This is a genomic window from Pseudomonas sp. SbOxS1 (genome assembly GCF_013416725.1).
Taxonomy (GTDB): domain Bacteria; phylum Pseudomonadota; class Gammaproteobacteria; order Pseudomonadales; family Pseudomonadaceae; genus Aquipseudomonas.
This window is the reverse complement of record NZ_JAAVXC010000007.1, coordinates 169,187-284,529: the sequence shown is the minus strand read 5'-3', so window position 1 is coordinate 284,529 and position 115,343 is coordinate 169,187. Positions and strand designations below refer to the sequence as shown.

Here is a 115,343-nt window from a genome sequence, read left to right as displayed (position 1 = left end):
CCCGTGCAGTTGAGCAGCGGCGGCGATCAGGTTCATCAAGGGACAGCCATCGATACGCCGGCACCGATTGAGTTGATCAGCAACGGCAAACTCGACCTGCAAGCGGCCACCGATACCGAACAGACTCGCGGGCTCAACCTGGGTGGCGGCCTGAATCTGGGCGGCAGCAAAACCAGCAGCGAGATGACTGACGAGAACAAGGGCCTGTTCAACGCCAACCTGAACGCCGGCCGGGTCAATGAAACCAGCCGTTCCCTGTCGGGCGGGCAGATAACCAGTCAGGAAAGGATCACCCTGGCGGGCGAGTCGATACATCTGCAAGGCACTCAACCCAGCGCACCGGACGTACGTTTTGTTGCCGGGGAGGGCGGGCTTAATCTTGAATCGGCTCAGTCGAGCAAAACCCGCGACAACTGGAATGTCGGACTCAAGGGCGGTGGCAACCTTGGTGGCACTACGCCGACGGCCGCGGATCCAGCGGGGGTAGCGTCCATCGACTACGGCTTCAATGGCCAGGCCAAGATGGGGATCGATAACCTGCGCAGCACCACTGCGCAGAACAGCCTGACCAAGGCCGACCGCGTGGAGCTCGAAAGCGCCGGTGATATGCAACTGGCGGGTGCGCGGATCGATGCCGGTGCGGTCAGTGGCAAGGTCGGCGGTGACCTGACGGTGCAAAGCCGGCAGGACCAGCTCAACCACAAGCGTTTCAACGTCGACCTCGGCCTGACTGGCAACAAGCCCGCGCCGGCAGAACCCGACAGCGTCGCGACAAACGCGGTCCCCAAGGCCTTCGATTACAAGCCGACTTTCAAGTTTGATGGCGAGTATGCGTACAAGGTCAGCGTGAGCCAGGCCACCGGCATCAACGGCACCCAGGGCGTAAACCTCGCCGTGGGCGGCGCGACACAACTGACGGGGACCCGCATCGCCTCGCCAGAGGGGCGCGTTGACCTGGGCGACTCCAAAGTTGGCACTACGAGCCTGAGCAACCTTGATCACCGGATCAAGGCCGGTTTGGAACTGCCACAAAAACCGGCACTCGAGGGCGTGAAACTCGAGGTATCCACCAGCGATCTGCAAACGCTTAACTTCGGCCCGGTCAGTGTGGGCAGCCGATTCGATACCGATTCGCTGCAGGCAGGTATTGACGAGGGCAAACTCTAACCCAACCAGCAGGCTCCCACGGTTTTGGCGAGACATACGCCCACGTACCCCTGTAGGAGCCGGCTTGCTGGCGATGGCGGCGTAACATTCGCCATCGCCAGTAAGCTTATTTGCAGGCATTTACCGCAACGTCGACGGGTGCACGCAGTCGCGGGTGTCCATGATGACTTGCGGTGGCCTGGCACCGCGGGACGGCGTCAGGACTTGCAGGAGCAGCAGGATGACCGTCAGCGGTTTCACAGGCCGATCATGTCGCGGTGGACTTCCAGCGAGTTGCGCTCGACCCAGTTGTGTTTCAGCAGGCCATCGGGGCGCACTTCCCAGACTGCGGTGCCGAGCATTTCGAAAGGCGTGCGGCAGGCGCGTCCGCCGACGAATCCGTTGTTCTTGCCGGACAGTTTCCAGCGCGAAGCCACGCGGGTGCCTTCGGCGTTCTGAAAGGTTTCGATGGCGCCGAACTGGAAGTCTTCGATCTTCGCCAGGAACGCAGCGATCCATTCGATGAACTGCTCGCGACCAGTGATATCGACCCCGCCGGAAGTGATGACAAAGTCTTCGGCGACGAACCTGGCCGCTGCTTGCGGGTTTCGTGCCTGCCAGACTTCGCGCCAGAAGTTTTCGACGATTTCTACGGCTTGGTTAGCGGACATGTTGTGTTCCTCTCGAATGGGATGTGGCTATGGAGCAATATTCGAGTTTTGCCATCTAGAACTCCAACGCATAATATTTATCGCATTCAGTTGAAAGGCGAATACATCATGCAGTCCGGCGACCTTGATATTGATTTGCTTCGGGCGTTTATCGCGGTGGCGGAGACCGGCAGCTTCACGGCCGCAGCCGAGGTGGTGGCACGTTCTCAATCGGCGGTGAGCCAGAAGATCCTGCGTTTGGAAGAGATCCTGGGCATGCGGGTTTTCGAGCGCACCAGCCGCTCTTTGGCGCTGACGGCCGAGGGCGAACGGCTGTTGGTCGGGGCGCGCAAAATGCTGTTGCACTTCGATGCGTTCATGCGCGACATCAAGGCGCCGGTGACGCTCAATACCCTGCGCCTGGGCATTTCCGAAAACCTGGTGCCCACGCAACTGCCCAGACTGTTGTCGCGTTTCAGGAAGCTGTATCCCGACCTGGAACTGGAGTTGACCACCGGGCTGAGCCACGACCTGCTGGCCGAGCATGAAGCCGGGCTTCTGGATGTGGTGATTGCCAAGCGCAAGATGGGCGCGGCCCAACGCGGGCGTGTTATCTGGCGTGAACCCTTGATGTGGATGGCAGCCAGCGACTACGAGATGGAAGCGTTGCGACCGGTACGCCTGGTGATGATGCGACCACCGTGCGGCTACCGCGCGATCATGATCGAGGCGCTGGGCTCGGTGCAAAGGGAATGGTCGTCGGCGTGTCTGGCCAGCAACCTTGGTGGTGTGCAGGCGGCGGTTTCTGCCGGGCTCGGAATTACTGCCCTGGGAACCTCGTTCCTGCAGGAGGGGATGCGCATTCTTGAACCGTCGGAAAAGCTGCCGACGTTGCCGTCCACGGAAGTCGCGGTGATTGGCGATGAGCCTCGCACCCAACATCTGGTGCAACCTCTGGTCGCGTTGCTGACCGAGGGGCTGATGTCGGGCGCGGGTCTTACTTGAAAAGGCTCTTACCTGTAGGAGCTGCCGCAGGCTGCGATCTTTTGATCTTGTTTTTCAGAATCGAAAGATCGCAGCCTCGTTTCACTCGACAGCTCCTGCACCGCTCCTAGGGATCAAGTACGCTCGAAAATCGCCGCAATCCCTTGGCCGCCACCGATGCACATGGTCACCAGTGCGTAACGGCCATTGACGCGGTGCAGTTCGTGGATGGCCTTGGTGGCGATGATGGCGCCGGTCGCGCCCACCGGGTGACCCAGGGCGATGCCCGAGCCGTTCGGGTTGACCTTGGCCGGATCCAGATCCAGTTCCTGGCTGACTGCGCAGGCTTGTGCGGCGAAAGCGATGTTGGCTTCGATCACATCCATGTCGGCGACGGTCAGGCCGGCGCGCTTGAGGGCCAGGCGGGTGGCCGGGATCGGGCCCAGGCCCATCAGTTCCGGTTCGAGGCCGGCGTGGGCGTAGCTGACCAGACGGGCGAGTGGGCGCAGGTTGTTGACCTGTACCGCGGCACCGGTTGCCATGACCAGTGCGGCAGCACCGTCGTTGAGGCCCGAGGCGTTGCCGGCGGTGACCGAGCCGTCCTTCTTGAACGCCGGCTTCATCGCAGCCAACTGTTCCAGGGAGGTGGCGCGTGGATGCTCGTCGACGCTAAACAGCTTGGTGCCCTTGCGATCCTGGATTTCCACGGTCGCGATCTGGTCATTGAAGTAGCCATTGGCAATCGCATGGGCTGCGCGCTTCTGGTCTTCCAGGGCCAGGGCATCCTGCATTTCACGGGTGATGCCGTTGCGCGCGGCGACGTTTTCCGCGGTGATGCCCATGTGGATGTTCTGGAACGGGTCATGCAGGATGCCGAGCATGTAGTCGACGGCCTGGACATTGCCCATGCGCGCGCCCCAACGGGCGGATGGCAGCAGGTACGGGCCGCGGCTCATGGATTCGGCACCGGCGCCGATGGCGATGTCGGCATCGCCCAGCATCAGCGTCTGCGCTGCGCTGATGATCGCTTGCAGGCCCGAACCGCACAGGCGGTTGACGTTGTAGGCCGGGGTTTCCTTCGGGATGCCGGCGTTCATCGCGGCAACCCGGGAGATGTAGGCGTCGCGGGTTTCGGTCGGGATCACGTGGCCCATCACCAGGTGACCGACCTGCGCCGGCTCTACACCGGCACGTTGCAGGGCGGCTTTCACGGCGGTGGTCGCAAGCTCCGACGGTGGCACATCCTTGAGTGAACCACCGAAGGTGCCAATGGCGGTACGGGCGGCGCTGACGACGTAGATTTCCGGGGTGTTCATGGTTGTGTTCCTTTCGCTGGATTCTTATCTGTACTGCGATTGAGCAGGGCGTTCAAGGCCGTTTTCGCCTCGACGGTGTTGAGGCGCTGGATGAACAGCAGGTTTTCTTCGCGCAGGGTGGCTTGCAGTTCGGCCATGCCGGCCTGCGTCATCAGTTGCCGGGATTGGCGCAGGGCCTGCTGGGGCATCGCCAGGAAGCGTTGGGCAATCCTGTTGGCCGCGGCCAGGCACTGTTCGCCGTCATCGAAGGCTTCGTTGGCCAGGCCCCAGGCCACCGCTTCGCTGCCATCGAGGCTGTCGCCCAACAGCAGCAGGCGCGCCGCGCGGGCCTGGCCGAGCCGGCGAGGCAACAGCAGACTGGCGCCGAACTCGGGGCACAGGCCCAGGTTGACGAACGGCGTACGCAGCTTGGCGTTTCGGGTCACCAGCACCTGGTCGCAATGCAGCAGCAGGGTGGTACCGATGCCGATGGCGGCCCCGCACACCGCCGCGATCAACGGCTTTTGCAGGTGGGTCACGGCGCGCATCAGGCGGAATGCCGGGCTGTCCAGGTGCGTCGGCGGCTCTTGCAGGAAGTCCACCAGGTCGTTGCCGCTGGTAAAACAGTTCGGGCCACCGGTGACGATGACCACCCGGATTTCGTCGTTCTCGTCGGCCGCAAACAGCAGGTCGGCCAAGCGCGTGTACATGCCGTTGGTCAGCGCGTTGAGCTTGTCGGGGCGATCGATGGTCAGTGTCAGCACGCCATCGCGCAGTTCTTGTTTGATCAGGTCGGTCATGGATGGCTCTGGCAGAGTCGGTTCAATGGACACTTTAAGCGTCAGGCAATCCCCGCAGCTATGACAAAACGGGTCAACCGACCTGATGCTTTTTGCCATATCGCGCCGTCAAAACGACCCACACACCCATTCGGGGTATGGTGCGGTCCGGCGAATCCACCAATAGTAGGGTCATCCGCTCATCCAGAGCCGAACTCGCTTGATAAGGTGCATTTGCTATGGGCAAGACACTGCTTAAGGTGATTTCCAGTCTGTTTGTTGTACCGCTGACCCTGAGTGCCCACGCCGGTGAGGTGAACGACAGCAATACGTTGCGGCTGTACAACTGGGCGGACTACATCGGTGAGAAAACCCTGGCCGATTTCGAAAAGGCCACCGGGATCAAGGTGATCTACGACACCTTCGACGCCTATGAAACGGTGCAGGCCAAATTGCTCACCGGCCACTCCGGTTACGACCTGATCGTGCTGAATGCCTCCCTCGCACCGCCGCTGATCCAGGCCAAGGTGTTCCAGCCTCTGGACAGGAAATTGCTGCCGGGCTGGAGCAACCTGGACCCGAAAGTCTTGCACGACCTGCAAGGCTTCGACCCGGGCCCGACCTACTCGGCGCCTTATACCTGGGGCAGCAACGGCATCACTTACAACGTCGATAAGATCAAGGAGCGCATGCCGGATGCGCCGATCGGCTCGCTGGCGATGATTTTCGATCCGAAGATCGTCTCGCGCTTCGCCGACTGTGGCGTGACCTTGGTCGATGCACCTACCGAAGTGATTCCCCTGGCGCTCAAGTACCTGGGCCGCGATCCGCGTAGCGCCAAGCCGGAGGACTTGAAGGCGGCGCAGGAACTGTTGCTGTCGGTGCGCCCGTACATCCGCAAATTCGACTCGGTCAATTACCTGACCAGCCTGCCCAACGGCGATGTGTGCATGGCCATGACCTGGTCCGGCGATTACGCGACGGCCATGGCCCGCGCCGAAGAAGCCAAGTTGAACATCAACCTGTCCTATTTCATTCCCAAGGAAGGTTCGCTGATCTGGTTCGACAACATGTACATCCCGGCCGACGCGCCCCATGTCGCCAACGCGCACAAATTCCTTGAATACCTGATGCAGCCGCAGGTGATGGCGGACGTCACCGATTACATCCATTACGCCAACAGCAACGCGGCGGCCACGCCGTTGTTGAATGCCGATGTGCGCAACAACCCGGCGATCTACCCCGATGACGCCACCCGCGAGCGCCTGTTCCCGCAGAAGACCCAGGACGCCAAGGACATGCGCGCCATGACCCGGGTCTGGAGCACGGTGAAAAGCGGCATCTGATTCGTTCGATCGTTAGTCAATCCGGTTAGAGGTTTATTTATGGCGACGCCAACACGCACCGTTTTTTCCCCAGCGGACGAGTCCCGGCTGGTCAAGGCCGACAAGGCCCACCATATGCACGGCTATCACGTGTTCGACGAGCACGCCGAACAAGGTTCCCTGAACATCGTCGCAGGCGACGGCGCCTACATCTACGACACCCAGGGCAACCGCTTTCTCGATGCCGTGGGCGGCATGTGGTGCACCAATATCGGCTTGGGTCGTGAGGAAATGGCCCAGGCCATCGCCGATCAGGTACGGCAACTGGCCTATTCCAATCCGTTTTCCGACATGTCCAACAACGTGGCCATCGAGCTATGCGAAAAGCTCGCCAGCCTCGCGCCCGGCGACCTCGATCATGTGTTCCTCACCACCGGCGGCTCAACGGCCGTGGACACCGCGTACCGCCTGATCCAGTACTACCAGAACTGCCGCGGCCTGCCTGAAAAGAAGCACGTCATCGCCCGTTTCAACGCGTACCACGGCTCCACCACCCTGACCATGTCGATCGGCAACAAGGCCGCCGACCGGGTGCCGGAGTTCGATTACGCCAACCCGCTGATTCACCACGTGTCCAACCCCAACCCCTACCGCGCGCCGGAGGGCATGGACGAGGCGCAGTTCCTCGAATTCCTGGTCAAGGAGTTCGAAGACAAGATCCTGTCGATCGGCGCGGACAAGGTCGCCGGGTTCTTCGCCGAACCGGTGATGGGCTCGGGCGGGGTGATCATTCCGCCCAAGGGCTACCTCAAGCGCATGTGGGAAGTCTGCCAGCGCTACGACATCCTGTTCGTCGCCGACGAGGTGGTCACTTCGTTCGGTCGCCTGGGCAAGTTCTTTGCCTCAAAGGATGTGTTCGACGTACAGCCCGACATCATCACCACCGCCAAGGGCCTGACCTCGGCGTACCTGCCGCTGGGCGCGTGCATCTTTTCCGACCGCATCTGGAAGGTCATCGCCGAGCCGGGCCAGGGCCGTTGCTTCACCCACGGTTTTACCTACAGCGGCCATCCGGTGTGCTGCACGGCGGCGCTGAAGAACATCGAAATCATCGAACGGGAAAACCTGCTGGCCCACGTCGACGATGTTGGCGGCTACCTGGAACAGCGACTGGCCACGTTGTGCGATCTGCCTTTGGTGGGTGATGTGCGTTGCCTGAAATTGATGGCCTGCGTGGAGTTCGTCGCGGACAAACGCACCAAGGCGTTGTTCGCCGATGAGATCAACATCGGTGAGAAGATCCACGTGCGCGCACAGGCCAGGGGCTTGCTGGTGCGGCCGATCATGCATCTGAACGTGATGTCGCCGCCGCTGATCCTCACTTATGCCCAGGTCGATGAAATCGTCGAGATCCTGCGCGACTGTATCCTCGAAGTGGCCGCCGAGCTTGAGGCGAGCGGACAGTACGCCGGCCAATGATTTCGTCAGTCGGGTTGTTACCAAGGGCGTGTGCAGCCGCTAGACTGCGGGGCATGAGCAAACCAGACGACGATACGCTGATCGCGATGCCCTTCGGGGCATTGCACAAATGGCATGGGGGAATGCGTGAGGCATTCGCCCATATCGATGAGCCCGACGCCCTGCAATACCTGGCGTCGGCGTTGGCGCAGCTGGTGTCCATCGAATCCATGATGATCAGCCTGGAGCGCAAGGACCGCGCGCCGCAGTTGCTGTATCAGCGCGGGATTGCCCAGGAGTATCAGGTCTCGATACTCGAACGCTATTTTGCCGGGGGCTACTTGCTCGACCCGTTCTGCCTGGCGGTGGAGCAGGGGTTGGCGCAAGGCTTTTATCACCTGGAAGAAATCGCGCCGGACAACTTCTTCGACAGTGACTATTACAAGGCTTATTACCTCAATGCGGGCTGCTCGGAAGACAGCTACTACATCGTCGATACCGGCAATGACACCAAGATCTCGGTGAGCCTCTATCAAGGTTTTGGCGGTGCATGCCTGCGGGCCGACCAACTGAACCTGCTGCGCGCCGTTGAACCGCTGGTGCGCGAGTTCATCAACGAATTCAGCAAGCGTGGCCTGCTGCGCAGTAGCGAGATCCAGGGCAATAACGATCAAGGCCTGCGCGATGATCTCAAGCATCGGGTGCAATCGGCGTTCGAGCAGTTTGGGTGCAACGTACTGACCGAACGCGAGCGCGAAGTGGCGCACATGGTGTTGCGAGGGCACTCGGTGAAATCCACAGCCAGCCAGATGAACATCTCACCGGAAACCGTGCGCATGCACCGCAAGAATCTGTATTTGAAGCTGGAGGTGGGGTCGCAATCGGAGTTGTTTGCGCTGTTTATCGAGTGGTTACGCGGGCATTGATTGCCTGACACAACCGATAAACTGTAGGAGCGAGCCTGCTCGCGATGGCGGTAGTAAGGTCAATATTTTCATTGAATGTTATGGCCTCATCGCGAGCAGGCTCGCTCCCACAGGGGTGCGGCGGTTGAACTCAACAACTGTGAACACTCAAAAAACTGTAGGAGCAAAGCTTGCTCGCGATAGCAGAGTGTCAGGCGACGATGATGTCGACTGGTTCTCCGTTATCGCGAGCAAGCTTTGCTCCTACAGGTGGTTTTTGGTTGACCACAAGATCTGTGGTCAACCAGGAGGCTTGATCAATCTTCGCGTTTGACCACCAGGGTCAAAATGTCATAGCTGGCCACCAGCTCACCGAGCTGGTTGGTGACTTCCACATCCCACGCCACCACCCCTTGCGGGATGCCTTGCGGGCTCTTCTTGCCCTGGTCGATCTTGCGTTTGCAGGTCAGGCGGGCCTGGATGGTGTCGCCGATGCCCACCGGATTGATGAAGCGTAGGGTGTCGAGGCCGTAGTTGGCCAGGACCGGGCCGACGCCTGGGGATACGAACAGGCCGGCGGCGGCCGACAGCACGAAGTAGCCGTGGGCGATGCGCTTGCCGAATTGCGATTCCTTGGCCGCGATGTCGTCGAAGTGCATGTAGAAGTGGTCGCCCGACAGGCAGCCGAAGTTCACCAGGTCGGCTTCGGTGACGGTGCGGCGGTGAGTCAGCAGCGACTCGCCGATCTGCAGGTCCTGGAAGTAGCGACGGAACGGGTGCACTTCGGTTTCGATGACCTTGGCGCCGCGTACGTATTCGCCGGTAACTGCCGCGAGCATGGTTGGCGAACCTTGTACCGCGGCGCGTTGCAGGTAGTGTTTCACCGCACGCAGGCCGCCGAGCTCTTCACCGCCGCCGGCACGACCCGGGCCGCCGTGCTTGAGTTGTGGCAATGGCGAGCCGTGACCGGTGGATTCACCGGCGCAGTTGCGGTCCAGCACCAGCAGGCGGCCGTGCAGTGCAGCGGCCACCGGTACGGCTTTGGCCGCGATTTGTGGGTCCTTCGTCACCAGGCTGGCCACCAGGCTGCCCTTGCCGCGAGCGGCCAGTGCCAGTGCTTCGTCCAGATCGTCATACGCCATCAAGGTGCTGACCGGACCAAACGCTTCGATGTCGTGGGCGCCGCCTTCGGCGTGCGGGTCGCGGGCCTGCAACAGGGTCGGGGCGAAGAACGCGCCCTTGTCGACATTTTCGCCGCGCGGTTCGAAACCGTCGCGGGCGCCGAACAGCAGGTCGCTGCTCTGCAACAGCATTTCCAGGCGCTCGGCCACGTCTTTCTGTTGATCGTGGGACGCCAGCGCACCCATGCGCACGCCTTCCACCGACGGGTCGCCGACCACCACTTTGGCCAGGCGATCACGCAGGCGAGTAGCGACTGCATCGATGTGCTTGGCCGGGACGATGGCGCGGCGGATGGCGGTGCATTTCTGCCCGGCCTTGGTGGTCATTTCCCGGGCGACTTCCTTGATGAACAGCTCGAACTCTTCGTCGTCCGGGGTGACGTCCGGGGCGAGGATCGCGCAGTTCAGCGAATCGGCTTCGGCGGTGAACGGCACCGAGTTGCGGATCAGGTTCGGGTTGACCCGCAGCTTGGCGGCGGTGTCGGCGGAACCGGTAAAGGTCACCACGTCCTGGCCTTGCAGGCGGTCGAGCAGGTCACCGGTGCCACCGATGATCAGCTGCAGGCTGCCCGCTGGCAACAGGCCGGATTCGTCCATCAGGCGTACCACGGCTTCGGTCAGGTAGCTGGTGGCGCTGGCTGGCTTGACGATGCACGGCATGCCGGCGAGGAAGCTCGGCGCGAATTTTTCCAGCATGCCCCAGATCGGGAAGTTGAAGGCGTTGATGTGGACCGCCACGCCACCGCGCGGCACCAGGATGTGGGTGCCGGCGAAGGTGCCCATCTTGCTCAGTTGCAGCGCCGGGCCTTCGTGGACCACGTTGCCCGACGGCAACTCGCGGGCACCGAGGCTGGCGTAGGTGAACAGCGTGCTGTTGCCGCCTTCGATGTCGATCCAGCTGTCGGCACGGGTCGCGCCGCTGTGGTGGGAAATCGCGTAGAGCTGTTCCTTGCGCTCGGCCAGGTACAGGGCCAGGGCCTTCAGGCGCTGGGCACGTTGCTGGAAGTCCAGCGCCATCAGGCCGCTGACGCCTTGGCGGCGACCGTGTTCGATGGCTTCGGCGAAGTCCGGGCGCTCTTCGTGGGTGCGGAAGATTTCACGGCCGTCGATGGCGCTGCGCAGGGTTTGCGCGCCTTGTTGGCCGATCCAGCGGCCGGCGATGAAACTCTGCAGGGTAGGGGCGTGGGACATTGCAAATGCTCCGGGTTTGGTCATCAAGTTAAGAATCAGTGCTGGCTGGCGCCAGAAGCGCCAATGCCGGTCATGGAACGAATGAACTGCGCCAGGTAACGGCCGCGCTCAAGGGCGGCACGTGGCGAACGGTCGGTGACGGAAAACAGCCAGGCGCTGAAAAAGGCCAGGCTCATGGAGAACAGCGCCGGGTTGGAATACGGGAACAACGCCTTGTCGTGATGCAGCACGTTGACCCACACCGCCGGGCTCAGCACCAGCAGGACGATGGCCGACACCAGCCCCATCAGGCTGCCGATGACCGCGCCACGGGTGGTCAGGCCTTTCCAGTACATCGAAAGGAACAGCACCGGGAAATTCACCGACGCGGCGATGGCCAGTACCAGGCCGGACAGGAAGGCAATGTTCTGCGATTCGAACAACAGGCCAAGGATGATCGCCAGCACACCGATGCACAGGGTGGCGATTCGCGAAACGCGCATTTCCTGCTGTTCGCTGGCCTGGCCCTTGCGCATCACGCAGGCATAGAGGTCGTGGGACACCGCCGAGGCGCCGGACAGTGCCAGCCCGGCCACCACCGCGAGAATGGTGGCGAAGGCCACCGCCGAAATGAAACCGAGGAACAGGTTGCCGCCGACAGCCTGGGCCAAATGCACGGCAACCATGTTGCCGCCGCCGATGATCGCGCCGGCGGCATCGCGATACGCCGGATCGGTGCCGACCATGACGATCGCGCCGAAGCCAACGATGATCAGCAGCAGGTAGAAGTAGCCGATGAAACCGGTGGCGTAGAACACGCTTTTACGCGCTTCCTTGGCGTCGCTGACGGTGAAGAAACGCATCAGGATGTGCGGCAGGCCAGCGGTGCCGAAGATCATGCCCAGCCCCAGGGAAATCGCATCGATCGGGTTGGACAGCAAGGCGCCGGGCGCCATGATCGCGCTGCCCTTGGCGTGCACGGCGGTGGCGCCAGCGAACATCGCTTCGGTGCTGAAACCGAAATGCTTGAGCACCATGAACGCCATGAAGCTGGTGCCGAACAGCAGCATCACTGCCTTGATGATCTGTACCCAGGTGGTGGCGAGCATGCCGCCGAAGGTGACGTAGAACACCATCAGCACGCCGACCAGCATCACTGCGTACAGGTAGTCGATGCCGAACAGCAATTCGATCAGCTTGCCGGCGCCGACCATCTGCGCCACCAGGTACATCAGGGCCACGGTCAGGGTGCCGAAGGCCGAGGTCAGGCGCACGGGTGTCTGTTCCAGGCGATAGGAGACCACGTCGGCGAAGGTGTATTTACCGAGGTTGCGCAGGCGTTCGGCGATCAGGAACAGGATGATCGGCCAGCCAGCCAGCACGCCCAAGGCGTAGAGCAAGCCGTCGTAGCCGTTGAGGAACATCATCGCGGAAATGCCGAGGAAGGACGCTGCCGAGATCATGTCGCCGGCAATCGCCAGGCCGTTCTGGAAACCGGTCATGCCGCCGCCGGCGGTGTAGAAGTCACTGGCCGAGCGGGTGCGCAAGGCGGCCCAGCGTGTCACGCCAAGGGTGAACAGCACGAACAGCATGAACATGCCGATGGCGTTCCAGTTCAGTGGACGGGATGCACCGTCTGCAGCCACGGCCATGTCCGTCACCACTGCCAGCGGCAGCAGGAACAACGCGAGAAGGCGGCTCATCGGACGCACTCCTGCTTGAGTTTTTCGTTCAGCGGGTCGATCACGTTGTTGGCGCGATAGACATAGAAACCGGTCAAGGCAAAGGCCAGCACCACGATCACCACACCCACCAGCATGCCCACGGTGGTCACGCCACCGCTCAGGGACTGGCCAAGGGTGGAGGGGGAGAACGCCACCAACAGGACAAAGCCGAAATAGATCACCAGCATGATCAGCGACAGCGACCAGTACAGCGCCTGCTTGCGGCGTACCAGCTGGATGAAGTCGGGGTGCTGGTGGATGAGTTCTATGTCTTTGGGTGTCATGGAGCGCTCTCCTTTTTGTTTTTGTTGTTGTGTGAAGCAGGTTTGGAAGTGCTGCCTAGACCCTGTAGGAGCGAGGCTTGCCCGCGAAGACTGTGTATCTGGCGACATCAATGTTGGATCTGATGGCCTCTTCGCGGGCAAGCCTCGCTCCTACAGGGATTGCGGTGTTTCAGAGCTGATCGAAATCCAGCACCACCTTGTCGGTGATCGGGAAGGCCTGGCACGACAGCACATAGCCGGCGGCCACTTCGTAGTCTTCCAGGGCGTGGTTGCTGTCCATTTCCACTTCGCCTTCGATGACCTTGCATTTGCACGTCGAGCACACGCCGGCCTTGCACGAGTACGGCAGTTCGGCGCCCTGGGCGTTGCCTGCATCGAGGATGCTCTGGCTGTTGCGCGGCAGGTCGAAGGCCAGGGCGCGGCCATCGCTGATCACGGTGATCTGGCTGACCGCCGCATCGACCTGGCGGGCGGCTTCGCGGGCTTCGCGTTTCTGCTGGCTGCCGGCGGCGGCGAACAGTTCGAAATGAATGCGTGCAGGATCCATGTCCCTGGCCTTGAGGCTGTCGCGCACGGTCTCGGTCATTTCCTGTGGGCCGCAGATGAAGGCGGCGTCGAGGGTCTTGACGTCGAGCCAGCGGCTGAACAGCTGCTCGCATTTCTCGGCGTTGATCCGGCCGTTGTACAAGTCCACATCCTGCTGCTCGCGGCTGAACACGAAGATCAGGTTCAGGCGTTGCAGGTACCGGTTCTTCAGGTCTTCCAGCTGTTCGCGGAACAGGGCGCCGGAGCTGGAGCGGTTGCCGTACAGCAGGGTGACGCGGCTGTGGGGCTCGGTTTCCAGAGTGGTCTTGATGATCGACAGGATCGGCGTGATGCCACTGCCGGCCGCGACTGCCAGGTAGTTGCCGTGGCGAGCAGGGTCGAGTTCCACGCTGAAATGCCCGGCGGGCGGCATCACTTCCAGGCTGTGCCCGGCCTTCAACTGCTCGTTGGCAAACGCGGAAAAGCGTCCGCCGGCCACGCGCTTGATCGCCACGCGCAGTTCACCGTCGTTGACCCCGGTGCAGATCGAGTAGGAACGGCGCACTTCTTCGCCGTCCAGCTGGGTGCGCATCACCAGGTGCTGGCCCTGGGTGTAATGAAAGCTGTCTTGCAGGTGCTGCGGAATCTCGAAGGCGATGGACACCGCGTCACGGGTTTCGGTGCGCACATCCTTGATGGTCAGGCTGTGAAATTTGCTCATTGTTGTTCTCCAGCTGGACGGTCGATGCCGCTCAGATGCACTTGAAATAGTCGAACGGTTCCCGGCAATCGACGCAGCGATACAGCGCCTTGCACGCGGTGGAGCCAAACTCGCTGAGCACCTCGGTGTGGACGCTGCCGCATTGCGGGCAGGAGATCACCGGGCTCTCACCGAGCAGGCTGCGTTTGCTGGTGCTGCCCTCGGGTGGCGCAATACCGTAGGCGCGCAGGCGCTCGCGGCCGCTGTCGCTGATCCAGTCGGTGGTCCAGGCCGGGGTCAACCGGCGCTCCAGGTTTGGTGCCTGGAAACCGGCCTGCTCCAGCGCCTCCCGGATATCGCCCTCGATCACTTCGGTGGCGGGGCAGCCGGAGTAGGTCGGGGTGACCACCACGTGCAAGTGCCCGGCCTGCCAATCGAGATCGCGGACAATCCCCAGGTCAACGACGCTGACCACCGGCACTTCCGGGTCCATGACTTGCGACAGGATCGCCCAGGCGGCGGTTAAGTCGCTCGGTTGTACCGGCCGGGCGCCCTGGTCGCTGGCGATCAGCTCACCAGGTTGCATCGGGGTACGCTCGTGGCAGGAACTGCATTTCGGCCAGCAGAATCCCTAAGTGCTCGGTGTGCAGGCCTTTGCGTGCGTTCAGGTAGAAATAGCTTGGCGCGGCCGGCACGGGCAGGGTGGCGCTGGCGAAGATCTGGTTGACCTTGGCTTGCCATTGCGCCGCCACGCTGGCGATGTCCGGGGTGATGCCGGCTTCGCACAGACGCTGCTCGCTGTCATCGGCGGCGATCAGTTCCACGGTGAAACGCCAGACTTCCGGGATGGCCGCGAGCATGCGCTTGTGGCTTTCTTCGGTGCCGTCGCCCAGGCGCTCGACCCATTCGCCGGAGCGGCGCAGGTGATAGGTGACTTCCTTCACCGCTTTGGCGGCGATCCCGGCGATGCGTTCGTCGCTGGACTGGCTCAGGCCCTGGAGGACTGGCAGGTGCCAGGCGTCATACAGGAACTGCTTGAGGATGGTCACCGCGTAGTCGCCGTTGGGTTGTTCCACCAGCAGCAGGTTGCGGTAGGCGCGTTCGTCGCGGCGGAACGCCAGGTCGTCGGCGTCGCGGCCGTCGTCCAGCAGCTCGGCGGCGTAATCCAGCCAGTTGCGCGCCTGGCCCACCAGGTCGAGGCCGACGTTCATCAGCGCCAGCTCTTCTTCCAGTGCCGGGGCCTTGCCGCACCACTGGCACAGGCGCTGGCCCTGGATCAGGGCGCTGTCGCCCAGGCGCAGCAGGTATTCGATCAGATCGGTCTTGTTATTCATGGTCGACCTCACATGTGCCCGACTTCGGCCGGCAGCTCGTAGAAGCTGGCATGGCGGTAGACCTTGTCGTCCGACGGGTCGAACAGCGGGTCTTTTTCATCCGGCGACGAAGCGGTGATCAGCGCCGAAGGCACCACCCACAGGCTCACGCCTTCGCTGCGACGGGTGTAAAGCTCGCGCGCGTTCTCGATGGCCATGGTGGTGTCGGCGGCATGCACGCTGCCGACGTGTTTGTGGTTGAGGCCGTGCTTGCTGCGCACGAAGACTTCGAAGAGGGTCCACTCGGACATGACATTCACTCCACATCGGTTGCTTTGTAGGAGCTGGCTTGCCAGCGAAGACGGCAGTGAAATCGCCGCTACTCTCGAGGCCGCCTTCGCTGGCAAGCCAGCTCCTACACGGTTTGTTGGCCGAATCAGGCGGCGTTCTTGTTTTGTTTTTTGCGGGCGTGGGCGACGGCGGCTTCACGAACCCAGGCACCGTCTTCAATCGCCTTGCGGCGGGTGGCGACGCGTTCCTGGTTGCACGGGCCGTTGCCCTTGAGCACTTCGTAGAATTCGTCCCACTGGATCTGGCCGAAGTCGTAGTGGCCGGTCTCGGCGTTCCACTTCAGGTCCGGATCGGGGCAGGTGCAGCCCAGCAGTTCCAGCTGCGGGATGGTCTGGTCGATGAAGCGCTGGCGCAGTTCGTCGTTGCTCTGGCGCTTGATCTTCCAGGCCATGGACTGCGCGCTGTTCGGCGAATGTTCATCGCTCGGGCCGAACATCATCAGCGACGGCCACCACAGGCGGTTGATCGCGTCCTGGACCATGTCTTTTTGCGCCTGGGTACCGTGACGCATCATGGTCAGGAGAATTTCGTAGCCCTGGCGCTGGTGGAAGCTCTCTTCCTTGCAGATACGGATCATCGCCCGCGAGTACGGACCGTAGGAGGTGCGCTGAAGCACTACCTGGTTGACGATCGCCGCGCCATCCACCAGCCAGCCCACCGCGCCCATGTCGGCCCAGTTCAGCGTCGGGTAGTTGAAGATGCTCGAATACTTGGCTTTACCGCTGTGCAACTTGTCGATTTCTGTATCGCGATCGGCGCCCAGGGTCTCCATGGCGCTGTACAGGTACAGGCCGTGACCGGCTTCGTCCTGGATCTTGGCCATCAATTGCAGTTTGCGTTTGAGGCTTGGCGCACGGGTGACCCAGTTGCCTTCCGGGAGCATGCCGACGATTTCCGAGTGGGCGTGCTGGGAAATCTGCCGGATCAGGGTTTGCCGGTAGGCATCGGGCATCCAGTTCTTGGCTTCGATCTTGATTTCTGAATCGATTTTTTCCTGGAAGGCGCGCTCCTCATCGGACATCTCCGAGAGGTCTTTGATGCGCTTTACGCCTGTTTCTACGAGCTGTGCGTACATGGGGGTCTCCCGCCGTGAATCTGTTCGAGGGCATGGAGAACTTTATAAGCGATACAGAAATTAATATCAAACAGAAAATGACGTGTCGTATTTGTTTTTGTATCGCTTTGGGATGAGCGGTCCTTCCTGACACACCGTTCCCCCTCCTGTAGGAGCTGGCTTGCCAGCGAAAGCGGTGGATCAGCAGGCGAATTTATCGAATGGACGAATGTCTTCGCTGGCAAGCCAGCTCCTACAGGGGGCGGTTGCTGTTGACCTGAAAAAGCCCAAAAAAAAGCCCCGCATCAGCGGGGCTCAAAGGGGTGCAGCAGTCATGCTTTAGGGCGTTTATCCACGACGTGGCAGGCTTTGCCCTCGGAACGCTTGATCGAATGGAAAGGCTGCAGGACGATTCGCGAGCTGATCCCGATATACGTCTTGATGTGCTTGCTCAGTTCGCCACACACAGCCTTCTGCTGTTCGTCGCTCAGGTGCTGGTGCTCGGCCTTGAGTTCCACATGCACATCAACGCTGTCCAGGTTGCCATTGCGATACAGATGGATCTCGTAGCACTCGGAAAGCTGTTTGATTTTCAGTACTTGCTCCTCGATCTGCGTCGGGAACACGTTCACCCCGCGGATGATCAGCATGTCATCGCTGCGCCCGGTGATCTTGTCGATACGCCGCATCGGCCGTGCGGTACCCGGCAGCAGGCGCGTCAGGTCGCGGGTGCGGTAGCGGATCATCGGCAGGGCTTCTTTGCTCAGGGAGGTGAACACCAGTTCGCCCATCTGGCCGTCCGGCAGCACTTCTCCGGTGACCGGGTCGATGATTTCCGGGTAGAAGTGGTCTTCCCAGATGGTCGGGCCGTCCTTGGTCTCGGCGCATTCCATGGCGACACCCGGGCCCATGATTTCCGAGAGGCCGTAGATGTCCAGGGCGGTGATGCCCATGCGCGCTTCGATGGCGCTGCGCAGCTCGGCGGTCCACGGCTCGGCGCCGAAGATGCCCAGGCGCAGGGCCAGTTTGTGCGGGTCGATGCCCTGGCGCTCGATCTCGTCGGCGATGTTGAGCATGTAGGACGGCGTGACCATGATGATGTCCGGCTGGAAATCCTTGATCAGCTGCACTTGTTTTTCGGTCTGGCCGCCGGACATCGGGATTACCGTGCAACCCAGGCGTTCGGCACCGTAGTGCGCGCCGAGGCCGCCGGTGAACAGGCCGTAGCCATAGGAAATGTGCACCTTGTCGCCACGTCGGCCACCCGCCGCGCGGATCGAGCGCGCAACCACGTTGGCCCAGGTGTCGATGTCGTTCTGGGTGTAGCCGACGACGGTCGGTTTGCCGGTGGTGCCGCTGGACGCGTGCAGGCGCACCACGTCGTGCATCGGCACGGCAAACATGCCGTAGGGGTAGTTGTCGCGCAGGTCGGACTTGGTGGTGAAGGGGAACTTCGCCAGGTCGTCGAGGGACTTGATGTCGTCGGGGTGCACGCCCAGTGCATCGAAACGCTGACGGTACAGCGGCACATTCTTGTAGGCGTGGTTCAGGCTCCAGCGCAGGCGCTCCAGCTGATGCTGGCGCAGCTCGTCGATGCTGGCGGTTTCCAGCGGGTCCAGCACGGGATCCAGCACGGCTTGGGCAATTGGCATGTTCATGTGTTCACTCGAATTGTTTTTGTGTTCCGGCCCCTGCATGCAGGGGCTTTGAGTGCATGCCCCAAGGATACCTCTCGGCTCCCCGGGAATCGCGATTCTTTAGTGGGATAGACGCTCGATGATCAGCGCGATCCCTTGGCCGACACCGATGCACATGGTGCACAGGGCATAGCGGCCATTGCGTTCCTCAAGTTCGTGCAGGGCGGTGGTGACCAGGCGAGCGCCGCTCATGCCCAGCGGATGGCCCAGGGCGATGGCGCCCCCGTTGGGGTTGACCCGTGGGTCGGTGTCGCTCAAGCCCAGTTCGCGCAGTACCGCCAGGCCCTGCGCGGCAAAGGCTTCGTTGAGCTCGATCACGTCCATGTCCGCCAGGCTCAGGTTTGCAACCTCCAGCACCTTGCGGGTGGCCGGCACCGGGCCGATGCCCATGATGCGCGGCTCGACGCCAGCGGTCGCCATCGCCACCACCCGACCGCGGGCGGTCAGGCCGTGGCGTTTGGCGGCTTCGGGGCTTGCCAGCAGCAGCGCGCAGGCACCGTCGTTGACGCCCGAGGCGTTGCCGGCGGTGATGCTGCCGCCTTCACGGAACGGCGTGCCCAGTTTGGCCAACTGCTCAAGGGTGGTGTCGCCGCGTGGGTGCTCGTCGTGCTCGACCACTTTGGCCGGGCCTTTGCGCTGGGGAATTTCCACCGCGACGATTTCTTTCGCCAGGCGTCCGTTGGCCTGGGCAGCGGCAGCGCGTTGCTGGCTGCGCAGGGCGAACGCGTCCTGGTCGGCGCGGGAGATGTTGAACTGTTCGGCGACGTTCTCTGCTGTTTCCGGCATGGAGTCGATGCCGTAGGCCTTTTTCATAAGCGGATTGACGAAGCGCCAGCCGATGGTGGTGTCGAAAATCTCGGCGGCACGGGAAAACGCCTGTTCGGCCTTGCCCATCACCAGGGGGGCGCGGGACATGGATTCCACGCCACCGACCAGCATCAGCCCGGTTTCGCCACTGCGAATCGCCCGCGCCGCAGTGCCGACCGCGTCCAGCCCGGAGCCGCACAGGCGATTGAGGGTGGTGCCGGGCACGCTGGCCGGCAACCCGGCCAGCAGCGCCGACATGCGCGCGACGTTGCGGTTGTCTTCGCCGGCCTGGTTGGCGCAGCCGTAGATCACGTCGTCAACGGTGTTCCAGTCGACTTGCGGGTGGCGGCGCAGCAGTTCGCGCAGCGGCACCGCGCCGAGGTCGTCGGCGCGCACGCTGCTCAGCACTCCGGCATAACGGCCGATCGGGGTGCGTACGGCGTCGATGATCAGGGCGTCATTCATTTGGGGTCTCCTGTGCCAGCACCGAGCCGCGCACTTTGTAGGACTTGCCGTGGAACAGGGCGATCAACTGGCCCTGCTGGTTTTCAATGCGTACGTCGTAGTTGCCGGTGCGGCCGGAGCGGCTTTGCTCGATGCAATCGGCATTCAACGTGTCGCCCAGGCGCGCCGGAGCGATGTAGTCGATGCTGCAGCCGATGGCCACGGTGGCTTCGTTGTAGCTGTTGCAGGCAAAGGCGAACGCCGAATCGGCGAGGGCGAACAGGTAGCCGCCGTGACAGGTGCCGTGGCCTTGGACCATGTCCGCGCGCACGGTCATGCCCACGCGAGCGGAGCCTGGGCCGGCGGACAGCAGGCGCATGCCCATGGCCTGGCTGGCGTTGTCGCGCTGGAACAAGGCTTGCGCGCAGTCGCTGGCCAGGGTCATCGCTTCATGGTTAGTCATGGAAGTTTCTCCCTTCGGCCACGCGACGGCGCAGCAGCAGCGATGGCCGGTAGCGTTCTTCGCCGTACGCGGCTTGCAGGTTGTCCAGTGTGCTGAGGATGTGCGGCAGACCCACGGCATCGGCCCAGGCCAGCGGACCTTGGGGATAATTGACCCCGGCGCGCATCGCCAGGTCGATGTCAGTAGCCGAGGCCACGCCTTGCAGCAGGGCGTCGGCGGCCTCGTTGGCGAGCATTGCCACGGTGCGCAGGACGGCGAGGGCCGGGCTGTCGCTGAGCAGGCTGACCTTGAGCCCGGCCCGTTGCAGCAGGGCGACGCCTTGTTCCAGTGCCTGCGGATCAATGCCTGCCGCGTAGCTGATCGCGATGCGCTGGGCCTTGGCGTAATCGTGGGCCAGATCCAGCAGAATCAGGTTACTTAGCCCGTCTTCCTGGGCGCGCTGACAGGCCATACGCCCGTCACTCAGGGCCAGCACTGCATCACCGACCCGCAGCAAGCCGCGGCCATCGCGTTGCAGGACTTCGACGCCTTGTTCGCGCAGGCGCCCAAGCAGACCTTGGGCGATCCCCAGGTCACCTTCGGCAACGCAAACATCGACGGTCGCCGCACTGCTGATTTCAGCCGCTGGCGGACGTTCGGCGCCTTGGGCGTAGCTATAGAAACCCTGTCCGCTCTTGCGCCCCAGTCGTCCACCGTCTACCAGTTCTTTCTGGATCAACGATGGCTGAAAGCGCGTGTCCTGGTAATAGGCGTCAAACACCGAACACGTCACGGCATAGTTGACGTCATGGCCGATCAGGTCGGTCAGCTCGAACGCACCCATGGCAAAACCACCGGCCTCGCGCATCAGCGCATCCAGGGTCGGGCAATCGGCGGCGCCTTCCTGCAACAGGCGCAGGCTTTCGGCGTAGTACGGTCGGGCCACGCGGTTGACGATGAAGCCCGGCGTGGAGCGGGTGTGTACCGGTTTCTTGCCCCAGGCCCTGGCGGTGTCGTACAGGCACTCGGCCAAAGCCGGATCGCTGGCCAGGCCCGAGACGATTTCCACCAGCGCCATGACCGGCGCCGGGTTGAAGAAATGCAGGCCAAGCAGGCGTTGCGGGTGCTGCAGCTGCGCAGCAATGCTGGTGATCGACAGCGACGAAGTGTTGCTCGCCAGGATGCACTGCGCGCTGCAGATGCCTTCCAGCTGGCGGAACAACGCGCGCTTGACCTCAAGGTTCTCGACGATGGCTTCGATGATCAGGTCGCAATCGGCCAGGGCTTCAATGGCTTCCACGGCCTGCAAACGGGCGATGGTTGCGCTGCGCGAATCGGCGGACAGCTTGCCGTTCTCGACCCGTTTGCCCAGTTGCCGGTCGATGCCTTCGATGGCCTGGGCGGCAGCGCCGGGGCGATTGTCCAGCAGTAGCACCGGATGCCCGGCCTGAGCCGCGACCTGGGCAATGCCGGCGCCCATGGCGCCGGCGCCGATCACGGCGATGCGTGCAGAAGTGTTCAATGCGCTCATGACTCAGCGTCCCTTGAAGCTTGGGGTGCGTTTTTCCATGAAGGCGCCGACGCCTTCGCGGTAATCCTCGCTACGCCCGGCCAGGCGTTGCAGGTCCCGCTCCAGTTCCAGCTGTTCATCAAAGCTGTTGCTCATGCTGGCGTTGAGGCTGCGTTTGATCAGCGCCAGGCCGTAGGTCGGCTGGGTGGCCAGGTGTTGTGCCAGCTTCAGCGCTTCATCGCGCAGTTCGGCGTCTTCCACGCAGCGGTAAATCAAGCCCCATTGCTCGGCCTGTTCGGCGCTCAGGCGATTGCCGAGCAGGGCCAGTGCCTTGGCGCGGGCCATGCCGACCAGGCGCGGCAGGGTCCAGGTGCCGCCGGAGTCAGGGATCAGGCCGATCTTGCAGAAAGCCTGAATGAAGCTGGCCGAACGCGCCGCCAGTACCAGGTCGCAGGCCAGCGGAATGTTCGCGCCGGCACCGGCGGCCACGCCGTTGACCGCGCAAATCACCGGCATCGGCAGGTCGCGCAGTTGGCGGATCAGCGGGTTGTAGAACTTCTCGATGGACTCGCCCAGATCCGGCACGGCACTGCCCGGCGCGACATTGCGGTCGCTCAGATCCTGGCCGGCGCAGAAGCCACGGCCTTCACCGGTCAGCAGCAGTACGCGCACGTCGGGGTTCTGCCGCACCTGTTTCAGCGCTTCCTTCACTTCGCCATGCATCTGGGTGTTGAAACTGTTGAGCTGGTCCGGGCGATTGAGGCTGAGCAGGGCGACGCCGGCCTCGATGGAAAACAGGATGTGTTCGAAGTTCATGGTCTTGGCGCTCTCTTGGAATTCGTTAGGCGGGTTACTGGCCGGTGAAAGTCGGCGTGCGTTTTTCCTGGAAGGCGGCAATGCCTTCATCGCGGTCGCGGGTGCCGGCCAGCACGGTGAAGGCGTGGCGCTCGAAGCGCAGGCCGCTGGCCAGGTCGGTGTCCATGGCCTTGAGCAGCGCTTCCTTGGCCAGGCGTACTGCCAGCGGTGCCTTGGTGGCGATCTGGCGGGCGACCTGCAGGGCGCGGTCGACGGTGAATTCAGGCTGGGTGACTTCGCTGACCAGACCGGCGCGCTGGGCCTGGCGGGCGTCGATCGGCTCGCCGGTCAGGACCATTTGCATGGCCATGGATTTGCCGACGGCGCGCAGCAGGCGTTGGGTGCCACCGGCGCCGGGCATGATCCCGAGGTTGATTTCCGGCTGTCCGAAACGCGCGTCTTCACCGGCAATGATGATGTCGGCGTGCATCGCCAGTTCGCAGCCACCGCCCAGGGCGAAGCCGTTGACGGCGGCGATCAGCGGTTTGTTGAAGCGGGTGATGGCCTGCCATGAGGCCTGGCGTGGGTCGTCGAGGATGCCGACCAGGTCGCGCTCGGCCATTTCCTTGATGTCGGCACCGGCCGCGAAGGCCTTGCGGCTGCCGGTGATGACCACGGCGCGGGTCGCGGGGTCGGCTTGGGCGACGCTCAGTTCCTCGGCCAGTTCACCCAGCAATTGGGTGTTCAGGGCGTTCAGCGCTTGTGGGCGCTGCAGGGTAATCAGACGAACGCCAGGCTCGATGAATTCGACGTCAAGGGTTTGAGGCATGGCGGATGCCCTCACGGTTAACGCTCGGCGGTGATGCCGGCTTGTTATTGGATCGGCAGCAGGGGCCGGTTTTGCCGGAGTATACCTACAATGTGATACGCAAAATCAACATCAAAGTTAATTTAATGTGTCCTATTGGTGGTCGTTCTACTTGTTTTTCGTAATGTGCAATCGCTGATGATTGCGGGTTAGAGCCCGGTTTTATTGGGTTACATGGCTGTCTGTACGACAAAAAGCAGGTCGTCGGAAAAGCCCTTTTCAAGCGATACGGTTTTTTGTCTTTGTGAATGTAAAAGCGATGTGATACAAAATAAGTCAATATTTGCATCGCTTTCGAAGGAAGCTGCCATGACCTGCTACAGCCTTGATGGCCTGACCCCGGTGGTTGACCCGAGCGCCTACGTGCATCCGTCCGCCGTGTTGATCGGTGACGTGATCATCGGCCCCCACTGCTATGTAGGGCCGCTGGCCAGCCTGCGCGGTGATTTCGGGCGGATCGTGCTGGAGGAGGGCGCCAACATTCAGGACACCTGCGTGATGCACGGCTTCCCCGACAGCGACACGGTGGTCGAACGCAACGGCCATATCGGCCACGGCGCCGTGCTGCACGGGTGCCGGATCGGCGCCGACGCACTGGTGGGGATGAATGCGGTGGTGATGGATAACGCGCACATCGGCCCGCGGTCTTTTGTGTCGGCGGCAGCGTTCGTCAAGGCCGGGTTCGAATGCCCGGAGCAGTCGCTGGTGATGGGCGCGCCGGCCAGTGTCAAACGCATGCTCAGCGATCAGGAAGTGGCGTGGAAGCAGGCGGGCACTCGTGAGTATCAAGAGCTGGCCAAGCGATGCCTCACGCAGATGCAGGTTTGCGAGCCGTTGGCAGAGCCGGAGCCGGATCGCCTGCGTATCAGTGACAGCGGTCATCGCCCCAAAGGTAATAGCGCCTTGTAGGAGCCAGGCTTGCCGGCGAACAAGACGACGCGGTGTTCCAGATACAACGCGTCATCGTTCTTCGCCGGCAAGCCTGGCTCCTACGAGGGATTGGGATTAACCCCATTGCTTTCGGTATATTCCTTTTCTTTTTTTAGCCCGGTACGCCCATGTCGTCCCTGACACCCTTGAACCATCTGATTACACGCTTTCAAGAGCAGACGCCGATCCGCGCCAGTTCCTTGATCATCACCCTCTACGGTGATGCCATCGAACCCCATGGCGGGACTGTCTGGCTGGGCAGCCTGATCCAGTTGCTCGAACCGATCGGCATCAACGAGCGGTTGATCCGCACCTCGATTTTCCGCCTGACCAAGGAAGGCTGGCTGACTGCCGAGAAGGTCGGTCGTCGCAGCTACTACAGCCTGACCGGCACCGGTCGCCGGCGTTTCGACAAGGCGTTCAAGCGGGTGTACAGCACCAGCATGCCGGCCTGGGATGGTTCCTGGTGCCTGGTGATGCTCTCGCAACTGACCCAGGACAAGCGCAAACAAGTGCGCGAAGAGCTTGAATGGCAAGGTTTTGGTGCGATTTCGCCAGTGGTACTGGCCTGTCCGCGCAGCGACCGCACGGATGTCAACGCGACGCTGCTCGACCTCGGTGCCCAGGAAGAAACCATCGTCTTCGAAACCACCGCCCAAGATGTACTGGCCTCCAAGGCCCTGCGCCTGCAGGTGCGCGAGAGCTGGAACATCGAGGAGCTGGCGACCCACTACAGCGAGTTCATCCAACTGTTCCGCCCACTCTGGCAAGCGCTTCGCGAGCAGGAAAACCTGCAGCCGGCCGACTGCTTCCTGGCGCGGATCCTGCTTATTCACGAATACCGCAAATTGCTGCTGCGCGACCCGCAACTGCCGGACGAGTTGTTGCCCGGCGACTGGGAAGGGCGAGCCGCCCGACAGTTGTGCCGCAACATTTACCGTTTGATCTACGCCAAGGCCGAGGAATGGCTGAACAGTGCACTGGAAACCGCCGACGGACCGTTGCCGGATGTGGGCGAGAGTTTTTATCGACGCTTTGGCGGGTTGAAATAACCCGTCGACGGTAGGGAGAGTCGCTGTTCAGGAGAACCTGTTGATTGACGTAGACAATAAAAATAAGCCTGCGTGAGGCCTGACATGATTTCTACAACCGCACAGCGCCAGGATGGGTTCGATCAGTGGATCCACCAGATCAACCAGATCTGTGGCGCCTTCAACGCCCAACCCCTGGGCACCGACTTTGCCGGGCAGATTCGCGAATACCGCAGCGATGCCCTCAAACTCAGTTTCGTCGATGCCTGTCAGGCGCGGCTGTATCGCACGCCGCAGGAAGTCGCGGCGGGCGAGGGCGGCAAGTATTTTGCCGTGTTCCAGCTCGATGGCACCGCGGGCATGGCCCAGGGCGACGACAGGGTCCTGTTGTCCGCCGGGGACATCACCTTGATCGATGCTGCGCGGCCCAGCGACTTCACCTACAGTGAAAACTCCCGACAATTGTCGCTGATCCTGCCGTATCAACTGGTCGAGCAGACCCTGCGCTTCAACCAGGTCAAGTGCGGCCACCGGATTGCCGCGACATCGCCCATCGCCATGCTCTCGCACCGCTTGATCCTCGATGCTACGCGCCAGCAGAACCTCAGCCTTCAGGAAAGCGAAGCGACCCTGGAGGCGATTGTCAGCCTGCTGCGCCCGGCCATCAGCCAGGGCGACGATTGCACGGATCTGCACGAGCGCACCTTCCGCAAGACCCTGAGCGTGATCGACCAGCACATCCGCAGCGAAGAGCTGTGCCCGGAATGGCTGGCGCGGGAAGTCGGCATGTCGACCCGTGGCCTGTACCGGATGTTCGCCAAGAAAGGCCTGGTGGTGGCGCGCTACATCAAGAACCGCCGGCTGGACCTGTGCGCCGAATCCCTGCGCCAATCGGGCAAGGAACAGAAGTTGTCGGTGCTGGGGTATTCGTGGGGTTTTTCCGATTCGAGCTACTTTTCCACGGCGTTCAAATCGCGCTTCGGCATTGCGCCGGGGGAATATCGCAAGCGGCATGCCTGATCGTCTGCATGAACACCGCTTAATCCTGTAGGAGCCCGGCTTGCCGGCGAAGGCGTCCGTCTGTACGCCTTCGCCGGCAAGCCGGGCTCCTACAGTTTTGCGTTCCAACTCATTACTTCGGTGAGTTGAGGTTCAACGTCGGCGTTTCATCGAAGAAGTTCCACGGCTTCAACAGCACATGTACCCACTCGGTCGGCATGATCGGCCATTCTTCGGCCCGGGCGATGTGGGTGGTGCCGGTGGTTAGCCAGACCACGTCGTCGGTGTTCTCGATGGAATGGTTGTCCTGGGTGAATTGTCCCAGCCCCGAGTCTTTGTCCGAGCGGTTCGGGTACTTGCCTTCCGGGTACTTCTCTTCCGGGTTGTACTGCGTCACCCACAGCTGTTTGTCCATGAAGCTCAGGCGGTGGTACAGCCATTCGTCCGTGCCGAAGTTGGCGCCCTTGGCCACCGGGTGCGTGCCACCGGCATAGGGAATCAACTGGTAGGACACCGGGTTGCCGACCTTGTTTTCCTTGCTGGGGTTGCTCAGCAGGCGCACGGTCGCCGGGTCGAACTTCTGCGCGGCCTGTTGTTCGGTGCTGACCACGCGGGTTTCGGTCTGCATGGTGCTGGTGCGCGGCCCGCCACGGTCGTTGGGCAGCACCACCGGGTTCACTTCCACCAGCGAGTTGCTTTCGCCGTCCACGTCCATGTCCAGGCGGAAGTTATAGATGTGCTGGTGCGTGGTGCCGACGATGTTGTGGTCGAGCAGGGTGCCGTAGCGCGTGTCTTCCTTGGCGGTTTCTTCGTGCATGGTTTTCGATTTCACGCCCTTGACCGCTTCGATGCCGGTGGCGCCGGCGTCGATGCCGATGGTGCCGTTCTGCTGGAAGACCCAGTCGAAGATGTAGTCGTAGTTGCCGACGGTACTGATCCAGCGCACCACCAGTTCACGCCGCTCGGTGCTGAGGTTGGGCTGGCCCATTTCCTGGTGTTTGTATTCCGGGCCGGCATAGCGCTCGAACACCGCCATGGCGCGCGGAATCGAGGTCGGTGCGCCGGTGTAGTCGGCGATGGTGGCGTCCAGCAGCACGGCGTTTTCCGGGGCGTCTTTGCCACGGGCGATCGGTGAGGTCAGGGTACCCATGCCGTAGTCGCCGGAATCCAGGTAGGCCTTGAAGTACCAGCCCACATCCGGGTCGCCGTAAGGCACGATCATCCCGCCCAGGGAGCCTTCGTACATGATCTTGCGCTTTTTGCCCTTGTCGTCGTAGGTGACGGTGGACAGGATCGGGCCGACCCGCGAATCGAGGCGAACGTGGAAGTCCCAGTTCTGCCAGTGAATGCTGTTGCCGGTAATGGTGTAGTTCTTGCCTTCGGGCTCGATGATTTCCAGCGGCTTGACCGCCACGCCCTTGCGCCCGCGGCCGTCGTAGGGCGTCGGCTTCATCGGTACCGGAACAAGCGCTTCGTCTTCGATCTTGATAAGTTTTTTCTGCTCCAGATCGACAATCGCCACCAGGCCCTCGATCGGGTGCGCCCAATAGTTGCCGTCATCGACATTCAGGTAGCTGACGATCTTCAGCAGGCGCTTGTCCTGGGCCAGGCCGTCCTTGCCGTCGAAGTAACCGACGGTCAGCGGCGTGGCGACGACCTTCTTCACATCGTTGATACCGCGCTTGGCCAAGGCCTGGGCGTATTCGGGGCTGGTCTCGACGGCGGTTTGCACCGTGGCGAAATCATCCAGCAGCACCATGCCGTGGGCGCCTTCGATCGGCTTCCAGGATTGCAGCGCCTTGCTATCGAGATCCACCAGCGCTTCGATCACATGCTTGCCGTCCAGCACCACGATATTGGCCTGGCGCGGCTGGGTCACATTTTGCCCGGTGTAGACGAAGTTCCACACCTGATCCTTCGGTGGTTCCTTGACCGATACTTCGGTGAAGCGGAAATCGGGCTTGTAGTGCTCGGATTTCTTGATGATGTCCACTGCGGCGGTGATTTCGTCCGCTGTCAGGGGGTTGAGCGGGTTAGGGCGGGTCTCGACGACGAAGGTGGTGTCCAGGCCGGACTGGAAGACCTGGTTGATGAAGTCCTTGGACATGAACGCCGTCTTGCCCTTGAACACCACCGGTACCGTCAGCTCCATGCGCTTGCCGTTGAGCATGGCCACTTTGCTGTCCGGCTTGACCTTGAGATAGACCCCGTCCTTGGCAATGGTGAACAGGTTCGAGTAGTCGTCCCATTTGACGCTGGCACCAAACTCCTCGAGGCCCGCTTGCAAAGGCACCATTTCGGCATGGCCGCCGTGGGCCTGGGCATTGCCCATGCACAACGGCAGGCCAAGGGCGCTCAGGGAGATGGCCAGGGCGAGCCGGGCAAACGGTGATCTTTTGGGCGATGCTTTGGCGCTGGACATGTGTGCATTCCTGGGGAAAAGCCGGTGACTGGCATGCTTGCACTTTGCTACAGCCAGTCGACGCCTGCATTTGGATTCCTGCCAGATTGCTTTGACTGCCTGCCTGAATCACTTTTCCCCAATGGATCCGGACTGTAGGAGCCAGGCTTGCCGGCGAAGAACGATTACACGGTTTGACAGATATACCGCGGTGCCTGGTTCGCGGGCAAGCCTCGCTCCTACTGGCGCATCGCCACATACGACTTGCGCAGGTCGCTGGCCCAGCCGTCCAGCACGCCCTTGACGTTTGCCGTGGTGATCACCTCTTTGTCGTTTTCCAGCGGGACTCCCGTGCCCTTGCGCACTACTTTGGCGACCAGGGTCCTGGTCCCGCCATCGACAAAGGCCACTTCGGTGGCAATTTCACTGTCCTGGTCACGGATCCCGGTGGCGGTGCTGACGCCTGCCGCAACCAGGGTGATCGGCAGCCATTCGTAAAAGCGCAGGCCCTGGGTGCTGGCCGTCACTCGGGTGATTGCCGGCCGCACGATCAGGGTTTTGGGGCCCGGGGTGGTGACCACGGTCAAGACCTTGCCCAGCTCGTGCTTGAGCGCCGCATCGTAGTACCAGGTTGTATCGTCAAGCGTGGTCTGTGGCAGGCGCTTGCTGGGGGCGGGCTGCGGGTAGTACCGGCTCGGTTCGATATAGACCTGCGTGTAACGGTTGAGCTCAAGGGTCGGGTTCACCCAGCTCAGTACCGGCTCTCCTGAGGGTGACTGGTGCTCCGTCAAGGCGCTGTAGTCTTTCAGAAAGCCTGAATAGGTGTCCGATGATGCGACTTTTTTGTTGCTGCACGCCGAGAGGACGAGGGTTGCAACGGCCAATAGCGGTAGCGAGTAGCGCTTTCTCATCAAGGTGTTCCTGGTTGGAGGGTGGAGCCTGGAAGGTCTTCCGAGCATTCGATCCGCAGATCGCCATGGGCCATGATCCACTGGGTGAACTCGGCGATCGGCACGCGGTGGATGTATTCCACCCAGGTGCCGGTGGTCGGGCTGTATTGCTCGAAATAACGGCGCAGCACGACATGGGTCCGATCGTCGGTCAGTCCCAGGCACGATTGCTGGAATAAAATCGGCTCATCCTGCGCTGGCGCACTGGTGCGCTGGTTGAGGATCACCGAATGAGTGCTATCGGTTGTCTCGGTCGCGTAGGCGATGTTCGAACCCTGCATGGAAGACCTCATGAATTGGAATTCGCGCAGGGTGCCGCAGGTCGGTTGCGACCGTATGTCCGATTGATGTCAGGCGGGCAGGAATGTTGCTGGATTGAAATATATGACCCTGGCGCCGGAATGGTTTTAGATACGCTCTTTTTTTGGCCGTGGATCCCCTTAACGTGAGCAGACTGCTGATCGTCGACGACGATGTGGAAATCCTGTCCCTGCTGAAGCAGTTCTTTGTTCAGCATGCCTACGAGGTGGACCTGGCCACCCATGGTGAGGCCATGTGGGCGATGATCGAAAAAAACCGCCCGGACATCATCATCCTTGACCTGATGCTGCCCGGCGAAGGTGGCCTGAGCCTCTGCCAGAAACTGCGGGCGCAGACGGATATCGCGATCGTCATGTTGACCGCGATGGGTGAGCTGAGCGACCGCATTGTCGGCCTGGAACTGGGCGCCGACGATTACCTGACAAAGCCTTTCGACCCTCGGGAGCTGCTCGCCAGGCTGCGTGCCGTGCAGCGTCGCGCCGGCGAGAAAAGCCCGGGGCACGAGCCCACACGTCCGGTCATCAGCTTCGCCGATTGGCACCTGGACATCACCTGTCGCGAATTGCGTTCGCCCGAGGGTGTGATGATTCCGTTGTCCGCCGGCGAGTTCGATTTGCTGCGGGTGTTTCTCGAGCATCCACAGCGCATTCTCACCCGCGAACAGCTGATCGACCTGGCGCGTGGCCAGGGCCACGATGCCTATGATCGCAGCATCGATGTGCAGGTCAGTCGACTGCGACGCAAGATCGAGCCGGACAGCAAGCGCCCGGATCTGATTCGCACCGTGCGAAACGGCGGGTACATGTTCTGCGCCAAGGTGACCCGTTCGTGATCCGTCGCATGGTCGCTCGAATAGTCCCGCGCGATACCCTCAGGTCCCGGATTGCGCTGACCATCGTCGCGGCGATGCTCGCTTCGCTGATCCTCAATGGATTGTTCGTGCAGCTTGCTGGCACCTGGGGCCGTCCGCCCATTGAGCGCACCGGCCTGCTGGAGCAAATTGCTGCGAATGTGCGGGTGATCGAGGCGGCGCCTGTGCCGATGCGCCCGTCATTGGCCGCCGCCGCGAGCCATCCGATGCTCGAGGTGGTCTGGCACGGCCAGCGGTCCGACTTCCATTTGCCTGCGGGCGGTACGCAGGTGGGACCCGAACATTCGCCGCTGCACCGATTGCTGGGTGATGCTGCGCGCCACATTCAAGTCTTCAACCCCAGCGACTGGCCGGTTGAAAGCCCCTGGGCGCACTACGTGGCACTCGTTGAATTACGCGATGGCAGCTGGCTGTCGTTCACGCCCCCGGAACGCAGCTGGGGGCTCGATTCAAGCGTGCGGATCGCGATCATCATCGCCCTGGGGCTGGTGGCCACCCTGCTGGTCGCCTGGATTGCCACACGGCAACTGGCCAGCCCGCTGCAACGTTTTGCCAGCGCTGCACGGCGCTTTGGTGATGACTTGCGCGCGCCGCCGATCAAGATCGAAGGCCCCGATGAGATACGCCAGGCGATCATCGCCTTCAACACCATGCAGGCCCAGATCCGGCACTTTCTCAGTGAGCGCACACAGATGCTCGCGGCCATCTCCCACGACTTGCGCGCCCCCCTGACGCGGATGCGTCTGCGCAGCGAATTCATGGAAGACCTGGAGCAGCAGCGCAAAATGGTGCGCGACATCGAAGAAATGCAGACGATGATCAACGCGGCGCTGGGGTTTTTCCGTGATGAAAGCCACGGGGAGCACGCCACGGCATTCGACCTTTCGGAATTGCTGCAAACGATCGTCGACGATTTTCGCGACCAGGACATCGATGTCCACTTCACAGGTCCCGCCCACCTGGTGTACGACGGCCGCCCGCTCGGGATCAAGCGCGTGGTCGTCAACCTGCTGGAAAACGCCGTGAAGTATGGCCGCAAGCCAGGCATCGAGCTGAAGGGGGACGGGCAAAGGGTCTGTATCGAAGTCAGTGACGAGGGCCCCGGCATCCCCGAGTCCGCCCTCGAACAGGTGTTCGATCCTTTCTACCGCCTGGAGACCTCACGCAACCGTGACACCGGTGGGGTGGGGCTGGGACTGTCCGCCGCGCGGGCGATCGTTCGCGAACAGGGCGGCGAACTGACCCTGCGCAATCGCGGCGGCGCAGGGCTGGTGGCGCGTGTTGAACTGCCCGGTACTCGCGGCGCCAAAGGCTAACGAGCGTTAGCCTTTGGCTGTGGGCTTTCAAAAAACATGATTCTTCATGATCTTTATAATCAATAAGTTGTGCATCTTTTTTGACATGGCTGCTTCATGGGTTTTTCAGATTTATTGATAAAAGCCTTTGAAACTTTCGTAATAAATGAACCAGCTTCGGCTGGTTTTTTTATCAAGGGTCATCTGGCCTCGACCACTTTGCATCCGTACAGCGTTTCTCGGGTATTGCGCAGGGCCTTAACGCGCAGCGGCGTCGCGGGGGAGCGCCACAGTGGTCATTCGTTACGCCATGGTTTCGCGACTTGGGCGAAATGGCTACGTTAGTGACGATTTCGTACTGGTTTACGGAGTATGAATTACAGCTGTAGCCCTGCCTTTAGGGCGGCAGGAATTCGGACAGACTGGCGTTCGAGAATGCTGAATTCTTGAACGTGACAAGCCTTTTTCGGTGCCAGGGCCCGAAATCGCGGTATGCGGGAGGTGGAATGAGCGATTCAGCCGAGCGGTACCTGCAAGCGGCGCGACGCGACAGTACGCAGCGCCGCTATGCACAAGCGGTTGAACACTTTGAAGTGGAGTGGGGCGGCGTGTTGCCGGCCTCCAGTGAAAGCGTCGTGCGCTACCTGGCGGCTTATGGTGCCCGGTTATCACCTTGCGCACGCACCTGGCGGCTTTGGCGCAGTGGCACCAGCAGTACGGCTTCGATGACCCGACCAAGGCGTCACGGGTGCGTGATGTGCTGCGCGGCATTCAGGCGCTGCACCCGCAACCGATCAAGCAGGCCGAAGTGCTGCAGTTACAAAGGTTGGAAGCTTGTATGGAGGGTTTGGTGGAGCAACTGAGCTCGGATCAGGTGGCGGTGCAGCTGCGCGCGGCGCGGGATCAAGCGTTGATCCTGATGGGCTTTTGGCGCGCGCTGCGGGGTGACGAACTGTGCCGGCTGCGTGTCGAGCATATTCAGCTGCGGGAAGGACAAGCGTTGGACATCTTCCTCGCCAGCAGTAAGACCGACCGCGATCATCGCGGTCTTACACTGGTGTTGCCGGCGCTGAAGCGGCTCTGCCCAGTGGATGCCTACCAGCACTGGCTGGCGGTCAGTGGCATCAACCACGGGCCGGTATTTCGCGCCATCGATCGCTGGGGTCACTTAGCGGAGGAACCGGTCAACCCGAACAGTCTCTCGCGCATTTTGCGTCTGGCGTTTTTGCGCAGCGGTGTGACTGGCGAGGGTTATACGGCGCATTCACTGCGCCGCGGTTTTGCCACCTGGGCCAGTCGCAACCAGTGGAGCAGCAAGGCGTTGATGGAGTACGTCGGTTGGCGCGACGTGCAGTCGGCGCTGCGCTATGTTGAGGCTGATGCGCCCTTCGGCGATTGGGTACGTTGAGCGCACAGACGCCAAAGGGGATGACCTGGCGGGAAGGGTATGGGGGCATTGCCGCCACTGACTCCTGGACGATCTCGGCAGTAAGGCTTCACCGATTGTCGAGCGGCAGCCGCCCTATTCGGTGAGCAGAGTATGGTAGGCCTACCGTGTTAGTAATGGATCCGGATCGGTCGCTGACGAAATGTTTAACTCTCCCCATGTAAACCGTTGGCTTGATGGTGTGAGGGGGGGCAGGGAAGACGACTGTTCTATCGCGATTGAACCGAGACCGGAAAGGCCATTTTTGGGAGATTGCGAGCCGGTAGGCGACCGCGTGAGCTAAATGCGTGGTTTGGCGACCCGGGTGACAGAGTTTCGCGCTGGCTAGGCTGTTTACCTAATGCTTTGAGGAAGTGATAAATCCAACCAAGAGAGGAATCAAGCGGACAAAAGAGATTGTCGCCTGAGAGGTAAATGAGATGAACGAATCGAAATTTAATCCAGAGGACATGTCGATCCTCGACCTTGATACTTCCGGTACCAGCCTCTACGAAGCTTCGTGCTTCCTCGACAGCCCGGAAAGCATCAGCGCATATCTTGCTGAAAGTATGAAGGCTCAAGACCCGCAAATATTCATGAAAGCGCTCGCCGAGGTCGTCAAAGCCCGAGGCTTGAACAAGGTTGGCCAAGAAGCGGGGGTTAATCGAGAGAGTCTGTATAAACCTCTTAAAGGTGGTGCAAAAATTCGCTTTGAGACTGTCAAGAAGCTGTTAATGGCAGTCGGAGTAGAACTCACCGTGCAGCCTATTGCAGCAAACCAGTCGGCTCCAAATTTCACCAACCCCGCTGCGGGTGTTGCCAAAAAAACGGCGGCAGCAAAATTACGGTAGCTGCCAAACCAGCGGCCATGCTGACTACGATACCGCCACCGCGTGGTACGCCAGTAATAAAAGAGGAACAAAACCATGACCGCTGTTCTTGAAAATTCGCAGAGCGTGCGCGCTGCGCTTGAAAGTCTTCAAATGCTTCTGGAGCAGCTGCGCGGTCAATTCGTGAACGGCATCGAGGGGCCAGAGGATTACGCTCGGGCCACTGTACTGCTTGATGAGCTGACCGACGGACATGAACTCAACAAGTATGAAGAGCGGATCCTTATCGAGCTTGAAGACGCGATTCTGGCTTTCGAAAAGAAAGGCGAACAGCTCAAAGCTTTAACGCTGCGATCAAGGCCACCATCACACCGGTGCAACTGCTCAAGGACTTGATGGAGACACTGGAACTGACCGGCTCGGATCTGCCCGAAATTGGCGACAAATTCGTGGTATCCAAGGTGCTCAATGGCAATAGGTCGATCAGCCCTAGAATGGCATTCGCCCTGGCCGAGCGCTTCCATATGGACCCGAAAGCATTCGTTTCGGATACTTCTATGCTTCCAGGGAAGCATCGGCTACAGGCCACGTGACGCCCGGAAAATCGGACGCAAGCGTAAAGCCGAACTGGTTCCCAAGAGGCTCTGAAGGTCAACGTCTGGAGAGTTCGTATGTGTTGGCGATCTTCCCCGATGCGACCAGAAGGTGGCTGCATCGTCGAGGAAGGCCTCGGCCAAGCCGCGGCCGGCCAAAGGCTGATAAGACAGTCCTTCATTGACAACTTTTGGCCGATTGTTGCCTGTCGCCACCCGCAACAATGCGCAACTCTCAGCCGATCATGGTTACTAAGCGTGCTGGTCATCGTCGTCGACCATATGGGTTGTTCGCCCATAGAACAGGTAGCAGCCTATTCGTGCAAAAAAAAATAGGCGCGACCTCTCCAACTTAGCCACTCCCAAAATAAGTCTTGCCTGTAACGCTAAAAACACTATGACCGACTATCCGACGAGACGCCCGCTTTCCTGGAAGGTCTAGAATTTACGAGGGGGATCACGTCAACGCGTCCTTACAATCGAGAGGTTTACGATGAACATCGTATCTTCGATGGCGTTGGTGGTAGCGGTCGGATGGATCTCCGGATGTGCAACTACATCAGACAGTCAGATTACCTCCGTTCCCCTAACCGCCACTCTATATAACCCCGGGCATATGGCACAGGCCACCCTTGCGCCGATGGGCAATCAGACAGACATCAGGTTATTCATTGGTGGGGTACCGCTTGGCAGCGGTTCTCCAGCGCGTTTGTACACATACGTTTACACGGGAAGCTGTTCAAGCCTTGGGCCTAAGCCTGCTTATGATTTGAATCAGAGTGTGAGCTCGCAGTTTTATTCGCCGGAATCGAGCGCACTCGACAGCCGCGGTATCCATCTGCGCAAAAGCGTTCCCGTCGCCTATGAAACGCTACGTTCCGGTGGTTATGCATTGGTTGTGCGAGGAAGCCCGGCCGACGGCGGTCACGATATTTTCTGCGGCAATCTGGGCTGAAAATATCTTCACAGAGGAGTCGCCAAACCGTCAGGCATAAAAAACGCCGCTCATCTCACGATGGGCGGCGTTTTTCAATGCGTTGCAGCGTTAGGCTTGAACGACCGGAATGTTGGCGTTCGCAGCAGCTTCACGGAACTCGGCGATCTGGTCGAAGGACAGGTAGCGGTAAACGTCGGCCGCCATGCTGTCGATCTTGCCAGCGTATTCCATGTACTCCTCGACGGTCGGCAGGCGCCCCAGGATGGAAGCCACGGACGCCAGCTCGGCCGAAGCCAGGTAGACGTTCGCGCCGTCACCCAGACGGTTCGGGAAGTTACGGGTCGATGTCGACACCACAGTCGAGTTCGGCGCTACACGTGCCTGGTTACCCATGCACAGCGAGCAGCCTGGCATTTCCATACGAGCGCCAACCTTATCGTAAATGCCGTAGTAGCCTTCACCGGTCAGTTGGTGAGCGTCCATTTTCGTTGGTGGCGACAGCCACAGACGGGTTGGCAGCTGACCCTTGACCTGATCCAGCAGTTTACCGGCGGCGCGAAAGTGGCCGATGTTGGTCATGCAAGAACCGATGAACACTTCGTCAATCTTCTCGCCAACAACGCTGGACAGCAGACAGGCGTCATCCGGGTCGTTCGGCGCGCAGAGCACAGGCTCCTTGATGTCGGCCAGGTCGATCTCGATGACTTCGGCGTATTCGGCGTCAGCATCGGCTTCCAGCAGCTCAGGGCTGGCCAGCCAAGCTTCCATCGCTTGAGCACGACGTTCCAGGGCCCTGGCATCGCCGTAGCCTTCGCCGATCATCCAGCGCAGCAGGGTGATGTTGGATCGCAGGTACTCAGCAATGGCTTTTTCCGGGAGCTTGATGGTGCAACCGGCAGCCGAACGTTCAGCCGAGGCGTCAGACAGTTCGAACGCTTGCTCGACGGTCAGGTTATCCAGGCCTTCGATCTCGAGGACGCGCCCCGAAAAAGCGTTGATCTTGCCTTTCTTCTCTACGGTCAGCAGGCCAGCCTTGATTGCGTAGTAAGGAATGGCATGGACCAGGTCTCGCAGGGTGATACCCGGTTGCATTTTGCCTTTGAAACGCACCAGGACCGATTCCGGCATGTCCAGCGGCATGACGCCGGTGGCTGCCGCGAAGGCGATTAACCCGGAGCCGGCCGGGAACGAAATACCGATCGGGAAACGGGTGTGCGAGTCACCACCGGTGCCGACGGTGTCTGGCAGCAGCATGCGATTCAGCCAGCTGTGGATGATGCCGTCACCCGGCTTGAGCGAGACCCCACCTCTGTTGCGCATAAAATCTGGCAGGGTGTGATGGGTCGTGACATCCACTGGTTTTGGATAAGCCGCGGTGTGGCAGAAGGACTGCATTACCAGATCGGTCGAGAAGCCCAGGCACGCCAGGTCTTTCAGTTCGTCACGGGTCATAGGACCGGTGGTGTCCTGAGAACCCACGGTGGTCATCTTCGGTTCGCAGTAGGTGCCCGGACGAACGCCGGTCACGCCGCAAGCCTTGCCGACCATTTTCTGCGCCAGGGTGAAACCCTTGGTGCTTTCAGCCGGTGCTTCAGGCTTCTTGAACAGGGTCGAAGGTGGCAGGCCCAGCTCGGTGCGAGCCTTCTCGGTCAGGCCACGGCCGATGATCAGCGGGATACGGCCGCCAGCACGAACTTCGTCCAACAGGACCGGGGTCTTCATTTCGAAGGTGGTCAGGACTTCGTCGGTGCCGTGCTTGCAGACTTTGCCAGCATGCGGGTACAGGTCGATCACGTCGCCCATGTGCATGTTGGAGACGTCGAATTCGATTGGCAGTGCGCCAGCATCTTCCATGGTGTTGTAGAAGATCGGGGCGATCTTGCTGCCGAAGCAGAAACCGCCAGCACGCTTGTTCGGCACGTAGGGAACGTCGTCGCCGAAGAACCACAGCACCGAGTTGGTGGCCGATTTACGCGAAGAACCGGTACCGACCACGTCGCCGACGTAGGCGATCGGGAAGCCGGCGTTGCGCATTTCTTCGATCTGCTTCATCGGGCCGGTGACGCCTTGTGCGTCCGGCACGATGCCGTCGCGGGCCATTTTCAGCATGGCCAGGGCGTGCAGCGGGATGTCCGGGCGGGACCAGGCATCAGGGGCAGGGGACAGGTCGTCGGTGTTGGTTTCGCCAGTCACCTTGAACACGCGCAGGCTGATCTTGTCGGCCAGCACCGGGCGCTTCACGAACCACTCGGCGTCAGCCCAGGATTGCAGCACGCCTTTGGCATGAACGTTGCCGTTCTTGGCTTTTTCCGCGACGTCGTGGAAGGCATCGAACATCAGCAGGGTGTGCTTGAGTTCTTCGGCGGCTACTGGCGCCAGTTCGGCGTCGTCCAGCAGGTTCACCAGGGTCACGATGTTGTAGCCGCCCTGCATGGTGCCGAGCAGTTCAACAGCGCGTTTCTTGTCGATCAGGGGGGAGGTGGCTTCGCCCTTGGCGATGGCGGACAGGAAGCCGGCCTTGACATAGGCTGCTTCGTCCACGCCTGGTGGAACGCGATGGGTGATCAGGTCAACGAGGAATGCTTCTTCGCCAGCCGGGGGATTTTTCAGCAGCTCGACCAGGCCTGCCGTTTGTTCGGCGTTAAGTGCCAAGGGCGGAAGCCCTTCATCGGCGCGTTTTTTCACGTGATGGTTGTAGGCTTCAAGCACTGCAGGATCTCCGGTTTTTGTGTGTGTAATAGAAGTTGAGTGTCTGTCGTGAACGGCACACGGCTATGAATTAAGTACTTAGCGCCCCTATAACCATTGCAGTGAGTTGGGTCGTCAGCTGCGAAGAGCCCAACGGTAGGGTTTCATCGAACCAGAATGCCACGCTCGAAAGCATGGCAAGCACCGTTTGGATAGCGGTCGGTAAGTGCTGTGAGCGAAAGACTCCGCTCTGCATACCGTTACTGATGATGTTGCTTAAACAGCTGCGGTAGCGCTTGAGGAGCAGCTTGATTTCTGCCCTTGATGCGGCGTCGAGGCTGCGCAACTCCAGATTGCTCAACAGCGATAGGGATTGGTGCTGAATGTGGACCTTGATATGAATGCGAATGAACGATCTAAGCTGCGCCAACACGTCTTTGGTCTTTCTCACCTCACGTTCAACACTCTTCAGAAGGTCTTGCAGGTGATCGTTGATCATCTCAAACAGCAGCGACTGTTTACTCTCCAGATGGTTGTAGAGCGAACCTGCACTAAGGCCGAGCGGCGCCGCCAATTGGCGCAAACTGACATTGCCATAGCCTTCAGTGACAAATAGATGCAAGGCAGTATCACGAATCTGCTGATGGCGATCCCGAGTTTCAGAACAGGGGGTGACGCTCAGATCTTCCATTTTTGTCACCTGCGGATTCTTGGCGAGATCAAGCGGTGCAGACAGTTGGGTAGAGGCTCGGTGCATGATGGCGATCCAGAATTTGTGAGTTTGCGGACTCGATCCTTGGGTGATTTGCGATTTACATATATATCATATGTATGATTGGTTATTCCAGCACCGGTCCGTGATCATCACGCGCGATCACTTCGGGGGGCTTGATCACCAACAGCAGCGGCATGACCGCCAGAGAAAGCAGCATCAGCAGCTTGAAATCGTCCAGATAGGCAATCCAGACGGCTTGAGTGCTGATCATGCCGTCGAGCATGGCGCGGCCGCTCACCGTTACCGGGTCGAGGACATTGTTGAGTGGCCAGGCGTGGAGCAGGCGATTGAACCCTGTGATATGTGCGCCGATCAGTTCGTGGTTGATCTGGGTGTTTTGCACCAACAGCACGGTGACGATGGAAATCCCTACACTGGAACCGACGTTGCGCGACAGGCTGTAGAGCCCGGTGCCATCGGCTCGGAGCGAAGCGGGCAGTGTGGCGAAGGCAATGGTGGACAAGGGTACGAATAACAGGCCCAGGCTCGCTCCCTGGATGAAACCGACATAGATGATGGTTTGCATCGACACCTGCGGTGTCCAGCCTGTCATCAGCCACATGGAACCTGCGGACAATGCCAGTCCGCAGAACAGCAGCCAACGGGTGTCGACCTTACCGATCAACCGCCCCGTGATGTACATCGTTGCCATCGTGCCCAAACCACGCGGACCCATGGCCATGCCGGCCTTGAGCACCGGATAACCCATGAGGTTTTGCAGGTAGGGCGTCATCAGCGCCAGCGACGCCAGGTAGGTAATGCCAATAATGAAAATGAACACCACGCTGAGGCTGAAGTTTCGATCCTTGAACAGAGCGAGGCTTATAAAAGGGTCTTTGGCGGTGAAGGTGTGAACCAGAAAAATATACAGGGCCGACAGGGCTATCACGGCTTCGAGCACGATCTCCGTGGAAGCAAACCAGCCCAGTTGCTCGCCTCGATCGAGGAATAACTGGGTGGCCATGATCGTGACGCTGAGCGAGCCAAAACCCAGCCAGTCCAGACGTGATCCCTTGTCCGCCGGGGTCTCGACGACATAGCGCAAGATCCCCGCCAAAGCCAGGAGGCCGATAGGCAGGTTGATGAAAAACACCCAGCGCCAGCTCAGGTTTTCGGTGAGCCAGCCGCCCAGCATCGGCCCCAATACCGGACCGACCATGACCGAAACACCGAACAGCGCCATGGCCGACCCACGCTCTTTGAGCGGATAAATATCCAGCAGGATGCCTTGGGACAGCGGCACCAATGCGGCACCCGCAAGCCCTTGCAACAACCGAAAGGCGATGATTTCCCCCAGTGACTGGGCGATGCCGCAGAGTATCGACGCCAGGACGAAACCGATAATGGCCCACAGCAGCACGGTCTTGCGCCCGAAGCGCCGGGCGAGGAAGGCCGAGGGCGGTGTCATGATTGCAGCGGCGACGATATAGGAGGTCAGCACCCAATTGATTTGATCGGCACTGGCCGAGACGCTGCCTTGCATATAGGGCAACGCGACATTGGCGATGGTGGTGTCCAGCGCCTGCATAATGACCGCCAGGACCACGCAGACGGTAATCATCGTCCGTTGCGTGGAGGGCGCCATGGCCGTACCACTGTCATTCATGAGGCGGGCTCTTGGTGGCCAGTGCGTTGGCCATGAACTCCGGCAGGCCGCGGGAACGACCGGTATCGATATCGGCCTCGACGCTCATGCCATGACGCAAAGGTGGTTTGCCGGCCGTGTCATCGATATGTATACGAACAGGGATTCGCTGCACCACTTTCACCCAGTTTCCCGTGGTGTTCTGTGCAGGCAAGAGGGCGAAGCTCGACCCGGAAGCGGGGCTGATGCTCTCGACTCGGCCATGCCAGATGACCCCCGGGTAGCTGTCCACCGTGATGGTCACCGGTTGGCCTTCCTGCATGTGGGTCAGCTCAGTTTCTTTGGGCGATGCCGCGACCCACAGGCGATCGCTCGCGACCAGGCTGAAACCCGATTGTGGTGGTTGCAGGTACGCTCCGGGAGACAGCGAGTCGACATTGGTGACAATGCCGTCGAACGGAGCGGTCACTGTCGCGTTCTTCAGGTTGCGCGCGGCCTCATCGATCCGCGCCTGGGCTTGGAGGTAGGCGGGTTGCAGCTCTAGCGGCGAATCAATGCGTCCACCGAGTTGGGCCAGAATGGTCTGTGCCTGAGCCTTGGCTACCGCAACTTTCTGCTGCGTGGTTTCCAGATTGTGATGGGCATCGTCGTAGAGGGTCTTCGATACGGCGGAGACACTGACCAATTGTTCCAAGCGTGCCAGGTTTTTCTGGTAATAGGGGATTTCCGCCTGGGCCTGAGCGATCTCGGCCTGTGCTTGGGCGTAGCTGGCTTTGAGATTCATGATCTGGTTACGCACATCGGCCAATTGTGCCTTGGCACTTTGCAAAGCAATTTCGAAGGGTTCAGGGCGTAAGCGGAACAACACCTGACCTTTGGTTACGCTCTGGTTGTCAGTGACCTCAACCGACTCGACAATGCCGGCGACGTCGGTGGAAACACCCACGCGATCCGCCTGGATATAAGCATTATCGGTGCTAATGACTTGGCCCCCGGTGACATACAGCCAGGCGGAGCCAGCAAGCACCGCTGGCAACAATAGAAACAGTCCGAGGCGCACTCTCTGGCGTGAGGGTGGCAAAGCGCTGTCCTGAGCTGGCTGAGCAAAGGCTTGCGGCTGTGCCTGCTGGGAGTCGGACGGTGTGGAAGGTGACCTTTCAGCCTCGACGGGCTGCAATCGAGTGGCATTACTGGTCATTTACGGGCTCCTCATCTTCAACCGGCCTTGCGCAGGCTTCGATCAAGTTCTCACGCATGCGAACTAGAAACTGCTGCAGCAGTTGGTGCTCCTGCTCGGAGAAATCAGACATCGTTTCATGGCGCGTTTTTTCGCCAAGCTGACGCATCAGCTGCAGCAGTGGATGTGCCGCTTCAGTCAGAAACAGCAAGCTCATGCGCCGATCGGTTGGGTGAGGCCGACGCTCTATCAAACCGCGTTCCTGCATTTTGTCGAGCAATCGCACCAAGGTGATGGACTCGATTTCCAGCAAATCGGCCAGACCTTTCTGGTGAATGCCTTCGTTATGCGAAAGCTTGGACAGCACCTGCCACTGAGATCGCGTGAGTCCTGCCTGTCGGGCACGCTGTTCGAATCGCTTGCGCATCAACCGCGCCACGTCGTGCAAGACAAAACCGATCGTCTGTTGAGTCGTCATCAAAATCACCGAAAAATACATAAGCATGCTCATGATAGTTTGCCTTATCAGATGCACGCTATCTATTTTTCAGTGGTGATTTTTCAGGGGACATGCCCATTGAATGAAAATGGAAATGTTGGGAAAAGCTACTGGGTATCAAGCATAATCATATGTATGATGCTAATGATTTTTGTCGAGTGAACCGAGTGGCGTTATCAACGTCAGCACTGCGTACTCAACACAAAATCAACAGCAAGCCACGGCCTACGGCAAGAACCATAATAATTAGAGGCGTTCCGTGAAAACTCTCCTATATCCCGCTATATCGCTGATGAACCGTCTGAGTTTTGGCATGAAATTCAGCCTCATCAGCATCCTGTTTTTTTTGCCGATGCTGGCGACCAATTCCTATCTGATACGAGATGCCTACGCTCAGTTCGTTGGGACCAAGACTGAGTTAGCCGGGCTGGAGCTACTCAAGGGGACGCTTGATATCCGTAACGACATGCAAAGCCTGGAGAACCTCATTCGACTCCAGAACCAGGTCGGCTTGGCCAATCAAAGTGAAGAGTTGAACAATCGCATTGGCCGCCAGACTTCGAAACTGATTGAGGCCCTGCAAAAGCTCAAGGCCATAGCGCTGACTGGCACTCAAGTCGAAGACATCAATGCCAAGCGTGATGCTTTGGTGGAATGGTTGCGCGCTGCACGCGCTGATACCACGCAAGTCAAGCAGCAGCACGAGATCAAGCAGCAGCTGGCGAACGTCCAGATCCTGGTGATGTCGGTAGTTTCCGGTACAGGGATTTCACTGGATCCCGACCCGAGCGAACGCAAACTGATCAACCTGATTGTGGACAGCGCCGACGACGTCACGCTTGGCTTGGGGGATGTCCGTGCGTTAGGTGCATATTTGTTGGCCAGCGGTTCCAGGAGCTCGGGCACCCTTACTAAGGTGGAGGCTGCGTTACAGCAGCAGGAGAAGCTGCAGGCGGAATATGGACAACATATCGAGGGTGCGCTGGTTGGCAATAGCAAGGCCCAAACGGCGTTGCAGGCGAAGGCCGCTGTCAGTCGCGACTCATTGACAGTCGGTGGCGGCTTGTTGGACGGCGAATCGTTAAAGGAGTCTGCCGACAACGTGGCATGGCCGGCATTTTATGACTCATTGAGCGCCGAAATTGAGAAAACCGGCCAGTTCACTGATGCGGTGCTGTCCTACCTGGATGGGGAGCTTCAGCGGAGACTGGCCGATGATCAACAACGAATGGTCCTGTTAGTCAGCGCGTTGCTGCTGGTATTTCTTCTCATTGGTTATCTTTACGGCGGCTTTTACGTGTCGATGTGCAGCACGTTAAAAAGCTTCAGTCTTGTCATGGACGACGTGGCGGCCGGCAACATGACGGCCAATGTAAAGATCCAGAGTCAGGATGAGCTGGGAGAGTTGGGGAAGGTTATCAACGGAACCATTGGCAAGATCAATCAATTGATTCAGCGCGTGGGACAGACGGTCGTCAAAGTGAAGGGGCAGGCAGATCGCGTCGAGCTGGTTTCCAATGAAAGCAGTCAGGCTGTCTCCGACCAGCGTCAGCAGATCGAGCAAATTGCAACGGCAATGAATGAGTTGTCCGCCACTGCTCAAGAGGTGGCACGCAATGCGACTGCGGCAGTGGTCAGCGCGCAGGGTGTCAGTAAAGAGGTTATTTCTGGCCGTACTCTGGTCGAGTCCCAGGTCGAAAGTATTCAACAACTGGCCGGCGAAATTGACCAGTCCGTGGTGGTAATCAATCAACTGGCCAGTGATAGCAGTAGCATCAGCCAGGTTCTTGATGTGATCAAAGCAATTGCAGAGCAAACTAATTTGCTGGCGCTCAACGCCGCCATTGAGGCGGCCCGGGCCGGGGAACAGGGGCGCGGCTTTGCCGTTGTTGCCGATGAGGTGCGCAATCTGGCCAAGCGCACACAAGTGTCCACCGAAGAAATCGAACAAACGATCAGCAAATTGCACAATGGCGTCAGTGCTGCGGTCAAAGTGATGAATGCCAGTCACAGGATGGCCAGCAGTACGGCCAATCAATCCACGCTGGTGCAGCAGGCTTTGGAGAACATCTTTAACGCGGTAGGCACGATCGTTGACCAGAACCAGCAGATCGCCGCAGCCGCGTCAGAACAAACAGCAGTCACTCAAGACATTGATCGCAATATCGTGCAAATCAACCAGGCCGGTGATCGCACGGCTGGCGGTGCTTGCCAGACAGAGCAGGCGAGTCGCGAGCTTTCCCTGCTGGTGGGTCAACTCAAGGAGCTGATCGGTGCCTTCCGGGTTTGACGGAGACTGATGCGCGGGTTGAACCAGTCAGTGCGTTGCATGCTTACACGTTCAATTGTTGCTTTCGCGGCGAAGCACCGAAGGATTGATTCCCGTCCATTGCTTGAACGCACGGCTGAAAGACCGGGTTTCTGAAAAACCAAGCTGCTCAGCAGCATCAGCGAGGCTTAGATGCTGATTTGCCAGCAGCTCGATGGCCTGATCGCGGCGTAGATCGTCCAGGATCCGTTGAAAACTCGTGCCTTCCTGCTGCAGGTTCCGATGCAAGGTTTGTGTACTCAGGCACAGTTGGCTGGCAATGGCTTGGAGACGAGGCAAACCCATCCGTAATTTCAGTGCATCAGCCAGCAGCGCGCGAACCTGGTTTGAACAGTTTTCCTTGGCATCGGGCCAGCCGAGAATGCCTTGTCCCATCAGCCGGTCAACGTTGGCGTGCCATTCGGCGCGCGTACGACTGATTGGCGTTGTCCAGTACCTGGTGTTGAGTGTCATTGTGTTGGTCGCCTGACCTGGGAGCCATTCTCTGCGTATGTAGTGCAGCAGACGACTGGCGTCGGGAGCGTCAGGACGGGTAGAGGACAATTGCCGCACGGGCAGCAGCGCACCGATGCTCCAACTGAAAAAACGATGCAGGTACAACATGTAGTAGTCGCAGAGAAATCCCATCGGGTCCAACTCAGGCTCCGTCACCATGACACTCAGTTCGATCTGATCGTCCGAGAGAGTGCAACGTACTTCGATGTCATCCGTCACGATCCGGAAGAAGTTTGCGACTTGCTCCATCGCCGCGCCCATGGTGCTGCAACCCAACGCCAGATCGACCATCATCGCGCAGGTCCCGCGCTTGGCGCGGTGCCGCGTGAGGCCGTACAACTCGTCGTCGAGTACTTCGGTGGTCGCCCTCAGCAGCCTGGCAAACTGATGCGCTTTGAGCGGGGCTTTACTGGAGGCGAACTCCTGCAAGCCAGCGGCTTCCCAGATGTGCTCCAAGGCTATCTGGTGACGGCGTGCCCCCATCAGCAACTGGTTGGTGGCGTAGCGATAGTTACCGCGCAGCGACCATGATTCATTCAAGTTTTCAGCCATGGGGTTCGCATTCAAATATCGGTGATGCAAAAAGTCGTTTTTTGTCCTTCATACCAAGCCTCGCATTATCGATAGTGTCGTATCAATGTCCATAACAAGAGAACAATAGGATGATTACGGATCTTAGCGATCAGCACCTGCGCTTTCGCGACCGTGTGCGGACCTACATGGTCGAGCAGATGATGACGGCCGATTTCGAAGCCGAACTCAAAGACCCCCTCTGGAGTCATGGAGGCGGCCCGATCTACTGGCAAAAGCTTGAGCAACTGGGGCGCGACGGCTGGATCAAGATGTCCTGGCCGAAGGAACTGGGCGGCGAGGGTGCCGATCCGATCGAACAGTACATTCTGGTCGAAGAGTCCAAGCGCGTGGGCTTCCCATGGCCGGCACTCTCGGCAAACTCCATCGGCCCCATGGTTGCCCGCTACGCCCAAGGCGAAGTGCGCGAAAAGGTCGTGGGTGAAATCCTGTCGGGTTCCGCCTATCTGGCCATCGGCTATTCAGAGCCTGGTGCAGGCAGCGATCTGGCCAATCTGCGTACCCGTGCGGTGCGTGATGGCGATGATTGGGTCATCAATGGGCAGAAAATCTGGACCAGTTGCGCCCCTTTCAGCCAGTACATCTGGTTGGCGGCACGGACCGACCCTGATCCAGCCAAGCGTCACAAAGGTATTACGATCTTTCTGGTACCGACCAATACTCCGGGTTATTCCTGCACAACTATCCATACCTTGGGTGTTGATACCGCGGCGACCTACTATCAGGACGTACGCGTTCCCGACAGTTATCGTGTCGGTGAGCTCAATGGCGGTTGGTCGTTAATCACCGCACAGCTCAATCTCGAGCGTCTGGCGCTGGTCAACTACGGTTACGTGGCCATGCTCTACGACCACACCTTGAACCTGCTCAAGACCCATGAAGACTTTAAGCATCTGCTGCAACTGCCTTGGGTACAGCGCAATCTGGCGCTAGCCAAGGTCAAGCTCGAAGGTCTGAAAATGATGTGCCTGAAAGCGCTGTGGGTGATGAACAACGGCGGCAGCGGGATGGTTGAGGCCTCCTCAACCAAGGTTTACGGCTCGCAGGTGTATGTCGAGTTGGGTCGACTGATGGGCGAAATCATCGGTTCGCAAGGTTTGCTTCGCGAAGGCTCGGACGTGATTGTCAGCGGTCTGATGGAAAAGCTGTACCGCAAGGGCAGCGTGCTCACTTTTGGCGGTGGCGCCAATGAAATTCAACGGAACATTATCGCGCAGGCCGGCCTGAAACTGCCTCGTTAGGAGAATTGTATGGATTTTTCCCTGAGCGCCACCCAGCAACAGCTGACAGAGTTGGCGACGCGATTGTTTACAGACCAGGCAACTCAGCCACGTCTGCGAGCGGTGGATGCCACCGGATACCATGACACCGAGCTCTGGGCTCAACTGGCCGAGACGGGTTTGCTAGGCATACAACTCTCCGAAGCCCAAGGGGGCGTAGGCGAGGATTTTGAAACCCTCTGTGTTTTTCTTGAACGAGCGGCGCATGCTGTGGCACCGGTGCCTCTGTTGGAGGTTTTGGTTGGCGGTGCTCTGCCGTTGCTGGCACTGGGCAACGCGCCTGTGCTCGACGTGTTGTGGCCGAAGCTGGTGGCGGGTGAGGTTGTATTCACCAGCGCTACAGCGGAAACCCGGCAAAGTGAGTTGCTGGACGTCAACACCCAGGCGCAATTGGTAGACGGTCAATGGCGGCTTTCAGGTTGCAAGCACCGTGTGGCAGTGGCCGACCGACCAGGCGTGTGCTGGACTCTGGCTCGCTATACCGATGGCGTTGGCGTGTTCCTGTTTGACTTGCAGTCGGAAGGCATCGAGCGTCAACAGCAGACCACGACTACCGGCGAGTATGTCTTTACTCTTTCGCTGCAAAACGTGTCAGCCAACCTTCTGTTAGACGCTGCAGCGGCTCCGGCATTTGTCGATAATGCGCAATTGCATCTGTTCGCAGCAGCCACCGCGATGGCGGTGGGTGTTTGCAGTGCGATGACTCGCATGGGGGCTGAGTACACGTCCGAGCGCGAACAGTTCGGACGTCCTATCGCGACGTTCCAGGCAGTGGCTCATGCACTTGCTGATTGCCATATCGATACCGAATGTCTGCGAGGATTGATGGAGCAAGCGGTCAGCCGTTTGAGCCGTCCAGGTGACGTCGCATTGGCAACCGAAGCGGTACTGGCGGCAAGTGCCTACGCTTGTGAAGCCTTGCACCGTGTCAGCCATGCAGTGCAACAAGTGCACGGTGGTACGGGTGTGGATCGGGACTATCCGTTGTTTCGTTACTGCCTGCTCGCCAAGAAGCTCGAGTTGGTGCTGGGCGGGCAATCGGCGCTGCTGGCTCGGCTGGGTGGCCTCATCGCTAATGGATGACGTATAGCCGGACAGAGACATGGCTTGGCCGCGAGTAACTGCTTCGCTGTCAAGCCATGTGCTGGTAGTTGAGCAAAGGCCTGGTGTTTTATGTTTTCGCTAAACAAGAAGGGGGCACGGATGCAGATCCGCGCCCCCTTCTTGTTATCTGAGTGTGTTACCTCAGCGGTTTTTCCACAGTGGTTTGCGTTTCTGTGCGAAGGCCATGGTGCCTTCGATACGGTCTTCGCTGTTTACGACCCGATCGATTGCTTTATAGGTAGTACGCACAGCGTCGTTCTCGCTGGCAAATTGCGCTTGCTCGTTGAGCAATTGCTTACTCAGGCGAATCGAGTTGGGTGACGCTTCAAGCAGCACTTCGGCCAGCTCGCGGGCCACTTGCAGTGCCTGCCCGGCTGGAGCAAGACGGTTAATGAAACCCAGGCTTCGGGCTTCCTCGGCACCCACTCGACGTCCGGTCAGGATCATGTCTATTGCTTGCTTGTAAGGAATCTGGCGGGTGAGACGTTGTAATCCACCAGCCCCGGCCAGTAAGCCGACGCGTACTTCACTCAAAGCAAACTGCGCTTCGCTGTCGGCCACCACCAGGTCACAGGCCAGCGCGATTTCGAAGCCACCGCCCATGGCATAACCATTTACCGCGCAGATTATCGGCTTTTCCCGATTCTGCCGCGCTGTCAAACCGCCAAATCCGTTGCGAGGCATCCACATGCGACGGCCGGTCGAGGCCGCCTTCAGGTCATTACCGGTACAGAAGGCTTTTTGTCCGGCGCCGGTGATTATCGCCACCCACAAGCTGTTGTCGGCTTCATAGGCGTTGAAGATCTGGTCGAGTTCGTCATTGGCCTCAGGGATCATCGCGTTGTTGACCTCGGGGCGATTGATGGTGATCTCCAGCACCGGCCCGCGACGTTCAACCAGCACATGCTCGTAGCTCGATTGCAGTTTGATTGATGGGACAGGAACGCCTTTATCCAGTGCTTGCTGACTGATAGCGAAACGATTAATTCCCTGGTTCAAGCGCATGCACACGCGCTGGCCAAGCCCATCGTTCTCGACAAAGGCAAGCAAGGTCTGTGTGTCGCCTTTAATGCTGTTGGCGACGAAGCGCTCGCCGGTGCCTTCGAGGAGGCCGATGACAATGACTTCCTGCGGTCCGGTTTTATCGTGCAGTACGGTGTAGCTTTCCACCCGGCCCCAGCCCTTGGGATCAATCGTGAATGCTGGCGCGGGCAGGGCGTCGATATACGCTTGGCGTGAGCTGCTGTCGCAATGGTGCCATTCACGTGGCGTGGTCGAGTAAACCCCTACCGCGTGAGTCGAAAGAAAGCCTCCGTTGGCACCGACCATGCCCATTGAGCCTGGATCGGCGCGCAAACGCTGCACCAGTTCCACCAGGGCATGGCTGGAGTAGTTGTTGCCGGGTCCACCAAAATACGCCAGGCCTCCGGTCAGGGTCAGCCCACGTGGATCATCAGCGGCAAGCCCCAAAGCATCCAGTGCAGCGAACACTGCAATGGGGAAGCAACTGTAGATGTCCAGATAACGAACTTGGGCGACCGTGACGTCCGCTTCCTGCAGTGCTTGTTCGTAGGCTTGTGCCATGGCCGTCGAGCTGCCCAGGTCTTGCCGTTCAAGCACATGGCGCTCGTCCAGTGCACTGTAACCATGCAGATAGACCCATTTGTCTTCACTGATGCCCAGCGCGCGCGCCGTACCAACGGTCGTCAGCAGCAGAGCCGAGCCCAGGTTGACCTGATCTCGCGCCACCACTGAAATAGGATGAGGGTCGGCAATCATGCGATTGTCCGGGCCGACTGTGGCGATGGCCTCGGCGTTCCACGGCTTTTTGCTGGAAGCATGAGGATTGCTTTGCGCCACTCGCGAAAACGGGGCCATCAGCTCGCCCATCTTCGCGGCATAGGCCTCTCGCGACAAACCCAGGCGCTTGCGACGTGCTTGTTCAAGCAACGGATAGACCGTAGTCGGCATGATCAGGCTCTGATCATTCATATGCTTGGTTCGCATGGCGCCGACGTTCCAGTGGCGATCATCCAGCGGCTGCCCGTGCTCCTCAGCCCAGCTCAGCGTTTGCTGGCTGGCCTGTGCAGCACGTTGGGTCGAAGCCGCTTCACCGCCACACAGCAACGCCAAGCGAAACTCGCCAGCGAACAAACGCTCGCAGATCTCACCGACCAGTTTTTGAGGCTCATCGCCGCAGGCCGGTGAATAAACCGCTACCTGTGGCTGTGCGCCGAGCCGCTCGGCGACTGCGGCAGGCACATTGTTTGGGCTGCCAAAAGGCGCGCGCTGAGGGCGAAGCGGGGCGGGAGCGGAGTCGGCCACGGTACGAATAGCGTAGATTGCATCGATTTTGCCAGCCAATTGCTCGACGCTCAGAGCGTCAGCGCAGGCGACCTTCGCCGCCTGAGCTGCCAGATCGGTGGGCGACCATTGGTGATAGTCGGCATCGTCCAGGCGCTCCGACACTTGGCCCACGCCAATCACAATAGGGGTCTGGTCGCTGACAGATTTAAGGCTCATCGGATAGTCCTTTTTATTGATTGTGTTCAGGCCTTGAGGGCAGGTTCGGCCAGGGGGGTCATGTCTTCGAGATGACCATCGGCGATCAGCGTCTCAATGTCCGCGCGGCGCAGACCCAGCAAACGGGTTGCAAGCTCGCGAGTGTGCTCGGCCTGATAGGGGGCCGGACGAATCGTTGGGGCAGGCATATGGAGTGACTGCATCAGTCGATTCTCAGTCGGAAGTGGCGCCGGCAAACCAGGATGTTCAAGGGTTGCAATGAACTCGCGCGCAGCGAAGTGAGGATCCTCGCGGTACTCGCTCAAGCGCTGCATGAAGCCTGCGCTGAGGCCTGCCGATTGAAGGCGTTCGGTGACTTCGCGTGGCGTAAGTCGCGAAGTCCACTCGATGACCAGGGTATCCAACGTCTTCTGGTTGGCGAGCCGACCGTCGCGTGTGGCAAGCGATTTATCATCGAGCAGATCCTGGCGTTGGATGACGGCCAGAAACTTTTGCCATTGCGCGTCGCTGGCAACGGAAATTGCGCACCACTCGTCTTCACCGAGGCACGGAAAAATGCCTTCTGGTGCATTGTGCCGCGAGGTGTTGCCTTGGGCCACGAAGGATCCGGGTTGCAGCGATTCCTCGAGGAATTGTTCGGTATTGGCATTAATGAAAATTTCCGCTTGCGACAGGCTGACGTTGCCACCCAGCCCTGTGCGCTCGCGACGGATCAGTAACGCGAGTACGCCTGTAACTCCGACCCGTGCGGCCAAGTGATCCGGATAGGTGGTCACGCCGTCGGCGAAATAGTCCGGTAGTTCCGGGTCACGCCACAGGGAGGCGAGGCCGGTGCTGGCACGCACCAGAGGGCCATAACCAAGCGTGCGACTTTGCGGGCCAGTGTTGCCCATGGCGCTGCTCTCAAGCATGACCAGGCGAGGGTTGACCTCTTTCAGAACGTCATAACCCAGGCTGAGGGACTCAAGTGTGCCCGGTTTGAAATTTGAGAGCAGTACGTCGGACTTCTCTACCAACTGTTTAAACAGCAGGCGACCGGCTTCGCTGCGCAGGTTGACGCCCATGCTGAGCTTGTTGCGATGACCCTGGGCAATGGATGGCGTGATGGGTTCACCGGTCATTGACTGGCGGCCGCCATCAGGAAATGCACGGTTTTCCACCTTGATGACTTCCGCACCCTGGTCGGCCATCAGCCGTCCAGCCTCGGCACCCGCGATAATCACACCCAGATCGAGGACTCGAATCCCTTCCAGTGGGCGACGCTTGAAGGTTGAGGCAAACGAGCGTACGGGATCACCGCAGGTATGGCCTGCCAGGGCTTTCCAGACGCTATCGTCATGTTCGCCCAAGGCGGGTGCCGGTTTGCGAATGCCCGCACGCTGGCCGTCGAATTCCACATAACCCGACGGCACACGCCCGGTCCGTCCCGGTGCTACCTGGAGGTCATCGAAGGCGCCACGGACTGCGAAATGCTCATCCTGCAACACTTGGGCCGGCGTGGCGACGATGGCCAGTGGGACACCTCGGCGCTGGCCTTCAGCCAGCAACTCGACTGCCGTTGATTGGCTGAACAGCTTGCCAATCAGTGCATTGATCTCTTGAGCCACGGCCATACGCTTGGCGATGTTGGCATACATCGGGTCGCGGAAGGGGTGGTCATCGCCCAGCCAGTCGCACATACCCTGCCATTGGCGGGGATTGAGCACGCAAAGGCGCATGTATCCATCCCGACAGGCGACAATCGGATAAAGCGGCACGGCGGGTGGTCGACCATGGGGAGTGGAGTCCAGGGCCGACTTACCGGCAGCGGCACTACCGGTCACACCCATCCCCGGGTCCATCAGCTGTGCAATGGCCTCATGAATTGAATAATCCAGATGGTCGCCAACACCGGCCTGCAAACGTTGCCAGTGGCCCAACAATGCAACCCAGCTTGCCTGGATGGCCGCGGACTCCCAGCACAGTTTGCCCGGTGGCAACAACGGCGAGTGACCGGGTTTACCCGAACGGCAGAGAACGCCGCCCATGGCGGTGTGCACGGCGTGTGAGGCTTTGAAATCGCGGTAAGGGCCAGTGAGGCCGAAATCGCTGATCGATAGTTGCAGCAAGTCCGGTTTGTACTCGCGTAATGCTTCGAAGCCCAAACCCAGAGCCTCCAGTACTCCCGGTCCCTTGCCGTCGATCAGCAGATCGGCATGTTCGAGCAGGCGCTTGAAATCTTCACGCCCTGCATTGTCCTGTAGGTCAATGACCACGCTTTGCTTGTTGGCGTGGTGGGTGACGAAGTAAAGGCTGACATCATCGAGCAGTGGTTCGCAGGCGCGAGAGGCGTCGCCCTGGGGCGGTTCGACCAGAATCACCTGAGCACCGAAGTCGGCAAGCACACGCGCAGCCATGTCAGTTTTGCCATTGGCCAGTTCGATAACTCGCATGCCATCCAGGGGCAGCGCTGAAAGGGCGATTGTCTCGTCTTGGCGCATGGGTTCGATCCTCTTGGGTTAAACCGTTATTATTGTGGTAACGCATTAATCATATATATCATTGCAATAGCTGTGCGGCAATGCTGTATTAGCCATTGCCGCGCAAGGATCAGGCGCTCAGAACCCGTCGGGTTTCTTCGGCCACTTGCTGGGGAGTGATGCCGAACATCCGGGCGGCGTTCAAACCGAGCAGGGCTGCCTTGTCTTCCTCGCTCAATTCGGGCACTTGCTCGAACATCCCGGCCACCAGTTCGCGCGAGTAAGGGAAGGTCCCCTCGCTGTGCGGATAGTCGGTGGCGAACAGGAAGTTGCCAATGCCCAGGCCTTTGATGGTGAGCAGGCACCCCAGGTCGTTCTGGAACGAGCAGTGCACCTGGTCGCGGACAATCTGGCTAGGTTTGCGGCTAAGCTTGGGATGAATGGAAGGCGCATGGCCCTCATAGACTTCGTCCATCCGCTCCGCCAGCCCCAGCAGCCAGCCGGCACCGGCTTCGACGAACAGAATGTGCGCGTCAGGGTTACGGTCCAGAATACCGCCGCCGATCAGTGCGGCAATCACGTCGACCGCATCGTTCATCTGCCGGGCATAGTTGAACAGGGCAGCGCCGGGACCGCGAATGGCGCGCAGATTGACGTTACCAGTGCCGGTGTGGAACACCATCGGCACTTTGGCTTCAGCGCATAGCGCAACGAAAGTATCCCAGGCCGGATCATTGTAACGGGGGGCGGAGTCCAACCCGGCAGGAGGCATCATGACAGCACGGAAACCTTTGGCGATCACCCGTTTGAGCTCTTCGATACCGTCTTCGATGTTCACCAGCGGGATAATCGCTGCAGGTATGAGCTTGGAGCGAATACCTTCGAGGTAATCCCAGGCCCAGTCGTTGTAGAGACGGCAGGCTTCTCGTGAGGCATCACGGTCAGGAATGCGTGAGACCAGCAACCCCAGGCTTGGGAAAACGAGCTCCGCATCGACACCATCGCGCTCCATGTCGGCAAAACGCAACTTGAGATCACGTGCGCCGAGGCGACGTACATCCAGATCGTCAGAGTCGCCGACCTTATGGGTGTGGAAGTCCACCGGGATCTTGAAAATAACGTTGTTGCCGAGCTTGTTCAAACGCATGCGTTTGTCGTCGATTTCGACGTTGGGAGCCCAGTGCTGGAGGTTGGCTGGCAGGCCCTTGGTGAACAGATCAGGCGGCTCGACGATATGGGCATCGCAGCTAAAAACAAAAGGACGCATCTTTAAATTCCTCGTGAAAGTTTAAAAGGCTTTCGTTATTTGCACGATCAGGCCAATTCGCGTCTTAGTTGTGTGGCACTGCCTAACCAGGCGGAGCCGAACATCGCGCGTTTGAGATAAAGGTGAAGGTCGGCTTCCCAGGTGTAACCAAAGCCACCATGCAATTCGATGGTGCGTCTGGCGGTGCGCAGATAGGCGTCGCTCAGATGCGCCTTGGCCAATGCGGCATGACGGCTGAAGCCGGGGTCCTGGTTGGCTGTCGTTTGTGCGGCATGCCAGCACAATGGTCGATTGGGTTCGCCTTCGAGGGCGATGTCGGCAATCTGATGTTTGACCGCCTGGAACTGGCCGATCTGAACGCCAAACTGCTCGCGAACTTGCGCGTATTCAACCGCCAACTCGACACAGCGAATGGTCCCGCCGCAGGCATCTGCAGCCACAAGCGCGCGGCCAGCGGCCAGCAGGCCCGCGGCGTGTTCGATGCCACCGGGTAGCGGCTCGACCTGCGCTTGATCAATATCGATCTCTGCGAGAAAAGCGGCGGGATCAATGCATGGGGTGTCTCGGCGGCTGACACCGTCGGTATCGGGTGTCACCAGACCCAGCCCACCACCGGCGGTGCCGACCACAATCAGCGTCGGGGCGTTGTGGCCGGGAACAGGTACAAAGCGCAGGGTGTGTTGCCCAGCGGTTCCAGGATCGGCTTGCCAGCCAGCCGGCTGCCAGGCTGGTGTTTCCGCGTGCAGGGCCACGGTGCCAATCAGCGAACCATCAGCCAGGCCGGGTAGCCATTTCGCTTTCTGTTCAGGGTTGCCGGCGCGGGCAATAGCCAAACAAGCCAGTTGATGGCCGATAAAGGGCAGAGGGGCTGCAGCAGCACCCAGGGTTTCCCCGATCAGTGCCGCATCGAACAGGTCCAGACCGATGCCACCGTACTCTTCGGGCACCAGCAAACCGGCGAAGCCCAACTCGGCAAAACCCTGCCAGAGGTTCGCAAGAGAGTCCTGCCATCCATCGCTTCGATCAGCGATGCGGTGCAACAAAGCAGAGTTCGCATGGGTGGCGAGAAACTTCTGTGCGGTTTCTTGAAAAGCGAGTTGATCTTCGTTGAGCAGATAATTCATGGCGAGGGCTGCCTTCAAGAAGTCGCGACGTTGTCTCGGGGTAACCCCAGACCGCGTTCGGCAATGACGTTGCGCTGAATGTTGGAGGTGCCGCCAGCGATGGCCATACCCAGTGAGCCCAGGTATTGGTTGAGCCACTTTTCCGGGCCTGCTTCGGCTTCGCGGCCAAAGGGCGACAGCATGAAATCGTTGCCGAGGATGTCTCGGGCGATATCCGCCACCTCGGCAGCAATGCGCGTGACGATCAGCTTGTTCATCAGTGCCACGTTGCCAGGCTCTTGCTTGGCCAGACGTAGCGCGAACTGACGCTGCATGTTGTGAAAGTGCGCGCTGACCATCCCCTCCAATTGAATCAAACGATCGCGTACACGCGGATCATCAATGGCCGGGCGCCCATCAAGCTGGCAACGCTGGGCAAGTTCGACGAGTTTGCGATGCAGGGTGACGGAAGTCTCGGCAGCACCCATGAATCCCGAGCGTTCGGCCGACAGGGTGGTCTTGGAAACTTTCCAGCCTTCCCCGCGGGCACCGACAATCCAGGTAGCGGGCGTGCGCGCGCCATCGAAAAAGACTTCGCTGAACTCTTCACTGCCATTGATCTGCCGCAGCGGACGGATTGTGATCCCCGGCTGGCGCAAGTCCACCAGCAGGTAGGAAATACCGGCGTGCTTGGATGCTTGAGGCTCGGTGCGAACCAGCATGAACATGAAGTGCGCCTTGTCCGCACCCGAGCTCCAGATCTTTTGCCCGTCGATGATCCATTCGTCACCTTCCAGGCGCGCTCGAGTTCGGATGGATGCCAGATCCGAGCCTGAGTTCGGTTCGCTGTAGCCCTGAGCCCAGCGAATTTCACCGCTCAGGGTCGGCGAAATGAACCGCTCTTTCTGCCAGGGTTCGGCGCAACCGAGCAAGGTTGGCACCAGCATGCCGTAGCCGACACCAGGCACTTCCATAGGGGCCCGAACTCGATTGAACTCTTCCTGGATTATCTGTGCCCGAGCCAGGTCCGGCGCTTGCTCCGATCCTCCATAGGCCTTGGGCACATTGCGGTACAGGTAGCCACGTTCAACAGCTGCTTGTCGAAACAGTCCTTTGTCGGAGGTTTTAGGCTGCCAGTTTGCGCCGAGGAAGTCGGCGACTTCCTGGCGAAAGGCACTTAAGGCCTCGACATTCGCGAAGTGCTCGCTGGCGCTGCTCATTTGTTCTGTTTCCCGGCAGACAACTCCCAATGCCGCGCCATCATTCGTGCTGCGCGAACTTTAAGGTCGGTAGGTGGCTCAGGCAGCACAAGCGCGCCCTGGGTACGAGAAGGCAGGGCCACCACGGCATCGCAAAGCACAGTGTCCTCACCACGCTGGTTAACCATTTTCAGCTTGACGTCCACCAGGAAAAGACCGTTTTCCTCGCGCTTGCCAACGACTTCACCCGAGATGAACTGGGTGTCACCCATGTAGTTGAACTTGCGGATCTCATCGTATTGCTTGTAGACCCAGCCGCCGTCACCCACCCAGTCGGTCAGATAGCGGAACAGGTAATTTTCACGCATGACGCCATAGTCGTACGCCATCGGGTTGCCAATGGCTTTGGCCCAGTCGCTGTCCCAATGCAGGCGCTGAGCGACATCCGGAATACCCTGGGCATTTTTCACGTAGAACGGCGCGATACGCTTGCGGTTTTGATTCCACATACGACCGGTACGCAGCCCGTAGGGGACCCAACCGTAGCCGCCGCCATGGAAGTTCACGACGTCGGTCACGGTCAAAGGACCGCTTGCGCCGCCGGGCAGTGCATCACCGACATTCAGGTCATCAAAGTACAACGGCGTGGCACCGCGGGATGTTTCGGCGCTATAGATCTCGTCGATACGCGCCAGATCTTCGTCGCTGTACTGCGCCGGACTGATGTCTTTGTATTTGCCGGTCTCGCGCGCTTTTTTACGTTCGGTAAGGATTGCCCGATAGCGATACACCGAGACCACTTCACCGCGCTGATTAACCTTGATCTGGCTGTTGAATCGAGTCACCGAACGCCCGGCGAACTCTGATTGTTTGACCTCAAGACCGTCTTCACCACCAAAGCTATAGAGGGTATCCCCTGGGAAAATGGGCCGGTAGAACGTCCATTCACCACCCGAAATGAACATGTGGATGCCACGGAACAGGCTTTTGGTGTTGGCCTTCAGCTCTGCATTCATCGGGTCACCCAGCATTGGGCGGTTGATAACGCCGGCCATCATCGACGGCGCAATGACCGAGCCCCAACGGGTGCCCGCGGCATATTCAGGGTTGCAGAACAGCGGGTTGTCACTGCCGCAGGCATAGGCGAAAGAGCGAATATTGTCGACTGTGGCGGTGCCAATCTGTTCCTGATCACGGCTGGCCATGTCTACGCCGAGCAACAGGTGGGCGCGTTCGATGTCGTGGTCGGTCAGCTCGTAGGCAGTGGCTTTCTTGAAATCTTCAGTCAGGGCTTGATCGGACATGATGTCTCCGTGACAAACGAATAATGAGTTAAGGGCTTAGCTGCCGGTGAACTGCGGGTCGCGACGTTCCATGAACGCCTTGACCGCCTCTTTGTGGTCGTTGGTTTGCGCCGAAAGCACGTTCAGCGTGGCTTCCAGGTCGAGTGAAGCCGGCAAGGGCATTTCCAGCGCGGCGTTCAGGTTCTGTTTCATGTAGCGTTGAATGATCGGCGAGCCGCTCGCCAGGCGCGCAGCGAGGTCTGCGGTGGCTGCTTCCAGGTGATCGTCGGCGACCACCTGGCTCGCCAGGCCGATACGCAACGCCTCTTCGGCCTTCAGTCGGTCACCAAGAAACATCAGCTCGCGGGTCTTGGCAGTCCCCAACAAGCGAGTGAGGAAATAACTGACGCCGTAGTCACCCGACAGACCCGCCTTGGCAAACCCCGTCATGAAGCTGGCGTTATCCGAGACCACGCGGAAGTCGCAGGCGGCAGCGATCGCCATTCCCACGGAAACGGTTGCACCACGAATCATGGCGATGGTTGGCTTGGGCATTTCGAACAACAAACGGGTGGCGTCCATGTTGCGCCGCAACCAGTCAATACGCGTTGCCAGGCTGTCCGGGGCACGCGGGCGTGCCGGCGCTACGGCCGCATCCGGGCTTTTTTCTGCCGACTTGCCGCCACCCAGGTCTCCGCCCGCACAGAATCCTCGGCCGGCTCCAGTGATCACGACAACGCGTGCTTCGGGGTTGGCCGCAGCGTCCTTGATGGCGTCTGCGAACGCTCGCATCAACGCTGGATTGAAAGCATTCAAGCGCTCGGGACGATTGAACGTCAGCGTTAGAACGCCGTTGTCCAGATGGCTCAGTAACACTGATTCAGACATGCGAAGCTCCTGTTCCAGACTGTTCATTGCGCCACCGAGGTGGGAGAAGTTTCTGCTTGCGCATCGAACAGCTGTCGAACTTCGTACTGGCTGATTTTCAGCGACGGAGTGCGAGGCAGCCTGTCGACGGCCTGCCATTTGACGGGCACCTGGTAGGCCACCAACTTGTTGCGTGCGAAAGCAACGAGATCTTTTTCGTCCAGGGTGGCACCTGGCTCCAATTCAAAGGCAGCAACGGGCACGGCGCCGAGGCGTTGGTCGGGCATACCAACGATGCATATTTCCTTGATTGCCGGATGTTCGCGCAGGATTTGCTCGACATCGCGGGGCAGTACTTTGAAACCGCCACGAATAATGGCGGAATCGACCCTGCCGCGAATAAAGAGAAAACCGTCGTCGTCTATCTCGGCGAGGTCTGTGGTGCGAACCCACTGTCCCGTCCCTACCTGTGCGGAGCGCACTTCCAGCAGGCCGACGATGTTATTTCCCAATGGCGTACTGGTTTCAGGATCGATGACTCGCAGCTCGCAACCTGGCTGTGGTCGGCCAACCGATCCACGTTTATCAGCGGAATAGCGTTGATGGTCGCGCAAGCTCCAGCCGGCTACGGCACCCGCAAACTCGGTAGCTCCATAGGCATCGAGCAAGGGAATGTCATAGATGGCTTCAAAGGCTTGCTGCAACTCGGGATCAAGCGGTGCGCTTCCGGTGCGGATGGCCAGCAGACTATCGATTGATTCCTTGGGGACTTGTGCATCAAGAATCATGCGAATGGCAGTCGGTGGTAGCGACACCAGTTTAGGGCGATATTTCGATACAGCTCGCGTCCACTCTATGACCGAGAACTTCTCAAGAATGACGATTGAGCGACCGGCGATGATGGCTGCAACGGCTGCATACATGCCGCCAATGTGCACCAGGGGAATGCAAAGCATCGCGGGCGATGTCTTCAGCTCTGCTTTTCCGGATGCGTTTTTCTTATTTTCATAATGGGCAGCATCAAGCAATGAGTGCTCGAAATTGGAATAAGGCAGTGCGATGCGCTTGGCAGGACCTGTGGTGCCGCTGGACAACATCATGATGGCGATCCCTGTCTGAGAGGGAGCGCTGATCCGTTCAGGGGCGACAACAATCTCCGGCAAGGCCTGGACCGTCAGTTCGGCTCGGGAGCTAATGCTCAAGGCCAGGCAGCCCTTGTCCGCCACAGCTTGGCGAATCGCAGACGACTCCCAGTCCTGTTCGTCGGCGATGACGGCATCTACCTGCACCGCCGCCAGATCGCTGGCAATTTTATCGGCCGACTGGAAAGGGTTGAGGGTTACTACGCATCGGCGGGTAGCCAATACCTGCAACAGCATGGCCACTGCAGCCGGCTGGTTGCGCAACAAGATACCGACCGAAGCCCCTTCACCGAGACCGGCAGTGGCCAGCAGGGTTTCGCCCCGCTGCATGATCGAAGCCACGTCGCCCCAGCTATACCACCGCTCCTGATACTCCAGAGCAGATTGGTCAGGGGCTAGCGCGAGGACACTGCGAATGCTTGATGCGAGGTCTAACGTCATGGTGGGCTCTCGTCACTGATTTCCATTGCTTGCCGGATTGAGGGCAAGATGTCGCGATGAAATTATCGTATCAATGAGCTGTATGATTAAGCAAATTATTTCTTTTTGATACAGAGTGCATGATTTGCGCTTGGCTCGGATAAACCCGAGGCCGGCAACGGTTTGGTGGCAGTGAGGGAACCTTTGGCTGGAGGTTTTGTGAGGGCGGGATTGGCAAAATCAGAGCGGTGATGGGCGTGACCATATAGACAGCCCAAAAAACGCATGCAATGATAATCAGCATAATGATTTATAGTTTTATTCGTTCAATCCTGTTGAGCGGGCGCTGTGAGACGGCGTGGTAAATCGTCGTTATATAAGGTGCTCGATCCGTACTGCCATAAGCGATGGAGGTTTCACCCATGCCAGGCCATTTCATCTTCAGTGCGGACTCGCACGTCCGTGAACCTAACGATCTCTTTCGCGATGGTTTGCCAGCATCTCTGCGTCAGCACGCTATTCATGCTGTGCGTGAAGGCGAAACCCTTATCACCCGCACCGATGAGGAAGTGATCTTCAAGATGCGACTTAACGTAGTGGACCTGGAGGGGGTCAAACGCGTCGGGTTGCACGATCTCAATGGCCGTATCCTGGATATGGAAAAAGACGGAATCGACGCTGAAATCTGTTTCCCGAGCCTGGGCTTATGGGCTTATGCCATCAAGCATATTGACGCTGAATATGCGACGGCGCAGGTGTACAACGACTGGAACAATGGGTTCTTCGCCGGCCATCTGGACCGTTTCGTACGGTGTGCGATTCTGCCGATTCGTGATCTGCGCCACACCGTTGAAGAGCTCAAGCGCGTTGCGCGCCTGGGCTTTACCGCCGCCATGCTGCCTTCTGTTACGCCGACGGGCGTTCCTCGCTACAACGACCCGGCATGGGATCCTGTATTCCGTGAAGCCGGTGCCTTGGGCGTGGTTATTGTGATGCACACGGGGACCGGGCTTGAGACGGTGATCCATGAGCGCGGCCCTGGCGCTGCCGTGGTGAACTACACCCGACAAATGAACGACGGTATTGATGCCGTGACCTACCTGGTTTCGGGTGGGGTGCTGGATCGCAACCCTCAGTGTCAGGTCGCGATCATCGAGTGCGGTGCCAGTTGGTTGGGGGCTCTGGCCGAGCGTATGGACGAGGTTTATCACGCACACGCTGCTTTTGTTCAACCGAAGTTGTCGGTCAAGCCGAGCGAAGTCATTCGTCGGCAGATCAAGGCTTCCTTCCAACATGACCGCGCCTGTATCGCCGCGCGTGCCGTCACCGGGCATGAAGCTTTGATGTGGGCCTCGGACTACCCGCATGCCGAAGGCACTTTCCCGCATTCGCGTGAGATCGTCGCCAGCCTGTTCGACGGGATAGAGATCAGTGAAAAGGAAAAAGCCGATATTCTGGGCGGCAACGCAGCCCGACTGTTCCGCTTGCCGCGCCCGGAGTTTCAGTAACGCGTCCGAGCGTCGTTGACAGCAGCACAACAATAATAAGGACTTGCCATGAGCAGACTAGATGACGACAGGTTCTTCGACCCGGTGATCGAAACGATGCCGCGCGAAGAAATCGAGCAACTGCAGGAGGCCCGCATCCTGCAATTGTTACCTTACGCCTATAGCCAGTCGGCGCTGGTGCGCGAGGTGTGGGATGCGGCCGGCGTCAAGCCCGAAGACATCCGCTCCCTGGCCGACTTTCGAGAGAAAGTGCCCTTTATCGACAAGGACACCATCCGCAGTTTTCGTGACCGTCACGGCGACCCCTACGGTGGATTGGCCTGTGTAGGTCCGCCTCATCTGCGTGGCGTCGGTTTCACTTCCGGGACAACCGGCGACCCAACGCCATTGCCGCGCTCGGATTACCACGTTGCGCTTGCAGGTCTCAAGCGTGAACTCTGGCACATGGGTGTACGCCCTACGGATTATTTCACTTATGCCCTGTTCACTTTCCGCGAAGGCCTGAACACTGATAAGTGGCTGGACTCGGGCATGCGTCCGATTGCAATCCAGCACTTGCCGGACCAGATGCCACATTTGGTTCAGGTTTCCCGGCAGTTCCGGCCCAAGGCACTCTTCATGCTTTCAACGCCCTTGATCATGGCGCTGGAGCAGTATCAAAAGAACACTGGCGATGACCTGAGCGAAGCGTTTTCTTCGTACGGTGGTGCCGTGTTCGGCGGTGAACCGATGAGCCCGCATTTCCGCCAGGTTGTCGAGTCGTGGGGTCTTGAGATCTTCGAACTCAGTTCGCTGGGCGACATCACCACCACCATGGACTGCAAGGCCCATGACGGCATGCATACCTGGGAAGACCTGGCGATGATCGAGCATCTGGATCCGTCCGGCTCGGCCCCAGTGGCTGACGGCGAACGGGGAGAGTTGGTGGTCACCGCATTGCTGGACGATGTGGCGCCGCTGATCCGTTATCGCACTGATGACCTGGTGCAGTTCACTCGAAAACCTTGTACCTGCGGACGTACTCACGGACGTTTGAAACCGATTGGACGCAAGGGCGACGAGATGCTGATCCAGGGGCGCTCGATTCTGCCGATGGATATTTTCCCGTTGATGGAACAATTTCCAGAAACCTGTACGGGCCTGTTCCAGATGGTGCGTCCGCAGCGCGAGATGGACGTCCTGACGTTGCGTGTCGGGTATGACGAAAGTGCATTGACCGATGGTGTCGAGGCGTTGGGCGCGAGAATTGCCGACACGTTGTCGTCAACCCTGCAGGTGCAGGTCAATGTCGAGCTGGTCAGCAATGATTCGCTGCTGAAAAACGGTCCGCCAAACAAGATCCCTCGGGTGGTGAAATCATGAACAGTGAACAACCGTCGTTTACCGTAGCTCCCATGGCTGTTGGCCGTTACCGGGATGCGGCTGGCGTACGCCAGGCATTGGCTTATTCGGCACTTGAAACCGAGCGTTCGACTCGCGCCATGAGCAGGATTCTCGGTACGTTTCACTTCCGTACCGGTGAGAATCTGATGGTGACCGCCTTGATTGACGAGTCGGTTCAGGCGCTCGGCATGGAACGGTCGATCATGCAGTACAACATGGTCGCGGTGTCCGCTGACTCGTCGCTCTACGATGCCAAGCGGGTGGAATCGATCATACGTCGTTTCAAACTGGTGGGTGCGTTTGGCATTACTCAGGCAACGCTGACCGGACTGCAAGGACTTGGCCATGATCCGGAACAACTCTTCCAGGGCATGGTGATCTGGGCCTGGCCTGGGGCTTATGAAGCCCTGGTTGGCAAGCCTGGCCTCAATGTCTATCGCTGTCTGGAGCTAGGGCCGGCAGTTGCCGTTGAGTGCAATGCCGGAGCCGGGGCGCATATCGATCGCTTCGAATGGCAAGTCGAGGAGCAGGACGGTGAAGTGACCCTGAGTAGCCGACTGGAGCGCTGTGAGGTGTTCCAGCGCTATCGAACGGGCGTCAAAGGAAAGGTTGTTCATGGCGTATGCCGTTGTGGGAATCCTGACCCACGTATCGTTCCGGTTTGAAGGAGGGTCGATTTCATGTCACAGCAGTTAACGTCACTGGCCTCTTTCACGCAGATTCGTCAGCACGGTCTCGCCGATGTACTGAGTGAGCATCGCCGCTCTCGGCCACTGCTCGACGCCGTGGTGGATGGCGACCTGCGCTTGACCTGGCCGCAACTCGACGCCCGGGTCAATCGCCTGGCCAATGCACTGCAGGCGTCGGGGCTGGGGCAGGGCAGTCGGGTGCTTTGGCTCGGGCAGAACTCGTTCAGGGTGCTCGAGTGTCTGCTGGCAGCCGCGCGCATCGGGGCTATTTTTTGTCCGGCCAACTGGCGCCAGAGCGAGCATGAGCTGGCGTTCGTGATCGATGATTTCACCCCGGGAGTTGTCTTCTGGCAGGACGCGGAAGTTGGAGAAACGGTGAAGGGTGCCCGACGACTCTGCCAGCATGATTGTGAGTGGGTGCAGTCGGATCTGGAAGGTTTTGACGGTTATGAGGATTGGCTGGCCGGGTTCCCCGAGCATCGTGAAGAGTCGCGAATTGATGAGCAGCTGCCGGTGCTCGCGATATACACGGCCGCCTTCGGCGGCAATCCGAATGCCGCATTGTTGAGTCATTCCACCATCCTTTATCAAGGCCTGATGGTGGCTTACGCTGAAAGCGTCAGCGAGTCTTCGGTGTTCCTCAATTCGGGGCCACTGTTTCATTTGGGCACATTGGTCACCACGCTCTCCACTTTCATGTTCGGTGGCAAGAATGTGTTCATTCCCCGGGTCGACGCCGAACAAATGCTGGCGTTGATCGAAAACGAAGGGGTTACCCATGCCTTCGTCGCCCAGCCGACGATTGAACAGATACGCAAGATCAACGCCGAAGGTCAGTACGACACATCCAGTCTGTGGAGCTCGCCATTGGCGCCGGAGTGGACCAACCCTCTGGTCATGCCAATGTCGGCACCTCTCAATCGCAAGCCTGTGCTTTACGGTCAGACCGAAATCATGGGGTTTGCAGTCATGGGCTGGTTGGGCGGCGAGGGCGCGGGGCGACCGTCACCACTGGTGCAGGTACGCATCGTCAACGACGAAGGTCAGGAGTTGCCTGCCGGGGAAGCTGGCGAAATTGAAGTGCGCGGCTTGCAGGTCATGAACGGGTACTTCAATCGACTTGAGGAGAATGATCAGCGTACCTGGGATGGTTGGTATCGCACCCGCGACTTGGGCAAGCGATTGCCAGACGGTTCTGTGGCGTTCGTCGGCCCGAAAACCACCATGATCAAGTCGGGGGTAGAGAATATCTATCCAGCGGAAATCGAAGGTTGCCTGCGGCTATTGCCACAGGTGCAGGAAGCCTGCGTGATTGGTGTGCCGGACCCAACCTGGTCGCAAAACGTCAAGGCGATTGTGGTCTTGCGACCTGGACAAACCCTGGCCGAGGCAGCGTTGGTCGATCACTGCCGGCAACGTCTGGCCTCCTATAAAAAACCTAAGCAAGTTGAGTTTGTTGAGGCCTTGCCCAAAGGCCGAGACGGGCAGATCGATAGAGGGGCGGTAGATCGCATGTACGGTGGTGGAGGCTATCCGTCCATGGGTTAAAGGTTTTTTCACACGCGCATTTTAACGCGCACGCATCGTTGGTCGCACAACGGTGGGTGCGCGTTTTTTTTGCCCTCGGCCAGGGAGCGCGTTCTGTCCCGCGACGGTTTCAAGCTTGAAAAGCGACTGCAAAATCCTCGCACCTATTCCGGACCTAAAAAACCTATCGGTATTTTCAGGTTAATCATATTGACGATTAATCACATACAGGATTAGTATGATTGCTATGTTAATTGAGTGGCGAACTGATACTAAAAATCGTCCCTCAGTGGTGCATGAGGCTGGGGATAGCCTGGAAAAGATCGATGCTCGACATGAAGAAAAACACTCCGCATAACAAATTCAAAAAAGGTTTGGAGGTTCAAATGTTTGAAGGCAGGATTTTGCGTAGAAGTCGTTGCAGCCGCGTTTCGATGCATGCAATTGGAGTCTGTCTCGCGGCGGGTGTCGTTCTGCCGGCTGCAGCAATAGAAATCGATACCGGCGTCGAAGGTTTTACTGCACGCTTCGATAACACCCTGCGTTACAACCTCGGAACGCGCATCGATGGTCGTGATAAGCGCATCGGTAATAACGCCAACTCGGACGAGGGCGATTACAAGTTCGACAAGGGGGACATCGTTACCAATCGCCTGGACCTGCTTTCCGAGCTGGAGCTGGACTGGCGGGAAAAGGTGGGGATGAGGTTGTCTGGTTCGGCATGGTATGACCAGGCCTATGATGATGACGACGTCAAGAAAAACCCCGCTATTGCCGGGCCGACCAGTTACGATAACAACAAATATTCCAACTATACAAAACGCTACTACAACGGCCTTTCCGGCGAGATTCTCGATGCGTTTGCCTACACGAACTTTACCGTTGCGGATCGTCCGGTAAACGTGAAGGCGGGCCGTCACGTTGTGTACTGGGGTACCTCGATTTTCTCCCAGGCAGGCATTTCCTACAGTCAGCACCCGATTGACGGTCAAAAGAGTGCGGCTTCACCGGGTATCGAAACCCGCGAAACATTCATGCCGCTCACTCAGATCTCCATGCAGAGCCAGGTGACTGATATGCTCTCGCTGGCAGCTCAGTATTACCTTGATTGGGATCATATCCGCGTTCCACAAGGTGGCACCTTCCTGGGTTCCACCGACTTCCTGATGGAAGGTCCGGATCGCTTTGGCGGGAATACTCCGCTGGCAAATTTCCGTGCTGATGACCCGCTGGAACCCAACCACAAATCGGGTAACTGGGGCGTGGCGGCAAAACTGACCGTTCCGCAACTCAATGCCACGACCTTCGGTCTCTACTACCGGGAGTTCGATGAGAAAAACGGTTTCTGGGTGTTCCGCGAGCCGGAAAATCCGACCCAGTTTCGCGCAGTATTCCCACGTGACACCAAGCTGATTGGTTTGAGCATGGACACCAGCATCGGTCCGTACGCAGTTGGTGCGGAACTGATGACCCGGCGTAATGCAGGTTTGAGCTCAGTGGGCTTGAGTACCGCCAATGAGGGGGCTCGAGGCAATACCTGGCACGCGCTGGTCAACACCATTTTCTCGCTGCCCAACACGCCTCTGTATGACACCGCCACGATGGTTGCCGAAGTGTCGTACGACTACCTCGAAAAAGTTACCGACAACGAAGCGTTGTTCAATGGCGAAGATACCCGTGCCTGTCCGTTAGGCAAGGACGCAGGCTGCGCGACCCGCAACGCAGTCGGTTTCAACATGTCGCTCACGCCGCAGTACCTGCAGGTGTTCCCTGGTGTAGATCTATCGGTGCCAATGACGCTGGGTGGTGGCATCAGTGGTAACACGGCTGACTTTGGTGGTACCAGTGAAGGTCTTTATACCTATTCGGCTGGCTTGCAAGCGGACTTCCGTAAGCAGATGACGGCGTCTTTGATTTTTGCAGATTCCTCTGCCGAAATTCGACGCAACGGGTCGACGTACTATGGTGCCGGCACATGGCAAACCACTGACCGTGGCCGCGTAACATTGACCCTCAAAACCACGTTCTGACGGTAGACCCCCCGATAAGATGGTCTCCCAGCGCATCAAGCTCTAACTGATCAACGTAGCCTATGAATGGCATCGTGCGGAGCTTGGGCGCTGGGAGATCTTCTTTCAGCCGAGAATACTCTTTGCCTGTGCAGTGCCGCCGCTGAGAGCGACGACGTCAGTCTTGCACACGTTGCGTCGCTGACCGCTGCGTCTCTACACGGCGGCATCAGTCTCACTTGTTAGTGTATTCGAACCACGCAACATACCCCATTCCTCACGCCTGTGACTAACCGTTCGCTAGAACGCCATTTCATCGAGGAGAGTGCAATGGTTGAAACTCTGTCTTCGCCCGGGAATTGTACCGGGGACGAAAGAAGCTATTGCGCGCAACGTGTATCGCGCTCGGAATTCATCGAGTTGCGCGGTACTCGTCACCACCTGCGCCGATGGGGCTCACCGCAAGCACCATTGCTCGTGCTGCTTCATGGCTGGATGGACAATTCGGCAACCTGGCAATTTTTGATCGACCAGTTGCAGCAGGACTGGAATATTATTGCGCTCGATTGGGCCGGTTTTGGCTTGAGCGAAAGGCGTACACACTACGCCTTCACCGAGTACCTGGCTGATCTCGAAGCCTTTCTCGATCAGGTAAGCCCGGATGAGCCCGTACGGCTAGTGGCACACAGCATGGGCGCCAACATCAGCAGCCTGTATGCCGGTGTCCGGCCCGCGCGTATTCGCAGCTTTATCAACCTCGAAGGCTTCGGACCGTTTCCCAACCACTTGGCGACTCTGGGCACTCGTATCGGCAGCTGGCTGGACTCCCTTGCCCGGCCAGGCGAGGGTCGGACCGTACATTTGCCGGACGTGGCCACCCTGGCGCGGCGGATGCTTCGAAAAAATCCTCGTATTGATCAGGCCCAGGCCGAGTTTCTGGCTTGGCATTTTGTTGAGCCTGATCCGGCTGGAGGGGTGCGTATTGCAGCCGATGTCAAGACATTCAGTTTCATTCCGATATTTCCCCATCCCGAGCAAGTTGAGACCTTGCTCTCTCAAATCACTGCCCGAGTGCTGTTTGTGCGTGGAGCTGACTCGTTTCTGACTGAGGCGTTCAAGGGGCATGAGGCGGCATTGCAACGCCGGTTTGACTGCGTAGGCGATTCGCAAACGGTGCTGTTGGACGCTGCCGGGCATAACCTGCAGCATGACGTGCCACGCGAGCTGGCAGCCCTCATTGATGAGTTCCTCGAACAAGACCCATAACAGGAGCAACCCATGAGCGATTTACTGGCCCGTACACTTGGCCCGTCAGGTCATGCCCCCTTACGTCGACCGGCCTCCGTCAGGCGTACCTCATCTATCGACGTGCTCTGGCCGGGTGGTTACGGGAGTGCCGGCCATTTCCACGGAATTGCCCGTGACATCTACAGTGATGATCCCGACAGCGCACCGCTCACTCTAGCCTTGCAGCGTTTCGAGGCGGTGGTTAGTCGGGAGCGTGAGATTACCCGACTTGGCACTGTGCCGGCTCGGCCAGCGACTGCTTCACTGGTTGGGCTCAATGCCGGCAGCCAATTGCGTAAAGCCCTCGAAATTGCACTGGCTGAGGATCTGGCCAACAGTGCCCCTCTATACCTGCTGCTCGACGACTTGGCGGGCGCAAGTCTGGTGGCCAATTGGGCATGGTCGCGTTGGGAAGATGGCTGGCTGAGCCAATTCATACCGAGTTCCGATGCCTTGGCGCTGGAGCAGCGCCGTAGTCGCATGACCGGTGTTTGCACTGGTTTTGCCGAGGGCTCCTCGGCCATTTTGGATATTCGCGGTGAGTTGCATGATGCCAGGTCGGTCCCCGCGCTTGCGCACCCGGATGACCCGGCGGGCTGGCACAAGCTGCCGGCGAGCAACGGCGTGAACATGCGCCGTGCGCGTCGTATCGATGTGTGGCGTGAAGATGACCGTCTACAGATCGAGGCCATGTTTCAGGACAGTGCCAGTAGCCCCGGCGGTGAGCGTATGGCTGTGCATGAGTATGGCCTGCAAGCCACTGCCGATGCCCACAGCGGAGAGATTCTGAGCCTGGTGGCGCAGCCAAGAGTCCTGCCATACCAGGAATGCCCAGCGGCGGCTGACAATGTCGCACGCCTGATCGGCCTGCCGCTGGCCGGGTTGCGCCAACAAGTGCTGGTGACGCTGCGACGGGAACTGGGGTGTACCCATCTCAATGATGCCTTGCGAGCACTGGCTGAGGTTCCTGCGCTGGCCGCGTACATCGAGTCTCGATGACGGGTAGCCGGTAGAGTTAGTTATTCTTCAGCGCTAGCTTGACTACGCTCGTCACCCACTCAATCAATGTGCACGAATCCAGCGCAAGTGAGGTTCAACGACCATCGCCTGGAGCTCAATCCGGGTCGACTCCGGAGTCACGACCCGAAATCCAATCAATGCGCAGATCAAAGTCGCCATCCCGAAGCCGCAAACTGCGCATTCAAACCCCTGTGCAATTTCATTTCCTTTCCAGGCGATCAACTGTCCGACAAGAGAGGGAACGAGCATGCCGGCAGAAGTCTGCAGAGCATTATGGATTGCCAGCATTGAACCTCGTTGCTGCACGGGAGTGAAATGCGAGGTGATGGTCATGCTGAAGCTGGGCAACACATTGACCAAGGCTGTTCCAAGGCCCATCAATGCCGTGATCAGCACGGGTTGATCAGTTGAAATGCCGATCAGGGCAAAAAGCAGTCCGCCCAAGGCGCTGCACATCAATGGAGGAGCGACCATCGTCCAGAAAAGGCTTGCGCCGCGTTTTAACGCTTTCTGCGCAAGGCTGGAAACCGTCAGTCCCGTTATCATGGCCAGAACGGTTACCGTCAGCATGTAATAGCCCGCCTGCAGGGTGCTCAGGTTCAGGCCTTTTTTGAGGTAGACAACGGTCCAGCTGACACCCAGGGCGCTGGGTACGTAGCAGAAGAAGGCTAGCAACGTAATACAAACAAATGTGCGGTTGAGCAGCAGCGCCTTATAGGGGATTTTGGTTTCGGCGCCATTCTCGGCACGGTCGCCGTGTAGTTGCTGACTGCCTTCGCGACCAAAGGCCAGCCACAAACAAAGCCAGATCAAACCAGCCACTGCCAGGCAAAAATAGGCCAGGCGCCAACCCAAGTGCTCAATGGCGTATGGAAGGATGGCGGCGCCAATCAATCCACCGAGCATGATCGAACTGTAAATGAGCGACGAAGGCAACATGCGTTCTTTAGGGTTGAACCATTTGAAGCAGGCATGTTGGGTGACTGCCGTTGCAGGCCCTGTGCCGATGCCCAGTAATAGCCGACTGGCAACCAGTGCTGAAATGCCGCTGCTGAACGTCACCAGCAGTTGCGCCGCCATCCACACGAGCGACATGCCCGTCAGGATCCAGCGCGTCGGCGCACGGTTGGCAAGGAAGCCGACCAGCACGCCTGACAATGAGTAAAAAAAGAAGAATGAGCTACCGACTAACCCGAACTGTTCAGGCGTTAGCGCTAATTCATCGATGATCTGCGCACCCGCGAATGCGAAGATGGTCTTATCCAGTGCACTGATGATCATCACGACCAACAGCAAGGCGATAACAACCTTTCTCCTCTTGATATTTTCCGACATGTTCTTTTCTCTCGATCGAGATACTCGACGGTACAGGGGAGGGTGTTCGGGTTAGACGAGATAGGCTTGAACCAGCCTGGCCCAGTAGCTTGCACCGTAAGGAATGGCCAAATCGTTGAAGTCATACCCAGGGTTGTGTACAGAGCAACCGGTAGGACCGCTGTTGCCATTGCCGAGCGCCACATAGCAGCCGGGAACGCGCTCAAGCATCCATGCAAAGTCTTCGCTGCCCAACCCGCCTATGCTTGCACCTTTGATGTTGTTCGGACCGACCAGGTCGCTGATCACCTGCCTGGCGAGGGCGGTTTCTGCTTCGCTGTTGAAGAGCGTGGATACCTTGGGGTGGTAGTCGACCTCAACTTGCATGTCGTGAGTCATCGCAACGCCCCGGACAACTTCACCAATACGTTTCTGCAGGAGCGCACGCACTTCAGGCGCTGTCGCACGTACGCTCAATTGCAAGGTTGCATGAGCAGGAATGACATTAGGCGCTTCCCCGGCATTCACCATGCCCACAGTAATGACCGCAGTTTCAGCGGCGGGTACATTACGAGCCACGATGGTTTGCAAGGCTAAAATGGCTTCGGCAGCAGCGACTACGGGGTCCTTGGCCAGATGCGGCATGGCGCCATGACCGCCTTGGCCCAGCAGGCGGATCGTCACCTCATCGGAGGACGCCAGCATCGTGCCGGGCTGGACAACAAAGTACCCGACAGGCAATCCGGGGGCGTTGTGCAAGGCGTAAACCGCGTCGCACGGGAATCGCTCGAACAAACCGTCATTGATCATGCTCAATGCGCCACCCAGCGTCTCTTCCGCCGGCTGGAAAATGAGATTCAGGGTGCCGTTGAAGCATTTGCTTTCTGCCAGATACCTGGCCGCGCACAGGAGAATCGCGGTATGCCCATCGTGGCCGCAAGCGTGCATCTTTCCCGCATGCCTGCTCTGATGCGCCAGGTTGTTGTCTTCCTTGATGGGCAGTGCATCCATGTCTGCGCGTATGCCAATGGCGCGCTTTCCATCACCCAGTTCCAGCACGCCGACAACACCGGTTCCACCGATGCCCTCATGGACTTCGTAACCCCACTGGCGCAGATACCCCGCTACCAGTTTGCTGGTTTCAACTTCTTCAAAACCAAGTTCTGGATGTTGATGGATGTGTTGGCGGATCTGCATGAACTCTGCTTGAAGCGCTTCGATTTCCGGCACAAGACTGGGTAGTGAATGCATGGGGTTCTCGCGAGGGTTTGTCCGATGAAGTCGAGCATGCCAGAGCGTTTTTCCCTATGAGTAATCGTCTTTGCGTATGCCTATAGCTTTTCTGGTGACCCGCTGATCTTGCGCTAAACCGGATTGGCGCAAGGGTTACCCTGGAATTCGTAAAGGATGTCCTCTGCCAGAATGTTGGCCGCTTGAGTGAGCAATTCCGCTTCGCGGCTGATGAGCGAAAAAACGAATCCAGGCACTTGTTCGGATACTTCCAGCACATCGAGTCTTTCGCTGAGATTGCTCAAGGTCATATGGCGCATCGACCAGAAACTTACCGAGTCTGTGCGTAACGCCAGCTCCAGATACATGACGAGAGAGGAGCACACCATTACGTTTTCGGGAGGGGCGAGTCCGCAGTCACTGAATAGCTTGCTGACAGGTGAGTCCTCGAACGTGTCGGGAAGGATCCACATCAACTCGCGCAGTTCGGCAAGGGAGTTCAAATGCCTTTGAGGGTGACCTTTGCGCACTGCCAGCGCACCGGGTTGCAGATACAGCTCTACCGCTCGAAATCCTTCCAGTTGACGCACTCCACCATGGGAAGTCAGGACCAGGTCCAGGCGTCCTTCGCGCAATCCTTCGATGAGCTTGTTAGGCCTCAACTCTTCAATCTGTATCGAAACCTTTGGGTGGCGAGCACTGAATCGGGCCAGGCAATTGACGAACTGAGAACTTGGGGTGACGGGCGACACCCCAATGGTGATGTGACCGCTCGTTCGGCCTTTGAGTGTTTCGATTTCATCCTTGGCTCGTCTGACCTCTGCAAGAATCAGGCGGGCACGGCTCAGTAGATGTTCTCCATAAACCGTCAGCGTGATTCCTCGATTGGAACGTACCAGGAGATGTACGCCTAGCTCCGACTCGAGGTCCTTGATGCTCCGGGATAAGGATGGTTGGGAGATATGCAGGATTCTCGACGCTTCCTGGATGCTGCCGCTTTCGCAGATCGCAAGCAAGGCGCGCAGTTGATGAAGTTTCATTGCGGCTCCAATGCAGTGGTCACAGACGCCTGCACGAGGCGTTGTCTGAACGGCGAGCAGGTTAACAACAATGTCTGCCGCTCGGTAACGTTGTTGCGATCGAGGTGGGGGCTGATAGGCCACGATTCAGGGGGAAATTTACCGGAGGCAGGTGTATCGGAACCTAGAAAGTCAGGGTCCGAGAAAGCGCTTGTTTGTACACTTGTGAATAAATAGTTGTCGGCGGATTTTGTTAATCGTTATGATCATTTCAACTATTGGCCTCATTTGAAGTAACAGGTGCCTATCATGACGATACCTTCCGCCCTCCAGGGCCGCCTGCGCTTGCCAGTCATTGGCGCCCCGATGTTTCTGGTCTCCAGCCCGAAGCTTGTCGCTGCCCAGTGTCGTGCCGGTATCGTGGGTTCCATGCCGGCCCTGAACGCACGCACCAGCGAGCAACTCGACGACTGGCTCGCGGAGCTGACGCATGAGCTTGCCCGGCCGCGCATCGACGATTGGGTGGGTGGTCCGGCACCGTTCGCCATCAACCAGATCGTGGCGCGCAACAATACCCGTCAGGCAGCCGATCTTGCCCTGCTGGTAAAGCACAAGGTGCCAATAGTGATCACCAGCGTCGGATCGCCCGGCGAGGTAGTGGAGGCTGTGCATGGCTACGGCGGGCTGGTGTTCCACGACGTGGTCAGTGTGCGCCATGCGCAAAAAGCTGCCGAAGCCGGTGTAGATGGCATCGTCGCCGTTTGCGCCGGTGCGGGTGGGCATGGCGGCACCATGAACCCCTTTGCGTTGATCAACGACATTCGCAGCTTCTTCTCCGGCACTCTGCTGCTGTCAGGGAGCCTTGGCTCTGGCAAGGACATCCTTGCCGCTCAGGTGATAGGGGCAGACTTGGCGTATATGGGAACCCGGTTTCTCGGCAGCGCCGAATGTGAGATTGACGACCTGTACAAACAGATGATCCTCGCTTCCAATTCCGACGACATTGTTTACACCGATCTGTTCAGCGGCCTGCGAGGTAATTACCTGAAGAAGAGTATCGCTCGCACCGGACTTGATCCGAATGCGCTGCCGCCCCTGCCAGAGAGTGGGATAGGCACCGGTGGCCATGGCGAATTCAAACTGTGGAAGGACATTTGGGCCGCAGGGCAGGGCGTCGGTGCAATCACTGACATTCCTCCAGTAGATGTCCTGATAGCTCGACTTGAGGACGAATACCGTAGCGCATTGAGTCGTTGCCAGGCACTCGGAGTTCGCTTATGACGACGATGCAGCAGGTGGTTACGCGGGAGGATCACGGCGCCTGTGTCGTGCTGACACTGAACCGCCCCGAGGCGTTGAATACCGTCACCGATGGACTGTTGGAAGCGCTCGAGCAACACCTCGATGTTATCGAAAAGGATGCCTCGCGAGCATTGGTCATTACCGGGCAGGGCCGTGCGTTTTGCGCCGGCTCCGATCTCAATGAGCGCGATGGCGATCCAGCTGTGCGTATGGCCCGAGTGCATCGTTTGGTCGAGCGACTGGCCACTTTCCCCAAGATCAGCGTGGCCGCACTCAATGGTTTCGCGCTGGGTGGCGGGTTGGAGATTGCCATGGCGTGCACATTCCGGCTGGCTGTAGCGACGGCGAAGCTCGGTCTGCCGGAAATCAAGCTGGGCTTGATTCCGGTCTACGGGGGTACCCAGTTGTTGTCCCGCCTTATCGGTCAGAGTCGAGCGTTGCAGATGATGCTCAGCGGCGAGCCGGTGAGTGCAGAGCATGGCGAGCGCATAGGCCTGGTCGATCGAGTGGTCAGCGACGGCAACGATGTACTGCAGCAAGCGTGTGCCATGGCGCTCGCGCACGGCCAATACAGCCTGCCTGCGCAACAAGCGATTCGCCGAGCCGTTCGCGAGGGTGCGGATCTTCTGCTCAGCGAGGCGCTGCGGCTCGAGCGTGAGCTGGGGCAGGTCGTTTCTTCCAGCGAGGATGCCCAGGAAGGTCTCCAGGCGTTCGTGGAAAAGCGTAAACCGGTATTCAAGGATCGCTGACGTGGGACCACGTCGATCGCTTTTGTCCTGATCGTCTGAATGAAACCGACAATTCGGGTTACGCTTACCCAAAAAAAGCCGGCGATTGCGCCGGCGTTTTTATCTGACTCCAAAAGCTCAATACTGACGTTGCGGTAAATGCACGACGATGCCATCTAACGTCGAATCGAGTTTGATCTGACAGCACAATCGGCTGTTCTCGCGTACGTCCAGTGCCCCTTCGAGCACACCCAGTTCGTCGTCAGTTGCAGCGTCGATCCTGGCAAACCAGGCGCTGTCGACATAAGTGTGGCAGGTGGCACAACTGCAGGTCCCACCGCAGTCGCCGAGGATGCCGGGCACCAGGTTTTGAGTGGCGACTTCCATGATGGATTGGCCTTCTCGGCCTTCCACTTCGTGCGCGGTTCCGTTGAATTCGATGTAGGTGATCTTGAGCATGTTGAGTACCGTGAATGGCAATGTCATTGAATGACGATGGCTAGCAGGTGCGGATGCTCTGTACCTGTATGTCTTGACGAACCTGGCCTAGCAACTGATGGACTTCGACCAGGCGCTGCTCCAGATTGATAAGGCGTTTGTGCATGTCTTCCATGCTCGGCGCGACGTCGCTCGTGGCAGCTGGCATGTCCGGAGCGGCGACCAACACGGGTTTGATGAAGTGGTGAATGTGCTTGCGCAGATCGGCTTCTTGCCAGGGTGCTGCCATTTTGATCATCAGCAATTCACGGATGATCCAGTCAACCAGGAACTCAGGGTCGAGATCTTCGCGCAATTCGCCATTGGTCTTTGCTGCATCGACCACTGGAAGCAGGATTGTACTGACCTTTTTGCGAAAAACCTGGTTGAAGATCTGCACGCCCGCCTGTGTTGTTTCATTGCCGAGCAGCCGCTTGAGCAGGACGTTCTCCGGCGTTTCAATCACCGCCCAGACCAGCAGGCGCTCGACTCGCTCGCACAGATTGCCGGGACCGTTCAGGATTGCGGTTGCCTCGCTCTCGAATGGGCGAGACTGCCTTTGCAATGCAGCACCAAATATTGCTTCCTTGCTGCCAAAACGACGGTACAGGGTTGCCCGCGATATTTCAGCTTCGCGGGCGATGTCATCCACTGTGGTCTTGTCCAGGCCCAGCTTGTCCAGACAGCGTTCGGCAGCTTCTATGACCCGCTGGGTCAACTGTGCATCACGATCTTCGGGCGCACCGGACATTGTCTGTTCTCTGAGCTTGGTGGTCATGGATGCTTACTGCGCCTCGTAGATTTCATAGATCAGGCGGCCCTGCTCATCGCGGGAGCCTTTGCCAATGGCTTGAACGGTGTTCAGCCACTTGTAACGCTCGTCACCGGTCTCAAAGCGAGGCGTGGCAATCAGCGGTGTAGCGCCGGTCTGGGTCATCTGCGCACGCCCCTCGTAGGAGACGAAGATTATAGCGCCATCGTCGGTCTCCAAGGTCAGGCGTACATCGATGGACAGGGTGCCATCTGCACCGATCAGTGCCCAGTCGGCTGCGGCACGGCCCTTGAGTTTTGCGTTCAGGCGCTCGCCTTCCCAGCGAGATGCCAGTACGTCGACAATCACGCGGGTCCCGCGTGGAGTGTTCGGGATATAGACCGGTGTTTCCAATTCCAGAGTGGCAGTGGCCAACGGGATCAGAGTGATGGACATGTTGAATTCCTCTTCTTGTTGTCAGGCGTGGGAGTAGGATTTGTCGGCATTGGCGGCATAGAAGGAAATCTTCTGCGCACGGTTGGCCTTGCCGGGGGTAAAGCGCACAGGCATATGGTTGATGCCATTGGTGAAGTTGGAACGCAGTCGCTCTATGTCTCCGTCCAGCCGGATATCCGGCAGGCGGGTGACGACCTCTTTGATAAAAGCCATCAGTTCGGAGCGTGCCAGCATGGCGCCGAGGCAGCGATGGATACCCGTCTTGGAACCGAAAGCCATGTGATCGCGGGCGTTTTTGCGATGGATATCGAACTCGTCGGGATTGGCGAAAATTTCTTCATCCCGGCTGCCTGAGCAATACCACATCACGACCTGATCACCTGCCTTGATGGTTTGTCCACCCAACTGATAATCCTGGGTAGCCTTGCGCGCAAAGGCCAGGGCCGGGGAGGTGAGACGCAGCATTTCCTCGACGGCATTGGGCAGCAGTGACGAGTCGCTGCGCAGCATTTGCATGGCTTCGGGGTTTTCGATGAGTAACTTGGTGCCATGCAGAATCTGCGTGCGCGTGGTTTCATTGCCCGCGGTGGCGAGAATCAGAAAGAAGCAGCCCAGATCGAATTCGGACAGCTGTTCCCCTTCCATTTCAGCCATGGCGATCTGGCTGAATACATCATCACCAGGTTGTACGCGACGTTGATGGGCCAGTGTCATGGCGTACCCAAACATCTCCCGTCGTGCTCGCTCCATGCCGGCGTTGCTGGAAACTCGCGTATCACCGGCGCCGAACATGGCATTGGCCCAGTTGAAAAGATTCTGCCGATCTTCGGCGGGCACGCCCAACAGATCGGCCACCACTTCAATGGGCATATGGGCGCCCACATCATGGAAATCGCAGACGCCGTCTTCGATCACAGCATCAATGGAATCCACCGCCAGTTGGCGGATGTGCTCCTCGATTCTGGAAATGGCCTTGGGGGTGAAGCCACTCATGATCAGCTTGCGCAGGGCGCCGTGTCGGGGTGGGTCGCTGAGGATGATCATACGGTCGACGGTGGCGGCAAGCGTTTCCTCGGGTACTTCGGCCGGGGTGACATTGGTCCGGCTGGAGAAGACTTCGGGATTGGCCTCCACTTCCGTAATGTCCTTGTAGCGCGTTACCGACCAAAAGCCGGTACCGTTTGGACGCGCTGTCCAACTGACAGGATGTTCGCTGCGCAGGAAGGCGAAGTAGTCGTAGGGGACAGCCTGTTCGAACACGTGCACATCAGATAAGTCGATATCACCAAGCTTCATGGTCTTGCGCCTCTATTGGTCTTGTATGAGACGATCAAAACATAAAGTATCTTTTAGTGATACGCAAACATTGATTTGTCTCATTGGTCCGTTTAGCTTGTATCCCACAACAACAATGCCGCTGTGTGCAGCTCTGAGACGATGTGAGTTGAACGTCTCAACAGCAAACCTGGCGGATGAGGGCAAGCGAGGAGGTGGTGTCATGCGAGATGGGGAACAGGTAGAGGTGTTGATAGTCGGGGCAGGTCAGGCCGCAGGTGAACTCGCGGTGGCTCTGCGTCAGGAAGGCCATGCGGGGCGGATACTGATCGTTGGAGAGGAGAGTTGCTTGCCGTATCAGCGTCCCCCTCTCTCCAAGGCATACCTTGCCGGCATGATCGACCTGCAAGGTTTGTTGATTCGACCGCAGACAGCTTACGAGCGCGCCGCTATCGACTTTCTGCTCGATACTCGGGTCGAGTCCATCGACCGCACGACCAAGCAAGTTCGTCTGGCCGATGGTCGATGCATCCGTTATGAGCGCCTGGCATTGGCCACGGGGGGCCATGCCCGGCGACTGAGCCTGCCTGGCAGCGATTTGCGAGGGATTCACTATCTGCGCAATCTCGCAGATGTTGACGACATTCGCCCCCAGTTCCGCCCTGGACGTAAGTTAGTGGTAATAGGCGGCGGCTATGTCGGACTGGAAGTGGCCGCTGTTGCTGTTCGTGCTGGTCTGCAGGTGACCGTTCTGGAGACCGCCTCCAGAGTATTGGCACGTGTCACGGCACCTCAGCTTTCAGCTTTTTACGAGTCTTTGCACCGCGAGAATGGCGTGCGGATATTGACAGGTATAGAGGTGCAAGGCTTTGCCCCTGGTGAATGTCCAGTGGGTGTCGGTGAAGTGTTGTGCAAGAGTGGAGAGCGGATCCAGGCGGATTTTGTCATCGTCGGGATCGGTCTCGTACCCAACGTTGAGCTGGCCCAGGCGGCGGGTTTGCTGGTCGACAATGGCATCGTCACCGATGTGACCGGACTTACCCAGGACCCGAGCATTGTCGCAATAGGCGATTGTGCCAATCAACCGAGTCTCTTCTATGGAAGACGTTTGCGTCTGGAGTCAGTGCCCAGTGCAGTAGAGCAGGCGCGATGCGCGGCCGCGACGCTCTGCGGCAAACCGAGGCGTAACGATTCGCTACCCTGGTTTTGGTCGGATCAGTATGACCTCAAGTTGCAGATGGCTGGCTTGTCTCAAGGTTATGAGCGTGTCGTGATACGTGGTTCGTTCGAGCTGCGTTCGTTCGCCGTCTTCTATTTGCAAGGAGCCAGGATCATTGCTGCGGATGTGGTAGGTCGTCCAGCAGACTTCATGGCAGCCAAGCGCCTGATCGCGGAACGACTGGTAGTGGAGGACGAGAGGCTGGCCGACGATTCTCAGCCACTCAAAGTGCTATTTGCCAATTCGGTTAATTGAGGTGAGCCACCAGGCTCAATGTTTGAGCCTGGTGGTGAGACTTGCCAGCAACCGCACTTATGCCGATGGCTTGCCTTGCGTCAATACAGAGCGAGCATTGGACAGCTCGAGGAACCCGGCACGGCCGTGGTACCGACCCATGCCACTGCCATTGACGCCGCCGAACGGCAGGTTTTTCTCGACGTAGTGCATCATGACGTGATTGATCGTGACGCCGCCTGATGAGCTGCCGTGCAATGTCCGCTCAACGAAGTTTTCGTCGTCGCTGAACACGTACATGGCCAGGGGTTTGCCGTTGCCATCGATATGTTCGAGCACTTCGTCCAGTTCGTCATAGGCAAGAATGGGCAGCACGGGGCCGAAAATTTCCTCCTGCATGATTCGCGCATCCCTGGGGACGTCCACCAACACCGTCGGATGGATCGTAAGGGTTTCGCGATCCGACTGACCGCCACACAGAATGCGTGCGCCGCGTTCAAGCGCATCGTTGATGTAGCCCAGTACCCGATCGAAGTTTCGTTCATTGACGATGCGTGGCTGTTTTTCCAGCTGCAACTGCCCGTTTTCATAAAATTGATGGGCGACCATTGCCTTGACCTTCTCGCCGAATGCTTCTGCGTCGTTGCGCGGAATCCAGGCATGGTCGACGGAAAGGCAGAGCTGGCCGGAATTGTTGAAGCGTCCGCCAACTACTTTAGCGGCAGCTTGCAGCAACTCAACATCCGGTCCAATGATGGCTGGGCATTTACCGCCCAGCTCAAGCGTTACGCTGCTCAGGTGCCGTGCAGCGGCTGCCATCACTCGTTTACCGACCGCCGGGCTGCCGGTGAAAAACACGTGGTCAAAGGGCAGTTCCTGCAAGCGTTCTGCAACCTCGATACCGCCTTCGAACACGGCAACATCATCAGGATTGAAGGCTTCAGCAATCAGTTTTGCAACCACTCGGCTGGTAGCAGGCGTCAGCTCGTTAGGTTTGATCATCGCGCTATTGCCGGCCGCGATGATCGGCACGAGAGGTGCCATGACCAGGGCGAACGGGAAATTCCATGCGCCCAACAACAGGACGTTGCCGCGGGGCTCATACAAAATGTGTGCGGCGGTATTCGGCAGGTAAGGTGAAGAAGGCACAGGTTTGACGGCCATCCAGTCGGCCAGTTGGGCCACTGCTGTGTCGATATCCCCTAGTACCGAGGCGATTTCACCTGACTTGCCACCCGTAGGTGTCTTGCGCAGGTCTTCGAAAAGCGCCTGTTCGATATCGTCGATGTGCGCCACGATCACTTCGCGAAGTCGCAACAGGCGCGCTTTACGCAGGTCGACTGTTTCATCGCGACGTACTCGTCGAGTCTGGCGCTGACTGGCGAAGGTCTTTTCGATAGCGGCGTTGAAAGCGGTGTCCAGAGTCATGAATTAAAGCTCCTCAAGGCATGCGGATCACGGGCTTGATGGCGGAACCATCATGGGCGTCGTGGATGGCCTGGTTGATGTCTTTGAAGTCATAGAAACGCAGCAGCTTTTCAACCGGCAGCAGTCCAGCTTTCCAGTACTCGATGAGTTGAGGGATGAACAATGACGGTACCCCACCTTCGCCCGCCATGATGCTGCCTTTGATTCGGGTATTTCTCGACTGCACTTCCATTGGGTTGAAGGTGACGCTGGCTTGCGCACCGGCCATGCCCACAAGAACAGCCGTACCGCCGTGTCCCAGCGCTTGGATAGCCTGTTCCATTACCTTTGGAATACCTGTGGCCTCAACGACACCATCAACCCCGCCACCACTGAGTTCACGGATAGCCTGGACGGCGTCCTGATCACCGGCATTGATGACATGCGTGGCGCCCAGTTCAAGGGCAAGCTCCAGTCGGCTTGCGACCCGGTCGACCACAATGCGTTGGGTGCAACCGGCGATTTTTGCCGCCATCAATGCCGACAAGCCCACACCGCCAGCGCCGAACAGGGCAAAGCTGGTACCTGCGCGTGGGCGCAAGGTATTGAGCACGGCTCCGGCACCGGTCTGAATACCGCAGCCTAAAGGGGCAAGGATATCCAGAGGCAATTGGGCGTCGATTTTGATCACGCTACGCTCGCTGGCCAGACAGTGGCTGGCAAACGAAGACTGGCCCAGAAAACGTGCAAACACCGGCTTACCGGCCAGTTGATGGGTGCAGCTACCGTCGCTGCAGCGGCCACCCGACATATTCAGTTCGCGAAAGGAGAGGCAGTAAGACGGCTGGCCGGATATGCACTGAGGGCATTTGCCGCATGAAGTGGTGGTCATGATCACATGATCCCCGGGCACAACACGAGTCACGCCCGTACCGATTTTCTCGACAACGCCGGCACCTTCATGTCCGAGCAGCGCCGGCCACGGCATCTGTGGATTGGCCAATACCGTCAGGTCGGTATGGCACAGTCCTGTGGCAACAATTCTCACCAGCACATCGCCCGGTCCAGGCTCAACCAGGTCAATTTGCTCCATTTGCAGTGGGGCATTGGTATCGAAAGCCAGCGCGGCTTGAATCTTCATTGAACGTTCCCTTTAGTTGTTTTTCGGCGTTTTTGGCGCAGCAGGAGCTCAAGAGTGCCAGGCAGTGATCATGATAATCATCTGCATGATTGTGCCTGTATGACTAAAATAAATCTTTTGCGATGGCTTGAGCAGAATGCGTGCCTCAGTCCATTGACACCAATGATACACATGATTATTGTGATTACACAATTTCTTGGGAGGACCTTTCCTCTCAAACATTGGGCTTCTACCCGCCGATAAAACAAACAATAAGCTGGAGACTGCGATGAAGACAGGCAAACCAATCGTCGAAACCGAAGGTGCAGTACGCATCTTGTCAAAAGCAGGGGGTGTGCTGGCAGTAGGGTTCACTCTGCTGTTTCATCAAGGGGTTTATGCCACTCCTGGGGTGACGCCTGAAGAACTGAAGCAATTGGGAACGACACTCACTCCCTGGGGTTCGGAAATCGCTGGAAATAAGGACGGCACCATTCCCGCCTACACAGGGGGAGTGAAACCGCCAGCGGGTGCGAGCCCCTCCGACAAGCATCCGCTTGATCCCTTTGCCAATGACAAGCCGGTTGTGACGATCACTCCGGCTAACATGGCGCAATACGCCGATAAGCTGACACCTGGTACCCAGGCCTTGCTCAAGCGCTGGCCTGATTACAAACTCAATATCTATCCGACTCGCCGCGGCTTTCCGCAGATGGCACCGGATCGAGCTGAAGGCTCAATCAAAAACGCAGCGAATCCAGAGTGCAAAACCACGGATGATGGTGTCGGACTGCGGGGTTGCTGGTTTGGCACGCCATTCCCTATTCCCAAGAATGGCTATCAGGCCATGTGGAATGCCCTCACGCACGAGCAGACCGAATACGAACTACGGATGCAGAGCTGGATCGTCGACTCGTCGGGCCATCCGACGATGACCAACGACTCCATACAGCAGGCTGACTTCCCGTTCTGGGATTCGACAGCCGCGCCTTATTCGGGAGTGGCTGAAAACTATTACCGCTTCCTTAACAAGACGATTGCGCCTTCACGCGATGCCGGGCAGAAATCCATCGTCTGGTACCCAGCGGAATTCGATCACAAGGATCAGCGAATCTGGTCTTACACCACTGGCCAGCGCCGTACCCGTCTCGCGCCGGAACTGACCTACGATACGCCGAGCGCTTCATTGTCCGGGGCGTTGAATTATGACGAACTGGGTCTTTTCGCTGGTCGCATGGATCGCTTCGATTTCAAACTGATTGGGCGTAAGGAGATGTATGTACCTGCCAATCAGTACCGCATGCTGACAGCGACGCCAGAGCAAGTGCTTGGTAAGCAGTTTATCAACCCGGATGTCTCGCGTTGGGAGTTGCGCCGCGTATGGGTAGTAGAAGCAACCCGTAAGGAAGGTAAGCGCCATATTGCCGCCAAGCGCAGGTTCTTCATCGACGAGGACTCCTGGTCGATTTTGACCGCTGAGTCGGAGGATGATGCCGGTAAGCTGTTCCGGGTGCAGCAATCCAATGGATGGCCGCAATACAATCGCAACGAGTTTGGTGCAGCCGGGAATATGGATTATTCCACTGTCGCCTACGACCTGAGCAAAGGTCAGTACCTGCTCACCAGCTTCATCGATCCGGCAAGTGGTTGGGTGAAGCAGGTCAAGCGCTTCCCGGACTTTACTTTCCGCTCGGAATCCATGGCCGGCACTGGCGTTCGCTAAACAAACCCCTTCGCCGCGGCACGATTTTTCGTGCCGCGGTTTTTTTTCGCCTGCCAATTGTCAAGTCAATGTTCGGTTGACGATAAACATGTATAGGATTAGTATGATTATGTGAATTGCTTGGCGCAGTCGCTTTGACAGGCGGTCCAAACAATTCGCTTACATCACTCCGCACAACAAGTTCAATAAGAAGTCTGGAGGTTGAAATGAGCCATTTTGGCTTGCCTTTATTTGCCCGCTGTTTTCGAACAGCCCTGCATATGCGAGGCGCATCAGCTGCCAATCTCAGATGGATCGGCGGTTGCTTCATCGGTGCCTCGTTGCTGCTAGGGGTCAATGCGAGCGAGGGCAAAGGCCCTGCTATCGATCCCTTGTTCACTCCGGTGGTGCAAAGCCGTCTGGCACCTGCCACTCAGTTGGTCGGTCTGGCCCGGGCCGGGCAACGCCTGGTTGCGGTTGGATGGCGAGGGCACATCGTTTATTCCGATGATCAAGGTCGCAGCTGGCAACAGGCTGACGTACCGGTCAGTGCCGACCTCACCGCGGTCAACTTTCCTACTGCTGAATCAGGTTGGGCCGTCGGCCACGGGGGCGTGATTCTGCGTACCCGCGACGGTGGCAAAACCTGGGTCAAGCAACAGGATGGTTTTGCTACCGGCAAGCTGATGACCAGCTACTACCAGCAGCGCCTTGATCAGGCCAGCGAAGCCGAGCAGGCGCAATACGCAGGCTTGATGGATCAGGTGCGCCTCAATTACGAGACGGGGCCCGAACAACCTTGGCTGGATGTGTGGTTCGAAAATGATCAGCACGGGTACGTGGTCGGTAGCTTCAATCTGATCATGGAAACTCGTGATGGCGGTGAACACTGGACGCCCATGCTCGACCGGATGGATAACCCTGAAGGCCTGCATTTATCGGCGATCAATGCCGTTGGTGACGAACTGTATATCGCCTCGGAGCGAGGGACAGTGTTCCGTCTGGATAAAGCCAGTCAGCGCTTCATCGCATTGAATTCCGGCTATGTTGGAAGTTTCTTCGGCGTGACGGGGGATGCCCGTGCGGTGGTTGCTTACGGCTTGCGCGGTAATGCCTGGCGCAGCCTGGATAAAGGTGTGAGCTGGGAAAAAATCGACACGGGAACGGAGACCACGCTAACGGGAGCCGCCATGCTCGACCACGGACGCCTGGCGATAGTCAGCCAAGGCGGTACGTTGCTCCTCGGTGACGCCGCTACTGGTGCTTTGCAGCCAAAACAGCTGCTTCGTAGCGTGCCCTTCGCCAATATCGAACCCGCGGCTGCAGACAGTGTGGTCATCGTCGGCACCCAAGGTGCTCAGCTCGAGCCTTTGCCGGCTTCCGGCAGCTGAGGCTGGTGGTATGGAAAATCTGGAGAAATCATGGCTGTAGATACCGAATCACTTCGCCTGCCCGTGATACGGGATATCAAAGACTTCGACAAAAAATCGGGTGACTGGCTGGAGCGACTGATCTTCAATCATCGCGCCTGGGTGGTGATGCTGGTTGTGGTCATTACCGCTTTTTTAGGATTGCATGCTTCGCGTCTGACGGTGCAGGCCAGCTTCGATGACATGATTCCTCATTCCCACCCCTATATCCGTAACTACCTGGACAACAAGAGCGAACTGAAGGGCTTGGGCAACTCAGTGCGCATCGTAGTCGAAAATACTCAGGGTGATATTTTCGACAAGGACTACCTGGCTGTGGTGCGTGATATCAATGACAAGATATTCCTCACGCCAGGCGTGGATCGTGCCTTCATGCGTTCGGTCTGGACGCCAATCGTACGCTGGACCGAAGTGACCGAAGAAGGCTTTCGCGGTGGTCCGGTCATGCCGTTCGACTACGACGCCAAGGAAAAATCCATTGCCCAGTTTCGTACCAATACGCTGCGCGCCGGTTTACCTGGAACGTTAGTGGGCAAGGACCTTAAGTCGAGCATGATTTTTGTGCCCCTGCTCGATGTCATTCCCGAGACCGGTAAGCCACTGGATTACAGTGAGCTCTCGACTTTTCTGGAAAAAGAAATCCGTGACAAGTATCAGGGCGCAAGCGATGGCCACTATCGTGTGCATATCATCGGCTTTGCCAAGCTGGTAGGCGACCTGATCGACGGGTTGATTCAGGTCATGATGTTTTTCGCCGTTTCGGCCCTGATCGCTTCATTGATCATCTACCTCTATACCCGCGATCTGCGAAGTACTTTGTTGTTGGTGGTGACAGCGACCATCGGCGTGGTCTGGCTGCTGGGGTTGTTGGAGTTGCTTGGCTACGACCTTAATCCCTATTCGATCCTCGTCCCTTTCCTGATTTTCGCCATCGGTTTATCCCATGGCGCCCAGAAAATGAACGGGATCATGCAAGACATCGGGCGGGGGACGCATAAGTATGTGGCTGCCCGTTATACCTTTCGCCGGTTGTTCATGGCGGGGCTGACGGCGTTGATTACCAACGTGGTTGGTTTTGCCGTGCTGATGATCATTGACATCCCCGTGATTCGCGACCTGGCGATGACCACCAGTCTGGGTGTGTTGGTGCTGATTTTCACCAAGCTGTTCTTCATTCCGGTAGCACTTTCCTATATTGGCGTCAGTCAATCAGCCGCCACGCGCAGCCTGCGTGAGAATGAGGCCGGACAAGGCATCACCGGCTTTTTGCAACGGTGCACCGAGCGTCGTCTGGCCTTGCCACTCACTTTGCTGGCCATTCTGGTCGGCGGGGGTGCCATGGCAATCAGCCTGACCAGCCTGAAGATGGGAGACCTGGATGCGGGGGCGCCCGAGCTGCGTCCTGACTCGCGCTTCAATCTGGATGTTGGATACATCAACGAGCATTACGGTATGTCGAGCGATCAATTCGCCGTCATCCTCAAAACCAAAAACGAAGGCATGCGCGACTATGAATCGTTGGTGGCGCAGGACCTTCTGGCCTGGCGTCTGCAACAGCTTCCATCGGTGCTGGCAACCGCCTCACTGGCGGGCGGGATTCGGCGAGTCGCATCGGGATCGTTCGAAGGTAATCCGAAGTGGATGACGTTACCGCGCAATACCCAAACGCTCGGTAACGTCACGCAAACCCTGCTGGTTGGCAGCCCTGAGCTGATGAACCCCAATGCCAGTGTTGCTCCGGTCATTGCCTACCTTAAAGACCATCGCGCTGACACATTGAGTGAAGTGGTCAAGGTGACCGAAAAGTTTGCCGCGGAGTACAACACCCCTGACCGACAGTTTTTGTTGGCCGCAGGCCCTGCCGGTATCGAGGCGGCCACCAACATTGTAGTGAAACAGGCCAACTATCGGATCCTCGGCCTGTTGTATGCCGCCGTCGCGATCCTGTGTTACGTCACCTTTCGCAGTTGGCGGGCGGTGGTGGTGGCCATGGTGCCACTGGTGATTACTTCGTTCCTTTGCGAGGCCTTGATGGTGATGCTGGGTATCGGCGTCAAAGTCGCTACCTTGCCGGTCATTGCCCTGGGTGTCGGCGTCGGCGTTGATTACGCCCTGTATTTATTGTGCGTCCAGTTGGGTGCTCAGCGTCGCGGGATTTCCCTCGCGCAATCCTATGGGCTCGCTCTGAATTTCACAGGCAAGGTTGTGGCTTTGATTGGTGTGACCATGGCGGCGGGCGTAGTGACCTGGGTCTGGTCGCCGATCAAATTCCAGGCCGACATGGGCATCCTGCTGACGTTCATGTTCCTCTGGAACATGCTCGGTGCCCTGACGCTGATACCGGCATTGTCGTATTTCCTGTTGCGTGATGTCGGTCGCGACGTCAATGCGCAATCCACCACGGTATCGCTTCCCCTGGCAGGGCTCGATCCTGTAGCCGACAGTGGTCTGGAGCAGGAAACAGAGCTTCAAAAACGCATGGCCAGCAGAGCTTGAAGCCTGCGCCATTCTTTGATGAGCAAGGAGGAGACTCGCATGGCCTTGAGTGATAAAGACACACGCTGGAAAACCATCATGTTGGCGTTGGTGGCTGCCGAGGTGGCTTCGGCGTTTGAGGTCAGCATGGCGTTCGCGGCGTTGCCGACGTTCTACAGGTTGTTCCAGGACCCGGCATTGGTGGGGTGGGTCATTACCGCCTATCTGTTGGTGGCGGCTGCCGCTTCGGCAATCTGTGGCCGGATCGGTGATCTGTATGGGCGCAGCCGGGTATTGATCGGCATGTTGATCCTGGCAGCGCTTGGCTCATTGATCAGTGCCTTGTCCTCCTCCCTGGAAGGGATTGTTTTCGGACGGGCCGTGCAAGGGGTGGCGGCAGCTGTCCTGCCTCTGTGTTTCGGCCTGGTGCGGGAAAATATCAGCCAGGCGCGTATACCACTCTGTATTGGTATTGTCGCAGGTACCGCTTCAACGGCGGCCGGTATCGGTTTCGTATTGGGTGGCGTGTGCATCGACTATTTGAGCTGGCACTGGATCTTTTATATCAGTACTGCAGTCGCCGTGCTGGGTTTGCTGTTGGTGATTGCGTTCCTGCCGGTTTCGGCGGGCAAGGCCAGCGAAGAGAAGGTCGATATTCTAGGCGGTGTGTTGTTTGCGCCGGCAGTGGCGGGGATTCTGTTCGCTTTGACCAAAGGCAGTGCCTGGGGTTGGGACGATCAGCGCACACTGTGGCTCGGTGGAGGCAGCCTTGTCTTGCTGGCATTCTGGGCCTGGTATGAGGCACGGCATAGCAATCCGCTGATCGACGTCCGGCTGTTTGCCAACCGCCAGTTGGCCATGTCCAACCTCTGTTATGCCCTGATCGCCTTGGGGGCAATGCAGTTTGCCCAAGTGCTGTTTGTATTGTTGCAGCAACCCACCTGGACCGGTGTCGGGCTCGGCATGGCTGCAACGGCTGCAGCGGCATTGAAATTGCCTTCGTCGCTGGTGGCTATCGTCGCGGCACCTTGGGGCGGTGTGGTTGCGGGACGTCACGGCGGCAGACGTGCATTACTGTATGGTTTGTTCTTCCTCGTCACGGGATGGGCGGCCTTGACCCTGCACCACAGCACTATCTGGTTTGTCGGGTTTGCGGTGATCCTCAACGGCATTGGTACGGCCATAGCGTTCAGTGCCGTACCCAATCTTATCGTCGAGGCGGTACCGGCGCAGCGGGTCAGTGAAGTGACGGGCTTGAGCCAGGTGATTCGCACCACCTTCATGGCTATCGGGGCGCAGATGATCGCCTTTATCTTCGCCACTCAAACGATCAGCGATCCGGCCCAAGGTCCTGGAACCTACCCGGCGGGTCCGGCGTTCCAACTGGCGTTTTTGACCATCACCCTGTTGTGCGTGCTCAGCGTCTTCGCTGCTTTGGCCTTGCCCAAGCGCCGGCCTGATGCATCGCGCGAAGCCGTCGCGCAACCTGCCAGTCATTCGTAGCTGCAACGCACTGAAGGCCGTCGCCCGGGTAATACAGGGCGACGGCCTTCTTCGTTTTCAAGCCACGATTATTCCAGTGACGCGACGAGTGTTGCCAAACGCTCGGCACTATCAAGGAAGTCACTGAGCAGGTCATAGAAAATCTCTTTGACTGTCGTTTCCCCATGCATGTCGCCAACGATCTGGCCTACTGGATGCGTCAGAAAATCACTGGCCCGGGCCCGCTCGATGCGTGCGCGGGCTTCGAACACCGACAGCGTCTGCAGCGGCATGGCCAAAGGCTTCGGCGCACCCGGTTGTTCGAAAGCATCGGTGAACTTGCTGCGTAACATCCGGCATGGCTTGCCTGTCATGGCGCGCGACTGAATGGCCTCCTCAGAACGCGCGGCAAATAAGCGGGCTTTCATTTCCGGAGTGAGCTCGCTTTTGTCGGTGCCCAGCCAGATGGAACCGCACCAGATACCGTCGGCGCCCATTGCCAGGGCCGCGGCCATTTGTCGGCCACGACCGATACCGCCGGCTGCAAGTACGGGGATCGGCGCCACTGCATCGACCACCTGCGGCCATAACACCATCGAGGTGATGGTACCGGTGTGGCCGCCGGCTTCACTGCCCTGGGCCACCAGTAGATCCACGCCTGCCTCGACTTGGGCCTTTGCGTGATCCAGGCGGCCCACCAGCGAGCCGACCTTGACGCCGCGAGCTTGCAGTTCGCGCACCTTTTCCTTGGGTGGTGTGCCGAGGGCGTTGACCACCAGTTTGACCAGTGGATGACGCAGCGCCACTTCAATCAGCTCTTCCGCTGATTCGGGCGTCATGTGCAGGCGATCCATGTACTCACTGACCATGCGCTCGACTTCGGTTTCGGGAAGCGGCGCTATGCCAGCGTCATCGCACAGTTTCTTGAGGAAAAGCTGATTCTCGGCCGGAAGTTCAGGGCGACGCTTCTCTGTCGGGTTGCCACTGGCGGCATATTTGTTCGGGATCAGGATGTCCACCGCGTAGGGTTTGCCATCGATGTGCTCGTCGATCCAGGTCAGTTCTTGCTCCAGTTGTTCGGGAGTAAAACCACTGACACCCAAAACTCCCATGCCGCCGGCCCGTGACACCTCAGCGACAACATCTCGACAATGCGAGAAGGCAAAAATGGGCAGGTCGATGGACAACATCTCGCAGACTTTTGTTTTCATTGTTATCGCTCTGACTGTCGTGGAATTCGCAATGACCGGCGCTATGACCGGTTGCCTATTATATTAATGATATATACTATTTATTCAAATAGTCCGCTGTGATCTCTGGCAGCAAGCGGTTCGAACAGAACGAGGAGAAGTCCGTGAGCAATCCCAATCTGGTAATCGACAGTAAGCAGTTTCGTAATGCATTGGGAGCTTTCGCGACCGGGGTCACGATTGTTACCACGCGCGACGGCGAGGGAACCGATGTCGGCCTCACCGCCAGTAGCTTCAACTCGGTGTCGCTCGAGCCGCCGATGATTCTCTGGAGCCTGGCAAAAACTTCCGGCAGCCTCTCGGCGTTCATGACCGGCGACTACTTTGCGGTGCATGTGCTTGCTGCCGAACAGCAATCATTGTCGGATCGGTTTTCCAAGCGCGGCATCGATAAATTTGCTGGTTTGGAGCTGGAGCGTGGCCCCGGACAGGTACCTTTGCTCGGCGATTGCGCGGCCCGGTTCAAGTGCAAAACCAGCTTTCGCTATGAGGGCGGTGACCACATCATTTTTGTCGGCGAAGTCATCGAGTTTGACCATTCCGCTCATCCACCACTCGCCTTCCACGGCGGTAAATACGCCAAGGTTCACCCTCGTGCACTGGAGAATCCGGTAGACGTCGAAGATGTGAACAGCAGTTTCAACAAGGATTACCTGGGCTTTTTGCTTGGCGTGGCGTCCATGCAGCTGTACCAGCCGGTGCGCAAGGATTGGCAGCAGTTGGGTCTTACCGAGTGCGGCTATTTCGTGCTCAGTGTGCTGGCTGCCGGCAAGCACAAAACCCAGGGTCAGATCGAAGAACTGCTTAAACCCAGTGGTCACCGTCTCGGTGACGAGGAGCTGGGCAAGTTGCTGCAAGCCGAGTTGGTAACAGTGCAAGGCGATGGCCCGGCTCGTCAGTTCGACCTTACTCCACGCGGTCATGAATACGCGGTCAAGTTGTTCGTGCAGGCTAAATCGTCGGAGCAGAAAGCAATCGCCGGATTGGATTGGGACGATCTGGCATTGCTCAAGAATCTGCTGAAAAAGGTCATCCGCAATACGCGTAGCTGATGGCGCAGGCAATATGAAAAGCCCCGGTGCAGACCGGGGCGTAGCGCATTAGCCGAGGCGTCGAAACAGTGCATGCTGTGTGGCATTGGCGATCAGCCTGCCTTCGAGGTCGTAGATGGCTGCGTTGACCAGCCCGGTGGCACCTTGCAATGAAGGGCTGTGCACATCAAACAGCAGCCACTCATCGGCACGAAACGAGCGATGGAACCAGAGGTCGTGAGTCAACGTTGGCGCAAAAAAGTCACGGCTCATGCGCGTTGCCACATGTGGAAGCAGCATTGCACTGTTGATCCAGGCGTCGGACATGTAAACCAGCGCTGCTTCATGCAGCCTCGGGTCATCGCTCAGGCGATCACGACTGCGAATCCAGTAGCGCATGCTCGGTCGGCGATCACCGCAAAAAAGGAAGGCCTCGCCCTCCAGTGGGCGCAGCTCGTGCAGATGCCTGGCCTTGAGCATTCTTCGATTACCGTCGCTGAGGCGATCCTGGTGCAGGTCAGCCAGTTGTGCGAGATCCAGCAGTGAGTCAGGGGGCGCGACTTCGGGCGCCGAGTCCTGATGACTCGGCCCGTCTTCCTCGGTTTGAAAACACAGGCTGGCGCGGAACGCGACCTGCTGCCCGATCATTGATTGCACCTCCAGGTTGCTGAAGCTGCGGCCTTGCAGCGTGCTCTGAACCTGGTAGCGCAATTGAGGATCGAGTGGCAGCGGTTTGAGAAACGTAGCGTGCAGCGAGCGCAACCGTCTTTGCGAATCGAGGCCGTGAGCGGCGGCAGTCACTGCTTGAGCCATCAATTGCCCGCCGAAAGCGTTGCCTGTCAGATTCGCTTCACCGTATTGACTGATGAACTCATCCCCGTCGAATTCCAGTTGCAACAAGGCGGCGAAATCGCCCGGGCGTGGAATACGGCTTGAAGGTGCTTGCATGCTGATAGTCCTGTTCGAATGAAGGGCGGGCGGTCGCCTGAACCTTGGCCAAAACGGAAGAAATCGTTGGTGAAACCTGAGGCGTGTGAAATTTGTCAGGTTGATTAAACATATAACTCATTGATATGATTTTTCCAAGCCGACGGGTCTTCACCCGTCATCGAAAATTGATCACGGGAGAGGACCATGGCGAGTCTGGACTTGAATGCGCTGTTTGGTCTGGAAGGCAAATTGGCGCTGGTGACCGGGGCGTCCAGTGGCTTGGGCTTGCACTTTTGTCGGGTGTTGGCCGCAGCCGGTGCGCATGTGGTGATGGCTGCGCGGCGTGTCGAGTTGCTGGAGGAGCTGGCTGCGCAAACGCCAGGCCTGGTTTCCACGGTTCGAATGGAAGTAAGCGATGGTGCCGGCGTTCAGCGCGCCTTTGATGAAGTGGTTGAGCGCTTTGGCGTGCCGGATATCGTACTCAACAATGCTGGAGTTACGGTCACCAAGCCTGCGCTTGCGCAAACAGAGGCAGATTTCGATGCGGTGATTGGTACCAACCTCAAAGGCGGGTGGCTCGTGGCCACGGAAGCGGCCCGGCGCATGGTTGCCGCAGGTAAGGGCGGGGTCATCGTCAATACGGCTTCGATTCTCGGTGAGCGAGTCAGCGGAGCGGTGGCGCCTTATGCAATATCGAAGGCTGGTGTCATTCAGGCGACCAAGGCCTTGGCTTTGGAACTGGCCCGCCACGGCATTCGGGTGAACGCCTTGCTCCCCGGTTACGTGGTCACTGATTTGAATCGTGAGTTTCTATCCAGTGAACCCGGCGAACGCTTGCGTCAACGCATCCCGAGTCGGCGCTTCGGCGAATTATCGGATCTAGACGCACCGCTTTTGCTCTTGGTGGGCGAGGGTGGGCGACACATCTCCGGCGCCACGCTCGCCGTCGATGGCGGTCATCTGGTTAGCGGACTTTAGGAGAACACAGGTGGACGCTCAATCACGCAGTGCAATCGAGCAGTACCTGAGCGACGTGGGTCAGGCTTCTCGTGTCGAGTTGAAGTTGGCTGATTTGCTTTCAGGTGGCGCTATTCAGGAAAACTGGCGCATCGACGCCCAATTCCACGATGGACCTTATCGCGGCTTGCAAAGCCTGGTGATTCGTACGGATGCACCTTCCGGGGTGTCGGTCAGCCACGGCCGTGCGCAGGAATACGCCTTGTTGATTGCGGCTTTCGAAGCCGGGGTCACAGTCCCTCAGCCGTTATGGCTGTGCGAGGACCGTTCCGTGCTGGGGCGGCCATTTTTCGTGATGCGTCGAGTTGATGGCACTGCCAGTGCCCACCTTATTGCTCGCGCAAATTCCAAATATGGTGGCGACCGACGCGAGCTCGCCGAGCGCTTGGGACGGGAGATGGCCCGTATCCACTCGATCCGGCCACCACGTCAGGATCTTGACTTCCTGCCGCTTTACGACGAAGCGCCTGCTCGCTATCTGATTGCGCACGCGCGTAGTTTTCTCGATAGCTACCACACACCTTATCCCGCGTTGGAGTGGGGCCTACGGTGGCTCGAACGGCATGCTCCACCGCGTGGAGAGGTTGTGTTGACCCATCGTGATTTTCGCACCGGAAACTACATGGTCGACGAGACCGGGTTGACTGCCATCATCGATTGGGAGTTTTCCGCCTGGAGTGACCCGCTTGAGGATATTGGCTGGTTTTGCGCTCGCTGTTGGCGATTCGGCCAGCCGTCACTGGAAGCGGGTGGTATCGGCGAGCGCGAGGACTTCTATCGCGGTTACGAGGCAGAGAGTGGACGACGTATTGATCGCGAACAGGTTCGGTATTGGGAGGTGATGGCACATGTGCACTGGGCGATTATCGCTATTCAGCAGGCCGAGCGACATGTTTCGGGTGAAGAGCAATCGTTGTTGCTGGCTTTGACGGGGCACATCGTCCCCAAGCTGGAATGGGAAATTCTCAACATGACGGAGAATGATTGATGCGTACGCGACCTGAAGGTGCCGATTTGCTGGAAGCTGCGCAGAGTTTGTTGCGCGAACGCCTGCTGGGGGATTTGCCTCCGCAACGTAAACATGAAGCGCTGATGATCTGCAATGCGATGAACATTGCTGCGCGTCAGTTGCGCAGTGGAGAGTTGCCGCAACGTGAGGAACTGCAATCATTGCAGGCACTATTGCAACAGGGGCAGATAGATCTGTTGGCCGGTAATCGCTTGTTGGCTTTACGCCTTCGTGAAGGGTTTGGTGACCCGGGAGAATCGAAGCGTGAACAGCTCATCGCTCATTTGCGCCGCAGTGTTGGCCAGGCGGTAGCTGAAAGCAGTCCTGATTATCTTAAACAGTAATGTGTGGGGGCAGGGCTTTCGGCCCTGCCGTCCAGTTTTAGCGTACTTCGAACGAACGCGCTTGTTTGCGTGCAGCTTCTACGTCCATTTGAGCCTGGGCTACCGGGTTTCCAATCATCGTGTACTTCAAGGACTGGGTCAGCGCCGTAGTGCGTGGCACATCCAGAGACTCCCAGATTGCCCGCACGGTGCCTTGCACGGCCGCCGGTGGCTTTGCCGCGATCTTTGCCGCCAGCTCATGGGCTCGATCCCACAATGATTCATTCGACGTGATCTCAGTCACCAGCCCGATGCGCAGTGCGGTTTCGGCACCAATCCTTTCGTCATTTCCCAGTAAGGACATGCGCAGCACCTCGCCCAAAGGCAGGCGGTAGGACATGCCGATAGGTTCAACGGCACAAACAAGCCCGTAGGAAACATGGGGATCAAAGAACTGCGCATCTTGCGAGCAAATGATCACGTCACTTTCATTGAGCCAGTAGAAAGCCCCGGCGCAGCACAAACCGTGAACGGCAGTTACGACTGGCTTCCAGACCTTGTTCGATCGCGCACCCAGGCTTTCGCCAGGGTCACGGGCATTCCACAGGTTGTTGGCATGGCCCACGGGCTCGGTGGCATGGGATTTCACGTCGGCACCCGTGGAGAACGCCCGGCCTGCTGAACCGCGCAGAACCACTGCTCGTACATCATCATTGTCACGGATGTGCGCCCACAGGTGGTCGAACTCGTGCAGCATCGTCAGGGTAAACGAGTTCATGGCCTCGGGACGATTGAGGGTGATGGTGCCGACGCCATCGTCGGACAGATCAAACAACAGGGTGGTGTATTCCATGGTCGCACTCCTTGAAAATATTGTTGGTTTTGTCGGGCTCAACGGCCGGTCCATTGTGCGGGGCGTCGTTCGAAAAAGGCTTTGGGGCCGATGCGCGCATCTTCACTGGTAAGTACCCGGTGAGCGGCCTCTCTATTCAGGGCCCAGAGTGCTTCCAGACTACAGTCCGTGCTTCTGTGCGCCAATTGCAGGCTTTCACGCACAGCCAGAGGGCCTGCGCTGGCAATTTTGCGGGCAAGATTGAGCGCCGTTTCGAACACCTGCTCCTGCGCCACCAGATAATTGGCCATACCCAGTTCATAGGCGCGACGCGCACTGAGCGGCTCACCGCTGACGATCATTTCCAAGGCAACGGCCCGTGGCAGTACGCGGGGTAATCTGAACATGCCGCCACCGGCAGCTACCAGGCCACGCTTGACCTCTGGTAGTGCCAGTTCAGCCTGTTCGGCGCATACCAGCATGTCACAGGCCAATGCCATTTCAAGACCGCCGCCGACCGCAGTAGCGTTGATTGCGGCGATCCACGGTTTGCTCCGGGGAGCCTGGACGAAGCCGGCAAAACCACCGCGTTTGGTTGCCAGATTCCGTGCATTGCCTGAGGCGATTTCTTTTAGGTCGGCGCCTGCACAAAACGTCTTTTCACCTTTGGCGGCAAGAATGCACACACGAATCTGCGGGTCGTCTTCTATGCGGATCAGACAGGACTCGATCAGCCCTGTCATTTCGCTGCTGATGGCATTGCGGGCTTCGGGGCGGTTGAGCGTCAGAACGGCAATGTGTTGCTCAATGATTTCAAGCAACACCGGGCTTGGAGCGATTGCATGACTCATGGGGCAATCTCGCTGGCAGCGGGGTGGACATGCCCGGCATCCTGCGACGCCGGGCCTCGATCAGCAGGCGCGAAAAATCGGCTGGCGCCAATCATCATTGATCGGGTTCCACTCGACCGAAACAGCCATGCCAATCTTGACTTGCTCCGGATCGATACCGACCAGGTTCGACACCAGGCGAATGCCGGGGGCGTCATCAAGCTCGACAACGATCGGGATGTAAATGAAGTCTTCTACACCCGGAAACGGTGAGCGATTACACACTGCGTAGCTATAGACCGTGCCAGTGCCAGCCAGCGTCGGCCACTGCGTGTTCTGGCTCTGACAGTGGGGGCAGTAAGGCGTGGGCGGCATGCGAAAGTGCGCGCAATCGCCGCATTGCGCGGCCACCAGTCGACCCTCGCGAGCAGCCACCCAAAAAGGTTCGGTCCAGGGGTCGGTGGTGATATGGACGTGTTCGCCCGGAAGGGCACGCGACAGGTGCTGGCTCATGCGGATCTCCTGAGAATAAGGCCGGATACCGGAATCGAGGCCGGACCGCCGGTCACCAGTGCCAGTTCGGCATCTGCAACCTGGTTGATGGCTGTACCGCGCAGTTGCTCGACACCTTCGAGAATGTGGGTCATGCCGATGATGTAAGCCTCGGACAACTGGCCGCCATGGGGGTTGACCGGGATGGAACCGGACATGCGGATCGCGCCGCTTTCGACGAAGGCACCGCCTTCACCCTTGCCGCAAAAGCCATAGTCCTCCAGCTGCATCACCACCATCGGCGTGAAGTGGTCGTAGAGCAGGGCGACGTCGATATCGCTCGGCTTGACACCGGCCTTGGCGTAAAGGCGATTGGCGACATCCTTATGTCCGGATGAGGCGAAGTATTCATCGCTCATACCCATCCAGGCAAAGGCGCGGCCCCATTCGGCGCGGCCGCCATGCGTGGCGGCGCTGACCAGAACCGGCTTTTGTTTGAGGTCACGCGCACGTTCGGTCGAGGTCGTGATAACTGCCACTGCGCCATCGGTTTCCAGGCAGAAATCCAGGCGGCAAAGTGGGTCGGCAAGCATGGGGGAGGCGAAATATTCTTCCAGGGTCAGTGGCGTACGGCGGATGGCCTTGGGACGATTCATGGCGTTCAGGCGGCTGTTTATAGCCACCTCAGCAAAAGCCTCGCGACGGGTGCCGTACAAGTGCATGTGACGGCGTGCCAGCACCGACATCAAATGCCCCGGCCCTACCAGGCCGGAAGGCTGAAGGAAGGAGTTTTCCGGATCCGGCTTGAGTGCACCGAACACCGTTCCAAGACGCTGGGCCCGCTGCTGCAGGGACATCACGGTGACTACATATTTGGCGTCGCCGGCGATAATGGCGGCCGATGCGAGACCGATGGCGCCGGCCGAACCTCCGCCACCACCGGTCAGTGTGGCGGTGAAAGTGACCTCCGGAATACCGAGCATCTCCATGATACTGGCCGTGTCCATGGTATCGATGTACCCAGCCTTGGCGCCGCCGTAGTAAGCGAAACCATCGATATCGCGAACGGACAACCCGGCATCGGCACAGGCGCCGAGAATGGCTTCGCCGATCATCTCGTTGATGGTCCGGGGCCAGGATTGCCCGCGGACGTAGTACGGCGTGGCACCGACACCAACGATGGCGGTCTTGTCGCAATGTTCCCAGGTCATTCGCACTCTCCCTCTCGACATTCATCGACTAGGTGGATGAATGTCATGGATGAATAAACATATAGATTATTATTGTGATATCGATGATTGGTCAAGGGCTCGTGACGAGGGGTTAATCACTTCAATCTCTGGATAAATGAGACGATGGCTTCATTGAATACGTCATTGCGATCACCAGCGACCATGTGTCCGGCGCCTTCGATATCGACATATTCGGCATGAGGCATCAGATCCAGCAGGAGGCGAGCGCCTTCTTCGCTGACAACGTCGCTCTGCCGGCCTCTGATCAACAACGTCGGTGCTCGGACTTTGGCGGCAGCGTTTTCCATACGCTGGTGCAGATCGGCCAGACGCTCACGGGCGCTTCTGGCCTGGAAGGCTGGATCCCAATGCCAGTAATAGCGGCCGTCTTCCTTAAGTCGCAGGTTTTTCATCAAGCCCTCATTAGTGGGGGGCTTGGGGCGGTTGGGGATGTAGCGCGACACAGCTGCAGCCGCTTCCTCCAGATTGGCAAAGCCTTCGGGGCTGCCCATCATGAAGTCACGAATATGCCGCACGCCTTCAGGCGACATGCGTGGCACTACGTCCACCAGGACCAGCGCTCTTGCACGTGCTGTTTGCGATTCGCCCATTGCCAACAGGGCAGTAGCGCCTCCCAGGGAGGCGCCAATCAGCACTGGCGGTTGCTCAAGCGTGTCGATGACTGCGTTCAGGTCACCAATAAAAGCATCTGTTGAATAGTTACCATCGACTGCCCAGGCGCTTTCGCCATGTCCGCGTAGATCCACTGCGAGCGTATGGAGACCGGCCAGTGCCAGCTGCCTGGCGGCTTTACCCCAGGAATGCCGGGTTTGGCCACCCCCGTGCAGCAGGATTACCGGTGGCGCATCGTTGCGGCCACCGACATCGGCGCACAGGGCCAGATTCTGAAAGCCGGTGAAGGTTTGGCGCTGCAGTGGCATAGCTAATTCCTTGTACTTGTTTGAATGGAATTTTTTTAGCTCAGGTTTTTCGGGTGGGTTTCGGCAAGTCCGGATCGAGTTCGGGATCGATGACGCCATGGCAGAACAATTGATATACCGCTTCGCCAAATCGATCGGCCAATTCCTTGCGTTGTTTGACCGTCTTGCCTTGGGAAATGGCCATCAAACCTGCGAAATCCAGGGCCGATGCGATGAAGGCGAGGGCATCCGGGTCGATTGGATCGCCCTTGGCCGGCTGGCGCATGCGCTGTTTCGAGGCGGCGCTGCGAAAGCGTTTCAAGTAGGCGATCGTGGTTGGGTCAGCCAGTGGGCCTTGTTCAAGAATCCTGTAAACCCGAGAGCGTATGATCGATTCATCCTCTGCTGCCAATCGCGACACCAGTGAATAGGGGTTGCTGAAGGGGCGGGAAGCATCGGTGAGTTTGAGCAATTGTTGCTCGAGGTTGGCGTGCATCTGTTCGATCAGCGCAGCGCGGCTCTTGAAGTGGTAGTAGGCCGTGCCTCGTGTCACACCCGCACGCTGTGCGGTGGCCTTGAGGTTGACAGCGGCTTCTCCCCCTTCGGCCATCAGCTCCACGGCAGCGGTAATCAACTGCTCGCGAGTGATGCGTCCATTTGCACGTTCAGTGCCGGCGGCAGGTGTCGGGGGCGAACTCAAGCGATTCTCCAGATGTCAATGTTCTGGATTTAATTGTACATGCGTGAATAAATAGTTGTAGGGCAAAAAGCGGCGTCGCTATGATGCGGGCAGGTGTGAATTCGATACTCATAAGTAAAAGGATTGCCCATGGCCTTGCCCCCTTCGCCTATGCAGATGTACGCCGTTGTAGGTCAGGAATTGAAGCTGGAAAGTTACCAGCTGCGACGCGTTGACGTCCCCGAACCTGGAGTAGGGGAAGTCCGCATTGCGATCAAGTGTACTGGGGTAGGGTTCGCCGATGGATTGTTGAGCACTGGGCAATACCAACTCAAACCACCACTGCCCTTTATTCCAGGTTGCGAGTTCAGTGGGGTAATCGATGCTCTAGGCCCGCAAGTCATAAATGTGGACATTGGACAACCGGTGTCTGCGATTGCCATGGGCGGCGGTTTCGCCGAGTACGCAGTGGTACCGCAAGCGTCGTTGACGCGACTACCCAATGGGATGGGATTTGCCGAGGCAGCAGTTTGCTGGGTTGACTACACAACAGCCTTGCACGCGTTGCGTGATCGAGGCCGGGTGCGACCTGACGAGACGGTGCTGGTGTTGGGCGCTGCGGGTGGTCTGGGTCAGGCAGCGATTCAGATTGCTCGTCTGCTGGGGGCCAGGGTCATTGCGGCAGCTTCCAGTTTGGCCAAGCGCGAAACAGCATTGAAGCTGGGGGCTTGGCAAGTGCTTGAGTACACCGACTCCAGCTGGACTGAACAGCTCAAGGCACTGACTGAAGGGCGAGGAGTGGATGTCATTTTCGATCCGGTCGGTGGTGCGGGGCTGGAAACGGCTTTCCGCCGCTTGGCGTGGGGTGGCCGACATTTGGTCTTGGGATTTGCCGGCGGCACGATCCCTGCGTTACCCACCAACCTGCCATTGCTCAAGGGGGGATCGCTGATTGGTGTGGATGTGCGTCAGTTTGATCTGTATCAGCCACTTGAGGCAGCTGAGGCGCGTGCTGAACTGGCGCAATTGATTGCTGCCAAGCGATTACAACCCGAAACCGGGCGGCGTTTCACGATGGCGCAATTTGCCGAGGCGCTCGCCGCATCCCTTGATCGCCAGCGTATCGGCAAGACCGTGCTTGAGATCAGCTCCTCATAAATGGGGGGAGGCCATGGCGTCGAATCTGATTATTTACGGTTGCGCCAAAGAAGTTGCAGAAAGTATCTATGCTAGTGGACGAATTCTCACCTTTACCGAGCGTCGAAAGCTGATTTTTTCTGATTGTTAATCCTATGGTGTATTTAAATGATCCAATCAGTAGAATGAATGGGACGCTACATAGCTATCAGGATTGAACAATGAACAATATTGGCGAAACGCCTTCCATCTTCGGCTCAACTGCTGTCAAGAAGCAGCCGCTGCATATTCCAAAGGCACCGCAGATCGTTGCATCGCGCTTAAAGAAGATGATTGTTGGCGGTGAGCTCAAGGAAGGGGATCTGCTGCCGGCAGAGAGCAAGCTGATGGAAGAGTTCGGCGTGTCCCGGCCGACTATTCGCGAAGCTTATCGAATTCTTGAGTCTGAGCGTTTGGTAACCGTCTCCCGTGGTGCTCGCGGTGGTGCAGTCATTCACTCGCCTGATCCGGACCTTATTTCCAGCTATGCGTTGATGGTTCTGCAGTGCGAAGGGACCAAGGTGTCGGAGGTTTATCAGGCACGCATGGCGTTTGAGCCATCAGTTGTGCGATTGGTGATCAAGAACGCGCGCAAGACAGCACCGGACGCCTTGCGCCTGGCAGTGGCCAAGGAGCGTGAAGCGCTCGATGATACTTCTGCTTTTGCCCAGTCCATTGCCAATTTTCACCGTGTGCTGGTGGAGTTGTCTGGCAATCGACCTTTGATCCATTTGTGGTCGGCAATTCACCAGGTGGTCGAGCGTCATCAGGCGCTGGTAGTGTCGGTATATCGACGCAATCAAGCCACAGATGACATTATCGCCAACGCCTCGGTTGGATTACGTTCGCAGGAAAAATTGATCAAGTTGATCGAAGCCGGCGATGAAGACGAGGCTGAAAACCACTGGCGCAAACATATGCAAGCGGCCTATAAGACCTGGGTCAGCGGTTACGAAGAAATGTCACTGTCTCAGTTGCTTCAGGACTGATGCTCAACGCCAGGCTAACGCTTGGCGTTTTCGTCAGGATTTGCATAATAACCGACCGCTACTATGTAGTGTCCGCTGCGTTCCAGCAGGGTTTCTTTCGGTTCTGGCTTCTGCGTAACAGGGTTGCGCCAAAGATAGTGGGTGAGGGCTTTATCTCGCCCCTCTATGGCGGTCAGCATCTGTTGGCCAACCGGTTGTCCATCGACGGACATCAGTTGGCGAAAATCGGTACCGATCAGGCGGCGGTTGTACCCATGGGCGACCATTTTCATGTTGTCGGTATCGATGACAAAGACGTACAAGTCGTCGCGCGTCAGTTTTGGGTCCAGCTGGTTGATACGAGCAATCGTATCGTGCGGCTCATTCTTCATGTCCTTCAATGCATCGTCGAGCAAAGCTTGCGCAGCGCTCGGGCTGGAGCGAGGCAAGTAATAACCAACGGCAAAGACCTTGTCGTCGACACGCTGAAAAAAGGCGCGCTTGCGCTCGACCTTGCCATCGTGCCAATTCATCCAGTGATATTCCTGACTATGAATGGCCTGACTTTCTGGTTGGTTCAAGGCATTGGTAAAGGCCGCACCCAGTGATGGATCGATCAGCGCGGTGATATTGCGGCCAATGTATAGCGCCGAAGGGCCGCCACTGGCCAGCATTACGCCGTGCGTATCGACTACGTAAACATATTGCTCACCCTGAACAAACGCACCTTGGCGGCTGAATTCGGCCAGTGCCTGGTCGCCTATTTGACGATATCGTTCGATCGCTTGCGCCAGTAAGTGTTGGGCCTGGTCGGCCTGACTCTGATAGCTTGGCTCCACCGCGGTACCTTCGGCAGAGACGTTATTGATCAAGCTCAACCCAAGAATAAGCGACAGAACAAATCCCGAAATTTTCAAACAGAACTCCAGCGGTATGGCTGCAAGCCGCTTCAGTGAAGGGCCGCAGGCCAGGAAGGGTCGTACTTGGGCGCGCACTTCACTCCATCGCAGAACGAAGCCAGGCCCGTTGGGTCGGCTTGTTCATGGTGGAGTTCCTGACATCCACCCAGCAAGCAAAGGCAAAAAACAGTAGCGGACACATGATCATTTTCATCTTCAACCCGATTGTTGTTATGTGAGGGTTTAGATGATTATCATTGTAATCATGTGTATGTATATTTCAAGGCGGCCTGGATCGCCATTGATCAGTCCATCATCGGCGTTTGTAGACGAAGTCCTCTAAAGCCTGGCGGCATTCTGGAGTTTGCAAACGTGCAATGAAGTTCAGATTCTCCTGGCGAATGATGTTGAGCACGCTTTCTTGCTGGGGTTCCTTCATCAAATGCTTGGCGGCTTGCAGTGCCTCAGGGGAGGCTGCAGCCAATCGTTCTGCGTAGTCTTTGGCAAAGTCCAGGCATTCCTGTCCTTGAGTAAAAAGGTGTGTGCACAAGCCTTGGGCGTGCGCTTGTTCCCCATCGATACTTTCCCCTCCAAGCAGCAAGCGGGAGGCATATCCATGCCCCAATTGTTTGGGCAATAACAGGCTTGCAGCAAACTCCTGGCAAAGGCCGAGTTTTATGAAGGGCGTGGCAAAGCGGCTGTTGCGAGTCGCCATTACAAAATCGCAGTGCGGCAGCAAAGTAGTGCCAATGCCAATGGCTGCGCCACAAACGGCGGCTATCAGAGGTTTGTCCAATGCCACTACTGCGGCCATGAAGCGGAAGGCAGGGGCGTCGAGGCTGTCTGGAGGTGTTTGCAGGAAGTCCGCAAGGTCATTGCCTGCGGTAAAGCATTCCGGGCCGCCATGAATGATGACAACTCTCACGTTATCATCGGCTCCAGCAGACATGAGCATGCCGCTCAGGCTGTCATACATGGCGTTGGTCAGGGCATTGTGTTTGTCTGGGCGATTTAGCGTGATCGTCAAGCAATGCCGATGACATTCGGCCCGGATATGTTCAGTCATGCTAAAAACTTCCTTAGCGTCAGCGACATTGGGAAAACGGTATGTTTTTGTCTACCCGAATTTCTCCTGGCATGCCCAGGACTCGCTCGGCGATCTGGTTTCGCAGGATTTCGTCGGTGCCACCAGCAATTCGCAGCGCTGCCGACCATTCATATCCGTGACTGAAACGTGTCGCTGGAGCCTCGGCCAATTCGTTGGTCATGCCCTCCAGGCCCAGATTGTCCAAGGCCAGGGCCGATAGCTCCTGCAGAACATTGGCGTAAACCAACTTGCTCATGGCGGAAATTGGGCCCGGGGTTTCACCTTTGGACAGGGAAGTCAGCAGACGGAAGCGGAAATAGCGCAATCCGAGTTCCCGGGTCAGCAGGCTGGCAATCTTGAAGCGATCCTGCGTGACTGGGCTACCGCTCTTGGTGATTTGCTCCAGCAGTTCGACCACTGACGGAAGAGCCTGGCTTTCACCACCCACGTTGACCCGTTCATTCATCAGGGTCGTCATTGCGCACTTCCAGCCGTCACCGACAGCTCCAACGCGATAGCTGTCGGGAATACGCAGATCTGTGAAGAACACTTCGTTGAATTCCGACTCTCCCGAAATTTGCTCGATTGGTCGTACGTCGATGCCAGGTTGGCGCATATCGACCAGGAAGAAAGTCAAACCCTTGTGCTTGGTGGCTTCAGAATCGGTGCGGGCAAGGAGAATCCCCCAGTCCGCGACATGGGCCCAGGAGGTCCAGACTTTTTGCCCGTTGATTACCCATTCATCGCCATCCTTGATTGCACGGGTTCGCAGATTGGCAAGGTCGGAGCCTGCCGACGGCTCTGAGAAAAGCTGACACCAGATCAGGTCGCCATTGAGCGTTGGACGGGTAAAACGCTCGATCTGTTCGGCTGTTCCATGGGTGCGCAGCGTCGGGATGGCCAACTGCGTGCCAATGGTGACCAGGGGGCCGACCGGTACCGCGTAGCGTGACTCTTCTTCCTGAAAGATCACTTCTTGCATTGGCGTGCCATCCAGTCCGCCCTCTGCGCGTGGCCAACGGATGGCGGCATATCCGGCTTCTGCCTTTTTACGTTGCCACTGTCTTGCGTTTGCGGTGAATGCTTCGACATCCTGATGCCCGTCGGCACCCAGCACGCTGGACACGTTGTCTTGCAACCAGTCGCGAACCTGTTGACGGAATTCGGCTTCAGCCGGGGAATCGTTGAAATCCATGTTCGTCTCCTCAGTGGGCTTTAAGCAGGTTCAAGGATGTATCCGACAGCAGTCGGTCGACCCATGCCCCAGGCTCGCCCAGTGTCATGGCCAGCAAGCGCGAGCGCTTATAGAAGAAATGGCAATCGGCTTCCCAGGTGTAACCGATGCCGCCATGCACATGCAGGCATTCACGTGCTGCGTATTCGAAGGCTTCGGTTGCGCTCAATCGGCAGGTGGCGGCGGCCAATGCGCGTTCGTCCGGACTGCCGGCATGCAGGGCCCAGGCGCCGTAATAGGCATTGGAGCGGGCCAGTTCGATTTTCACTGCCATATCGGCCAGCTTGTGTTTGATGGCCTGATAGCTACCAATCGGGCGACCGAACGTATGTCGTTCAAGGGCATAGTCGCGTGCCAGCCCGCAAGCCGCTTCGGCTCCGCCGATCTGTTCAAAAGCGGTCAAAATGGCGGACTGATCAACCACCTGCTGCATCGCGGCCGTGGCCTGTGCTCCCGCCAGCAGCCCAATGGCCTGCACACCATCCGCTTGCAGGGCGGAAAATGGAATGATTTCGTCAGGACTGTTTAACGGCACCACCTTCAGACCCGAGTCACCTAGCTTGACCAGGACAACGACCGGTTGCCCGTCTTGCTGAGCTGGCAGCAATGCATATTGAGCCTGGGCGGCATATGCCAGAGGTCGGCTGCGGCCTTTGAGCGTCTTGCCGTCGAACTGCAAAGGTTGCCCGTCCCAGGATTGCCCGGGTGCAACCAAGTCAGTTGCGACGATCGCCTCTTCACCGGCGATCGCTTGCAGCAGTTCTTTTGCTTCAGGGGCTGCGCTGAGCTTGAGCAGTTCTGCAGCCAGGAAAACTGTGCTCTGGAACGGAATCGGCGCCAGTGTCCGACCCAGCTCCTCAGCCAGGACGCACAGCTCCAGCATGCCCAGGCCCAGCCCGCCCTGATCCTCATCAATGGCGACTGCCGGCCAGCCTAGTTCGGCAACCTGTCTCCAGAGATCCGAATTGAATGGCTGATGCGCTTGAAGCAACTGTCGCACCGTATGGAAGTCGCTGACTTCGCTCAGGAGGCGACGGGACTGGTCCCGAAGCATCCGCTGCTCATCTGAGAAATCAAAATTCATGGAAGCCCCTGCAGCGTTATTGTTTTTTAAACGTATTAATCATATACATAATAAGATCGGGTTGTCCAGTGACATGCGTGGACCCGGGCGCAGCACGGAAAAGATCCTGAAACGCCCCATTATTACGCGTTGCGTAGTCGCGAAGAAGCGTTATGATTTCTATGTGTTATATTTAGATCATGTTTATCATATGGCTGATTAGGCTGTTATGAAGACGACGATTTCACTGACTCAGGATTGAAGTGATGAGCGATTTGAAAGAATTTTCGTTTTCAAATGGGAGGGCTGCCGGTGAGCGTCGGCAAGTGCTGCATATTCCTAAGGCACCACAGATCGTTGCTGGTCGAATCAAGAAGCAGATTGTACGCGGCGAACTCAAGGAGGGAGATCTGCTTCAAGCCGAAGGCAAGCTGATGGAAGAATATGGCGTGTCACGTCCGACCATTCGCGAAGCTTTTCGTATTCTCGAGGCGGAGCATCTGATTACTGTTGCCAGGGGGGCTAAGGGTGGTGCCGTCATACATGCGCCGGATCCGGTATTGATCGCTAATTACGCTTTGATGGTATTGCAGTTCGAAGGCACCACCGTGGCTGAGGTTTATCAGGCGCGGATGGCATTCGAGCCCTCGGCGGTTCGTTTTGTGGTCGAGAATTCTGCAGAGCGCGCACCGGCAATATTGCGCGAGGCGATAGAGCGCGAGCGTACTTTTATCGAAGATCCGGCAGGCTTTGCCACGGAGGTGGCGCATTTTCACAAGGTGCTCGTGGAGCTATCCGGCAATAAGCCGCTGATCCATCTGTGGGGGGCCATGCACGAAGTGATTACCCGGCATCAAACAGCGGCCGTGGCGTTGCAGCGACGCAGCATTCCCGTAGAGACTTCTATCATGGCGGCAGTCGCTGGATTGAAGTCTCAAGAGAAACTCATTGGCTTCATTGAGGCGCGCGACATCGATGGCGCTGAAACTCACTGGCGCAAGCATATGGTGCGCGCAAATAAAGTCTGGGTAACCGGGTTTGAACATATGCGCATTACCGACCTGTTCCAGGTCGGTTGAGTCTCAAGAGCCACCGGGTGGTGGCTCAAGATGACTTCCCTAAGGAATCTCTCGTACATTAATTAGCATTTCCGCGGCGTTGGCCGCGTAGTCCCGGGTTGTTCCACGGCTGCGCAGGGCTTGGTGGCTGCGTTCGGGCTGGAAGCTGTAGCAAAGTGCGGGTTGACCAAATTCAGCAGCATTGTGGAAAAGGTCGTGATCGATCGTTCGTCCGCCCGCCACGAGGATGGCGCGTCGCAACAGAGTGGCTTGTTCGGCGACCTCTTCTTCGAGCGACTCGGTCCACTGGCGAAAACCACGCTCGAGTGTCTGGCCAGTGAAGGGCGCGGGGCCGGTAACACTGCCGTTATCTACCTCCCAATACATCACTTCTTCGCCATCGCGCATTACGCGCGCACGGGTTGGCCCCATAGCCGGGTGAATCCCGTTCCAGGCATAGACCTCACGATCCTCAACGGTTATCTCATAGCGACGTTCGCAATCTCCGCGCTTGATATGTGCCAGGGTCAATCCCGTCAAATCGTGAACATGTGTGCACTGTTGCCGCATGTCGATCAACGCGCCGATATCCGAAGCGCGGTTGATCAGGGGGCTGCCGACGAGTGCCTGCAAAGGCGCTTGAGCTGCGGAACAAGTCACCCACGGGGTGCGCGGCGCCGCCATGCGCACTGCCGTGATGCGCACGTCATCGTGCTCTATGGTCACGCCAAAGTGATGGAAGTCATCCTCCATCCAGCCAACTACCTGCCCTTGAGTCACCTGGCGCAGAATAATCAGGCGGCGCAGACAGCCACCGCTACGCGGGAAAGTATCGTTCATTGTCAGTCTCTCGAAGGGTCACAAGCAGGTGAGGTAATTGCCCTGCAGGTGAGGCACGATATCGAGCAAACCAAGCTGGGCCGAATACTCGACTTCATCGAACATGTCTTCCTTGCACAATCGAATACCCAATTGGCTTTGCATCAGGCAGTCGTGCGCAGAGGCGTAGTATTGGCCGTACACCGAGCGGGCGATGTGGCAGGTGTCCGATGGCGTCCAGTGGCCGGGGGAGTTGATTTCCAGTTGCTCGACCAGGTATCCGGCCAGGTACAGATCTTCCAGATTCACTCGACCAGCCGATCCTGAACAGATCAGCACGATTGACCGGTCCTGGTGTTTCAGGAGTTGCCGGATTATGGCGGGTGCATTCAATAGGGCGGCGGCATATACATGCTTGGCGCTATCCGCCTTGCGCAGCGCGACGGTGCCGTTTGTCGTGGAAAATACGACACTGCGGCCTGCTAAAGACTCTTGCGCCAAGGCAAGCGGGGAGTAGGTGACGAAGCCTGGAATTTTCTGCAGATGGTTCTCCCCAGCCAGTATGTAACTATCGGGTTCCAGGCTGTTCACTGTGTCACAGGCCATTTGCCGGTTGGCTGCCGGATATACGGCTTTGGCGCCGTGGTGCAGGGCGGCGACAATAGTCGTGGTGGCGAATAATACGTCGATGACTACGGCAACTTTGTCGTAGAGGAAGTCCGGATCAAGGTCCTCCTTGCGCAGAACCACATTGATTTTTGGCATTAAATGACGCTCCGGCATGCGGGAATCGAAAAATCAGCTTGCTGTCTGAAAACAGCTTAATCATACGTATCATTGCGTGCAAGGCTGAATCGTCCGGTTTCGCGGCCGCGTTGGCAGTTCTGTCACGATCATAAATGAAGGCTTTGCCAGCAAGCCTGTTGTTTATCGTCTTAAACATACATATCATTATGCTCTATGTTGTCGAGATAACAGGCGCTGGCTTGCTCGATGTTGGATGGTCAGGAAGGGGAGACAGACAGTGGCTCAAGCCTATATTTTCGATCATGTTCGCACGCCTCGTGGCCGCGGACGCCCCAATGGCGGTTTGCACGCAGTCAACTCAACTGAGCTGGCGGCACAGGTGCTGCGTGCCTTGCGTGACCGCAATCAACTCGACAGCGCCGAAGTTGGTGAAGTCGCATTGGGCGTGGTCACGCCATTTGGCGAGCAGGGTTCCAACCTGACGCGCCCTGCGATTTTGATGGCCGGTTACGCTGAAAGCGTGCCGGGTCTGCAACTGGACCGGGCATGTTCTTCGGGGCTGGACGCGGTCAACATGATGGCCGCTCAAGTCATGGCGGGGCAGCTCGACCTGGCGATCGGCGGCGGTGTGGAGTCCATGTCGCGCGTGCCGATGGGCTCCCAGGGCAGTGCCTGGGCTCGGGATCCTGCCATTGCCTATGCCACCGCATTTGCACCTCAGGGAATCGGCGCCGATCTGATCGCCACGCGCAGTGGTTTTAGCCGTGACGATGTCGATGCCTATGCACTGGCCAGCCAGCAGCGTGCGGGGCGTGCTTGGGATGAAGGTCGCTTCAAAAACTCCGTGATACCTGTCGTCGACGCTCTTGGTTTTCCCTTGCTTGAGCGTGATGAGCACATGCGTCCGCAAACCCGTCCAGAAGACCTGGCCAGCCTGCAACCAGCGTTCGCGCAGATGGGGACCTTGGGTGGCTACGACGCGATTGCCTTGCAAAAGTACCCGGATGTTTTCGAGATTGAGCATGTGCATACCGCCGGTAACTCTTCGGGTATCGTCGACGGTGCAGCCGGGGTGCTTGTCGGTTCGCTCGAGGCGGGAAAACGCCTGGGGCTAAAACCCCGCGCGCGTATCCGTAGTTTCGCGACCATCGGTACAGACCCGACCATCATGCTCACCGGCCCGGCTCCTGCATCGCTGCGCGCTTTGCAGCGAGCAGGCATGACTGTCGCTGATATCGATCTGTTTGAACTCAACGAAGCGTTCGCATCCGTAGTGTTGGAATACATGCGTGTATTGGACATCGGCCATGAGCGGATCAACGTCAATGGCGGCGCCATCGCCCTGGGTCACCCTCTGGGTGCGACAGGCGCGATGCTGCTCGGCACAGTCCTCGATGAACTTGAGCGCACGGGTGGCAGTACGGCACTGGTCAGTCTGTGCGTCGGCATCGGCATGGGCGCGGCAACCATCATCGAACGCGTCTGAATTCGATCCTCACCCCATTCTGCAAGGACGGGTCATTGCATGTTTGAAACCATTGATTTTGCGTTGGGTAAAGATGGCGTTGCCGTCGTTACCATCGACATTCCGGGACAACCGGCCAACACCATCACCGAGCGGTTTCGAGATGAGCTGGCAGAGATTGTCGAGCGAGTTGCCGCCGATGCTGATATTCGCGGTGTGGTCATTACTTCGGCGAAGAAGGATTTCGTCGCCGGCGGTGATCTGAAGGAAATCGTTCGCACGCTGTCCCGCGAATTGAGCGTGGCCGATGCCCGCGATATGGCCACGCAGATGAGTCCATTGCTGCGGCGCCTTGAGAGCAGCGGCAAACCTTATGTGGCCGCGATCAATGGCTCCGCATTGGGTGGCGGTCTGGAGATCGCCCTGGCCTGCCATCACCGCTTGGTTCTGGACAATCCACGCATTCTGCTGGGCCTGCCGGAAGCTACGCTGGGCCTGATGCCTGGTGCGGGTGGCACGCAGCGCCTGCCTCGGTTGATCGGTATTGCCAGCGCATTGCCGTTGATGATGAAGGGCACTTTGCTGGCGCCTGAGGCTGCGTTGGCTAAAGGTGTCGTCGATGGGGTGCTCAGTGTCGAGCAATTGCTGCCCGCCGCTCGCGCCTGGATTCTTGAGCATGCAGAGGCCCAGCAACCCTGGGATAAAAAAGGTTATCAAGTTCCCGGCGGCGCGGGTTTTGCTGATGTTGAACTGGGTAACCTGTTTAACCTCACTGCCACTCAGATCGCTCGCGATACCGGGCGCAATCTACCGGCACCGATTGCCTTGCTCCGGGCGGTAGCCCACGGCACCTGCGTGCCAATCGACGCCGGACTGCACATTGAATCCTGCGAGTTCGCCAAACTGGTGCTTGATCCAACCGCCTGCAATATGGTCCGCACGATGTTTGTGAACAAGGGCGAGCTGGAAAAGCTGTCCCGTCGACCTAAATCCATCGAGCCGGCGTCGATCGCCAAAGTCGGCGTGGTCGGAGCTGGCCTGATGGGTGGCGGTATTGCCCATAGTGCCGCAGTGGCCGGGGTGCAAGTGGTGTTGCTCGATGCAACGGCGGAACAGGCCCTGGCCGGCCGCCAGCGACTGGCCGACGAGTTTGCCAAGCGAGTGGCGAAAGGACGTATGGCTCAGGAAGCTGCTGATGCGATCATGGCCCGTATTCAGGCTACCAGCGATTATGCCGAGTTTGCCGAGTGTGACCTGGTCATTGAGGCGGTGTTCGAAGACTTGCAGGTCAAGACTGGAGTATTCGCCCAGGCGCAGGCGTTCATGAAGCCGGGTGCGATACTCGCTTCAAACACCTCGACCTTGCCGATTACCGACATGGCCCGGGACTTGAACACCCCTGATGGATTTATCGGTCTGCATTTCTTTTCCCCAGTGGATCGCATGCCGTTGGTGGAAGTCGTGGTCGGTCAGCAAACTAGCGATACCACTCTGGCGCATGCCCTCGATTTCATCCGCCTGTTGCGCAAGACGCCGATCGTGGTCAAGGACTCGCGAGGCTTTTTCACCTCGAGGGTGATCGCGGCGTACCTTCAAGAGTCGCTTGCGATGCTTGGCAGCGGCGTCAAACCGGCACTGATCGACAATGCTGCGCGCCTGGCCGGTTTCGCCATGGGGCCATTGGCGCTGCTGGACGACATCGGCATGGAGAACGGCTACAAATCATCACTGGCTGAACGTGCCGCGCTGGGTGATGCCTGGAATGAACCCGCAGGCTTCAAGGTCCAGGAGATGTTCTGTGCAACCCTGAATCGGATCGGCCGTCGTTGTGGCAAGGGATTTTACGATTATCCAGAGGGCAAGCGCGCTTTGTGGTCAGGGCTGGGCGAAGTCTACCCTGCCTTGTCCGTGCAACCCGATGTCGAAGAGATCAAGAAGCGCATGCTCTACATCCAGGCGCTGGAAGCGGCGAGGTGCATGGAGGAGGGCGTGATCGGCAACGCCGCCGAAGGCGATGTTGGCTCGATTCTGGGGATTGGCTTTCCGACCTGGACTGGCGGTGTGTTCAGCTTGATCGATACCGTCGGCGGTACAGCCTTTGTCACTGCCTGTGATGAGCTGGCGGATCACTTCGGAGAGCGATTCCGGCCTTCGTCCTGGTTACGTCAGCGTGCTGAGCGTGGTGAGCGTTTCCATGTCCGCGAACAATAAGTTTTGGCCTTGTAAAGGTCTGGAGATCGATCGCCATGAACTTTGATTTTTCTGCTGATCAGGAACAGTTGCGCGATCAGGCCAAGCGCTTATTCGCTGACGGCCTGGTTCGTGCCCGGGCACTGCTGGAAAACCCGGAGACACATGATAAGTCCCTGTGGGTCCAGGTTCAGGAGTTGGGGTGGCCGGCTGCCGCTATCGCAGAGGCCGATGGTGGTCTGGGGCTTTCGGCATTGGAACTGTGTGTTCTGGCTGAAGAGGTCGGACGCACGCTGGCGCCGATTCCCTTCAGTTCTTCGGTATTGCATGCCAGCACGGCATTGCAACAACTGACGGATTGCCAGGTCGCATCCACGCTTCTGGGCGAGCTAGCGGCGGGTGAAAAAACAGCCAGCGTCGCGTTCACCGAGCGCGGCCAGGCGGCATGGACCGAACGGCCCGAAGCGCGAGTCAGTACAGGAAAGCTGAGTGGTCGCAAAGCCATGGTCGCCGATGCGCCAGTGGCCGATGTGTTCATCGTTTCGGCATGTGCCGATGACGATGGCCAGGATTGGGGCTGGTGGCTGGTCGACGCGCAAGCTCCGGGAGTAAGTCTGGTACCGGTCGAAGCAATCGACCGGATCCGCCGTCATGCCGACCTACACCTCGACGATGTCAGTTGCCTGCGATTGGGCTCTGCCGGGCAGGGCAGTGTGCTCGCTGAACGAGCTCTGGACGCTGCTGCTGTACTCAGTGCTTTCGAGCAACTGGGGAGCGCCGAAGCAGCGTTGGAGTCGACCCTGGAATATGTCAAAACACGGCAAGCATTCAACCGTGTGGTGGGTGGCTATCAGGCAGTCAAACACTCGCTGGCTGACCTATATGTGAAGAACCAGTTGGCGCGCAGCCATTGCTACTACGGTGCATGGGCCCTGACCCAGGCACCTGCGCAATTACCTCGTGCCGCCGCGGGTGCGCGGCTGGCCGCCACCGAAGCCTTGTGCCAGGCCGCTGAAACAGCGGTTGAGTTGCACGGTGGCATCGGTTTCACCTGGGAAAGCGATATTCAACTTTTCTACCGTCGTGCGCGGCTGATGGCAACCCAACTGGGTGGCCGTGCCTTTTGGGCTCGCCGTCTCAAGGCAGCCCTGCTGCGCGAAACGGCTTGATCGGACACAGGAGCGGCATCGATGGATTTTCAAGATACGCCTCAAGAAGCAACCTATCGCACGCAAGTACGCGCCTGGCTGAGCGCTAATGCGCGCGCTTACGAAGTCCGGCCTGAGGACGGTATGGAGCATGCACGCTTCATGACGCTGGCCCGAGGCTGGCAACGACTCAAGGCGGATGCCGGCTATGTCGGCATCATGTGGCCAAGGGACGTGGGCGGGCAGGGTGGAAGCCCGATCGAACACGTGATTTTTCACCAGGAAGAAGAGCATTACAGCCTTCCGGTCATCCCTTTCGCAGTCGGTATCGGCATGTGTTTGCCGACGCTGTTTACCCATGGTTCGGCCGAGGTGATGGAGCGCTTCATGGCCAAAGGCATGCGCGGTGAGGAAATCTGGTGCCAGTTGTTTTCCGAGCCGGCCGCCGGGTCCGATCTGGCAGGCTTGAGAACCCGCGGTGTACGCGAAGGCGAGGATTGGGTGATCAACGGCCAGAAAGTCTGGACGTCCTATGCCCACGAGTCTGACTACGGCATCGTGCTGGTGCGCACAGACCCGTCTGCACCGAAGCATAAAGGCTTGACCATGTTTTATGTCAATATGCGCGCCCCAGGTGTGGAAGTGCGACCGATCCGTACGCTGCTGGGCGATGCGGAGTTCAACGAAGTGTTTTTCACCGACGTGCGCATTCCTGATTCACAACGCCTGGGCGAAGTCGGTGAAGGTTGGAAGGTTTCCCTGAGCACCCTGATGTTCGAGCGACTTGCCGTCGGTGGAAAACCTTCCGGTGCACCCGTTGCGAGCGAACTGGCAGGACTATTCGATGCTGACGCCCTGGCACGTTTTTACGTGGCTGATGAAGGCATCTCCCTGACCCGCATGCGTTCGATGACGGCGGTCTCGCGCGGTGGCGTACCCGGTCCCGAAGCCTCGATCAACAAACTGGTGATGGCCAAGAACCTTCAGGACATGAGTGCCTGTGCGTTGGAAGCGCTGGGTGTTGATGGCCTGCGCGAGTTCGACGATCCCCAGGCGCGTCGATTCAACTATTGGTACATGTGGTCAGCCGGTTTGCGTATTGCCGGCGGCACCGATGAAATCC

The 115,343-nt window shown here is 58.5% G+C and carries 100 protein-coding genes (2 of these 100 running past the window's edge); 43 read left to right on the top strand and 57 right to left on the bottom strand.

Annotation, left to right across the window (positions count from 1 at the left end):
- A protein-coding gene (locus tag HFK74_RS11790; protein ID WP_180203645.1) for a hemagglutinin repeat-containing protein crosses the window boundary here: on the top strand, positions 1 to 1,167 show its final stretch. It extends 3,330 nt beyond the left edge of the window; only the last 1,167 of its 4,497 coding nucleotides appear in the window; its start codon lies beyond the left edge, outside the window; it ends in the stop codon at positions 1,165 to 1,167.
- A 236-nt stretch (positions 1,168 to 1,403) separates the two neighbouring features.
- Here HFK74_RS11790 and HFK74_RS11785 read toward each other — a convergent pair whose 3' ends face one another.
- Entirely contained in the window at positions 1,404 to 1,817 is a 414-nt protein-coding gene (locus HFK74_RS11785; RefSeq protein ID WP_180203644.1) for an ester cyclase, read from the bottom strand.
- Between the two features lie 108 nt (positions 1,818 to 1,925).
- Between HFK74_RS11785 and HFK74_RS11780 the strand changes: the two genes are divergently transcribed.
- A complete protein-coding gene (locus HFK74_RS11780; protein ID WP_180203643.1) occupies positions 1,926 to 2,801 on the top strand; it encodes a LysR substrate-binding domain-containing protein in 876 nt (291 codons plus the stop codon).
- A gap of 113 nt (positions 2,802 to 2,914) precedes the next feature.
- Here HFK74_RS11780 and HFK74_RS11775 read toward each other — a convergent pair whose 3' ends face one another.
- On the bottom strand, positions 2,915 to 4,096 hold the full coding sequence (locus tag HFK74_RS11775) for an acetyl-CoA C-acyltransferase family protein (RefSeq protein WP_180203642.1): 1,182 nt from the start codon (positions 4,094 to 4,096) through the stop codon (positions 2,915 to 2,917).
- Positions 4,093 to 4,875 (bottom strand): enoyl-CoA hydratase-related protein, encoded by a 783-nt coding sequence (locus HFK74_RS11770; RefSeq protein WP_180203641.1) that lies wholly within the window; start codon positions 4,873 to 4,875, stop codon positions 4,093 to 4,095. Before HFK74_RS11770 ends, HFK74_RS11775 begins: the two co-directional genes overlap by 4 nt.
- Positions 4,876 to 5,093: 218 nt before the next feature.
- Here HFK74_RS11770 and HFK74_RS11765 point away from each other — a divergent pair, with 218 nt between their 5' ends.
- Genes HFK74_RS11765 through HFK74_RS11755 form a run of 3 tightly spaced genes read left to right on the top strand, consistent with a single transcriptional unit; the run spans position 5,094 to position 8,563 of the window.
- Positions 5,094 to 6,200 (top strand): polyamine ABC transporter substrate-binding protein, encoded by a 1,107-nt coding sequence (locus tag HFK74_RS11765; protein WP_180203640.1) that lies wholly within the window; start codon positions 5,094 to 5,096, stop codon positions 6,198 to 6,200.
- Between the two features lie 39 nt (positions 6,201 to 6,239).
- Positions 6,240 to 7,658, top strand: coding sequence for an aminotransferase (locus HFK74_RS11760; protein ID WP_180203639.1), 1,419 nt, complete (start codon positions 6,240 to 6,242; stop codon positions 7,656 to 7,658).
- A 53-nt stretch (positions 7,659 to 7,711) separates the two neighbouring features.
- Positions 7,712 to 8,563, top strand: coding sequence for a LuxR C-terminal-related transcriptional regulator (locus tag HFK74_RS11755; RefSeq protein ID WP_257230299.1), 852 nt, complete (start codon positions 7,712 to 7,714; stop codon positions 8,561 to 8,563).
- A 296-nt stretch (positions 8,564 to 8,859) separates the two neighbouring features.
- On the opposite strand, the gene paaZ is transcribed toward HFK74_RS11755, so the two are convergent.
- The 14 genes from paaZ to paaF all read right to left on the bottom strand — a co-directional run bounded on the left by paaZ (position 8,860) and on the right by paaF (position 23,368).
- Positions 8,860 to 10,914, bottom strand: coding sequence for a phenylacetic acid degradation bifunctional protein PaaZ (gene paaZ, locus HFK74_RS11750; protein WP_180203637.1), 2,055 nt, complete (start codon positions 10,912 to 10,914; stop codon positions 8,860 to 8,862).
- Between the two features lie 35 nt (positions 10,915 to 10,949).
- The gene (locus HFK74_RS11745; RefSeq protein WP_180203636.1) at positions 10,950 to 12,596 is read right to left on the bottom strand and encodes a cation acetate symporter; all 1,647 of its coding nucleotides are present in this window, start codon (positions 12,594 to 12,596) and stop codon (positions 10,950 to 10,952) included.
- Complete coding sequence (locus tag HFK74_RS11740) at positions 12,593 to 12,901, bottom strand: DUF485 domain-containing protein (protein ID WP_180203635.1); 309 nt, start codon at positions 12,899 to 12,901, stop codon at positions 12,593 to 12,595. Before HFK74_RS11740 ends, HFK74_RS11745 begins: the two co-directional genes overlap by 4 nt.
- Positions 12,902 to 13,070: 169 nt before the next feature.
- Positions 13,071 to 14,147, bottom strand: coding sequence for a 1,2-phenylacetyl-CoA epoxidase subunit PaaE (gene paaE, locus HFK74_RS11735; protein WP_180203634.1), 1,077 nt, complete (start codon positions 14,145 to 14,147; stop codon positions 13,071 to 13,073).
- A 31-nt stretch (positions 14,148 to 14,178) separates the two neighbouring features.
- Positions 14,179 to 14,712, bottom strand: coding sequence for a 1,2-phenylacetyl-CoA epoxidase subunit PaaD (paaD, locus tag HFK74_RS11730; protein WP_180203633.1), 534 nt, complete (start codon positions 14,710 to 14,712; stop codon positions 14,179 to 14,181).
- Complete coding sequence (paaC, locus tag HFK74_RS11725) at positions 14,699 to 15,460, bottom strand: 1,2-phenylacetyl-CoA epoxidase subunit PaaC (RefSeq protein ID WP_180203632.1); 762 nt, start codon at positions 15,458 to 15,460, stop codon at positions 14,699 to 14,701. The genes paaD and paaC overlap by 14 nt, the downstream gene beginning before the upstream one ends.
- A gap of 8 nt (positions 15,461 to 15,468) precedes the next feature.
- Complete coding sequence (paaB, locus tag HFK74_RS11720) at positions 15,469 to 15,750, bottom strand: 1,2-phenylacetyl-CoA epoxidase subunit PaaB (protein WP_007943393.1); 282 nt, start codon at positions 15,748 to 15,750, stop codon at positions 15,469 to 15,471.
- Positions 15,751 to 15,875: 125 nt separating this feature from the next.
- Complete coding sequence (paaA, locus tag HFK74_RS11715; protein ID WP_180203631.1) at positions 15,876 to 16,865, bottom strand: 1,2-phenylacetyl-CoA epoxidase subunit PaaA; 990 nt, start codon at positions 16,863 to 16,865, stop codon at positions 15,876 to 15,878.
- Between the two features lie 311 nt (positions 16,866 to 17,176).
- Positions 17,177 to 18,502, bottom strand: coding sequence for a phenylacetate--CoA ligase PaaK (paaK, locus tag HFK74_RS11710; RefSeq protein WP_008056254.1), 1,326 nt, complete (start codon positions 18,500 to 18,502; stop codon positions 17,177 to 17,179).
- A 99-nt stretch (positions 18,503 to 18,601) separates the two neighbouring features.
- Positions 18,602 to 19,813, bottom strand: a complete 1,212-nt coding sequence (gene pcaF, locus HFK74_RS11705) for a 3-oxoadipyl-CoA thiolase (protein WP_180203630.1) — start codon at positions 19,811 to 19,813, stop codon at positions 18,602 to 18,604.
- Complete coding sequence (gene paaI / locus HFK74_RS11700) at positions 19,806 to 20,255, bottom strand: hydroxyphenylacetyl-CoA thioesterase PaaI (RefSeq protein ID WP_180203629.1); 450 nt, start codon at positions 20,253 to 20,255, stop codon at positions 19,806 to 19,808. Before paaI ends, pcaF begins: the two co-directional genes overlap by 8 nt.
- The gene (paaH, locus tag HFK74_RS11695; protein ID WP_180203628.1) at positions 20,248 to 21,765 is read right to left on the bottom strand and encodes a 3-hydroxyacyl-CoA dehydrogenase PaaH; all 1,518 of its coding nucleotides are present in this window, start codon (positions 21,763 to 21,765) and stop codon (positions 20,248 to 20,250) included. Before paaH ends, paaI begins: the two co-directional genes overlap by 8 nt.
- A gap of 3 nt (positions 21,766 to 21,768) precedes the next feature.
- Positions 21,769 to 22,560: a 2-(1,2-epoxy-1,2-dihydrophenyl)acetyl-CoA isomerase PaaG gene (gene paaG / locus HFK74_RS11690; RefSeq protein WP_020795545.1), complete on the bottom strand. Its 792-nt coding sequence runs from the start codon at positions 22,558 to 22,560 to the stop codon at positions 21,769 to 21,771.
- Positions 22,561 to 22,594: 34 nt separating this feature from the next.
- Positions 22,595 to 23,368 carry a 2,3-dehydroadipyl-CoA hydratase PaaF gene (gene paaF / locus HFK74_RS11685; RefSeq protein ID WP_180203627.1) on the bottom strand — a complete coding sequence of 258 codons (774 nt, stop codon included), beginning with the start codon at positions 23,366 to 23,368 and terminating at the stop codon, positions 22,595 to 22,597.
- Positions 23,369 to 23,716: 348 nt separating this feature from the next.
- Between paaF and paaY the strand changes: the two genes are divergently transcribed.
- From paaY to feaR, 3 genes are all read left to right on the top strand, one after another.
- On the top strand, positions 23,717 to 24,316 hold the full coding sequence (paaY, locus tag HFK74_RS11680) for a phenylacetic acid degradation protein PaaY (protein WP_180203626.1): 600 nt from the start codon (positions 23,717 to 23,719) through the stop codon (positions 24,314 to 24,316).
- 149 nt (positions 24,317 to 24,465) lie between these two features.
- Positions 24,466 to 25,389: a phenylacetic acid degradation operon negative regulatory protein PaaX gene (paaX, locus tag HFK74_RS11675; protein ID WP_008056265.1), complete on the top strand. Its 924-nt coding sequence runs from the start codon at positions 24,466 to 24,468 to the stop codon at positions 25,387 to 25,389.
- 84 nt (positions 25,390 to 25,473) lie between these two features.
- Complete coding sequence (gene feaR, locus HFK74_RS11670) at positions 25,474 to 26,388, top strand: transcriptional regulator FeaR (protein WP_180203625.1); 915 nt, start codon at positions 25,474 to 25,476, stop codon at positions 26,386 to 26,388.
- A gap of 112 nt (positions 26,389 to 26,500) precedes the next feature.
- On the opposite strand, the gene tynA is transcribed toward feaR, so the two are convergent.
- From tynA to HFK74_RS11655, 3 genes are all read right to left on the bottom strand, one after another.
- Positions 26,501 to 28,789, bottom strand: a complete 2,289-nt coding sequence (gene tynA / locus HFK74_RS11665; protein ID WP_180203624.1) for a primary-amine oxidase — start codon at positions 28,787 to 28,789, stop codon at positions 26,501 to 26,503.
- A 218-nt stretch (positions 28,790 to 29,007) separates the two neighbouring features.
- A complete protein-coding gene (locus HFK74_RS11660; protein WP_180203623.1) occupies positions 29,008 to 29,679 on the bottom strand; it encodes a DUF3313 domain-containing protein in 672 nt (223 codons plus the stop codon).
- Entirely contained in the window at positions 29,679 to 29,999 is a 321-nt protein-coding gene (locus tag HFK74_RS11655) for a hypothetical protein (protein ID WP_008056276.1), read from the bottom strand. Before HFK74_RS11655 ends, HFK74_RS11660 begins: the two co-directional genes overlap by 1 nt.
- A 164-nt stretch (positions 30,000 to 30,163) precedes the next feature.
- Between HFK74_RS11655 and HFK74_RS11650 the strand changes: the two genes are divergently transcribed.
- The 7 genes from HFK74_RS11650 to HFK74_RS11625 all read left to right on the top strand — a co-directional run bounded on the left by HFK74_RS11650 (position 30,164) and on the right by HFK74_RS11625 (position 36,009).
- Positions 30,164 to 30,871 carry a response regulator gene (locus tag HFK74_RS11650; RefSeq protein ID WP_368738161.1) on the top strand — a complete coding sequence of 236 codons (708 nt, stop codon included), beginning with the start codon at positions 30,164 to 30,166 and terminating at the stop codon, positions 30,869 to 30,871.
- An 8-nt stretch (positions 30,872 to 30,879) separates the two neighbouring features.
- A complete protein-coding gene (locus HFK74_RS11645; RefSeq protein WP_180203724.1) occupies positions 30,880 to 32,226 on the top strand; it encodes an ATP-binding protein in 1,347 nt (448 codons plus the stop codon).
- A gap of 652 nt (positions 32,227 to 32,878) precedes the next feature.
- Positions 32,879 to 33,613, top strand: coding sequence for a site-specific integrase (locus HFK74_RS11640; RefSeq protein ID WP_180203621.1), 735 nt, complete (start codon positions 32,879 to 32,881; stop codon positions 33,611 to 33,613).
- A 458-nt stretch (positions 33,614 to 34,071) separates the two neighbouring features.
- Complete coding sequence (locus HFK74_RS11635) at positions 34,072 to 34,482, top strand: addiction module antidote protein (protein ID WP_180203620.1); 411 nt, start codon at positions 34,072 to 34,074, stop codon at positions 34,480 to 34,482.
- 75 nt (positions 34,483 to 34,557) lie between these two features.
- On the top strand, positions 34,558 to 34,857 hold the full coding sequence (locus HFK74_RS33150; RefSeq protein ID WP_257230298.1) for a hypothetical protein: 300 nt from the start codon (positions 34,558 to 34,560) through the stop codon (positions 34,855 to 34,857).
- On the top strand, positions 34,857 to 35,054 hold the full coding sequence (locus tag HFK74_RS33145; RefSeq protein WP_257230297.1) for a hypothetical protein: 198 nt from the start codon (positions 34,857 to 34,859) through the stop codon (positions 35,052 to 35,054). Before HFK74_RS33150 ends, HFK74_RS33145 begins: the two co-directional genes overlap by 1 nt.
- A 493-nt stretch (positions 35,055 to 35,547) precedes the next feature.
- Positions 35,548 to 36,009, top strand: coding sequence for a hypothetical protein (locus HFK74_RS11625; RefSeq protein WP_180203619.1), 462 nt, complete (start codon positions 35,548 to 35,550; stop codon positions 36,007 to 36,009).
- A gap of 90 nt (positions 36,010 to 36,099) precedes the next feature.
- Here the strand turns inward: HFK74_RS11625 and acnB are convergent, their stop codons facing one another.
- The 5 genes from acnB to HFK74_RS11600 all read right to left on the bottom strand — a co-directional run bounded on the left by acnB (position 36,100) and on the right by HFK74_RS11600 (position 42,727).
- Complete coding sequence (gene acnB, locus HFK74_RS11620; RefSeq protein ID WP_180203618.1) at positions 36,100 to 38,700, bottom strand: bifunctional aconitate hydratase 2/2-methylisocitrate dehydratase; 2,601 nt, start codon at positions 38,698 to 38,700, stop codon at positions 36,100 to 36,102.
- Positions 38,701 to 38,770: 70 nt separating this feature from the next.
- A complete protein-coding gene (locus tag HFK74_RS11615; protein ID WP_180203617.1) occupies positions 38,771 to 39,436 on the bottom strand; it encodes a TetR/AcrR family transcriptional regulator in 666 nt (221 codons plus the stop codon).
- Positions 39,437 to 39,518: 82 nt separating this feature from the next.
- The gene (locus tag HFK74_RS11610; protein WP_257230296.1) at positions 39,519 to 41,060 is read right to left on the bottom strand and encodes a DHA2 family efflux MFS transporter permease subunit; all 1,542 of its coding nucleotides are present in this window, start codon (positions 41,058 to 41,060) and stop codon (positions 39,519 to 39,521) included.
- Positions 41,053 to 42,237: an HlyD family secretion protein gene (locus HFK74_RS11605; RefSeq protein ID WP_180203616.1), complete on the bottom strand. Its 1,185-nt coding sequence runs from the start codon at positions 42,235 to 42,237 to the stop codon at positions 41,053 to 41,055. The genes HFK74_RS11610 and HFK74_RS11605 overlap by 8 nt, the downstream gene beginning before the upstream one ends.
- Positions 42,227 to 42,727: a MarR family winged helix-turn-helix transcriptional regulator gene (locus HFK74_RS11600; protein ID WP_257230295.1), complete on the bottom strand. Its 501-nt coding sequence runs from the start codon at positions 42,725 to 42,727 to the stop codon at positions 42,227 to 42,229. Before HFK74_RS11600 ends, HFK74_RS11605 begins: the two co-directional genes overlap by 11 nt.
- 247 nt (positions 42,728 to 42,974) lie before the next feature.
- Between HFK74_RS11600 and HFK74_RS11595 the strand changes: the two genes are divergently transcribed.
- The gene (locus tag HFK74_RS11595) at positions 42,975 to 45,005 is read left to right on the top strand and encodes a methyl-accepting chemotaxis protein (RefSeq protein ID WP_180203615.1); all 2,031 of its coding nucleotides are present in this window, start codon (positions 42,975 to 42,977) and stop codon (positions 45,003 to 45,005) included.
- Between the two features lie 51 nt (positions 45,006 to 45,056).
- On the opposite strand, the gene HFK74_RS11590 is transcribed toward HFK74_RS11595, so the two are convergent.
- The gene (locus HFK74_RS11590; protein WP_180203614.1) at positions 45,057 to 46,091 is read right to left on the bottom strand and encodes an AraC family transcriptional regulator; all 1,035 of its coding nucleotides are present in this window, start codon (positions 46,089 to 46,091) and stop codon (positions 45,057 to 45,059) included.
- A 110-nt stretch (positions 46,092 to 46,201) separates the two neighbouring features.
- On the opposite strand from HFK74_RS11590, the gene HFK74_RS11585 reads away from it, so the two are divergent.
- Together HFK74_RS11585 and HFK74_RS11580 are read left to right on the top strand one after the other, a co-directional pair.
- Positions 46,202 to 47,371: an acyl-CoA dehydrogenase family protein gene (locus tag HFK74_RS11585; RefSeq protein WP_180203613.1), complete on the top strand. Its 1,170-nt coding sequence runs from the start codon at positions 46,202 to 46,204 to the stop codon at positions 47,369 to 47,371.
- Between the two features lie 9 nt (positions 47,372 to 47,380).
- Complete coding sequence (locus HFK74_RS11580) at positions 47,381 to 48,493, top strand: acyl-CoA dehydrogenase family protein (protein WP_180203612.1); 1,113 nt, start codon at positions 47,381 to 47,383, stop codon at positions 48,491 to 48,493.
- A 162-nt stretch (positions 48,494 to 48,655) separates the two neighbouring features.
- On the opposite strand, the gene HFK74_RS11575 is transcribed toward HFK74_RS11580, so the two are convergent.
- The 8 genes from HFK74_RS11575 to HFK74_RS11540 form a co-directional block, all read right to left on the bottom strand.
- On the bottom strand, positions 48,656 to 51,037 hold the full coding sequence (locus tag HFK74_RS11575) for an enoyl-CoA hydratase-related protein (RefSeq protein ID WP_180203611.1): 2,382 nt from the start codon (positions 51,035 to 51,037) through the stop codon (positions 48,656 to 48,658).
- A 26-nt stretch (positions 51,038 to 51,063) separates the two neighbouring features.
- On the bottom strand, positions 51,064 to 53,517 hold the full coding sequence (locus HFK74_RS11570) for a CaiB/BaiF CoA-transferase family protein (RefSeq protein ID WP_180203610.1): 2,454 nt from the start codon (positions 53,515 to 53,517) through the stop codon (positions 51,064 to 51,066).
- 109 nt (positions 53,518 to 53,626) lie between these two features.
- Positions 53,627 to 54,763: an amidohydrolase family protein gene (locus tag HFK74_RS11565; protein ID WP_157711458.1), complete on the bottom strand. Its 1,137-nt coding sequence runs from the start codon at positions 54,761 to 54,763 to the stop codon at positions 53,627 to 53,629.
- Between the two features lie 47 nt (positions 54,764 to 54,810).
- The gene (locus HFK74_RS11560) at positions 54,811 to 55,887 is read right to left on the bottom strand and encodes an acyl-CoA dehydrogenase family protein (protein ID WP_180203609.1); all 1,077 of its coding nucleotides are present in this window, start codon (positions 55,885 to 55,887) and stop codon (positions 54,811 to 54,813) included.
- Positions 55,888 to 55,901: 14 nt separating this feature from the next.
- Positions 55,902 to 57,086: an acyl-CoA dehydrogenase family protein gene (locus tag HFK74_RS11555; RefSeq protein ID WP_180203608.1), complete on the bottom strand. Its 1,185-nt coding sequence runs from the start codon at positions 57,084 to 57,086 to the stop codon at positions 55,902 to 55,904.
- Positions 57,083 to 58,369: a MaoC family dehydratase N-terminal domain-containing protein gene (locus HFK74_RS11550; protein WP_180203607.1), complete on the bottom strand. Its 1,287-nt coding sequence runs from the start codon at positions 58,367 to 58,369 to the stop codon at positions 57,083 to 57,085. The genes HFK74_RS11555 and HFK74_RS11550 overlap by 4 nt, the downstream gene beginning before the upstream one ends.
- A 36-nt stretch (positions 58,370 to 58,405) precedes the next feature.
- Complete coding sequence (locus HFK74_RS11545) at positions 58,406 to 59,236, bottom strand: enoyl-CoA hydratase (protein ID WP_180203606.1); 831 nt, start codon at positions 59,234 to 59,236, stop codon at positions 58,406 to 58,408.
- 23 nt (positions 59,237 to 59,259) lie between these two features.
- Positions 59,260 to 60,798, bottom strand: a complete 1,539-nt coding sequence (locus tag HFK74_RS11540) for a class I adenylate-forming enzyme family protein (protein WP_180203605.1) — start codon at positions 60,796 to 60,798, stop codon at positions 59,260 to 59,262.
- A gap of 401 nt (positions 60,799 to 61,199) precedes the next feature.
- On the opposite strand from HFK74_RS11540, the gene HFK74_RS11535 reads away from it, so the two are divergent.
- The 7 genes from HFK74_RS11535 to HFK74_RS11505 all read left to right on the top strand — a co-directional run bounded on the left by HFK74_RS11535 (position 61,200) and on the right by HFK74_RS11505 (position 70,179).
- Positions 61,200 to 62,285: an amidohydrolase family protein gene (locus HFK74_RS11535; protein ID WP_180203604.1), complete on the top strand. Its 1,086-nt coding sequence runs from the start codon at positions 61,200 to 61,202 to the stop codon at positions 62,283 to 62,285.
- 48 nt (positions 62,286 to 62,333) lie between these two features.
- Positions 62,334 to 63,647 (top strand): phenylacetate--CoA ligase family protein, encoded by a 1,314-nt coding sequence (locus tag HFK74_RS11530; RefSeq protein ID WP_157711465.1) that lies wholly within the window; start codon positions 62,334 to 62,336, stop codon positions 63,645 to 63,647.
- Positions 63,644 to 64,333 (top strand): hypothetical protein, encoded by a 690-nt coding sequence (locus tag HFK74_RS11525; RefSeq protein WP_180203603.1) that lies wholly within the window; start codon positions 63,644 to 63,646, stop codon positions 64,331 to 64,333. The genes HFK74_RS11530 and HFK74_RS11525 overlap by 4 nt, the downstream gene beginning before the upstream one ends.
- A gap of 15 nt (positions 64,334 to 64,348) precedes the next feature.
- Positions 64,349 to 65,905, top strand: coding sequence for an AMP-binding protein (locus HFK74_RS11520; protein WP_180203602.1), 1,557 nt, complete (start codon positions 64,349 to 64,351; stop codon positions 65,903 to 65,905).
- Positions 65,906 to 66,210: 305 nt separating this feature from the next.
- Complete coding sequence (locus HFK74_RS11515; RefSeq protein ID WP_180203601.1) at positions 66,211 to 67,914, top strand: DUF1302 domain-containing protein; 1,704 nt, start codon at positions 66,211 to 66,213, stop codon at positions 67,912 to 67,914.
- A 309-nt stretch (positions 67,915 to 68,223) separates the two neighbouring features.
- A complete protein-coding gene (locus HFK74_RS11510; RefSeq protein WP_180203600.1) occupies positions 68,224 to 69,159 on the top strand; it encodes an alpha/beta fold hydrolase in 936 nt (311 codons plus the stop codon).
- Positions 69,160 to 69,171: 12 nt separating this feature from the next.
- Positions 69,172 to 70,179 (top strand): DUF2889 domain-containing protein, encoded by a 1,008-nt coding sequence (locus HFK74_RS11505; RefSeq protein ID WP_180203599.1) that lies wholly within the window; start codon positions 69,172 to 69,174, stop codon positions 70,177 to 70,179.
- Positions 70,180 to 70,242: 63 nt separating this feature from the next.
- Here the strand turns inward: HFK74_RS11505 and HFK74_RS11500 are convergent, their stop codons facing one another.
- From HFK74_RS11500 to HFK74_RS11490, 3 genes are all read right to left on the bottom strand, one after another.
- Complete coding sequence (locus HFK74_RS11500; protein ID WP_180203598.1) at positions 70,243 to 71,535, bottom strand: MFS transporter; 1,293 nt, start codon at positions 71,533 to 71,535, stop codon at positions 70,243 to 70,245.
- A 51-nt stretch (positions 71,536 to 71,586) separates the two neighbouring features.
- Entirely contained in the window at positions 71,587 to 72,765 is a 1,179-nt protein-coding gene (locus tag HFK74_RS11495) for a M20 aminoacylase family protein (protein WP_180203597.1), read from the bottom strand.
- A gap of 113 nt (positions 72,766 to 72,878) precedes the next feature.
- On the bottom strand, positions 72,879 to 73,784 hold the full coding sequence (locus HFK74_RS11490) for a LysR family transcriptional regulator (RefSeq protein ID WP_180203596.1): 906 nt from the start codon (positions 73,782 to 73,784) through the stop codon (positions 72,879 to 72,881).
- Between the two features lie 288 nt (positions 73,785 to 74,072).
- Here HFK74_RS11490 and HFK74_RS11485 point away from each other — a divergent pair, with 288 nt between their 5' ends.
- Positions 74,073 to 75,044, top strand: coding sequence for a nitronate monooxygenase family protein (locus HFK74_RS11485; RefSeq protein WP_180203595.1), 972 nt, complete (start codon positions 74,073 to 74,075; stop codon positions 75,042 to 75,044).
- Positions 75,041 to 75,814 carry an enoyl-CoA hydratase/isomerase family protein gene (locus tag HFK74_RS11480; protein ID WP_218953648.1) on the top strand — a complete coding sequence of 258 codons (774 nt, stop codon included), beginning with the start codon at positions 75,041 to 75,043 and terminating at the stop codon, positions 75,812 to 75,814. The genes HFK74_RS11485 and HFK74_RS11480 overlap by 4 nt, the downstream gene beginning before the upstream one ends.
- A 117-nt stretch (positions 75,815 to 75,931) precedes the next feature.
- Here HFK74_RS11480 and HFK74_RS11475 read toward each other — a convergent pair whose 3' ends face one another.
- The 4 genes from HFK74_RS11475 to HFK74_RS11460 are packed head-to-tail and all read right to left on the bottom strand — an operon-like array spanning position 75,932 to position 78,773.
- Entirely contained in the window at positions 75,932 to 76,252 is a 321-nt protein-coding gene (locus tag HFK74_RS11475) for a 2Fe-2S iron-sulfur cluster-binding protein (RefSeq protein ID WP_157711473.1), read from the bottom strand.
- 40 nt (positions 76,253 to 76,292) lie between these two features.
- Complete coding sequence (locus HFK74_RS11470; protein ID WP_180203594.1) at positions 76,293 to 77,048, bottom strand: TetR/AcrR family transcriptional regulator; 756 nt, start codon at positions 77,046 to 77,048, stop codon at positions 76,293 to 76,295.
- A 6-nt stretch (positions 77,049 to 77,054) separates the two neighbouring features.
- A complete protein-coding gene (locus HFK74_RS11465; RefSeq protein ID WP_157711475.1) occupies positions 77,055 to 77,477 on the bottom strand; it encodes a DUF3237 domain-containing protein in 423 nt (140 codons plus the stop codon).
- A gap of 21 nt (positions 77,478 to 77,498) precedes the next feature.
- Positions 77,499 to 78,773 carry a cytochrome P450 gene (locus HFK74_RS11460; protein WP_180203593.1) on the bottom strand — a complete coding sequence of 425 codons (1,275 nt, stop codon included), beginning with the start codon at positions 78,771 to 78,773 and terminating at the stop codon, positions 77,499 to 77,501.
- A gap of 202 nt (positions 78,774 to 78,975) precedes the next feature.
- Between HFK74_RS11460 and HFK74_RS11455 the strand changes: the two genes are divergently transcribed.
- Positions 78,976 to 80,226, top strand: a complete 1,251-nt coding sequence (locus tag HFK74_RS11455; RefSeq protein WP_180203592.1) for an NAD(P)/FAD-dependent oxidoreductase — start codon at positions 78,976 to 78,978, stop codon at positions 80,224 to 80,226.
- A 57-nt stretch (positions 80,227 to 80,283) separates the two neighbouring features.
- On the opposite strand, the gene HFK74_RS11450 is transcribed toward HFK74_RS11455, so the two are convergent.
- Positions 80,284 to 81,633, bottom strand: coding sequence for an aldehyde dehydrogenase family protein (locus tag HFK74_RS11450; protein WP_180203591.1), 1,350 nt, complete (start codon positions 81,631 to 81,633; stop codon positions 80,284 to 80,286).
- Positions 81,634 to 81,646: 13 nt separating this feature from the next.
- Positions 81,647 to 82,753, bottom strand: a complete 1,107-nt coding sequence (locus HFK74_RS11445; protein WP_180203590.1) for an NAD(P)-dependent alcohol dehydrogenase — start codon at positions 82,751 to 82,753, stop codon at positions 81,647 to 81,649.
- A 268-nt stretch (positions 82,754 to 83,021) separates the two neighbouring features.
- On the opposite strand from HFK74_RS11445, the gene HFK74_RS11440 reads away from it, so the two are divergent.
- From HFK74_RS11440 to HFK74_RS11425, 4 genes are all read left to right on the top strand, one after another.
- Complete coding sequence (locus HFK74_RS11440) at positions 83,022 to 84,455, top strand: DUF1329 domain-containing protein (protein ID WP_180203589.1); 1,434 nt, start codon at positions 83,022 to 83,024, stop codon at positions 84,453 to 84,455.
- A gap of 260 nt (positions 84,456 to 84,715) precedes the next feature.
- Positions 84,716 to 85,825 carry a YCF48-related protein gene (locus HFK74_RS11435; RefSeq protein ID WP_180203588.1) on the top strand — a complete coding sequence of 370 codons (1,110 nt, stop codon included), beginning with the start codon at positions 84,716 to 84,718 and terminating at the stop codon, positions 85,823 to 85,825.
- A 30-nt stretch (positions 85,826 to 85,855) separates the two neighbouring features.
- On the top strand, positions 85,856 to 88,360 hold the full coding sequence (locus HFK74_RS11430; RefSeq protein WP_180203587.1) for an RND family transporter: 2,505 nt from the start codon (positions 85,856 to 85,858) through the stop codon (positions 88,358 to 88,360).
- A 39-nt stretch (positions 88,361 to 88,399) separates the two neighbouring features.
- Positions 88,400 to 89,842: an MFS transporter gene (locus tag HFK74_RS11425; protein ID WP_180203586.1), complete on the top strand. Its 1,443-nt coding sequence runs from the start codon at positions 88,400 to 88,402 to the stop codon at positions 89,840 to 89,842.
- 68 nt (positions 89,843 to 89,910) lie between these two features.
- On the opposite strand, the gene HFK74_RS11420 is transcribed toward HFK74_RS11425, so the two are convergent.
- Positions 89,911 to 91,032 carry a nitronate monooxygenase gene (locus HFK74_RS11420; protein ID WP_180203585.1) on the bottom strand — a complete coding sequence of 374 codons (1,122 nt, stop codon included), beginning with the start codon at positions 91,030 to 91,032 and terminating at the stop codon, positions 89,911 to 89,913.
- Positions 91,033 to 91,175: 143 nt separating this feature from the next.
- On the opposite strand from HFK74_RS11420, the gene HFK74_RS11415 reads away from it, so the two are divergent.
- Entirely contained in the window at positions 91,176 to 92,123 is a 948-nt protein-coding gene (locus HFK74_RS11415; protein ID WP_180203584.1) for a flavin reductase, read from the top strand.
- Positions 92,124 to 92,171: 48 nt separating this feature from the next.
- On the opposite strand, the gene HFK74_RS11410 is transcribed toward HFK74_RS11415, so the two are convergent.
- Positions 92,172 to 93,050, bottom strand: coding sequence for an acyl-CoA thioesterase II (locus HFK74_RS11410; RefSeq protein WP_180203583.1), 879 nt, complete (start codon positions 93,048 to 93,050; stop codon positions 92,172 to 92,174).
- Positions 93,051 to 93,236: 186 nt separating this feature from the next.
- Here HFK74_RS11410 and HFK74_RS11405 point away from each other — a divergent pair, with 186 nt between their 5' ends.
- The 3 genes from HFK74_RS11405 to HFK74_RS11395 are packed head-to-tail and all read left to right on the top strand — an operon-like array spanning position 93,237 to position 95,402.
- Positions 93,237 to 94,010: an SDR family NAD(P)-dependent oxidoreductase gene (locus HFK74_RS11405; protein ID WP_180203582.1), complete on the top strand. Its 774-nt coding sequence runs from the start codon at positions 93,237 to 93,239 to the stop codon at positions 94,008 to 94,010.
- A gap of 10 nt (positions 94,011 to 94,020) precedes the next feature.
- On the top strand, positions 94,021 to 95,037 hold the full coding sequence (locus tag HFK74_RS11400) for a phosphotransferase family protein (RefSeq protein ID WP_180203581.1): 1,017 nt from the start codon (positions 94,021 to 94,023) through the stop codon (positions 95,035 to 95,037).
- 26 nt (positions 95,038 to 95,063) lie between these two features.
- Complete coding sequence (locus HFK74_RS11395; RefSeq protein ID WP_180203580.1) at positions 95,064 to 95,402, top strand: DUF6285 domain-containing protein; 339 nt, start codon at positions 95,064 to 95,066, stop codon at positions 95,400 to 95,402.
- Between the two features lie 37 nt (positions 95,403 to 95,439).
- Here the strand turns inward: HFK74_RS11395 and HFK74_RS11390 are convergent, their stop codons facing one another.
- From HFK74_RS11390 to HFK74_RS11365, 6 genes are all read right to left on the bottom strand, one after another.
- Positions 95,440 to 96,234, bottom strand: a complete 795-nt coding sequence (locus tag HFK74_RS11390) for an enoyl-CoA hydratase/isomerase family protein (RefSeq protein ID WP_157711489.1) — start codon at positions 96,232 to 96,234, stop codon at positions 95,440 to 95,442.
- Between the two features lie 38 nt (positions 96,235 to 96,272).
- Complete coding sequence (locus HFK74_RS11385; protein WP_218953646.1) at positions 96,273 to 97,034, bottom strand: enoyl-CoA hydratase-related protein; 762 nt, start codon at positions 97,032 to 97,034, stop codon at positions 96,273 to 96,275.
- Between the two features lie 90 nt (positions 97,035 to 97,124).
- Positions 97,125 to 97,556, bottom strand: a complete 432-nt coding sequence (locus tag HFK74_RS11380) for a Zn-ribbon domain-containing OB-fold protein (protein WP_157711491.1) — start codon at positions 97,554 to 97,556, stop codon at positions 97,125 to 97,127.
- Positions 97,553 to 98,746 carry a thiolase gene (locus HFK74_RS11375; protein WP_157711492.1) on the bottom strand — a complete coding sequence of 398 codons (1,194 nt, stop codon included), beginning with the start codon at positions 98,744 to 98,746 and terminating at the stop codon, positions 97,553 to 97,555. Before HFK74_RS11375 ends, HFK74_RS11380 begins: the two co-directional genes overlap by 4 nt.
- Before the next feature lie 116 nt (positions 98,747 to 98,862).
- Positions 98,863 to 99,708 carry an alpha/beta fold hydrolase gene (locus HFK74_RS11370; protein ID WP_180203578.1) on the bottom strand — a complete coding sequence of 282 codons (846 nt, stop codon included), beginning with the start codon at positions 99,706 to 99,708 and terminating at the stop codon, positions 98,863 to 98,865.
- 40 nt (positions 99,709 to 99,748) lie between these two features.
- The gene (locus HFK74_RS11365) at positions 99,749 to 100,387 is read right to left on the bottom strand and encodes a TetR/AcrR family transcriptional regulator (protein ID WP_180203577.1); all 639 of its coding nucleotides are present in this window, start codon (positions 100,385 to 100,387) and stop codon (positions 99,749 to 99,751) included.
- Between the two features lie 129 nt (positions 100,388 to 100,516).
- On the opposite strand from HFK74_RS11365, the gene HFK74_RS11360 reads away from it, so the two are divergent.
- Both HFK74_RS11360 and HFK74_RS11355 read left to right on the top strand, forming a co-directional pair.
- Entirely contained in the window at positions 100,517 to 101,524 is a 1,008-nt protein-coding gene (locus HFK74_RS11360) for an NADPH:quinone oxidoreductase family protein (RefSeq protein ID WP_257230293.1), read from the top strand.
- 200 nt (positions 101,525 to 101,724) lie between these two features.
- Positions 101,725 to 102,531 (top strand): FadR/GntR family transcriptional regulator, encoded by an 807-nt coding sequence (locus HFK74_RS11355; RefSeq protein WP_180203576.1) that lies wholly within the window; start codon positions 101,725 to 101,727, stop codon positions 102,529 to 102,531.
- A 14-nt stretch (positions 102,532 to 102,545) separates the two neighbouring features.
- Here the strand turns inward: HFK74_RS11355 and HFK74_RS11350 are convergent, their stop codons facing one another.
- The 4 genes from HFK74_RS11350 to HFK74_RS11335 form a co-directional block, all read right to left on the bottom strand.
- On the bottom strand, positions 102,546 to 103,505 hold the full coding sequence (locus HFK74_RS11350) for a cache domain-containing protein (protein ID WP_368738160.1): 960 nt from the start codon (positions 103,503 to 103,505) through the stop codon (positions 102,546 to 102,548).
- A 217-nt stretch (positions 103,506 to 103,722) separates the two neighbouring features.
- Positions 103,723 to 104,475, bottom strand: a complete 753-nt coding sequence (locus tag HFK74_RS11345) for an enoyl-CoA hydratase-related protein (protein ID WP_180203575.1) — start codon at positions 104,473 to 104,475, stop codon at positions 103,723 to 103,725.
- Between the two features lie 19 nt (positions 104,476 to 104,494).
- Complete coding sequence (locus tag HFK74_RS11340; RefSeq protein WP_180203574.1) at positions 104,495 to 105,691, bottom strand: acyl-CoA dehydrogenase family protein; 1,197 nt, start codon at positions 105,689 to 105,691, stop codon at positions 104,495 to 104,497.
- A 10-nt stretch (positions 105,692 to 105,701) separates the two neighbouring features.
- Entirely contained in the window at positions 105,702 to 106,814 is a 1,113-nt protein-coding gene (locus HFK74_RS11335) for an acyl-CoA dehydrogenase family protein (protein WP_180203573.1), read from the bottom strand.
- Between the two features lie 245 nt (positions 106,815 to 107,059).
- On the opposite strand from HFK74_RS11335, the gene HFK74_RS11330 reads away from it, so the two are divergent.
- Positions 107,060 to 107,872, top strand: coding sequence for a FadR/GntR family transcriptional regulator (locus tag HFK74_RS11330; RefSeq protein WP_180203572.1), 813 nt, complete (start codon positions 107,060 to 107,062; stop codon positions 107,870 to 107,872).
- Between the two features lie 39 nt (positions 107,873 to 107,911).
- Here HFK74_RS11330 and HFK74_RS11325 read toward each other — a convergent pair whose 3' ends face one another.
- On the bottom strand, positions 107,912 to 108,691 hold the full coding sequence (locus HFK74_RS11325) for a DUF2889 domain-containing protein (RefSeq protein ID WP_180203571.1): 780 nt from the start codon (positions 108,689 to 108,691) through the stop codon (positions 107,912 to 107,914).
- Positions 108,692 to 108,709: 18 nt separating this feature from the next.
- Entirely contained in the window at positions 108,710 to 109,435 is a 726-nt protein-coding gene (locus HFK74_RS11320; protein WP_180203570.1) for a 2-phosphosulfolactate phosphatase, read from the bottom strand.
- 259 nt (positions 109,436 to 109,694) lie between these two features.
- Here HFK74_RS11320 and HFK74_RS11315 point away from each other — a divergent pair, with 259 nt between their 5' ends.
- The 4 genes in view from HFK74_RS11315 to HFK74_RS11300 are tightly spaced (at most 39 nt apart) and all read left to right on the top strand, a layout consistent with a single transcriptional unit that may run on beyond the window.
- Positions 109,695 to 110,903, top strand: a complete 1,209-nt coding sequence (locus HFK74_RS11315; protein ID WP_180203569.1) for an acetyl-CoA C-acetyltransferase — start codon at positions 109,695 to 109,697, stop codon at positions 110,901 to 110,903.
- Positions 110,904 to 110,942: 39 nt separating this feature from the next.
- Entirely contained in the window at positions 110,943 to 113,093 is a 2,151-nt protein-coding gene (locus tag HFK74_RS11310; RefSeq protein WP_180203568.1) for a 3-hydroxyacyl-CoA dehydrogenase NAD-binding domain-containing protein, read from the top strand.
- A gap of 35 nt (positions 113,094 to 113,128) precedes the next feature.
- Positions 113,129 to 114,241: an acyl-CoA dehydrogenase family protein gene (locus tag HFK74_RS11305; protein ID WP_180203567.1), complete on the top strand. Its 1,113-nt coding sequence runs from the start codon at positions 113,129 to 113,131 to the stop codon at positions 114,239 to 114,241.
- A gap of 21 nt (positions 114,242 to 114,262) precedes the next feature.
- Positions 114,263 to 115,343, top strand: the 5' portion of a protein-coding gene (locus HFK74_RS11300; protein WP_180203566.1) for an acyl-CoA dehydrogenase family protein. It continues 92 nt past the right edge of the window; the window shows 1,081 of its 1,173 coding nt (coding positions 1-1,081); the start codon lies at positions 114,263 to 114,265; its stop codon lies off the right edge, out of view.

Excerpts from the sequence above, each read along its gene's own strand:
- HFK74_RS11570 (WP_180203610.1), bottom strand. The coding sequence starts at position 53,517 with ATGCGCCAAGACGAGACAATCGCCCTTTCAGCGCTGCCCCTGGATGGC.
- paaB (WP_007943393.1), bottom strand. The coding sequence starts at position 15,750 with ATGTCCGAGTGGACCCTCTTCGAAGTCTTCGTGCGCAGCAAGCACGGC.
- paaF (WP_180203627.1), bottom strand. The coding sequence starts at position 23,368 with ATGCCTCAAACCCTTGACGTCGAATTCATCGAGCCTGGCGTTCGTCTG.
- HFK74_RS11500 (WP_180203598.1), bottom strand. The coding sequence starts at position 71,535 with ATGTCGGAAAATATCAAGAGGAGAAAGGTTGTTATCGCCTTGCTGTTG.
- HFK74_RS11450 (WP_180203591.1), bottom strand. The coding sequence starts at position 81,633 with ATGACTCTGGACACCGCTTTCAACGCCGCTATCGAAAAGACCTTCGCC.
- HFK74_RS11410 (WP_180203583.1), bottom strand. The coding sequence starts at position 93,050 with ATGCAAGCACCTTCAAGCCGTATTCCACGCCCGGGCGATTTCGCCGCC.
- HFK74_RS11370 (WP_180203578.1), bottom strand. The coding sequence starts at position 99,708 with ATGCCACTGCAGCGCCAAACCTTCACCGGCTTTCAGAATCTGGCCCTG.
- HFK74_RS11770 (WP_180203641.1), bottom strand. The coding sequence starts at position 4,875 with ATGACCGACCTGATCAAACAAGAACTGCGCGATGGCGTGCTGACACTG.
- HFK74_RS11655 (WP_008056276.1), bottom strand. The coding sequence starts at position 29,999 with ATGCAGGGTTCGAACATCGCCTACGCGACCGAGACAACCGATAGCACT.
- HFK74_RS11430 (WP_180203587.1), top strand. The coding sequence starts at position 85,856 with ATGGCTGTAGATACCGAATCACTTCGCCTGCCCGTGATACGGGATATC.
- HFK74_RS11485 (WP_180203595.1), top strand. The coding sequence starts at position 74,073 with ATGACGATACCTTCCGCCCTCCAGGGCCGCCTGCGCTTGCCAGTCATT.
- HFK74_RS11755 (WP_257230299.1), top strand. The coding sequence starts at position 7,712 with ATGAGCAAACCAGACGACGATACGCTGATCGCGATGCCCTTCGGGGCA.
- HFK74_RS11780 (WP_180203643.1), top strand. The coding sequence starts at position 1,926 with ATGCAGTCCGGCGACCTTGATATTGATTTGCTTCGGGCGTTTATCGCG.
- HFK74_RS11540 (WP_180203605.1), bottom strand. The coding sequence starts at position 60,798 with ATGACGTTAGACCTCGCATCAAGCATTCGCAGTGTCCTCGCGCTAGCC.
- HFK74_RS11545 (WP_180203606.1), bottom strand. The coding sequence starts at position 59,236 with ATGTCTGAATCAGTGTTACTGAGCCATCTGGACAACGGCGTTCTAACG.
- HFK74_RS11635 (WP_180203620.1), top strand. The coding sequence starts at position 34,072 with ATGAACGAATCGAAATTTAATCCAGAGGACATGTCGATCCTCGACCTT.
- HFK74_RS11535 (WP_180203604.1), top strand. The coding sequence starts at position 61,200 with ATGCCAGGCCATTTCATCTTCAGTGCGGACTCGCACGTCCGTGAACCT.
- feaR (WP_180203625.1), top strand. The coding sequence starts at position 25,474 with ATGATTTCTACAACCGCACAGCGCCAGGATGGGTTCGATCAGTGGATC.
- HFK74_RS11355 (WP_180203576.1), top strand. The coding sequence starts at position 101,725 with ATGAACAATATTGGCGAAACGCCTTCCATCTTCGGCTCAACTGCTGTC.
- HFK74_RS11460 (WP_180203593.1), bottom strand. The coding sequence starts at position 78,773 with ATGAAGCTTGGTGATATCGACTTATCTGATGTGCACGTGTTCGAACAG.
- HFK74_RS11310 (WP_180203568.1), top strand. The coding sequence starts at position 110,943 with ATGTTTGAAACCATTGATTTTGCGTTGGGTAAAGATGGCGTTGCCGTC.
- HFK74_RS11785 (WP_180203644.1), bottom strand. The coding sequence starts at position 1,817 with ATGTCCGCTAACCAAGCCGTAGAAATCGTCGAAAACTTCTGGCGCGAA.
- paaE (WP_180203634.1), bottom strand. The coding sequence starts at position 14,147 with ATGAGCAAATTTCACAGCCTGACCATCAAGGATGTGCGCACCGAAACC.
- HFK74_RS11345 (WP_180203575.1), bottom strand. The coding sequence starts at position 104,475 with ATGACTGAACATATCCGGGCCGAATGTCATCGGCATTGCTTGACGATC.
- HFK74_RS11760 (WP_180203639.1), top strand. The coding sequence starts at position 6,240 with ATGGCGACGCCAACACGCACCGTTTTTTCCCCAGCGGACGAGTCCCGG.
- HFK74_RS11390 (WP_157711489.1), bottom strand. The coding sequence starts at position 96,234 with ATGGAATACACCACCCTGTTGTTTGATCTGTCCGACGATGGCGTCGGC.
- paaY (WP_180203626.1), top strand. The coding sequence starts at position 23,717 with ATGACCTGCTACAGCCTTGATGGCCTGACCCCGGTGGTTGACCCGAGC.
- HFK74_RS11765 (WP_180203640.1), top strand. The coding sequence starts at position 5,094 with ATGGGCAAGACACTGCTTAAGGTGATTTCCAGTCTGTTTGTTGTACCG.
- paaC (WP_180203632.1), bottom strand. The coding sequence starts at position 15,460 with ATGAATAACAAGACCGATCTGATCGAATACCTGCTGCGCCTGGGCGAC.
- HFK74_RS11490 (WP_180203596.1), bottom strand. The coding sequence starts at position 73,784 with ATGAAACTTCATCAACTGCGCGCCTTGCTTGCGATCTGCGAAAGCGGC.
- HFK74_RS33150 (WP_257230298.1), top strand. The coding sequence starts at position 34,558 with ATGACCGCTGTTCTTGAAAATTCGCAGAGCGTGCGCGCTGCGCTTGAA.
- HFK74_RS11565 (WP_157711458.1), bottom strand. The coding sequence starts at position 54,763 with ATGCGTCCTTTTGTTTTTAGCTGCGATGCCCATATCGTCGAGCCGCCT.
- HFK74_RS11445 (WP_180203590.1), bottom strand. The coding sequence starts at position 82,753 with ATGAAGATTCAAGCCGCGCTGGCTTTCGATACCAATGCCCCACTGCAA.
- HFK74_RS11575 (WP_180203611.1), bottom strand. The coding sequence starts at position 51,037 with ATGAGCCTTAAATCTGTCAGCGACCAGACCCCTATTGTGATTGGCGTG.
- HFK74_RS11470 (WP_180203594.1), bottom strand. The coding sequence starts at position 77,048 with ATGACCACCAAGCTCAGAGAACAGACAATGTCCGGTGCGCCCGAAGAT.
- HFK74_RS11580 (WP_180203612.1), top strand. The coding sequence starts at position 47,381 with ATGGATTTTTCCCTGAGCGCCACCCAGCAACAGCTGACAGAGTTGGCG.
- HFK74_RS11425 (WP_180203586.1), top strand. The coding sequence starts at position 88,400 with ATGGCCTTGAGTGATAAAGACACACGCTGGAAAACCATCATGTTGGCG.
- HFK74_RS11515 (WP_180203601.1), top strand. The coding sequence starts at position 66,211 with ATGCTCGACATGAAGAAAAACACTCCGCATAACAAATTCAAAAAAGGT.
- paaH (WP_180203628.1), bottom strand. The coding sequence starts at position 21,765 with ATGAGCGCATTGAACACTTCTGCACGCATCGCCGTGATCGGCGCCGGC.
- HFK74_RS11660 (WP_180203623.1), bottom strand. The coding sequence starts at position 29,679 with ATGAGAAAGCGCTACTCGCTACCGCTATTGGCCGTTGCAACCCTCGTC.
- HFK74_RS11605 (WP_180203616.1), bottom strand. The coding sequence starts at position 42,237 with ATGACCAGTAATGCCACTCGATTGCAGCCCGTCGAGGCTGAAAGGTCA.
- HFK74_RS11560 (WP_180203609.1), bottom strand. The coding sequence starts at position 55,887 with ATGAATTATCTGCTCAACGAAGATCAACTCGCTTTTCAAGAAACCGCA.
- HFK74_RS11375 (WP_157711492.1), bottom strand. The coding sequence starts at position 98,746 with ATGACCTGGGAACATTGCGACAAGACCGCCATCGTTGGTGTCGGTGCC.
- HFK74_RS11530 (WP_157711465.1), top strand. The coding sequence starts at position 62,334 with ATGAGCAGACTAGATGACGACAGGTTCTTCGACCCGGTGATCGAAACG.
- HFK74_RS11340 (WP_180203574.1), bottom strand. The coding sequence starts at position 105,691 with ATGGATTTCAACGATTCCCCGGCTGAAGCCGAATTCCGTCAACAGGTT.
- HFK74_RS11405 (WP_180203582.1), top strand. The coding sequence starts at position 93,237 with ATGGCGAGTCTGGACTTGAATGCGCTGTTTGGTCTGGAAGGCAAATTG.
- HFK74_RS11645 (WP_180203724.1), top strand. The coding sequence starts at position 30,880 with ATGGTCGCTCGAATAGTCCCGCGCGATACCCTCAGGTCCCGGATTGCG.
- HFK74_RS11745 (WP_180203636.1), bottom strand. The coding sequence starts at position 12,596 with ATGAGCCGCCTTCTCGCGTTGTTCCTGCTGCCGCTGGCAGTGGTGACG.
- HFK74_RS11585 (WP_180203613.1), top strand. The coding sequence starts at position 46,202 with ATGATTACGGATCTTAGCGATCAGCACCTGCGCTTTCGCGACCGTGTG.
- HFK74_RS11360 (WP_257230293.1), top strand. The coding sequence starts at position 100,517 with ATGGCCTTGCCCCCTTCGCCTATGCAGATGTACGCCGTTGTAGGTCAG.
- HFK74_RS11600 (WP_257230295.1), bottom strand. The coding sequence starts at position 42,727 with ATGAGCATGCTTATGTATTTTTCGGTGATTTTGATGACGACTCAACAG.
- HFK74_RS11440 (WP_180203589.1), top strand. The coding sequence starts at position 83,022 with ATGAAGACAGGCAAACCAATCGTCGAAACCGAAGGTGCAGTACGCATC.
- HFK74_RS11590 (WP_180203614.1), bottom strand. The coding sequence starts at position 46,091 with ATGGCTGAAAACTTGAATGAATCATGGTCGCTGCGCGGTAACTATCGC.
- HFK74_RS11305 (WP_180203567.1), top strand. The coding sequence starts at position 113,129 with ATGAACTTTGATTTTTCTGCTGATCAGGAACAGTTGCGCGATCAGGCC.
- HFK74_RS11480 (WP_218953648.1), top strand. The coding sequence starts at position 75,041 with ATGACGACGATGCAGCAGGTGGTTACGCGGGAGGATCACGGCGCCTGT.
- paaK (WP_008056254.1), bottom strand. The coding sequence starts at position 18,502 with ATGAACATGCCAATTGCCCAAGCCGTGCTGGATCCCGTGCTGGACCCG.
- HFK74_RS11335 (WP_180203573.1), bottom strand. The coding sequence starts at position 106,814 with ATGAATTTTGATTTCTCAGATGAGCAGCGGATGCTTCGGGACCAGTCC.
- pcaF (WP_180203630.1), bottom strand. The coding sequence starts at position 19,813 with ATGAATGACGCCCTGATCATCGACGCCGTACGCACCCCGATCGGCCGT.
- HFK74_RS11325 (WP_180203571.1), bottom strand. The coding sequence starts at position 108,691 with ATGAACGATACTTTCCCGCGTAGCGGTGGCTGTCTGCGCCGCCTGATT.
- HFK74_RS11775 (WP_180203642.1), bottom strand. The coding sequence starts at position 4,096 with ATGAACACCCCGGAAATCTACGTCGTCAGCGCCGCCCGTACCGCCATT.
- paaX (WP_008056265.1), top strand. The coding sequence starts at position 24,466 with ATGTCGTCCCTGACACCCTTGAACCATCTGATTACACGCTTTCAAGAG.
- tynA (WP_180203624.1), bottom strand. The coding sequence starts at position 28,789 with ATGTCCAGCGCCAAAGCATCGCCCAAAAGATCACCGTTTGCCCGGCTC.
- HFK74_RS11495 (WP_180203597.1), bottom strand. The coding sequence starts at position 72,765 with ATGCATTCACTACCCAGTCTTGTGCCGGAAATCGAAGCGCTTCAAGCA.
- paaA (WP_180203631.1), bottom strand. The coding sequence starts at position 16,865 with ATGTACGCACAGCTCGTAGAAACAGGCGTAAAGCGCATCAAAGACCTC.
- HFK74_RS11320 (WP_180203570.1), bottom strand. The coding sequence starts at position 109,435 with ATGCCAAAAATCAATGTGGTTCTGCGCAAGGAGGACCTTGATCCGGAC.
- HFK74_RS11455 (WP_180203592.1), top strand. The coding sequence starts at position 78,976 with ATGCGAGATGGGGAACAGGTAGAGGTGTTGATAGTCGGGGCAGGTCAG.
- HFK74_RS11610 (WP_257230296.1), bottom strand. The coding sequence starts at position 41,060 with ATGAATGACAGTGGTACGGCCATGGCGCCCTCCACGCAACGGACGATG.
- HFK74_RS11510 (WP_180203600.1), top strand. The coding sequence starts at position 68,224 with ATGGTTGAAACTCTGTCTTCGCCCGGGAATTGTACCGGGGACGAAAGA.
- HFK74_RS11330 (WP_180203572.1), top strand. The coding sequence starts at position 107,060 with ATGAGCGATTTGAAAGAATTTTCGTTTTCAAATGGGAGGGCTGCCGGT.
- paaG (WP_020795545.1), bottom strand. The coding sequence starts at position 22,560 with ATGAACTTCGAACACATCCTGTTTTCCATCGAGGCCGGCGTCGCCCTG.
- HFK74_RS33145 (WP_257230297.1), top strand. The coding sequence starts at position 34,857 with ATGGAGACACTGGAACTGACCGGCTCGGATCTGCCCGAAATTGGCGAC.
- paaZ (WP_180203637.1), bottom strand. The coding sequence starts at position 10,914 with ATGTCCCACGCCCCTACCCTGCAGAGTTTCATCGCCGGCCGCTGGATC.
- HFK74_RS11505 (WP_180203599.1), top strand. The coding sequence starts at position 69,172 with ATGAGCGATTTACTGGCCCGTACACTTGGCCCGTCAGGTCATGCCCCC.
- HFK74_RS11550 (WP_180203607.1), bottom strand. The coding sequence starts at position 58,369 with ATGTCCGATCAAGCCCTGACTGAAGATTTCAAGAAAGCCACTGCCTAC.
- HFK74_RS11520 (WP_180203602.1), top strand. The coding sequence starts at position 64,349 with ATGTCACAGCAGTTAACGTCACTGGCCTCTTTCACGCAGATTCGTCAG.
- HFK74_RS11625 (WP_180203619.1), top strand. The coding sequence starts at position 35,548 with ATGAACATCGTATCTTCGATGGCGTTGGTGGTAGCGGTCGGATGGATC.
- HFK74_RS11380 (WP_157711491.1), bottom strand. The coding sequence starts at position 97,556 with ATGAGCCAGCACCTGTCGCGTGCCCTTCCGGGCGAACACGTCCATATC.
- paaI (WP_180203629.1), bottom strand. The coding sequence starts at position 20,255 with ATGACTAACCATGAAGCGATGACCCTGGCCAGCGACTGCGCGCAAGCC.
- HFK74_RS11420 (WP_180203585.1), bottom strand. The coding sequence starts at position 91,032 with ATGAAAACAAAAGTCTGCGAGATGTTGTCCATCGACCTGCCCATTTTT.
- HFK74_RS11615 (WP_180203617.1), bottom strand. The coding sequence starts at position 39,436 with ATGCACCGAGCCTCTACCCAACTGTCTGCACCGCTTGATCTCGCCAAG.
- HFK74_RS11475 (WP_157711473.1), bottom strand. The coding sequence starts at position 76,252 with ATGCTCAAGATCACCTACATCGAATTCAACGGAACCGCGCACGAAGTG.
- paaD (WP_180203633.1), bottom strand. The coding sequence starts at position 14,712 with ATGCAACCTGGTGAGCTGATCGCCAGCGACCAGGGCGCCCGGCCGGTA.
- HFK74_RS11435 (WP_180203588.1), top strand. The coding sequence starts at position 84,716 with ATGCGAGGCGCATCAGCTGCCAATCTCAGATGGATCGGCGGTTGCTTC.
- HFK74_RS11465 (WP_157711475.1), bottom strand. The coding sequence starts at position 77,477 with ATGTCCATCACTCTGATCCCGTTGGCCACTGCCACTCTGGAATTGGAA.
- HFK74_RS11740 (WP_180203635.1), bottom strand. The coding sequence starts at position 12,901 with ATGACACCCAAAGACATAGAACTCATCCACCAGCACCCCGACTTCATC.
- HFK74_RS11555 (WP_180203608.1), bottom strand. The coding sequence starts at position 57,086 with ATGAGCAGCGCCAGCGAGCACTTCGCGAATGTCGAGGCCTTAAGTGCC.
- HFK74_RS11525 (WP_180203603.1), top strand. The coding sequence starts at position 63,644 with ATGAACAGTGAACAACCGTCGTTTACCGTAGCTCCCATGGCTGTTGGC.